Origin of the sequence: Comamonas sp. A7-5 (assembly GCF_039581385.1) — a bacterium.
Classification (GTDB): Bacteria; Pseudomonadota; Gammaproteobacteria; order Burkholderiales; family Burkholderiaceae_C; genus Comamonas; species Comamonas thiooxydans.
The window spans coordinates 55,981-169,294 of record NZ_JBCPWO010000005.1 but is presented as its reverse complement, the minus strand read 5'-3'; the positions used below and the strand labels follow the sequence as shown (position 1 = coordinate 169,294).

Below are 113,314 nucleotides of genomic sequence, written 5' to 3'. Positions count from 1 at the left end.
TTGAGACGGGCGACCTGGCCCAGACGCAACAGCTCTTCTGCCCGGCGTGCAGCCACGCGCTGGCGCAGCAAGGTGCGCAGTGCGGCCAGTACTGCAGCGCTAGCAGCCGCCCAGGCCAGCATGGTGGCCCAGGGCAGCTCGCTCCAGCCCACGTCGCGCTCCAGCACCACATCGAAGGGCTGGCTCTGCGAGGCCAGCAGCTTGTGAAAGTCGTAATTCCAGCCGCGCTCCAGTTGCCGTCCGGCCTGCACGGTAAAGGCTTGGCCCTGATACTGAAGCCACACGCGCACTGGACTGGTCCGGGCATCCATGGGCCACTCGTCCCAGGGAATGGTGGCATGCAGATCCAGCAGCAGGGCGTGGTCGGCGGCTGGGCCGGCAAGCGCCAACCATACCCGGCCTTTGGGCAGGTCGGCCCAGGCCAGTTCGGCATGGCCGCTTTGCAGTGAGCGGGCCTCTGCCATATCCAGCGCGGCACCCAGGTCATGGGGCCAGTCAGCCGGCCAGTTGCTGTCCGGCAGGCGGCGCAGTACCTCGATGATCTGCGGATAGGCGGCGGGCAGGCGCGGCAGCGGCAAGGCTACCTTGGCACTGCGGCCTTGCGCAGGTGGCTGCAGCAGGGGCAGCATGGCCATTACCGCATCGTGCTGCACGGCACGCTGGCTCAGCAGCCGGTGCACGATGCGCGCATCCGTCACGAATGCATCCTCCAGGGCCTGCAACCGCGCATGCACGAGCCAGCCTGCGCCTGCAATGGCCACCAGGGCCCAGGCCATCAGCCAGGCCAGGGGGCGGCGCCAGTGGGGGATGATCATGATGGTCGGTGTTGTCGCGGATTATTTGGCGTAAGGGTCTTCGTAACCCATCTCCTTCATGATGTCGGTCTCGTAAGCCTCCATCTCTTCGGCGTCTTCCTCGCTGGTCTCGTGGTCCCAGCCCTGGGCATGCAGCGTGCCATGCACCAGCAGATGGGCGTAATGCTCTTCCAGGCTCTTGTTCTGCTCTTGGGCCTCGCGCTCCACCACGGGGGCGCAGAGCACAAGATCGGCCATCACGCAAGGCTCCTGCTGATAGTCGAAGGTCAGCACATTGGTCGCGTAGTCCTTTTTGCGGTACTCGCGATTGAGCTTTCGGCCTTCCTCGGCATCGACGATGCGCACGGTGATCTCGGCATCCACGGCCAGCGCATGGCGGATCCAGCGCGTGACGCGGCTGCGGCTCAGCAGTTCGCGATGGGCGGCGGCCTCGGCGCTGGGACCGAATTGCAGCGATAGTTGCAGTTGATTTAAGGTCATTTTGGCTTTTAGCCCTTATGAGGTAAGCGCTAGTAGCTATTAATTTTGATTAAAGTTCGTCTGCCGTTGGCAGTGGGCGGGCCGTACGGGGACTGCTGCGGTGCTTGGGCGCCGAAGTGCCTTCGGACACCCGGCCGCGTGCGTCATAGGCGTCCACAATGCGGGCCACCAGCGGGTGGCGCACCACGTCGGCGCTGGTGAAGTGGTTGATGGAGATGCCCTTGACGCGTTTGAGGACGCGCTCGGCATCGACAAGTCCGCTGGGTGCTCCCTTGGGCAGGTCAACCTGGCTCACGTCGCCCGTGACCACGGCCTTGGCGCCAAAGCCGATGCGGGTCAGAAACATCTTCATCTGCTCGGGCGTGGTGTTCTGCGCCTCGTCCAGGATCACGAAGGCGTTGTTCAGCGTGCGTCCGCGCATAAAGGCCAGCGGCGCGATCTCCAGCGCATTGCGCTCGAAGGCCTTCTGCACCTTCTCGTAACCCATCAGATCGTAGAGCGCGTCATACAGCGGGCGCAGATAGGGGTCCACCTTCTGCGTCAGGTCGCCGGGCAGAAAGCCCAGGCGTTCGCCGGCTTCCACGGCGGGCCGGGTCAGCACGATGCGCTGCACGGCGCTGCGCTCCAGCGCGTCCACGGCGCAGGCCACGGCCAGATAGGTCTTGCCCGTGCCGGCCGGGCCGATGCCGAAGCTGATGTCGTGATTGGCGATGTTTTCCAGATACAGCGCCTGGTTGGGCGTGCGGGCGCGCAGATCGGCACGGCGCGTAGTCAATTGCGGAGCCGTCAGGTCGGCCTCCAGCATCTCGACATCGCCGGCCAGCATGAGCTGCAGCGTATCTTCTGCAATCACGTAGTCGGCGATCTCATAGAGAGCCTGAAGCAGCTCCAGCGCCTCATTGGCCTTGGCCTTGGGGCCGTCGATCTTGAACTGCTCGTGGCGGTGAGCGATCTTGACGCCCAGCGCGATTTCGATGGTGCGCAGATGCGCATCTGCCGGGCCGCAGAGATGGGTCAGGCGCGTATTGTTATGGGGTGTGAAGGTATGGCGCAGGATCACGCGGATAATTTCTCAAAAGAATCGCCGCACGGTGCGGCAAAGGATTTCAATGATAGGCAAATTGACTGGAACGCTGCTGGAAAAAAACCCGCCCGAAGTCCTGGTGGACTGTGCCGGTGTGGGCTATGAGGTGCAGGTGCCCATGAGCACCTTCTACAACCTGCCTGCCAATGGTGCCAAGGTAGCCTTGCTGACCCATTTCGTGGTGCGGGAAGACGCCCAGCTGCTGTTCGGCTTCGGTACGGCCCGCGAGCGCCAGACCTTCCGCGAACTCATCAAGATCACCGGCATAGGACCGCGCATGGCACTGGCCGTGCTCAGCGGCATGAGCATCGATGATCTCGCGGACGCGGTATCGCAGCAGCAAGCAGGGCGATTGGTCAAGGTGCCCGGCATCGGCAAGAAGACCGCCGAGCGTCTGCTGCTGGAGCTCAAGGGCAAGATCGGCGCGGATACCGGTGCGCAGTCGCTGTTTGCCAATAACAATGACCAGAACGATATTCAGCAGGCACTGATGGCGCTGGGCTACTCGGACAAGGAAGCATCGGCCGCCCTCAAGAAACTCCCACCCGATGTAGGGGTGAGCGAGGGCATTAAGCTCGCGCTCAAGGCTTTGACCAAATAGCTTCGCTGGCCCTGTGCCAGTCCGATCGTGAACTGCAGGAGAACACGATATGCATTGGTGGATACAGGGCAGGCGCGTTCCCTCTCTATGCGCAAGCCTGATGCTGGTGGTGCTGACCGCTTGCGGCGGCGGAGGGGGCGGAGGCAGTGTTCCGGACCCGGGCCCTGGCGGCGCAGGTGTCGGTAACGGCGGCAATGGTGCGGGCGTCGCAGAGACCAGTCCTCCGCCGGGTCCGCCCACGGCCTATGTGCTGGATTCGCTGATAGTGCCTGTCGCCCAGACTGCGGCTTCGGCCAGAGGCGTGGCCGTGGCATCCGTGGCCGTGCGACCCAAGACCGTCGATCTGGCTTTGCCGCAGTGGAACGACGCGCCTTTGCCGGTCATGCCCATGCCTGGTGTGCCCATGCAGATCGGGGCGCCACGGGCGCTGTCTTCGTTGCAGTCCACTGGCGACATGGCACGTACGTTGCGATGGGCCGGGGCACCGGATGGCGGACAGGTGGCGGCGATAAGCATCACATCGACCGGCGCCCATGGCCTGCGGCTGGGGCTGGTGGTCGATGCCATGCCCGATGCCGCCGAGCTCAGGCTGTACCGCAAGGATCGCAGCAAGACCGGGTTCGAGACCACGGGCAAGGCCATCAACGAGGCCATTGCGCGCAACCGGCGTGTCGACGGCGACACCCGGGCGGCTGGCATCTGGTGGACCCCCGACCTGGGCGCCGATGAGGTCACGCTGGAGATTGCACTGCCTGCGGGACTGTCGACATCGCAGCTGCGCATTGCCATTCCCACACTCACCCATGCCTATGTCAACCTGGCCCTGCCCGTGGAGCTGGAGCTGCGCGATAGCCTCGTGCCCAGAAATGTGGGCGATGCCGCGGGTTGCGAGCTCGATGCCAGCTGCGCCGATCAGTACGCGGTCGAGCGCAATGCCGTGGCGCGCATGACGTATGTGGGCCCCGACAACCGCTACTACTACTGCACGGGCTCCCTGCTGAACAATACCAAGCGGGACTACACGCCGTACTTTCTATCGGCCAGTCACTGCATCTCGACGCAGGCAGCCGCCACTTCGCTGCGCACAGACTGGTTTTTCCGCTCGGCAAGCTGCAATAGCTTCGAGCCGAATGCAAGTACCTCGGCGCTGCAGCGCGGTGCCACGCTGCTGTATTCGACCGCTGTGACCGATGCCACGCTGATGCGACTCAATGAGGTGCCACCTGCCGGCGCGACGCTGGCCGGCTGGGATGCGAGAGGAACGGCGGTGACGGGGACGGCCATCTACGGACTGCATCACCCGCAGGGCGATTTGCTCAAATACAGCGAAGGCCAGGTGCAAAGCTACAGAAACTGCAGTCTGGGCGCCGGCAGCATCACCTGCAGCCCGGGCAATGCCCAGAGCGATTTTGTGAACGTCGGCTGGAGCAAGGGCGTGACCGAAGGCGGCAGCAGTGGCTCGGCCATGTTTGCGGGCGGACGCGTCGTGGGCACGTTGTCCGGCGGCAGCAGCTCGTGTACGGTCAGCGGCGGCTCCGATGTCTACAGCCGCTTCGACCGGACCTTCAGCAGCCAGATCGGGAACTGGCTGGCGCAGTGACCGAGGGCCGGGCCTATTTCCCCTGCAACTGCCTGACGGCCGCCTTGGTCTGCTCCACATGGGCCAGCGGGTCGCTGCTGACAAGGGCGAACTTCACCTTGCCGTCCTGGCCCACCACATAGGAGATGCGGTCGGCCCTGGCAGGGTTGGCGGCAGCACCCGCGTCATAGGCCTTGATGGTGACGGCCCGAGGGTCCGATGCCACGGCAAACTGGTCGCGGCAGGCCTCGGTGGAAAAGCGCTTGAGGGTGTCGATATCGTCATGTGACATGCCCACCACCGTGGCTTTCATGGCGGCGAACTGGGGCGTGGCTTCGGCAAAGGCATGGGCTTCCAGCGTGCAGCCCTGGGTGAAGGCCTTGGGGAAGAAGTACAGCACCACCGGCCCTTTCTTGAGCGCCTCGGCCATATCGAAGTCAAAAGCCTTGCCGGCAACGGCTGCGGGCGTCTTGAAGCCAGGTGCTGCATCGCCGGCCTTGAGCGCAGCCTGGGCAGCGACGGACAGGCAAAGCAGGGCGGCCGTACAGGCCAGGGTGTGAATACGCATGAAAAAGCTCCTCGGATCTTTGCCGTCATTGTGCGCAAAGCCAGGGGCCGGCCGTCAATGTGGGGCACAGCAACTGTGGGATTTTGTTTCCCCTGTATTTTTAATCAGTGTCCCTGTCATGCTTGGGGCACAATTGCTGCCATGACGATTCATGTGGACGAATTTGCGGCCAGCCCCGCACCTGCACGCAAGGCCAGAAGCGCGGCCGCCGACCCCGAGGCGGCTGCGCCGCGCATGGTTTCGGCCGGGCATTCGTCCCAGGGCGAAGAGGCGCTGGAGCGTGCCCTGCGCCCCAAGCAGCTCGACGAGTATGTGGGCCAGGCCAAGGCGCGAGAGCAGCTCGAGATCTTCATTGGCGCTGCCAAGAAGCGCAGCGAGGCGCTCGATCATGTGCTGTTGTTCGGCCCGCCGGGCCTGGGCAAGACCACGCTGTCCCACATCATCGCAGCCGAGCTGGGCGTGAACCTGCGCCAGACCAGCGGCCCGGTGCTGGAAAAACCCAAGGATCTGGCGGCGCTGCTCACCAATCTCGAGCCCAACGATGTGCTGTTCATCGACGAGATTCACCGACTGAGCCCGGTGGTCGAGGAAATCCTCTACCCGGCGCTGGAGGACTATCAGATAGACATCATGATTGGCGAAGGCCCGGCTGCACGCTCCATCAAGCTCGATCTCCAGCCATTCACGCTGGTGGGCGCGACCACGCGCGCCGGCATGCTCACCAACCCGCTGCGCGATCGCTTCGGCATCGTGGCGCGGCTGGAGTTCTATACCTCGGAGGAGCTCTCGCGCATTGTCAGGCGCAGCGCCGGACTGCTCAATGCGCCGATTGACGCGGAAGGCTGCTTCGAGATCGCGCGCCGCTCGCGCGGCACGCCGCGCATTGCCAACCGCCTGCTGCGCCGCGTGCGCGACTATGCCGATGTCAAGGGCGACGGCCGCATCACGCGCGAGATTGCCGACAAGGCTCTGGCCATGCTCGATGTGGACCCCCAGGGCTTTGACATCATGGACCGCAAGCTGCTCGAAGCCGTGGTGCATCGTTTCGACGGCGGCCCGGTAGGTCTGGACAATATCGCGGCGAGTATCGGCGAGGAGTCGGGCACCATCGAGGACGTGATCGAGCCCTATCTGATCCAGCAGGGCTTTTTGCAGCGCACGCCGCGCGGGCGCATGGCCACCCAGGCCGCCTACCGGCACCTGGGCCTGCAGCCCCCCGGAGACAATGCAGCATAAAACTGGCGCAACCCAAACCAGAGACATCGAGCAAGGACCGCCCCGCAGCGAAGATGTCGTCCCCCTGGGGGAAGCCGCGCAGCGGCTCAGGGGGGATCAATTGCTCTGCGGTCCGGCGTTCCAGAAGGCCTGCAGCACGCCGGGCAGGGCTTCGATCTGCGTGACCACCTGGTCCAGCTCCTCGGCATGCACGGCCGTGGCGAACAGCTCGGCCTCGATTTCGGTGTTGTGCGGCGGAATCTCGTGCTTTTCGACTGCGCGCACCGGGTAGTTGGCCGCCTCCAGCAGCTCCTGCATGCCCTCGCGCACATCGGCCTGGGCTTGCTGGCCGCAGATCACATAGACATAGTAGGTGGCCTCGCTGGCATGCTCGGCCACGGGATGGCGGTTGATGTAGTTGACCACGGGGCGCAGCAAGGTGTTGCTGGCCAGCACGAACAGGGTGGCAAGGCCGGCCTCGGGCAGCAGGCCCGCGCCCGCGCAGGCGCCCACGGCGGCCGAGCCCCATAGCGTGGCGGCGGTGTTCAGCCCCGTGATGTTGGCTCCTTCCTTCATGATGGCGCCGGCACCCAGAAAGCCCACGCCCGAAACCACATAGGAGATGACGCGCGTGGCGCCGTCCGCGCCTGAGACGCGCATGGCCAGGTCGACGAACACGGCCGCGCCCACGGCGACCAGGGTATTGGTGCGCAGGCCCGCCGTGCGCTGGCGTATCTGGCGCTCAAGGCCGATGATGCTGCCGCAGACAAAGGCCACGAGAAGACACAGCACCGTGTTCAGCGTGGCGAGCAGATTGAAGTTCTGTAGGGATTGCATGAAGTTCTGATTGTTATTGGTTATGGACAGGTGCTTGGGTTCATGAAATATGCGGCCCGGAGCTCACCAGCCGTACTTGCGGATATAGACGCGCTTGAGCAGCGTGGTCAGCACAGCATAGGCCAGCAATATGACGATGAGCCAGGGGAAATAGCCGAGCGGCAGGGCCTGCAGCTTGAAATGTCCGGCCAGCGGGCCCATGGGCAGGAAGATGCCTATGGCCATGATGGTCGCCGTGGCGGCCAGCAAGGGCCAGGAGGCACGGCTTTGCACAAACGGGATCTTCGGCGTGCGGATCATGTGCACGATCAGCGTCTGCGTGAGCAGCCCCACCACGAACCAGCCAGACTGGAACAGGCTTTGCTCTGCGGCCGTGCTGGCATGGAAGACGAACCACATCAGCGCGAAGGTGAGCACGTCGAACAGCGAGCTGATGGGGCCGAAGAAGAGCATGAAGCAGCCCAGGTCCTGAGGGTTCCAGCGCAGCGGCCGCGCGACCATTTCCTCGTCCACGTTGTCGAAGGGAATGGCGATCTGCGACAGGTCGTAGAGCAGGTTCTGCATCAGCAGCTGCATGGGCAGCATGGGCAGGAACGGGATGAAGGCCGAAGCGATCAGCACCGAGAACACGTTGCCGAAGTTGGAGCTGGTCGTCATGCGGATGTACTTGAGCATATTGCTGAAGGTGCGGCGTCCTTCGAGCACGCCCTGCTCCAGCACCATCAGGCTTTTCTCCAGCAGGATGATGTCGGCCGCCTCGCGGGCGATGTCCACGCCGCTGTCGACGCTGATGCCGATATCGGCGGCGCGCAGCGCGGGCGCGTCGTTGATGCCGTCGCCCATAAAGCCCGTGATATGACCGTTGGCGCGCAGCGCATGCACGATGCGCTCCTTGTGCAGCGGCGTCAGGCGGGCGAACAGCAGGTGCGACTCCACGGTGCGGCGCAGCTGCTCCTCGTCCATGGCTTCGATGTCGTTGCCGACAATCGTCTCGTCCACCTGCAGGCCCACGTCGCGGCAGACCTTGCGTGCCACCAGCTCGTTGTCGCCCGTGAGTACTTTGACCGTCACCCCATGCTGCAGCAGCGCAGCAATGGCGGCCTGGGTGGATTCCTTGGGCGGATCGAGAAAGGCCACGTAGCCGATCAGGGTCAGTCCGGCCTCGTCGGCGATGCCGTAGGTGTTCTTGTCGGGCGGCACTTCCTTCATGGCCACGGCCACCACGCGCAGCCCCTCGCTGTTCAGGCCCTCGGTGACGGCGCGCACCTGCTCGCGGCGCTCGGGCGTGAGCGGCAGCCGCGTGTCTCCGTCGCGCCCGCTGTCTCGAATATGTGTGCAGACCTGCAGGATTTCCTCGACCGCCCCCTTGCAGATCAGCTCGTGGTGGTGATTGCGCTCGGCCACCACCACGGACATGCGCCGGCGCTGGAAGTCGAACGGAATTTCGTCGACCTTGCGGTAGTCCTCGTTGACATGCAGCCGCGTGTGCAGCTCCACATGCTCGAGTACGGCACGGTCCAGCAGGTTCTTGAGCCCGGTCTGGTAGTAGCTGTTGAGGTAGGCGAACTGCAGCACCTCGTCGCTGGGACGGCCCTGCACATCGGTGTGGCGCTCCAGCGCGATGCGGTCCTGCGTCAGCGTGCCGGTCTTGTCGGTGCACAGCACATCCATGGCGCCGAAGTTCTGGATCGCATCCAGGCGCTTGACCATCACCTTCTGGCGCGACAGCACCACGGCGCCCTTGGCCAGCGTGGAGGTGACGATCATGGGCAGCATCTCGGGTGTCAGGCCCACGGCCACCGACAGCGCGAACAAAAAGGCCTCGCCCCAGTCGCCCTTGGTGTAGCCGTTGATGAACAGCACCACGGGCACCATCACGGCCGCGAAGCGGATCAGCAGCCAGCTGACGCTGTTCACGCCCTGCTCGAAGGCCGTGGCAGTGCGGTCCTGGTGGGTGATGCGCGCTGCCAGTGTGCCGAAATAGGTCTGGTTGCCGGTGGCGACGACCACGGCCATGGCCGATCCCGAGACCACATTGGTGCCCATGAAGAGCAGGTTGCCGGCTTCCAGCAACTGGCCGGCCTGCAGGGCGGCGAGGGTGCGCGCATCCTTTTCCACGGGCAGCGATTCGCCCGTCATGGCTGCCTGGCTCACGAACAGGTCCTTGGCGGACAGCAGGCGGCAGTCGGCCGGGATCATGTCGCCGGCCGACAGGGCCACAATGTCTCCGGGCACCAGCTCGCGCATGAGCAGCTCGGACAGCGAGGTGTCATGGCCTCCGCCGCTGTCGCGAAAGTCTGCGGCCGGTGCATCGGTCTTGCGGCGCACGGTGACGCGGTTGCTGACCAGGGCCTGCAGGCGTGCTGCGGCGCGCCGGGACCGCCCTTCCTGGACAAAGCGCAGCAGCGTGGACAGCAGCACCATGCTGGCGATGACGATGGTGGCTTTTTCGTCCTCGGTGACATAGGAGACCACGGCCAGCAGTGTCAGCAGCAGGTTGAAGGGGTTGCGGTAGCAATGCCACAGGTGCTGCCATGAGGGCAGCGGCTTTTCATGCGCCACCTCGTTGGGCCCATGGCGTAGCTGGCGCTGCCGGGCCTGCTCGGTGCTCAGGCCCCGGTTCGATGTGTCCAGCTGCTGCAGCAGCGCAGCCACGGGGCTGCAGGCGGCGGATTGCAGGGCCTGTACCTGTGTCGCAGGCACTGTGACGGCTGTGGACGGGCCGCCAGCGGGCATGGGCTGGCGGCCGAAGAGGCCGGCCATGCGGTGGCTGCGCAAAAAGGCCCGGAACAGATTTTTGAGAGTCTGCATCACGGCCTCCTGTCAGTGCAGCGTCTTGCCGGAGGTGCCCAATCGCGTCCGGGGCTGCTGCGCCTGGCTGGCGCGCAACTGGTTGTCGATGCGGCTGCGCTGCTCGCGGGTCAGCAGCGACAGCGCATCGGCGCGCTGGCGGATGCTCAGATTGGCCATGGCGCTGGCCATGAGGGGCGCTGCATGGCGGTCGACCAGGTGGCGCAGCACATCGGTGCGGCGCTCGCTCAGTGCCGAGATCACGGCATGGGTCAGGCCATGGTGGCGGGTAGAGTCATTGAAGCGGGATGCGGGGCGGCTGCGTTGCAGCACGCGCAGCCAGGCGAGGCGTTGCATGGGCATACTCCTTGGGGGTGACCCGGGAGCTGCCCGCCGCTGCTAGGGCATCAGGCGCGCGACCCCGGGACGGGGTTCCAGTTCGTGCGCGCAGCCAAGAGGGTCACACGCACGGCAATGGGCTTGCAGTGCGCCGCGAAGGGCGCGCTGCAAGATCGACTAGGGTCGGGATCCATACGTGTTCCTTGGTTAAAAGTGAATGAAATGCGGGCCGGAGCCGGTCCGCGACGAGGCTGCTCAGCGCACGCTGTGGCTGCTCAGATAGCTGCGGATGCGATGCGTGGGCCAGCTGGTCAGTGCGTCGAGCTCCAGCGTCTGCTCCAGCGCTTGCGGCAAGGCTGTCGATGCGACGGGCGCTGCCTGGGAAGGCGTGGCGCGGGCGCGCAGCAGCAGGGGGCGCAGCTGGTGCAGAGAGCGGGTCAGGCGGTTGCTCATGGCGTTCTCCTCATCGGTTGAGGGAGCGGGCCAGGCGGCAGCGCGGCACAAACGTTTTGGCGCAGCCACGAGCCGGGGTAAACCGGAGCGAATGGCGGCGCGAAAACTCAGTGAGGAGCAGAGCTTGCGAGCTTGAAGCCTCTAGCCGTGCTGCGCACGACAGGCCGCCCCGAAGGTCGGGAAGCCAAACAGCAAGTTGCGATGGTCGCAGGGCGAGGGATGCGGGGCGGTCGATGACGACTCCCGATCCGGGGGAGTCTGTCAGTCGGCCAGCTTCGCAGCCATTGCGGCGTGCGATAAATCACTGGTTGAACTGGCACTGTCCACGTGGGGACTCCTGAAATTGCGATCTGGCAATTATCGGCCGAGACCGGGTTCAGGGTCAACCCTAGGTGGCTTTCAGTTGCAATTGCGCCGGGGCCAAGCGGGTTGCAGGCTCGGCCCATGGGCGCACACAGCCCCAGACGATCAGGGCCTGTGCGGTGTAATAGCTGCCGAGCACGCTCACCGATGACCAGGGCAGCGGCTGCACAAAACGATTGATGGCCAGGATGGAGTCGCTGAGCATGAAAAAGCTGGCGCCCAGTGCGGTCAGTAGCGCGGGACGGCTTTGCAGGAGTTGGTAGCGCCCCCAGGCCTGCGCCGCCATCAAGGCGATGACGCCGACATAGGCGGCCACGGGCAGACGCAGGGCGGCAGGCAGGCCATGGGTCCAGAGAAAGACATACATGGCGGCGCCGATCGCAGCCACCAGCATCAGTGCGCTGCGATCAGCAAACCAGGCAACATCAAGCTTGAATAGCGCAACATAGCAGACATGGGCCAGCAAAAAGCTGACCAGGCCGGGAATGAACAGACTGGTGGGCAGCTGTCCGTCCAGCATCAGGAATACATCGCCAGCCATGGAAAAAACAATAGCTGCCAGCAGCAGATGAACATGCTTTTGAGGCAGGTTTTGTATAGTTTTTGAGTTCTGCTTTGCGCAAGAAGCTACGCATATGAGAGCAAAAACCATGGTGGCAGGTTTGAACAGCCAATGCCATTGCTGCAGCCCCAGCGCTGCCGTGGCCGTGGCCAGTGCGCCGCTTTGCAGCATCAGCGCCAGCCACAGACTGATGCGTCCCTGCATGGCAGCACCCAGAGCCCATTGCCCGGTGAGCAGCACGCCGAACCAGATCAGATTGGTGGCCAGCGGCGACTGGTCGGCATGCCAGAGAAAGACCGAAGTGCCCGCAACCAGCGCCGCAAACTGCAGGCCGGCAAACCAGCGCAGCGCAGTGCCCATGGGCGGGGCATAGATGATGCGGTGCTCGTCCAGGTCGAAGGCGGGCTTGGGAAAGCGCTGCGTCACATCGGCTGGCCGCCAGCCCGGCGGCTTGAACCAGACGCGAAGCTTGTCCAGCCAGCTGCGTGCATACCAGCTGTCATGCGCCAGCTGGCGGTAGACGCTGAAGTTGGCCCAGAGCGGGTCCCAGCTCTTGAGCAGGCCGCGCGTGCCGTAGACGCAGGGCTCCTCGTCGTCCTCGGTCTTGTAAGTGCCGAAGAGCCGGTCCCAGACGATGAGAATGCCGCCGTAGTTGCGGTCCAGATAGCGCTCGTTGACGGCATGGTGCACGCGGTGATTGCTGGGCGCGCAGAACCAGCGATCGAACCAGCCCAGCTTCTTGACCTGCTCGGTATGCACCCAGAACTGGTAGAGCAGGTCGATCAGCCCGACCACGGCAAACACCAGCGGCGGCACGCCGGCCAGGGCCATGGGTAGATAGAAGATCCAGCCCAGCAGCGCGCCGGAGCTGGTCTGGCGCAGCGCGGTGGAGAGGTTGTAGGCCTGACTTTGGTGGTGCACGGCATGGGCGGCCCAGAGTACGCCCACTTCATGGCCCATGCGGTGCAGCCAGTAGTAGCAGAGGTCGTAGAACAGCAGGGCCAGCAGCCAGCCCGGCAGGCTGAGCCAGAAGGCATCGGCCTCGATCAGAGCCACATGGCTGGCCACGACGGTGTAGATGCCCAGCGTCAGCAGCTTGGTGAAGACGGCGCTGGTCTGGCTCAGTACGCCCAGGTTCAGCGAGCTGATGGCATCGGCCAGCGCATAGGCATTGCGCCCGCGTTTTAGGCTGATGGCCCATTCCACGGCAATCAGTGCGAAAAAGACCGGCGTGGCAAGAACGATGACTTGGCTGGGGGAGAGCATGGGCTCCGATTCTGGAGCGGCTCGTTGTCCGGCGGCTTGGCATGAACCCTAGCGCTCGGCGCTGCAGGCTTCACGAAGTTTCAAGGGTGAATCAGGATTGCTAAGTATTTCCTGTTATGGCAGTCAGCAAGGTGCTCTGGGATAATTGCGGGCTTGCCCGTCCGCCGGAGGGCACACTCAAATTTACCGGCCAGTACAGCGACGCGGCGACCCCGGGATGGGCCTGGAGCCGTCAGCCTGTCCGCATTCTTGCTGCATGCCCATGTCCACATCCCGCCGCTCCTTTGTTGCCGCCGCTGCCTTGCTGGCCTCAGGCTTTACCGCCCCTGCCGTTCTTGCCGCCGCCGATGCCTGGCCCGCCGCCAAGCCCATCACGCTGATCGTGCCGTTCAGTGCCGGTGGCAATGTGGACACCACGGCGCGCCTGATCGGCCAGAAGCTGGGCGAGCGCCTGCACCAGTCCATCGTGGTGGACAACGTGCCCGGCGCCGGCGGTGTGCTCGGGGTGAGCAAGGCCGTCAAGGCACCGGCCGACGGCTACACCTTGCTCATGGGCTTTGACGGCCCCATCAGCATTGCCCAGCTGGTGAATTCCGCTGTCAAATACGACGCCGAAAAGGATCTGACCCCTGTGGGGCTGACCACCATCGCACCCGTGGTCGCCGTGGCCCGTCCCGGCCTGCCGGCGCACAATCTGAGCGAGCTGATTGCATTGGCGCGTTCCAAGCCCGGCTCGCTGACCTATGCCACCTCGGGCGTGGGCACCATGCTGCATCTGGCCATGGAAATGCTGCAGGAGCGCGCCAAGATCAAGCTGGTGCATGTGCCCTACCGCGGCGGTGCCCAGATCACCAGCGACGTGATGGGCGCTCAGGTCGATGTGGGCATGCTCACCACCGTGAGCGCCGTGCCCATGATCCAGCAGAAGAAGCTCGAAGGTCTGGGCGTGACATCGGCCAAGCGCATCGATGCCATCCACGCCGTGCCCACCTTTGGCGAGACGGCCGAACTCAAGGGCTTTGACCTCAACACCTGGACGGGGCTGTTCGTGCCCGCCAAGACGCCTCAGGCTGTGGTCACGCGTCTGGCCACCGAGCTCGATGCCGTGCTCAAGATGCCCGATGTGCGCAAGCGCCTGGAAGATGGCGGCGCCACGCCCGGCTCCGGCACCCAGGCCAGCTTTGTCCAGTTCCTGAAGAAGGAAAAAGCCGGCTATGCCCAGATCGTGAAGTCGGCCAACATCCAGGCGGAATAAGCCATGGCCGCGCCTCTGAATCCCGTGCATGCCGAGATCCATCCGCCCGTGCTGCCCGAAGTGGCCGCCGTCGCGCACGAGATGCTGGCCCTGCGCCATGATCTGCATGCCCATCCCGAGCTGGCCTATGAAGAGCATCGCACCGGCGATATCGTGGCCGCCAGGCTGGCCGAATGGGGCTACGAGGTCCATCGCGGTCTGGGCGATACCGGCGTGGTGGGGACGCTGCGCTGCGGCGACCATGCCAATGGCAAGCACATCGGCAAACGTCTTGGCCTGCGCGCCGACATGGACGCGCTGCCCATCCGTGAAACCACGGGCCTGCCCTATGCCAGCCGTCACGACGGCAAGATGCATGCCTGCGGCCACGACGGGCACACGGCCACGCTGCTGGCCGCAGCCAGGGTGCTGGCCGGGCGCAAGAGTCAGCTCCAGGGCACGCTCAATCTGATTTTCCAGCCCGCCGAGGAAGGCCATGGCGGCGCGCAGAAGATGGTGGAGCAGGGCCTGTTCGAGCTGTTTCCCTGCGATGCGCTCTACGCCTTTCACAACGAGCCCGGCTACCCGGCGGGGCAGTTCGGCTTTCGCTCGGGCGTGATGTATTCCAGCTCGGACACGGCCATCATCACCATCCGCGGCAAGGGCGGCCATGGCGCCATGCCCCATGTGGCCGTGGACCCCATCGTCGTGGCCTCGCATCTGGTGCTGGCGCTGCAGACCATTCGTTCGCGCGAGATCGACCCCAACGACATGGCGGTGGTCACCATCGGTGCCATCCATGCGGGCGATGCGCCCAATGTGATTCCCGAAACCTGCGAGCTGCGCGTGACCATTCGCGCGCGCTGCCCCGAGGTGCGCCAGCAGCTGCGCGAGCGCATCATGGCCATGGCCCATGCCCAGGCCGCAGTCCACCGCGCCACGGCCGAGGTGGACTACAAATGGCGTTATCCGCCCGTCATGAACGACAAGGCAGCGACGGAGTTCGCCGTCGAGGTGGCGCGCGAATTCCTGGGCGAGGAATGGCTGATTCCCGATCTGCAGCCGCTGCAGGCCAGCGACGACTTCGCCATCATGCTCAACCAGGTCCCCGGCAACTACTTCATCGTCGGCAACGGCATGGGCGAGGGCGGCTGCATGGTGCACAACGCAGCCTATGACTTCAACGACAACCTGCTGCCCGTGACTGCCTCGTATTGGGTGAAGCTGGCCGAGAGCTATCTGGGTCGCGACTGAGTTTTGTATGAGTGAAATCAACCTCTCCGGCCAGGATCTGCCCGGCTTCGATGCCACGACCGACTATTGGCAAGCCACCGTCACCGAGGCCGAGCTGAGCCAGTCGCCGCTGCCGCCCTATGCGAAGAGCTATCCGGCCAGACTGCCCGACGGCCGCTATCTGCTGCTGCCGCTGCGCGGCATGCCGACAGCCGATGGCTCGGCGCCGGACCGCTGTGTGGCCTCCCTGATTGCCAACCAGGCCTCGATGGAGGTGGTGGAGCAGCTGGCGCTGCACATGGCGCAAGGCGCCGGGGCGCATGACTTCGACGTGGTTATAGGCCTGCCCACGCTGGGCCTGGCTTTTGCGCCGCTGGTGGCGCGCCACCTGGGCCGCAGCCGCTATGTGCCGCTGGGTTACTCGCGCAAATACTGGTATCGCGACGAGCTCTCCGAGCCCGTCAGCTCCATCACCACGCCGGGCAAGGGCAAGCTGCTCTATATCGACCCGAATCAGCTGGGCCTGATTGCCGGCAAGCGCGTGCTGGTGGTGGACGATGCCGTGAGTTCGGGCACGACCATGGTGTCCGGCCTCAAGCTGCTCGAGCGTTGCGGCGCCGAAGTGGCCGCCATTGCCGTGGCCATGCGCCAGGGCACGCAGTGGCAGCAAAAGCTGGTGCGTGCCGATGGCAGCGCCATCCCCGTGGTCGCGGCCTACGACTGCCCGCGCATGGAGCGCCGGGCCGACGGCTGGTGGCCCGAAGGCTCATAAAAAGAGAGCTTCTGGCGCCTTTCATGCATGAATTTCAGGCTGTTTATGCCTTGAAATAATTGCATTAAATGCGCTGTAAGCTCTTGTTTGTATAGCAATCAAAGTCCGGAGCAGGAGCGTATCAGGTCAGTGCGCCGCGCCCGTCGACGGTGAAGATGCGTTCGACCACGCCCTTGAGGCGGCCGCCGCGCACGCCGATCAGGTGGTCGTGCAGATTGACCGTGGGGTCGCAGTGGCCGGGAATCAGCCACAGGCTCTCGCCCAGCGCGGGCAGCCAGCCGCTGTGGTTGCCGGCGTCAGCATCGGGGTGCAGCACGCCATGCTCGTCGCCGCCATTGGCAAAGCGCAGCGCATTTTCGGGCGCCAGCGCATGCAGCTTCGGCAGGCCGGAGTCTATGGCATGGGCCTTGTGGCCGGCGTCGCAGACGGCGTGATCGCCGCTGAGCGACATGACCTGGGTCTTGACGTAGAGCGCATGCTCGAACAGGGGCTGGGCCGGGTCGCGCTGGTTGGCCGCGTAGTCGGCGTCCATGAAGAGGAAGGAGCCGGGCTGGATTTCGCCATAGATGCCGCTGGCGGCCTCGTTGACCATGGTGCCGGTGCCGGCACCCGTGATCAGCGGAATGGCCAGGCCAGCGCGGTCGAACTCATGGCGCGTGCGGTTGACGAGCTTGAGCACCTGCTCGATGGCGGTCTTGCGCTCCTCGGCGCTGCGCAGATGCTGGGCGCCGCCGTGATAAGCCTGCAGACCCGCAAAGCGCAGCACGGGCTGCGCTGCAATCGCCTGTGCCAGGCCCAGGGCGGCTTCGCCGGGCTCTGCGCCGCAGCGGTTCTGGCCGACATTGATTTCCACCAGCACATCCATGGCGGCATCGCCGGCCTGCGCATCCTGCAGGGCCCGCGCCAGCCGGGTGATGCCTTCCTCGCAATCCACGGCCAGGGCCAGCCGGCCGCCCTGGGCATTCAGTGCCCTGGCCAGAGCCGCCACGCGCGCCAGCTTGGTCTGGGAGATGACTTCGTTGCTGATGAAGATATTGGTGATGCCGCCCTGGGCCAGTGCCTCGGCCTCGCTGACCTTCTGCACGCAGTGGCCGCAGGCGCCGGCATGTTCGAGCAGATGGGCGATATGCGCGCTCTTGTGCAGCTTTGCATGCGGGCGCCAGAGCACGCCATGCTGCTGGGCAAAGCGGGCCATGCGCTCGATATTGCGGTCCATGGCGTCCAGGTCGATGACCAGGGCGGGCGTATCTATGCGTTTGACGGCCTGGCCGACCAGGGTCTGCAAATGCTCAGGAATGTGCTTCATCTCGGCTGCCTTGCTGAAGGTGTGCGGTATCTGCCCAGCCTACCAAAGACAGGCCGTCAGGCGTCCAGAGCAGGCGATTGATGGCGCAGTTGCTCAGCTCCCAGGTGCGTGGCGTCTGGAAGTCCTGGCGCGTGGCCAGACGGTAGAGCACGTCCATCACGCCGCCATGGGCGACCAGCACGATCTGCTCGCCCTCATGCTGGCGCGCAATCCGGTCCACGGTGACAAAGATGCGTTCGCGCAAGGCCTGCAGCGAGTCGCCACCTCCGGGCGGGGCATAGGCCGGGTTGCGTGTGCGCCAGAGCTGGGCGTCCTCGGGCTGGGTGGCTTCCACATCCTTGAAGGTGCGGCCCTGAAAATCGCCAAAGCAGCGCTCGCGCAGGCCGGCGGTGGTGTGCAGAGGGGCACCGGATCTCTGGGCAATCGCCTGCGCAGTGACATGGGCACGCTGCAGGTCGCTGCTATAGATGGCGGCAATGCTCTCGTCGGCCAGCGCCTGGGCCGCCTGCTCGGCCTGCCACAGGCCGGTGTCGTTCAAGGGAATATCCAGATGCCCCTGGATGCGTCCATCGACATTCCAGGTTGTCTCTCCGTGCCGGATGGCAATGATGCGCGTGGCGTGCATGTCTTGGCTCGTTCAGCGTAGGTTGTTTTATTGAACAGTCATTGTCTTGCAAACAAAGTGTGCCTGTACCCCGGTCTGTTGTTACAGACTTTTCGACGCTCGGCCTGCATCGTGGCGCAGCCGGCAAGAAAAAAGGCCTGCAACCACGGTTGCAGGCCTTTGGGCATTGCAGCACTTGCCAGCACTTGCGCTTCAAGCGCCGGCTGCCATGTCTTTTGGTGTCAGATCAGCGATTTGGCATTGTCCAGCACAAAGTCGCAGGCCTTTTCCTTGAGGTTGCTCTTGACCTTGTCCAGGCTGAAGCTCTTGCCGTCGGCGCCCGTGACCATGCCCATCAGCCCGTTCTGGTAGCCCTGATCCTTGGGTTCTTCCTTCTGGCCCAGGCCCAGCTTGCCCAGCAGCTGATTCTTGACCTGGGCGGCCTTGTCGGCGTTGAGGTAGTTGTTCTTCATGCAGTAGGTGAGGACGCCTGCGGCATTGCTGGCCGTGCCGGAGCTCAGGTTGCCCAGGCCCAGGGCCGACAGTGCCGAAGAGCCTCCGGAGCCGCCGAGCATGCCGCCCAGACCCGAGGCGCTGGAACTGCTCTCGGCCGCGCCGCCGCCCAGCTGACCGCGCAAGGCGTCGCCGAGGCCGCTGGCATGGGCGCTGAAGGCGCCCGCAGCCACTGTGGCGCAAAGCAGGCTGGAGAGAGCAAATTTCTTCATGACTTCATCCTTTTCATGGCGAGGGCCCAGGCAGGAGGCCCTGGTTCAAAGCGAGCTGCACGTTAGCACGCGGCAGGCCCGGCAACTGTTGAAGATTGCAAATCAACGTGCCGGAGCCACGGTGGCCGGTGCCACCTTGGCCGGGGCGGCTGGCGTGACCGATGCGGCGGGCTGTGCAGGAGCTGCCGGCGTGCCGCTGGCAGGCTGCGCTGCCGGCGGCTGGATGACGGTGCGCACATTGCGCTGGCCCTGCGGCGGCTTGGGGAAGCCCGTCAGCGCAGCATCAAACAGAATGCCGAAGATGGCCGGGTCGTCGGTCCACACATCCTGGCGCTGGGCCGAGGTTTCGTAGACGATCTGCTGGGTCTTGATATCGCGCATGACGATGCTCACGGCGCGGTAGTACTCCAGCGGCGGCTCGTTGAACATCATGCCGCCGCCAAAGCCCCAGCCGAAGCCGCGGCCGTAGCTCATGCCCCAGCCCCAGCGCGGGCCCCAGTAGGGGTCGTAATAGGGCCAGCTGGCCCAGTCGCGCGCATAGCGTGCCATGGCGCTGATCTGCACCACCAGGCTGGCGTGCGAGTCATCGCGTGTCAGGCCGACGCGGGCCAGCGCATGCTGGGCCTGGGCTTCCACGGCCGCGAAGTTCACCTGGCCCTGCTGCGAGGGCAGGGTCTCCAGCCGGTAGGTGGCCGGCACGGGGATGGTGTTCAGTGCGGAAAAGCTCTGCACCGTGCTGTTGACCTCACGCACCGTGCTGCAGCCGGCCAGCAGGGCCGTCGCAGTCAGGGCCGCAAGGCCGATCCAGCGTAAGGAGGTTTTGCGCAGGTTCATGATGATTTCTCTGAAAACGACAAAGGCCCATGGGATGGGCCTTTGATTGGACAGCAGGGTCCGGTTTTAGTTCAAAAGTCCGCTCAGGACAGTTGTACCACTTGTACTCCGCCGGGCAGGGCGGCCATGGTTGGCAGCTCTTCATGGTCAAAGGCCATGTCGCCGTTGGGATCGGCAATGCCCGTGGCCTTGGCGTTCCTGAAGTCATGCAACTGGGGGTCCATCATGTGCGTGGTGACAATGTTGCCCATGGCGCGGAACATGCTCTCGATACGGCCGGGGAACTTCTTGTCCCACTCGCGCAGCATATTGCCCACGGCCACGCGCTGCAGGCCGTCCTGGCTGCCGCAGAGGTTGCAGGGAATGATGGGGAAGTTCTGGTACTGGGCCCAGCGCGTCGTGTCCTTCTCGGGCACATAGCACAGCGGGCGGATCACCACATGCTTGCCGTCATCGCTGACCAGCTTGGGCGGCATGCCCTTCATGCGGCCGCCGTAGAACATGTTGAGCATCATGGTCTGCACGATGTCGTCGCGGTGATGGCCCAGGGCCACCTTGGTGCAGCCCAGCTGGTCGGCCACCTTGTACAGGATGGCGCGGCGCAGGCGCGAGCACAGGCCGCAGGTGGTCTTGCCTTCGGGCACGACGCGCTTGACGACGCTGTAGGTGTCCTGGTTCTCGATGTGGTAGTCCACTCCGATGCTCTGGAAGTACTCGGGCAGCACATGCTCGGGGAAGCCGGGCTGCTTCTGGTCCAGGTTCACGGCCACGATGTCGAACTTCACGGGCGCACGCTTTTGCAGCTTGCGCAGAATGTCGAGCAGGGTGTAGCTGTCCTTGCCGCCGGACATGCAGACCATGATCTTGTCGCCTTCCTCGATCATGTTGTAGTCGAGGATGGCCTTGCCCACTTCGCGGCACAGGCGCTTCTCGAGCTTGATCTGTTCGCGCTCGATCTTGATCTTGCCGGGCTTGGCGGCTTCTTCGCCGTTGGCGTTCTCTGCGGCCGCAGCATCGGCGGCTTCTGCCTCTTCGGCAATCCAGGGGTTGTCGTTTACTGCATTCATGGGGTTCACCATTGTCCGGTTTCGATGCGAATGGCTACTTCGCAGTCGTCAAAAATTTCCAGCTTCGCAATTTTCACACGCACGCCGCGCACGCCGGGCAGCTGCAGCAGGCGCTGGGCCAGCTTGCCGATCAGGCTCTCGAGCAGGTTCACATGCTCGGAGGTGCATTCGTCGATGATGATCTGGCGCACCTTGCGGTAGTCCAGCACATGGAGGATGTCGTCATCGCGCGGAGCCAGGGGCTGGGGGCCGAGATTGAGTTCGGCGTCGACCTGGATCGGCTGAGGCTCTTGTTTCTCATGCGCAAGAATCCCCAGGCTGGCGTCAAAGCGCAGGCCGGTGAGCGTGAGAATCTGTTGTCCGGAAGTGGAAGTCATGGAAAAGGGTGCGGCCTCGGTGGGCTCACATCATCGAAAAATCGCGCTCGAAGCGCTGTAAATGTTGGCCGCCGTCCACCAGCATGGTGGTGCCCGTCATGGATCGGTTTTCCAGTGCAAAGCACACGGCGGCGGCAATGTCCTCGGGCGAGGAGGAGCGTCCCAGCGGGCTCATGGCGTGCAGGGCCTCGAATTTTGCCTGGCTCAGCATATGGCTGGTCAGCGTCAGGCCCGGCGCCACGCCCACCACACGCACGCGTGGAGCCAGCGCCAGGGCCAGCATGGTGTTGGCGGCTTCCAGAGCCGCCTTGGAGAGGGTGTAGCTCAGGAAATCGGGGTTCTGGTTCCAGAGCTTCTGGTCCAGCACATTCACCACGGCGCCCTGGGCCGACTCTTCGCCCGCCGCCGCACGCTCCTGCACATGGGCGTGCAGAGCCTGGGACAGCAATATGGGCGCACCCGTGTTGCTGCGCATATGCGCTTCCAACGCCACATAGCTGAAGCTCTGGGCATCGTCATGCTCGAACAGCGAGGCGTTATTGACCACGGCGTCGATGCGGCCAAAGCGCTCCACCACACGCGGCACCAGTGAGCGCACCGATTCCTCGTCAAAGAAGTCCGCGTCAAAAGCCGCGCTGTCGCCCGACAGCTGCGCGCAGGAAGCCACGGTCTGCATGGCTTGCTCGCGGGAGTCGCGATAGTGCACAGCCACTTGCCAGCCCGCGCGGGCCAGGGCCAAGGCCATGTCACGTCCAAGGCGACGGGCGGAACCGGTCACCAATACTGTGCGTGGTCGGGCGGGTGAGGACATTCGTGGAAAATGCGGGTTGTGACGACAGAACCCTCAAGTTTAACGAGCGCCTTGCAATCCCGCATTGCCAAGGAGATTGCCGCCGTGGGCGGCTGGCTGCCTTTCGACCGTTTCATGGAGCTGGCGCTCTATGCGCCGGGCCTGGGCTATTACGCCAATGAAACGGCCAAGTTCGGTGCCATGCCGGAGTCGGGCAGCGACTTTGTGACGGCGCCGGAGATTTCGCCTATTTTTGGCCAGTTGGTGGCGTCCCAGTTACGGGAGGCGCTACAAAAAACGAATACGCACGAGATCTGGGAGTTCGGCGCCGGCACGGGCGCGCTGGCGCTGCAGATCCTCGACGAGCTGGCGGCTCAGGGTGCGTTGCCCGAGCGCTACACCATCGTCGATCTCTCGGGCACGCTGCGCGCGCGCCAGAAGCTGGCGCTGGCCAAGTACGAACATCTGGTGCGCTGGGTGGATGCGCTGCCTGAAGCCATGGAGGGCGTGATCGTCGGCAACGAGGTGCTGGATGCCATGCCGGTGCAGCTGCTGCAGCGCACCGCAGGCCAATGGCATGAGCGCGGCGTGGTGCTCGGCGCAGGCGGCGATGAGGCGGTTTTTGCCTGGGAAGACCGTCCCACCGAACTGCGCCCGCCTGTGGATATCGGTGGTCCGCATGATTTTCTGACCGAAATCCACCGCCAGGGCGAGGCATTTATCCACACCCTGGGCGAGCGTCTGGTTCGCGGTGCCGCCTTCTTTATCGATTACGGCTTTGGCGAGAGCGAGTACTACCACGAGCAGCGCCATATGGGGACCCTGGTCTGCCACTACCAGCATCAGGTGGACAACGACCCTCTGGTGCTGGTCGGCCTCAAGGACATCACCGCCCACGTCAATTTCACGGGCACCGCCGTGGCGGCCCAGGATGCGGGCTTCGACGTGCTGGGCTATACCAATCAGGCGCACTTTCTCATCAACTGTGGGCTTGCGCCCAAGCTCGATGCGGTCGGCATCAAGGCCCGCTCCATGGCCTCCAAGCTGGTCATGGAGCACGAGATGGGTGAGCTGTTCAAGGTTGTTGCCCTGTCCAAGGGCGTGGAGCCCTGGATGCCGCTGGGCTTTGTGCAGGGCGACCGCACGCACCGGCTATAGCGGCTATAGCGTCTGCGCGCCCGCCGAGCTCACTGCTTTTCGAGCTTGGCGGCCTGGATGATGCTGCCCCAGTGCTTGTACTCGGTGCGCGTGAAGTCGCGGAACGCGCTTGAGCCGAGCAGACGAGGTTCGCCGCCCAGGGCCGCGACCCTGGCCTTGAACTCGGGGCTGCTGGCCACCTTGAGCGTGGCGGCTTCAAGTCGCTGAACCACGGCGCGTGGTGTTCCCTTGGGGGCCAGCACGCCGTTCCAGGTGGCGGTGACAAAGGACGGAAAGCCGCTTTCCTTCATGGTCGGGACCTGGGGCAGCTGCGGCAGGCGCTCGGCCGAGGTCACGGCCAGCGCCTTGAGCTTGCCGCCCTGGATGAAGGGCAGTGTCGGCGTGATGTTCTCGAAGATGAAATCGATCTGGCCGCCGATCAGATCGGTCAGGGCCGGAGCGCTGCCCTTGTAAGGCGCGTGAACCAGGTCCAGTTTGGCGGCGCTCTTGAGCAGCTCACCCGACAGATGCACGGTGGAGCCCATGCCCGGCGAGCCATAGCTCATGCCGGTGCGGCGCTCGCGCGCGTAGCTCACCAGCTCGGCCACAGATTTGACCGGTGTTTTCGATTCGTTGACCACCAGCACGTTGGGAATCGAGGTCACCAAAGCTACGTACTCGAAGTCGTCCAGGCTTTTCTCGCTGAGATTGCGGTACAGGCTGGGATTGATGGCTTGCGTGCCTGCCGTGCCGAACAGCAGCGTGTAGCCGTCATTGGCGGCAGCCGCGACGCGGCTGGCACCGATGGCGCCGTTGGCTCCGGGGACGTTCTCCACCACGACCGGCTGGCCCAGGGCCTCGGCCAGACCCTGGCCGACCAGGCGCGCCACGACATCGGTATTGCCGCCGGGCGAGAAGGGCACGACCAGCTTGAGCGGGCGATTGGGGAAGCTGTCGGCAGCCGCCGGCAGGGCCAGGCTGGCGCCCAGCAGCGCTGCGGTCAGAAGAAACTGTTTGCGTGAAAAGGTCTGGGGCACGGTATGTCTCGTTGTTTGTTGTTGGCGGGCCGTGACGGCAGACGCATGGGCCCGGGCCCTGCATGGCGCTGGGCTTGGACATCATGGGCAGAGGGGGGAATTGAGGTCAATCAATCTTTGGGAAGCATGTCATGCATAAACGGAATGGCTGCCTGACAGCATGGGCGCGCAGGCCGTCAGGACAGTGCGCCCCTATACTTGCGGTCTCATGATTCGCTGGTTGATCGTCATTTTTCTGGCCCTGTTGCTCGTCAACGGGCTGCACGGCTGGCTGCAGCGCATAGGGCTGGGGCGTCTGCCCGGCGACTTCCGCTTTCGGCTGTTCGGCAAGGAGTTCTTCCTGCCTGTGGCCAGCACCGTGCTGCTCAGCGTGGTGGCGGCGCTGATTGCCCGCTTTGTGAAGCTCTGAGATCGTAAACACGTTCTGAGTCGGGCCGACTTGAATCTGCAGGCTTTGGCTGCACATACGGACCTGAGCCCGAGCAGTGCCTGCTGGCACCGTCAGGTATTGCCAAAGAAAGTACGACTTACGCAAAGCGGGTTCAGGCAAGGCGACTGTCCCAGGAGGCAGGCCGTTGTCGCATTCTTTTTTTGTAAATCCTAGAAAGGTTGCCCCCTGTGTCCGAATCCCTGCACTACGTCTGCCCTCACTGCCACACCACCAATCGCATCGCCAAAGAGCAGCTGAGCAATCAGCCTGACTGCGGCAGCTGCCACCAGCCGCTGGTGACGGGCGAGCCCGTGGCCCTGGACAACGACAGCTTTGCCCGGCACACCGGCCGCAGCCAGTTGCCCGTGGTCGTGGATTTCTGGGCCCCCTGGTGCGGTCCCTGCCGCATGATGGCGCCGGCCTATGCCCAGGCGGCGCAGCAGCTGGCGGGGCAGGCGCAACTGGCCAAGCTCGATACCGAGGCTTATCCACAGGCTGCAGCACCGCTGGGCATTCGCAGTATTCCGACCATGGTGGTCTTCAAGGAAGGCAAGGAACTGGCACGCATCTCCGGGGCACTGCCTGCCTCGGAGATCGTGCGCTGGGTGCGCTCGGTGATCTGAGCGGCGGCTTCGCGCGAGCCGGCCCGCTCACCCGGCCCCGGTTCGGGGCCGGTTAGCCTGGCTCAGGCGGCGATGTCCAGCACCACGCGGCCTTCGATCTTGCCTTCGTGCATGCGGGCAAAGATGTCGTTGATGTTTTCCAGCTTGTCGGTGGATACGGTGGCCTTGACCTTGCCCTGAGCAGCAAAGTCCAGCGACTCCTGCAGGTCCAGGCGCGTGCCGACGATGGAGCCGCGCACCGTGATGCCCTTGAGCACCATGGAGAAAATCGGCAGCGGAAAATCGCCAGGTGGCAGGCCGTTGAGCGAAATCGTGCCGCCGCGACGCACCATGCCCAGAGCCTGCTCGAAAGCCTTGGGCGACACGGCCGTGACCAGCACGCCGTGGGCGCCCTCGATCTCTCTTTGCAGATAGGCCGCCGGGTCGGTGTTCATGGCGTTGACGGTGACGGTGGCGCCCAGCTGGCGCGCCAGCGCGAGCTTGCTGTCGTCGATGTCGACGGCAGCGACGTTGAAGCCCATGGCCTTGGCATATTGCACAGCCATATGACCCAGGCCGCCGATGCCGGAAATCACCACCCAGTCGCCGGGCTTGGCATCGGTGACTTTCAGGCCCTTGTACACCGTGACCCCGGCGCAGAGCACCGGAGCGACGTCGATAAAGCTCACGTTGGATGGCAGGTGGCCCACATAGTTGGGGTCGGCCAGTGCGTAATCGGCAAATCCGCCGTTGACCGAATAGCCGGTATTGGTCTGAGATTCGCACAAGGTTTCCCAGCCGCCTATGCAGTGGCGGCAGAAGCCGCAGGCGCTGTGCAGCCAGGGCACCCCCACGCGATCGCCTTCCTTGACATGCTTGACGTTCTTGCCCACCGCAGCCACATGGCCCACGCCCTCATGGCCGGGAATGAAGGGCGGATGAGGCTTGACAGGCCAGTCGCCTTCGGCCGCATGCAGATCGGTGTGGCAGACGCCGGAAGCAGCGATCTTGACCAGGATCTGATCGTCTGCCGGTCGGGGAACCGGCATCTCTTCGATCGTGAGCGGCTTCCCGAAGGAACGCACCACGGCGGCTTTCATGGTCTGGGGTAAGGACATCAGAGCACCTCCTTGAAGCAAGAGGGCAAGGCCGTGGCCTGTGGGCCGGACACTTGCCCGTCAAAGAACCATACCGGTATGGAATGGGTGTTGCAGCGGGCTTCGTGACCCGCTGCATGGCTCGGGCGGAGCGAACCGCCGCAGCCATCTCGTACTGTGCAATGGCTGCAGCATACCTTCTTTGACTTAACTCAAGCCGCGCCCATCCCTGCCTTCTGGGCCTCGGCGCGCGGACGGCTAGGCGCCGCCTTCCAGATAGGCGGCAATCGCCTGCTCGCGCGCCTTGCTCACTGCGTCGCCGATGGCTTTGCCCTTGAGGCCGCGCTGCGCTGCGGCCTGGGCGACCGGGCCGGTTTCCACGGCAAGCGCCGCTTTCAGGGCATTGCCCAGGCGCTGGCGCTGCGGATAGGCCGCATCTTCAAAGCCCAGACGTCCGCGCGCGTCGCATTCGCAGGCCTGCAGGGCTTCCTCGAAGCGCTGGGGCTTGCGTATGGCATCGCAGCGCTCGAGCAGGCGCAGCAGGGCGGCGGCATTGAGTTCGTGGCTGCGGTGGATGTTGCCATGCTCGCGCGCCACGACCTCGGCCAGCTCCTTGCAGTCGTTGGGCACGCGCCAGCGCTCGCAGACCTGCAGCAGCAGGCGGGCGCTGCGCTGCTCATGGCCGATATGGCGGGGCAGCACATCGGCCGGAGTGGTGCCCTTGCCGAAGTCATGGCACAGGCAGGCAAAGCGCACGGACAGCGGTGCCTGCAAGCGGGCCGACATGTCCAGCACCATCATGGCATGCACGCCGCAATCGATCTCGGGGTGGTATTCGGCGCGCTGGGGCACGCCCCAGAGCTTGTCGAGTTCGGGCAGCAGCCGGACCAGCGCTCCGCATTCGCGCAGGATCTCGAACATGCGCGAGGGCCGGGCCTCCATCAGGCCGCGGCTGATTTCCTGCCACACGCGCTCGGGCACCAGGGCATCGACCTCTCCGGCCGCCACCATCTCGCGCATGAGTTCCATGGTCTCGGGCGCGACGGAAAAATCGGTGAAGCGCGCCGCAAAGCGGGCCAGACGCAGAATGCGTACCGGGTCTTCGCGGAAGGCATCGGTCACATGGCGCAGCACGCGATCCTTGAGATCCTGCTGGCCGTGGTAGGGGTCGACCAGGTCTTCGAGGTTGCCGTTGCCTGTCCAGTCTGCGGGAGCGGCGATGGAGTTGATGGTGAGATCGCGCCGCGCCAGGTCTTCTTCCAGCGTCACATCGGCGGCGGTGTGGACCACAAAGCCGCGATAGCCCATGCCGTTCTTGCGCTCGGTGCGTGCCAGCGCATATTCCTCATGGGTCCGGGGGTGCAGAAACACCGGAAAGTCGCGTCCCACGGGCACGAAGCCGCGCGCGCTCATCTGCTCCGGCGTGGCACCGACCACCACCCAGTCCGTATCGTTGACGGGCAGGCCCAGCAATGCATCGCGCACCGCACCGCCTACCTTGAAAACCTTGAATTCACTCATGCTGCAATGGTAGTGGCTGCGAGCGGGCCTGCAGATACCGCAATCGCGGGAGCCAGGCCTCAGCGCTGCTGGCGATAGGGCTCTTCAAACTGCAGAAAGTCCTGCTCGGCCAGCGCGGCCTGAATCCATTCCTGGGTGGCTGGCAACTGGGTGACGCGCTGCACATAGGCGCGCACAGGGGCCGAGGTCGGCAGGCCGTAGCTGTTGATGCGCATGCACACCGGCGCAAAAAAGGCATCGGCAATGCTGAACTGGTCAAACAGCATGGGGCCGCTGGCTGCGCTCAGCAGCGGGGTCCAGAGCTCTTCGAGTTGCTGGACATCGCTGCGCAGATCGGCATGCTCGGCCCAGAGCCGGGCTCCGATTTCCTGCAACTGGGCTTCGATATTCATGGGGCAGAAGCTGCGCAGCGCGCCGAAGCCGCTGTGCATCTGCGCCACCAGGCTGCGCGCGCGGGCGCGCTGGGCGACGGTCTGCGGCCACAGATGCTTGTCGGGAAAACGCTCGGCCAGGTATTCGCAGATGGCCAGGCTGTCCCAGATGATCAGTCCCTCGTCGACCAGCAGTGGCACCTTGCCGGTTGGTGCGAGTGCCAGCGCCTGCAGCTTGAAGCTGGAGTCGGGCGCAAAGCTGTCAAAGCGCAGTGTGAGCTCTTCGAAGCTGATGCCGCTTTGGCGCATCAGCACCCAGGGGCGCATGGACCAGGACGAGTAATTCTTGTTGCCGATATAGAGCTTCATGGCGGACTCCTGTGTGGTTTGTCGAGCAGCTTATCAAGCTTGGGCCTGACGGTCTGTGTGTTTTGATTCCACAGTCATGTCTCGGCGGCGCGGCGGATGATGTAATTGCAGCACTATGGCAAATACTTCGACTTCTTCTGCAAGCCCGGCTGCTCAGGTGGCTGGGGCCGGTCACCACAAGGGCGCGCTGGTGCTGTTCTCGGGCGGCCAGGACTCGACCACCTGCCTGGCCCAGGCCCTGGCCATGTTCGAGCGCGTGGAGACGCTGGGCTTTGACTACGGCCAGCGCCACAGCGTGGAGATGCAGGTGCGCGCCGGTGTGCGCGAGCAGCTGGCTCAGCGCTTTCCCCTGTGGGCGCCTCGTCTGGGCGAGGACCATGTGCTGTCGCTCGACGTGCTCAAGCAGATTGGCGGCTCGTCCCTGACCGAGGATGTGGCTTTTGCCATGCAGGCCGACGGCCTGCCCAACACCTTTGTGCCGGGCCGCAATCTGCTGTTTCTGACGCTGGCCGGCGCGCTGGCCTATCGCCGCGGGCTGACGGTGATCGTCACCGGCGTCTGCGAGACCGATTACTCGGGCTACCCCGATTGCCGCGACGACACCATGAAGGCCCAGCAACTGGCGCTGAACCTGGGCCTGGAGCGCCGGCTGCGCATCGATACGCCGCTGATGTGGCTGGACAAGGCCCAGACCTGGCAGCTGGCCCATGATCTGGGCGGCAGCGATCTGGTGGAGCTGATCCGCACCGAGACCCATACCTGCTATCAGGGCACGCGCGATGCGCTGCACGAGTGGGGCTATGGCTGTGGCAGCTGCCCGGCCTGCGAGCTGCGTGCATCGGGCTGGCGCAACTGGCGCGCCAGCCAGTTCGCAGCTTGAAATTGATAGCTTCTTGCGCTTGATAAAAAAGGACTTCAGGCTGATATAGCGCTGAAGTCCTTTGATTTAAAGTGGTAAATGCTCCTCAATGAGGAGCATTTTTTTCGATCGGCCCGATTCAGGCGCTGGGCCGCGTGGCGATCTGCCCGGCCTGAATCTGCGCCGTCATCTGGCTGAGCCAGGCCTGGCTCTCGGGGCGCTCGAACAGAAAGTCCCAGATGGCATCGTGCTGGCGCGGTGTCAGTCCGAGCGCGCCATGGCGGCGCATATGGGATTGCAGCCGCAGCACCTCGGGGTGCGTGAGCGGCAGCTGCATCACGGTCAGTGGCGGGCGCTGGCGGTAGCGGCGCTGGGGAATGTTCTTGCGGGGACGACTCATGGCAAAGCGATTCAAGGGTTAGACGGGCCAGACCACGCCGTTGTCGTTGAGGATGGCGTCCAGCGGCAGGTCATGGGCCTCTGGCTGGAAGTCATCGACATAGCCATTGGTATAGCCCAGGCCCACGGTGAACGGGCGCGGGCTGAGCTCGGCCAGCGTGCGGTCATAGAAGCCGCCGCCATAGCCGAGGCGGTAGCCGCCGGCTGCATAGCCTACGCAGGGGACAAACAGCAGCGTGGGCACCAGCAGTTCGGTATCCTTGGGCTTGGGAATGCCATAGGCGTCCTCCTCCATCGGGCAACCGGGGTACCAGGCGTGAAAACTCAGCGTCTTGCGCTGTTTGTCTATCACCGGCAGCCCGATCCTGCGCCTTTGTGGAGTACCCTGTAGCTCGCCATCTTCCTTCCAGCGATGCAGGGCTGGCAGCGGATCGAACTCTGCCTTGATGGGCCAATAGGCACCAATCACGGTATCGGGCCGCTCCATCAGCCAAAAGCGCATCACCTGCTGCAGCGCATCGGCGCGTTGCAGGCGATCTGGAAGGTTGAGGCGCAGTTCAATCAACTTGCGGCGTAACGCTGCTTTGTCCATCGGATAATTTCCTCCATGCACTGGCTGAAGATTTTGACACCGCTTTGTGCGGCTTCCCTGTTGACTGTAGCTGCTCCGTTTGCGCAGGCACAAAACTCGGGCGATGCCGTGTTGCTGGATATGCAAAAAGCATTCCGCAGCCGCAATCAGACGGCGCTGACCCAGCTCCTGCCACAGGCTGCCGGTCACCCCCTCGAACCGTGGGCCGCTTACTGGGAACTCAAGAACCGCCTGGAAACCGCGTCGCCCGATGAAATCCAGGGCTTTCTGAGTCGCTATGCCGGCACCTATCAGGAAGACCGCTTGCGCAACGACTGGCTGCTGCTGCTGGGCAAGCAGCGTGACTGGAGTACCTTCGGCCAGGTCTATCCCAAGTTCCGCATGCGCGACGACAAGTCCGTCACCTGCTACGCCCTGCTGGCCGATGCCTTGCAAGGCCGGGGCGCGCCCAATGTGGGCCAGCAGGTACGTGATCTGTGGCTGGCACAGAAGGATGCCGATGACGGCTGCACCACGGCCGCCGGCCAGCTGTATGCGAACAAGCTGATCACCGACGCCGATGTCTGGCGCCGTGCCCGTGTGGCCACCGAAAACAATCGCCAGAAGGCGGCCCGTGATGCGGTCGCCATCGTCGCTCCCGAGGCCGCCGACCAGGTGGCGCAGGTGTTTGCCTCGCCCGCCAAATACCTGGCAGGCCAGAGCAAGGCACGCGGCCGCGAACGCAAGGAGCTGGCCCTGCTGGCCCTGATCCGCATGGCGGCCAGCGATCCCGATGCGGCAGTCACGCAGATCGACGGCGGCTGGGGCGCCCAGCTCAACGGCGAGGAGCGCAACTGGGCCTGGGCCGTAGCCGGCAAGCAGGCCGCCTTCAAGCTCTCGCCCGATGCCAATAGCTACTTTGGCAAGGTACGCCGCAACGAGGATCTGAGCGACGATCTGCTGGGCTGGAAGGCCCGCGCCGCCTTGCGCGCCGGCGACTGGAAGGCCGTGCGCCGCGCCATCGACGCCATGGGGCCGGAGCGCACCGACCCGACCTGGGCCTACTGGAAGGCCAAGGCCATGCTGGCGGGCCGCCCCAATGCCGAGGAAAAGGCCGAAGCCCGCCAGTTGCTGGAAGACACGGCCGGCAGCAGCAGCTTCTACGAGCAGCTGGCGCTGGAGGAAATCGGCCAGCGCATTACCGTGCCGCCCGCGCCCGCGCCGTTGACGACGCAGGAAAAGGCGGCGGCGCGCAGCAACCCCGGCCTGAGCCGCAGCCTGTATGCGATTGGCATGGGGCTGCGTAGCGAAGGCGTGCGCGAGTGGAACTATTCCACCAATCTGCACCAGCCCGGCGGCATGGAAGATCGCGAACTGTATGCGGCCGCCGATCTGGCCTGCGAGCGCCAGGTCTGGGATCGCTGCATCAACACCAGCGAGCGCACCAAGACCTTTGCCGACTGGAAGCAGCGCTTTCCCATGCCCTATCACGACACGGTGCTGGCCAAGTCGCGCAATATCGGGCTGGACCCGGCCTATGTCTATGGCCTGATCCGCCAGGAGAGCCGCTTCATCATGGATGCACGCTCGGGTGTGGGCGCCTCGGGGTTGATGCAGGTGATGCCGGCCACGGCGCGCTGGACGGCCAGGAAGATCGGCATGACGGGCTTCACGCCCGACATGATCAACGACCGTGACACCAATATCACCATCGGCACCTCCTATCTCAAGCTGGCGCTGGACGACTTCGAAGGCTCGATGGCGCTGGCTGCCGCGGGTTACAACGCCGGCCCGGGACGCCCGCGCAACTGGCGCAACGGACCCACGCTGGATGCCGCCATCTGGGCCGAAAACGTGCCCTTCAGCGAGACCCGCGACTATGTGAAGAAGGTGCTCTCCAACACCACCAACTATGCGGCGCTGATCACCGGCCAGCCTCAGTCGCTCAAAAGCCGACTGGGCACCGTAGGCCCACGCCCGGCCAATGATCCCGAGACCATGAAGGACTTGCCATAAGCGGGTGTTTCGATGAGCTGATGCTCATTTAATGATAGTGAAAAGCGCTCTGCCCGAAAGGTGTGGAGCGCTTTTTTATTGAACGCTTCAAGGGCTCAAACAAGACCCGCGCCGAGGCGCGCGTGAAATAGCATGCAAAGCCCCTTGTAGGTGAATAACCTACAAACAGATGGCGAATGAGACTGGTTTGCGTTTACAAAAGTACATAATTGCAACCGTCAGAGCCCATAACGCCACATACAACCTCGGCTTTGTCTCCCTTTAGCTGCCTGCCAGCTGTCCAGAAGGCCCACCGGGCCGCCGCTTCCTACCCGTATCTGTGAACGACCTGCCCGAGGCAGGTCGAGGAGTCATCATGTCCAACGCAGCTCTCAGCCGCGCCCGCCATATTCGCTGGCAACCCCGTTTACTGGCCCTGGCCGCTGCCGCCGCATGCGCCGGCAATGCTTTTGCGCAAGCCAGGGAGTCCACCATGGAGGAGGTGGTGGTCTCGGCTTCCGGCTTCGAGCAGGAGCTGAAAAATGCCCCAGCCTCCATCTCCGTCGTGACGCGCCAGGAGCTTGAGACCAAGAACTTCCGCGACCTGGCCGAAGCCCTGCAGGGCGTGGAAGGCATTGATGTGATGGGCGGCACCGGCAAGACCGGCGGTCTCGACATCAGCATCCGTGGCATGCCCAGCGACTACACGCTGATCCTGATCGACGGGCGCCGCCAGAACGTGGCGGGCGACGTCACGCCCAACGGCTTTGGTGCGGCGCTGACCAGCTTCATGCCGCCCATGTCGGCCATCGAGCGTATCGAGGTCATTCGCGGCCCCATGTCCACGCTCTATGGCTCGGACGCCATGGGCGGCGTGATCAACATCATCACGCGCAAGGTCAGCAAGGAGTGGGGCGGCGAAGTCAGCGTGGGCGCCGGCATTCCGCAAGACAGCGAATGGGGCAACCAGTACAAGAGCAGCTTCTACATCAACGGCCCCATCAAGCAGGATCTGCTGGGCCTGGCCGTGCGTGGCAGCACCTTCAACCGCGATGCCGCCGACTGGGTGCTGGCCCCAGGTGCCGCCCAGCCCGCACAGGCGCGCAACCCCGCGCCAGCTCAAAGCCGCCAGCACAGCCTGGGCGCCAAGCTGACGCTGACGCCCAGCCGCTATCACGACATCTGGCTGGATGTGGACCAGGCTCGCACCTGGTACAACAACGAGGATGGTCGTCTGGGCAGCCGTGATGCACTCAATCCTGTCGACAAGAATGGCGATCCAGCACTGCCCGGCTACCGCGACGCCCTGCGCTTCAACCGCGATCAGGTCAGCATCGGTCATACCGGCCGCCTGGGCTTCGGCACGCTGGAAAGCAGCCTGATGCATACCGAAACCGAGACCATTGGCCGCACCATTCCCAGCGCATCGGTGCCTAAGGGCGACCCACGCGGCGGCGCCGATCGCGAACTGAAGACCACCAATCTGGTGCTGGACAGCAAGCTGGTGGCGCCCGTGGGCGATGCCCATATGCTGACCGTGGGCGGCCAGTTCTGGGATGCCAAGCTCAAGGACGGGCTGCTGCCGCAAAGCCACAAGCAGACCATGTGGTCGCTGTTCGTGGAAGACGAATGGCGTCTGCGCGAGGGCCTGACCGCCACGCTGGGCGGCCGCCATGACCACCATGATGCCTTTGGCGGCCAGTTCAGCCCGCGTGCCTATCTGGTCTGGGATGCAACGACGAACTGGACCTTCAAGGGCGGCGTGAGCCAGGGCTTCAAGGCGCCGCGCCTGAATCAGCTGATCGACGGTGTCAGCGGCGTGACCGGCCAGGGCAAGACCATCAGCATCGGCAACCCCAACCTCAAGCCCGAGACCAGCACCAATGTGGAGCTGTCGGCCCTGTATGACAACAAGGCGGGCTGGACCAGCGCGGCCACCTTCTTCCATAACGATGTCAAGGACAAGATCGCCTCGGGCGGCTCCTGCGCCACGGCAGCCATCTCCAGCTGCGCTTACAACCCCACGGCCGATTACTCCATCAATGTGGACAAGGCCAAGACCTGGGGTCTGGAGCTGAGCAGCCGCGCCCAGCTGGCCAAGGACTGGGCCGTCAAGGCCGGCTACACCTGGACCAATAGCGAGGTGATCGAGAGCGGCGTCAAGAACGGCCAGCTCGCCAACACCGCCAAGCACATTGCCAATGTGCAGCTGGACTGGACGCCAACCGGCCAGTGGCGCCTGTGGGCGCGCGGCGAGTACCGCGGCAAGAGCCCGCGCTTCAGCGGCTCCTACGACAATCTGAGCAAGGCCAACAGGGACGTGTATGACGCCGTGGGCGATATCAAGGGCTATGCGCTGTTCCATCTGGGCGGCAGCTATCAGGTCAACAAGAGCCTGAGCATCAACGCCAGCATCTTCAATCTGTTCGACAAGGACTTCCGCAAGTATCAGCAGGTGAGCGTCAACGGCACGCCGACCTGGGTGAACAGCTATTTCCAGGGCGGCCAGAGTGTGTCGGGCGTGACACAGGCCGGTCGTACCTTCTGGATCACTGCGAACATGAAGTTCTGATGCTGAGCGCCTCACAAGCGGCATGAGCTTCTGAATCAGGAGCTGTCAGCGCAGTTCAATCATAGGTTTCAAACTGTTTTATGTCTGAAACCATGGATGAAAAAGCGTAGGCAGCTCCTGTTTTCATATTGCTGATTATTGCTTACACTTCTTTACAAATACTGGTTCTGTGCATGGCAGACCAGCACCGAGTGAGGGGGAAGTCGCAATGTCAACAGCAAGAGGCCGCGTGCTCATCGCCACGCTGGGACTGGTCTGGGCCGGTGCCCTGACGGCACAGCCCGTCTACAAATGGGTGGATGCGCAAGGGCAGACGCATTACGGCTCGCAGCTGCCGCCACAGCAGGCGGATGCATCGCAGGTCAAGGTCTCTCCCAACGGCAGCTCGGGGGCGGGCGCGGGGCGCTTTGGCGAAGGACCGGAGACACGCAATCCCGACGGCACCAGGAAGCTGCCCAAGGGCGCTCAGGAAATGGCCGACGGTCTGGTCCAGGGCCTGAGAAAGGTCGATGGCAAGGAAGTGGCGCTGAACTGCGCGCTGGCGGTGGACAACATCCGCAGCCAGATCGAGACCATGCTGGAAAACGGCCAGAAAAACCTCAGGGGCGGCTATATCACCCAGGCCCAGTACGACAGCTCGGCGGGCAACTTCGTGAAGCTGCGCTCCCAGGCCACGGTCAGCGACTGCAAGGCCGCCACGGGCCGCTCGCGCGATATGTACCAGTGCATGACCAGCATGCACAACCATCTGGTCGGCTGCGCCGAAAAGCACAGGCCCTGAGCAGCTCGGCCGGTTTCAGAACACTTCTCAGGTCTCGGCCCACATGCGCAGCAGGTTGTGATAGTGGCCGGTCAGGCTGACGGTTTCCTCGGTTTCACCGAACTTTCCGCGCAGGCCCGTGATGGCCTGATCCATCTCGAACAGCATGGCCCGGCGTGCATCGTCGCGCACCATGCTCTGGGCCCAGAAGAAGGAGCAGATCCGCTCGCCGCGTGTCACTGGCTCGACCCGGTGCAGGCTGGTTGACGGGTAGAGAATGAGGTCGCCTGCGGGCAGCTTGACCTCGTGCGTGCCGTAGGTGTCGACCACGACCAGCTCGCCGCCCTCGTAGTCCTCGGGCTCGCAGAGAAACAGCGTGCAGGACACATCGGTGCGCAGCCACTGCTCGGAGCCCGCGACGCGGCGAGCCGCGCCGTCCACATGCAGGCCGTAGGTTTCGCTGTCGCTGTAGCGGTTGAACAGCGGCGGCATGGTGCGTGCGGGCAGGGCGGCGCTGAAGAACAGCGGGCTGGCGGCCAGCGCCTGCAAGATGATGCGGCCCTGCTCCTGGGCCACGGGCGAGTGCTCGGGCAGCTGCCGGTTGCGCTTGACCTGGGCGCCCTGGCTGCCCACGGTGGCGCGGCCGTCGACCCAGTCGGCAGCATCAATGGCGGCACGCATGCTGGCGACCTGCTCGCGGCTCAGGACATTGGGGATGTGCAGCATCATGGTGAGAATCTTTTGAAATGGAGAAGCCCCGCTTGGGCGAGGCTGCAAGTCGGAAAGTGGATCGCTGTCGCTGAAGACGGCGCGACCCAGGTAAGAGACATCAAGCAAGGGCCGCCCCGCAGCGAAGATGTCGCCCCCCTCCGGCGCTCAGCGCCAGAGAGGGGGAAGGCGCGTCAGCGCCTCAGGGGGAGAACTTCCAATCAGAACTTGAAGTTTGCCGTCAGACGGGCCGAGCGTGCAATGCCGGGGAAGTAGCGGTAGCCGCTCTTGTTGATGGCCGCCACATAGTCCTTGTCGAACAGATTGAAGACATTGAGCTGGATGTCCAGATTCTTGTTCACGCGGTAGCTGGCCATGGCGTCAAACACCCAGTAGGAGTCCGTGTGGCTGGGCGTGCCCACGGCACCGTCGGTGCCGCGCTTGAGGCCGCCCGCATAGCGCGCGCCGCCGCCAATCGTCAGGCCGAAGGGCAGCTGATAGGTGCTCCAGAGGCTGAAGGCATTCTTGGGCGTATAGGTCAGACCGTTGCTGGCGTCGGCTGCCACCAGGGCACCGGTGTCGACCTTGGTGTTCTGCACGGTGTAGCCCGCGCTCACGCCCCAGGCCTTGTTGATCTGGCCGATCACGCCCAGCTCCAGGCCCTGCACGATCTTCTTGCCGGTCTGGCCCACGGTGCCGTCGGAGTTGGTGACGATCTCGTTGGTCACTTCGGTGCGGAACAGCGCGCCGCTGAGCATCAGGTTCTTTTCCATCAGCTCCCATTTGCTGCCCAGCTCCAGCGTCTTGGCTTTCTGCGGGTCCATATTGGGGTTGGCGGCATTGTTCAGGGCGGCCGACAGCGCAAAGTTGCTGCCGCCCGGTGGCTGCTGCGAGAGCGCGTAGTTCAGGTAGACGCTGCCATTGGGGGCGGGCTTGTAGAGCAGGCCGGCCTTCCAGCTCAGCAAGGTGCCGGACTTGCTCAGGCCGTCCGAGGTGGTGGGCACCACGGTGCCCGCAGGGTTGCTGCCGCAGGGCTGGGTGGTCGAGGTGGCCGTGCAGACCGCCATGGCGTTGTACGAGGTCTTGTAGCGGTCCAGGCGCAGGCCCAGATTGGCCTGCCACTGGTCGTTGAACTTCAGCGTGTCGAAGGCATACAGCGCCACGGTGTCGGTCTTGCCCTTGCTGTCGGCGCCGTTGCGTACATAGGCAGGCAGCGTGACGCTGGCGTCGGGGTTGTACACGCTGACCCGGCTGGGTACCGAGCCCGAGGTGGCCAGGCCGTAATTGGTCTGTTCCTCGCGCGTCAGCTCCAGGCCCAGGCTCAGATCATGCTGCACGCTGCCGGTGGCAAGGCTGGTGCTCAGATTGGTCTGGTTGGTCAGGATGCGGTTGACCTGATCCTTGGTGTTGATGAGGCGCGCCATCGACCATGTGGATGGATCGGCGGGGTTGGGAGTCTGCAGACCATTGCTGCCAAGCACGCCGCCCGCAGAATAGCCCTGGCCCATGATGGCCGAGAGCAGATAGTCCTGCTTGGTCTCGCCCCAGCGCGTGGTGTTGCGCAGCTTGGTGGTGGACGAGAAGTCATGCTCTACCTTCAGCGTCGCCATATTGGCCGTCACGTCGTCGTGGTCGGAGGCCGTGCCGTAGAAGTTCTTGCTGTTGACGCGTGCTGCAGAATCCAGAAAGGCGCGGCGGCCCGCATAGCCCGCAGCGTCGGGAGAGGTGTAGCCAGGCAGGCCGATGGTGGCAACGCCGCCGTCGGGCACATTGCTCTGCTTGATGTGCAACAGGTTCACGAACACGCGGGTGGGCGAGTTCAGGCCGAAGGCGAACGAGGGCGCAATGCCCCAGCGGTTGTTCTCGATGCCGTTGCGGCCCGCCACATTGGCGTCCTGCGCCATGGCGTTCAGGCGCACGGCCGTGCCGGTCTCTGCATTGATGACGCGGTTCAGGTCGATGCTGGCGCGTTTGTAGCTGGCCGAGCCCAGGCCCAGGGAGCCGCCGAAGCTGTTGTTCAGATTGGCCTGCTTGCTCACCAGATTGATGGCACCCGTGGGGGCGCTGCGACCGTAGTCCGTGCCGGCCGGGCCCTTGGTGACTTCGACCTGGTCGATGTTGAACATATCGCGCGAGATCGAGCCGATGTCGCGCACGCCGTCCACATAGATGCTGCTGGAGCTGTCGAAGCCGCGCATATAGACGGCGTCGCCGGTGCTGGTGTTGCCGTTCTCGCCCGCGTAGAAGGTGCCGGCGCCGGGCACATTGCGCAGTGCCTCGGTCAGCGTGGTGGCGCCTTGCTCCTGCAGCAGTTGCTCCTTGATGACGTTGACGGTCTGCGTGGTGTTGACCAGCGGCTGGGTGAACTTGGGCGAGGACAGCTGGCCGGGCGTGTAGCCGGTGTCGGCCTTGCCTTCCACCTTGACTTCCTTGAGCGTGGTTTCTGTGGACTGGGCCTGCGCTGGCAGTGCCAGCGTGGCGCCGGCCAGCACGGTGGCGCAGGCGACCAGGCCGGCGGAGGAAGGCAAGCGGCCCGCGGAATGCTTGCGGCTTTGGATATAGATGTTGGATTGAGCCATGTTGAAAGGACTGGAAGTGAAGACAGTTGGCTGGCTGGTACTGGCTGTCTGCACTTGTGATGCGAGCGCAGACGCGGGTGGCGTCCGGGCGAAGTCCTGGCTGGCTAAAGCGTACTCGGGTACGAATGCAGCGAATGATAATGATTCTTAATATAACTTTGCGAAAGTTTACGGAGAATCATGCTCGGCGTTGTTGCATAGCAACATGGTCGGGATAGGCGGGCGCTCGCTTCACTTCGAATATGAGAGCTACTACCGCCTTTTCTATCTGTATTTCAAGGTGCTAGAGCATTGAAATCATCGAGCAGCATGCGTTGGCTGCTTCTTTTTTAGAGTATTTACGGTCGCGTAGCCTGGGCGCTGTCCCTGGCCTGCAGCAGCAAATCATGCAACAAGGCCTGCTGGGCCGCAGGAAAGTCGCTGAGCAGCTCGGTGGCTATCTGCTCGCGCCGGCTTCTGAGCTGGTCGAACAACTGCTGTCCCCTGGTGCTGAGCTGCAGGCAGCGTACGCGCTTGTCGGCTTCGCTGGCAGAGCGCTCCAGCCAGCCCTTGTCCTGCAACTGGGCCAGGGTGCGCGCCATCTGGGCCTTGTCGGTGTGGCTGTGCTCGACCAGTTCCTTTTGCGTGATGCCGGGGTGGCGACCGGTGTGCATGAGGATGCGGAATTCGTTGAAGGTCAGCCCCGGTTGCACCGCTTCAAGCGACTCAAGCAGGCGCGCGCGAAACAGGTGCAGCAGATCGTGCAGCACCTCGAACACTTCGGCAGCGATGGATGAACTCATGGTGGGAAAGGTTGTTTGTTGACTTAGTCAACTTATTAATGGATATTTCGTGGACTTTATCAACTTAATGAAAATCATGTCCAACACCGAGACAGTGTCCATCATGCAGCGTGTACGCCACGAATTCCGCTCGCGCCATGTGCAGTTGCTGGCGCGCGAGCAGCTCAGCCCCGGCTTTATCCGCCTGACCGTGGGCGGCCCCGAACTGGCAGGCTTTGTCAGCGCGGGCTTTGACGACCATACCAAGCTCATCCTGCCCCAGGCCGGGATGGACAGGCCCAATCTGCCGCAGATGGTCGACGGTCGCCCGCATATAGCCGGCGAGCGCCCCACCATGCGCGACTACACGCCGCTGAACTACGACGCCGCCCGCAACACGCTGCAGCTGGAGTTCGCCGAGCATGGCTCGGGTCCGGCCGTGGAATGGGCGCGCACAGCACCTATCGGGCAGTGGCTGGGCCTGGCCGGCCCGCGCGGGAGCCTGGTCGTGCCCGCCGATCTGGACTGGCATGTGCTGCTGGGCGATGAAAGCGCCATGCCCGCCATGGAGCGCCGCCTGGCGGAGCTGCCGGCCGGCAGCCGCGCCATCGTGCGGGTGCAGATCGGCAACCCGGCAGACCAGCGCCGCTGGAGCAGTGCTGCGAAGCTGGATCTGCAGTGGGTGTCGTCTCTGGCCGCGGCCGTCGATGCCCTGGAGCTCCCCGGAGGCGAGGGCTTTGTCTGGGCCGCAGGCGAGAATCGTGCCATGGCCGATCTGCGCAAGCGCATTCTGGCCAAGCCCGGTGCCCATCCCAAGCGCATGCGGATTGCGTCCTACTGGAAGCAGGGCGAGGCCGCTCACCACGAGGAACTGAGCGCGAATGACTGAAGAGACAAGTCCGCCTTCACGACTCACTGCAATACTGCGTCGCAAGCTGCACAAGCGCTACACATCCCTGGTGTTTGCCTTCTACATGGCGCTGATCATGGCGTTCTTCATGTGCTGCATCATCGTGGCTGCCAACGGCGGCATGGGGGAGGGCTATGGATGGCGAGTGCTCAAGGCCTATGCGCTGGCCATGCCTTCGGCCTTTGCTTGCGTGGTGTTGGTGCGTCCGCTGGTCATGCGGCTGGTTGCCGCCACCGTGCAGCACTGAGCGCTCCTCACTGATTGAGCAGGATGGGAGTACCGGTTGCATCGCGCCGCAGCTCGGCCGCGCCGCTGGCAAGCAGACTCTCGATCAGGCTTTCCAGCCATTGCTGCGCGGTCTGCGCGCCAAAGTAGCTCTGGTGCAGGATGCCGAAATAGGGGGTGGCACAAACCCAGTCCTGCAGATCCTGCACCCTGATGCTTTGCCACTCCAGCAGCTTGTATTTGAGCAGTACCTTGGCGGCATAGCTGGCATGGCGTTCCGGAGACTGGACAAAACCTGCCAGCCGCTTGCGGGCAATGCCCAGAGCCGCCTGCACATCGCCAAACAAGCCGCCGTGTCCGGGAATGACGAGGCGGGGCTCCAGGCGCTCGATCACGTCCAGTGTTGCGGCGACCTCGTCGAAGGCGGCAATGCCTTCGATCTCGGGGAAGACCACGCCAAAGCCGTTTTCCCATAGCGCATCGGCAGAGATCAGGATGCGGCTGTCAGGCTCGAACAGAATCACCGAATGGGGATCATGGCCGGGGGCTGCATGGATCTGCCAGTCGCGGCCCGACAGGCGTACCGCGCTGCCTGGCTGCAGCAGGCCCGTGATGGCAAAGCGTGGGCATTCCTGGCCCGTGGGGGCGTAGCTGAGGGCGGCGTCGTCCCAGCTGCGCACCTGCTCGGCCTGGCCTGGTGCGATAAAGGTCTGCACCTGTGGATAAGCCTGCTGCAGCGCGGCATTGCCGCCGCAATGGTCGCTGTGCAGATGGGTGTTGAGAATGCGCGCCAGCGGCTGACCTGCCAGCGTGCTTTCGATCAGTGCCAGGGTTTGTGCGCTATGCGTGACATAGCCGGTGTCGATGACGGCAGCACCTTCGGCATCGCCGGCCTGTGCGGCAAAGACGATATTGTTGGCCGACAGCCAGCCGCGCTCCAGCACGGTCATGCCGGGCGGCAGTGGGACATGCATTGCCGGGGATGCATTCATCGGACTGGTCTCCTGTGCGGTGCTTTGTGTTTTGCACAAGCCTAGCAGACCGCTCATCACGCAGCTGTCGCGCGGGCGAGCTGCTCAGTGCGATTCGACCGAAGGCAGGATGTTGCGGCGAATCACCACGGGCTTGCCGCCAAAGCGCTGCTTGGACAGCCAGTGCGCCAGGGCCGAGTCGAGATGCGTGGCGTGGCCGGGAAACCAGTCCACCAGGGCCTTGGTCAGATCGCGGCAAAGGAGGATATTGCCTTCGGCGAGCTTGACGCGGACCTCTGCCACCGACTTGAGCACGGCCGCATGTTCGTCGATATGGCAGTCGCGTGGAGGGAAGCCGGTATTCAGCATCCACTGGTCCTCTTCGGCAAAGTGGTGCTGCAGATGGCTTTCCATGGCTTGCAGCAGACTGGGCAACTCGCTGTCTTCGGCGGTTTGCAGCAGGGCAATCAGCTTGACGAATTCCTCGTGCAACTCGTCCATGGGCCCGTGGCCCATGAGCAGATGGTCTCCCCAGACCAGGGGGGCGGTGTGGCTCATGGCAATGTCTTCTTGTGAATGCTGCGGAGTGCGCGCAGCTTGTCTCTGAAGACCATTATGCAAGCCGTATCGGTGGGCAGGCATCCTCCAAAAGAGGGGGGGGCGGTCTGCCGTGCGGGCAAAAGAAAAAGCCTCTTGAACCGAAATTCAAGAGGCTTTGTCTGGTGCGCGATACATGGATCGAACATGTGACCCCTGCCGTGTGAAGGCAGTGCTCTACCGCTGAGCTAATCGCGCTTTAACTGGTGGGTGATACATGGATCGAACATGTGACCCCTGCCGTGTGAAGGCAGTGCTCTACCGCTGAGCTAATCACCCGAAGACCGCAATTCTAGCAGCAACTTTGGAAGTCTTCGGGAAAACTCGTAAATTTTCTGAAAAAACTCAGTTCGACCGCAGCTCGCGCCGCAGGATCTTGCCCACATTGGTCTTGGGCAGCTCGTCGCGGAACTCGATATAGCGTGGCCGTTTGTAGCCCGTCAACTGCTCCTGGCAGTAGCGCATGACCCGGTCTTCCGTCAGCGAGGGGTCGCTGCGCACCACATAGACCTTGATCGATTCGCCCTGCTGATCGTCCTTGACGCCCACGGCTGCGCATTCGAGCACGCCGGGGCACATGGAGATGACGTTCTCCAGCTCGTTCGGATAGACGTTGAAGCCGCTGACCACCATCATGTCCTTTTTGCGGTCGATGATGCGGGTGTATCCCTCGTCGTCCAGCACACCGATATCGCCGGTGCGCATATAGCCGTCGGCCGTGAAGGCCTTGGCGGTCTCTGCAGGCTGGTTGTAGTAACTGTGCATGACGTTGGGGCCCTTGATACAGAGCTCTCCCGCCTGGCCGTTTGGCAGGTCGTGGCCTTCATCGTCCTTGATGGCGATCGAGATGCCGGGCAGAGGCAGGCCTATGGTGCCGGTGAACTCCTTGTTGGTCACGGGATTGTTCGTGCCTATGGCGCAGGTCTCGCTCATGCCCCAGCCTTCGATCATGGCGCAGCCCGTGGTCTGCTGCCACTGACGCGCCGTGCCTTCGGACGCCGCCATGCCGCCGGCCTGGGAGATGAACAACTGCGAGAAATCGAGCTGGCGGAACTCCGGGTTGTTGAGCAGCGCATTGAACAAGGTGTTCACGGCTGGCAGCACATGGAAGGGCCGCTTCTTGAGCACCTTCACAAATTTCGGGATATCGCGCGGGTTGGGAATCAGACTCAGGCTGCCGCCCAGTCGCATGGCGAACAGGCTCACGGTGAGCGCGAAGATGTGATAGAGCGGCAAGGCCGCCACGATATGGGTTTCATTGGCCTTGACCCTGCCTTCCAGCGCTGGGGTGAACCAGGTATGGGCCTGCAGCGTGGCGGCGACGATATTGCGATGGGTCAGTACCGCCCCCTTGGACAGGCCTGTGGTGCCACCCGTGTATTGCAGAAAGGCAATCGAGTCCAGCGTGGCCGTGCTGGGGATGAGCTTGCGTCCTGCGCCCTCGGTCAGCGCCTTGCTGAACTGGGTGACCTGGCGCTGCTGGCTGCCGGCGCCTGAATCCGAGCCAAGGGGCAGGTCGAAGGCCGGCACCATCTTGGCCAGATGGCGCACGGCAAAGGTGATCCAGCTGCCGTACAGGCCGCCGAGCAGATCGCCCATGCTGGTCAGGCAGATATGGCGGATATGGCTGCGCTCCAGCACCTGGGCCAGGGTGTGGGCAAAGTTCTCCAGGATGATGATGGCCGTGGCGCCCGAGTCCTTGAGCTGATGCTCGAGCTCGCGCGCGGTGTAGAGCGGGTTGACGTTGACGCAGGTAAAGCCTGCGCGCAACACGCCGGCCATGCTGACGGCGAATTGCGGCACATTGGGCAGCATGATGGCCACGCGCGCTCCTGGCTCCAGACCCAGACTCTGCAGCCAGGCCCCCATCTGTGCGGATAGCCTGTCCAGCTCGGCATAGCTCATCCAGCGGTCCATGCAGACCGAAAACGGCCGCTCTGCATGCTGGCTGAAGGCTTCTTCGAGCAGGTGCACCAGCGAGCGGTACTGTTCGGGCTGCACATCGTGCGGCACATTGGGCGGATAGTTCTTGAACCAGGGAGCGGCAGCGTCCATAGAAGAGGTACCTTGCAGAAGCCGCTCGTCGTCCAGGGAAGAGGGCGGCGGGTTGAACAAAGAAGGCCAGCGTGCAAAACCTGCGCTGCGGCTGATTCTGCGGATGCGCTCTGTCAGGGTCTACGGGGGCTTGTCCTAGGCGTGGAGCGGCATGCTTGCTACGCTGGGTCCGAGAACGCAAACACGTTCTGAGGAGGAGCAGCTTTGAATACCTGGTTCTGGCGCTGTGTGGTGATGGGAAGCTGGCTGGCGCTGTTGCTCTGGTGCAGCTATTGGTGGCCGCGCTCAGTGGCTGTGGCACTGCTGGGTGCGGGGCTGATTGCGAGCGGAGCCGGGCTGCAGCTGGGCACGCAGATGCTGATGATGCGTGCGGTGCTGCGCGGTCGTGGATTGCCGCTGCCGCCTGTCATGGTCGCGCTGCGGGCCTGGTTTGCCGAGTGGCGCTGGGCCTGGCGGCTGTTCGGCTGGCAGATTCCTTTTGGCGAGCATGCAGAGCCCGATGGAGTGCCTGTGGATCGCGAGGGCAAGCAGCTGCAAGGGCAGGTGGGCGTGGTACTGGTGCATGGCTATTTCTGCAACCGTGGCGTGTGGACCGTGTGGCTGCGCAGGCTCAAGGCACGCGGTATTCCCTGCATGGCCATGACGCTGGAGCCGGCTCATGGCAGTCCAGTCGATGCCATGGTGGACGATCTCGACAGATGCGTGAAAGCCATGGTCCAGCAAACCGGCCGTGCCCCTCTTCTGGTTGCACACAGCATGGGCGGTCTGGTGGTGCGGGCCTGGCTCAATCGGCTCGATGCTGATGAGCGTGCGCGCCATGCGGCCCATGTGGTCACCGTGGCCACGCCGCATGGCGGAGCCTGGCTGGCGCGGTTTGCGCAGCGCCTGCCGGCCGTGGATATGCGCGAAGGCAGCGACTGGCTGCAGCGGCTGGGGCCGCCGCCCCAGGATGTGTCATTCAGCTGCTGGTGCAGCAGCAGCGACAACATCGTCTTCCCCCCCGACCTTGCGATCTTGCCGAATGCGCAGTGTCATCAGGTCGACGATGCAGCGCATATGCAGCTGCTGTTCGATCCTCGGGTCTGGCAGCACTGCCTGCAGTTGCAGGCGCAATTGCAGAGCGGGCATCAGGCAGCCGAGGTGGGCGCCTCCGCAGCCGACGCCGGGGCACGGGCCTGCGGGTCCTGAATCAGGTGGATGTCGGTGGCGGAAACCAGGGCGATCTGCTGCTCGGCGCAGCGCTGCAGCAGGCCGAACAGCAGGTCGCTGCGCGTGCTGTAGACATTGCGCGAACTGGAGACATGGCCGAAGCTGGTGATGTTGACCACGCTGCCATTGATGGAGTCCACATACATTGAAGGAGCAGGGGTGCTCAGCACGGCCTCATGCTCGGCATAAAGGCCCAGCAGCACCTCGCGCAGCTTGACGATATCGGTGTTCAGCGGCACCGAGAACGCGATCGAGATGCGGCCCAGCGCGCCATCCATGGTCAGGTTCTGCACGGACTTGGTGATGAACTCCGAGTTGGGCACGATGACGGTGGATTTGTCATCGGTCTGAATCTCGGTGGCGCGCACGCTGATGCGGCGGATGTCGCCGACCTGATCGCCGATACGCACGCGGTCGCCCAGCTTCACGGGGCGCTCGGCCAGCAGAATCAGGCCCGAGACAAAGTTCTGCGTGATGGCCTGCAGACCGAAGCCGATGCCGACGGACAAGGCGCTGGCCAGCAGAGCCACTTTTTCAAAGCCTATGCCCAGGGCCGCCAGCGTCCACAGGCCGGACAGCAAAATGCCCATATAGCGGGCCACGGTGCTGATGGAGTTGCGTGCGCCTATATCCAGCTCGGTCTTGGGCAGATAGGTTTCCACCAGCCAGTGCTGCAGGGCGCCAAACACGGTCAGGCCTGCAACCAGCACCAGCAGGCCGCGCAAGATCGTCATGGGGCGCAGGAAGGAGTCGCCCACGGGCAGACCGTTGGTCAGCGTATCGGCCAGCACGATCAGGCTGCTGGAGTTGCCAAAGGGCGCGATCAGCGCCATCAGCCCCAGCAGCAACAGACAGACACGCGTGAGAGCCGACAACAGCACGCCGACCTGCTCCAGGCGCGAGGGCTTGAGCCCCGTGCCGGCAGCGAAGCCCTGGCCGATACGGCTCTCGCTGGAGCACAGCCAGGTAAAGAGGTCGTCGGCAAACTTCATCAGCAGCGAGGTGGCCAGAACCACCACAGTAATCCAGACCATTTGCGTGGCTGCGAATACCGAAAAGTTCAGATAACCGATCAGCGCTGCGATGAGCGCGGCCAGCACCGTCAGATGCCCGCCCAGCCAGGCCAGCATCAGCCAGCGACTGGTTGCCGCAGGCCGGTAATCGTCACCATGATGAGCGGCCTTCTCGCGCTCGGCCAGTTGCTGGCGCTTGCGTTGCTTGTTGATGACCATCAGCACCGACATGATGAGCAAGGCATAGACGAGCGCAATCAGTCCGTCCAGGGCCACGCTGCTGACGGCACTGGTGCGTGCGGCAATGTCCACCGCGTTGAGCATCATGGAGAACCAGGTCAGACCGGCGGCTCCCCAGGCAAAGCGTGTGAGCGCAGGGGCGGCGATGTCGTCGATGTTGAGCAGCCGCCAGGTCGGACGCTTGGGCACCAGCAGGCAGGCGCTGACGGAGAGGAAGAAGGCGGCGACAAATGAGGATTGAATCCAGGCATCGGCCACGGTCTGCAGGCGCGGTGCAATCGCGTCTATGGAGCGCAGGCTCTCGATGAATATCAGACTGGCCAGGCCGGGCAGGGCCGTACCCACTACCAGCATCCAGACAGCCAGACCTGTGCGGCGCAGCCGTCCGTTGGGTGCGCGTTCGGAGGCCGCAAATTTGCGGCCTGCATAGCGCAGGCCGATGCGCAGCGGAAACATCACAAACAGCGCCAGGGCAATGCCGGTCAGCGTGGCCGACCAGCCATGTTCGGCAATGGCTGCCGCAAAGCTGGCCTGGCCCTGGCGTGTCAGGGCCGCAATGCGCTGCAGGTCGGTTGGCAGATGTTCGGCAAACTGCTTCCACAGCGAGGGCGACAGCGGCGATGCCACTTTGCGGGCGATCTGTGCGTTGAACTGCTGGGTGCGGATTTTCTCGATGCTGTCCGTGGTCTGTTTGGCCTCCATGGACAACAGCTTGCCGCGCTTGAGCGCGGAGTCCAGCTCGCTGTGCTGCTGCGCCAGATCCTTGCGTTGCAGGCTCAGTTCGGGGGATTCCTCGCTGCCTTCGGCCACCGGACCCAGCTGGGCAATGCGAGCGTCGATTTGCTTGAGCAGCGGCTCCAGCGCCGTGACGGCATTGTCGGCATCGCGCTTGGACTGCAGGGCTTTTTCGGACAGTGCCTGCAGCGTTTCGGATGTGTCGGCGTCATCGAGCGACTGGCGTACCTTGTCCAGGGTGTTCGATGCTTGTTGAATCTGGGCGATGGACGTGGTCTGGATATCGCCATTGGCAGGCAGCTCGGCCGCGACGGCCAGACCTATGCAAAGTTGGAGCGCTAAAAGCCAGCGCAGCAGTTGGTTGCAGCGGTAATGCATTGTGAAGAAGTGAGTGGGCGGCAGTTTGCCTCTGGCGCTCACTATAGGTGCAATGCTGCGGTCAGGGTTTCAGGGCGCAGCCAAGTCATACAGGGCTTGCAGCCTGGATATTCGGCGTCAATTGCTATTAAAAATGGAGCTTTAAGCGCTTTTGGGGAAAGGAGTAGGGCCGAATTTTCATCTAAAAATTCGGCGCGTGACCTCGCGCTTGCCAAGGCGCGTGCCGGTATACATCCGCTGACTAAATCAGCTGCTCGCCGGGCAGCAACTCCTTGGCGCCAATGGTGGGCAACTGACGCAGCTGCTCATACAGAGGTGCAAAGTCGGTATCGGCCAGGTTCAGCAGGTGGGGCATGTCGTCAATCACGAAATAGGTCTGCTGATAGGTGTCAATCTTGTAGAGCGTGCGCATGGTGCGCTCCAGCTGCAGCGGCAAACGGTGCGGCTGCGGGCTGTTGACGCTGTACTCCAGCTCGCCCACAGAGCTGAGAATGCCTGCGCCATAGGCGCGCACGCCGCCGCTCTCACGGATCAGACCGAATTCCACCGTGTACCAGTACAGGCGCGACAGCATCTCGCAGGCGCCGAGCTCGGCGGCCTTGAGGCCGCCCTGTCCGTAGGCCTGGATGAAATCGGCCATGACGGGGTTGAACAGCAGCGGCACATGGCCAAAGAGGTCGTGAAAGACGTCGGGCTCGACGATGTATTCGAACTCCTCGGGCTTGCGTATCCAGTCCGTGACCGGGAATTTGCGCTGGGCCAGCAGCGAGAAGAACGGTACCTCGGGAATCAGACCTGGAACGCCGACGATCTCCCAGCCCGTGGCCTTGAATAGTCGCTCGTTGATTTCCTCGAAGCGCGGAATGCGCTCCTTGGCGCCCAGCGACGGCAGGGCGTCGATGAAATGCTGGCTGGCGCGGCCCGGCAGCAGCGCGGATTGGCGCTCGTAGAGGCGGTGGTAGGTGTCATGCTCGGCCTCGGTATAGGCGGCATAGTCTTGCGTGCAGGTGTAGTCTGCATGGGCACGCGTGTAGTCGCCGCGTGGCGGGCGATCGGACTGGCCATAGACGACGGGGGCCGCGCCGATGCTGCCGGTCATGGCGGTGCTGTTCTGGATGCTGTTCATAAGGTACTCCCTGAGATGAGGGGTCGCGAAGGCTGCGGCCAGAGCTCGTGGCCGGGGCGCAGCAGGGAAAAGGAGAAGCGAGCCGAAAGCTGGCTCAGTGCATCTGTATCTGGGCGCGCTTGACGAGCTGTCCGTAGCGCGCATGCTCGGCCTGCACCAGGCGGGCAAAGTCCTGCAGACGCAGGTCGTCGCGCACCACGCCCATGGCGTCGAAGTACTGCTGTATATCGGGCCTTTGCAGCGTCTGGGCAAAAGTCTCCGACCAGCGCTTGGCCTGGCTGTCCGTGATGCCGGCAGTGGCGAAGATGCCGAACCAGGTAGTCAGATTCATGCCCTTGATGCTGTCGTCCAGGCTGGGCACTTCCGGCAGAGCCGGCAGCGGCGAGCGCCAGGTCACGCCAATGGCCTTGAGCCTGCCGGCCCGCAGATGAGGCAGAGCCGAGGCAATGTTGTCGAACATCAGATCGGCCGTGCCCTCGAGCAAGGCCGACAGAGCCGGTCTGGCCCCGCCAAACGGCAGGTGCTGGAGCGGAACCTGGGTCAGCGACTGGAACCACTGGCCCGCGATATGGCCGATGCTGCCGTTGCCCGCCGAGGCATAGCGCAGGGGCTGCCGGTGCTTGGACATGAAGCGCAGCAAATCCTCGGGCGTGTAGATGCGCCACTGCATGGCCAGTTCGCTGCGCATGACCAGCACATGAGGCATGCGGGCCACGAGTGTCAGCGGCTGAAAGTCGCGCAGCGGATCGTAGGGCAACTGGGGGTTGAGCCAGGGAAGGATGGCATGTGTGGCCACGGCACCCATCAGCAGCATGGGCTCGCGCGCTCCTGCTCTGGCCACCATGGCTGCACCCGTGGCGCCACCGTCGCCTGCGACATTGAGCACATTGATATTGCCCAGGGCCGTGGTTTCCTGCGTCAGCTTGCGCGCTGCCCGATCCAGCGGCCCGCCCGCCGCATAGGGAACGACCAGCGAGAGTTCGTTGCGGCTGCGGCTGGAATTCGACGGCAGGGCGCTCGCATCCCGGGCAGCATGCGCGCTGTCCGCGATCAGGGAGGTCGCCGAAGCCACCGCCAGGCTCATGGCCTGGCGGCGGGAAAGGCGCCAGGTGTCGGCAGGCGCGTCCAGCCTCGGTGCTCTGCAGTCCTCGGGGGCTGTAGCGGGGGGCTGATGGGGGCGCGACACTGGATCCTTCCGGGCGTTGAAGCTGGCTGCGCCGACTCACGTCAGGCGTGGATGCGGCAGTGCAGCATGGCGGGAAGTATAGGGACGGAAATCGGTCGCCACATGGTCCGTTTGATGGAGTGGTAACCATTGGTATCTTTTTGATGTATTGCGTAGCGCCGGAGCCCACGCCGGCCATGCTGCAAGCGAGCAGACGAGGCGGGTGAAGGCCGAGGTGGCGCATGGCAGGCTCCGTTGATCTGGCTCAGGTCTTGAGCACGCCGCGGCGCATCTGGTCGAGTTCCATGGTCTCGAACAAGGCCTTGAAATTGCCCTCGCCGAAGCCGCTATTGCCCTTGCGCTGGATGAACTCGAAGAAGATGGGACCCAGCTGGTTTTCGCTGAAGATCTGCAGCAGCAGCTCGCCCGGCTGGCCGTCCACCAGGATGTTGCGCGCCAGCAGCTCGGGAATGGGTTCCTGCAGGTCCGGGATGCGCTTGGGCAGCAGCTCGTAATAGGTCTCGCTGGTGTTCAGCAGCTTGATGCCGTTCATCTGCAGACCGTCCACGGTGTCGTAGAGATTGGTCGAGCCCAGCGCGATGTGCTGTATGCCTTCGCCGTGGTACATGTCCAGATATTCCTGAATCTGGCCGGCCTTGTCGTTGCCTTCCTCGTTGATGGGAATGCGGATCTTGCCGCAGGGGCTGGTCATGGCCTTGCTCTTGACGCCTGTGGCCTGACCTGCGATGTCGAAGTAGCGGATCTCGCGGAAGTTGAAGATGCGCTCGTAGAACTCGGCCAGCTCGGCCATGCGGCCGCGGTAGACGTTGTTGGTCAGATGGTCGATATAGGTCAGGCCCAGACCCTCGGGGTGCAGATCGGCACCGGGCAGAGGCTCGAAGTCCACGTCGAAGAAGCTGATATTGCCCAGGTCACCGTCCTTGGCACCATTCTTGCCGCGCCATTTGTCGATGAAATAGATCAGCGAGTCGCCAATGCCCTTGATGGCGGGAATGCTCAGTTCGCCGGGGGCGGCCTGCTGGGCATAGCCCCAGGCACCCAGCGAGGTGGCGCGCTCATAGGCGTACTTGGCGTCGTTGACGCGGATGGCGATGGCGCAGACGCTGGGGCCGTGCAGACGCGCGAAGCGCTGGGCAAAGCTGTCGGGCTCTGCATTGATGATGAAGTTGATCTCGCCCTGGCGATACAGGGTCACGTTCTTGCGGCGGTGCTTGGCGATGGCCTGAAAGCCCATGCGCTCGAACAGCTGACCCATGGCCACGGGATCGGGGGCCGCGTATTCGACGAACTCGAAGCCGTCCGTGCCCATGGGGTTGTCCCAGGTCTGGAACTGGCTGGCGTTGCTTTGAGTCAGTGGGGCGTTCATGGCAGAGGTCTCCATCGGGTAGGGGCGCAACACATGAAGAACAGGTGTCGACGATGGATGCACTGTAGGACAGGGCGCGGACAAGCTTCATGCAAAAATGCCTTGGCTGCAAACAGCTCAATGCATGAAAATTGCATAAAAAATTGATTTCATGCAATTTAAATGGTTATCAAGGGTTAACCATTAATAAAAACTGCGCTTTTTTTATAATCTGCCGCCATGAGTTCCATGCACACCATCGACAAACTGGATAAGGCAATTTTGCGCCGATTGCAGGCCAATGGCCGAGAAACTTATGACGTCATCGGGGAGCAGGTCGGCCTGTCGCCCAGCGCCGTGCTGCGCCGTGTCAAGCGGCTGGAGGAAAACGGTGTCATCGACCGCTATGTGGCTTTGGTGCAGCCCGAGACCGTGGGTCTGGGGCTGACCGCCTATATCAATGTGCGTCTGGAAAAATACACCGAAACCAGCAAGCGCAATCCCATGGATGTGTTCCGCGCCAGCGTGCAGACCTGGCCCGAGGTGGTGGAGTGCGTCTCCCTCACTGGCGAGATGGACTATCTGCTGCGGGTGGTGGTGGCAGACATGCAGCATTACAGTCGTTTCATCATGGACACGCTGCTCAAACACCCCAGTGTGCAGGATTGCAAAACCAGCTTTGTCATGGACCGGGTCAAGGTCACGACGGCCGTGCCGCTCTAAGCCTTCGTAGAGGTCCTTCATACGGACCATGACCTAGCCGGAAACAGAAGCTAAGGTGTTGAATTAGCGGAAAATCCTTACAGGATTGTTGCAATGCAACATGCGGCTTGTGAAACCTCGGGTTTTTACCTATATTTCAGGCTATGAACCTCCCCAAAGACTGGTTGACATCGCCCTGGCAGGCCGGCTCCGGCTGGCTGCGAGACATGGGCAAGTCCCATGGCGCCGAGCGTCGCTCGCCGTCCTTGGTCCCCATCCGTTCGCTGAGCCCGCGCCATCGCGACCGCATCATCAAGCATCTGCTCAAGCTGGATGCGCGTGATCGCTATCTGCGCTTTGGCTATGCGGCCAACGACGAGCAGGTGCGCCGCTATGTCGAGCAGCTCGATTTCGAGCGCGACGATATCTTCGGCATCTTCAATCGCCGCCTGGAATTGATCTCCATGGCGCATCTGGCCTTTGCCGGCCATCCCGAGCATGAGAAATGCGCGGAATTCGGCGTCTCCGTGCTCAAGAGTGCACGTGGCAAGGGGCTGGGGGCACGTCTGTTTGCACGTGCAGTGCTGCATGCGCGCAGCAAGAACGTGAGCATGATGTTCATCCATGCGCTGTCCGAGAACACGGCCATGCTCAAGATTGCGCGCAACGCGGGTGCCACGGTCAAGCGAGAGGGCTCGGAATCCGAAGCCTATCTGGAGTTGCCGCCTGCCGACTTCGAGACCCATGTCAGCGAGCTGGTGACGGAGCATCTGGGCGAGATGGACTATCAGCTCAAGAAGCAGGCCGTCAATTTCTGGGCTTTCCTGGCCGGCGTGCAGGAAGTGCGCAAGGGTGTGCAGGAAGGCCGCCATAAATCAGGCGAGTAAATCGTCTTGTGAAGCCAGCAAGGCTGCAGCCCAATAAAGACAGGCGCAAGCAGATATCAAGATGGCTTTGATTGAGTGCGCTCGGTGACAGCCATTCATGGCTTTTGTGAGCTAGCAAGCCGTCTGTCAACACAATCCGTTATTCTTGGGGACTTGTTCGACTACCGCACGTCCTGCACTCCAAGACAGTGTCTGACCCCCATCCTGCGCGACTTCCCGAGAAGGAAGACAAGCGAAGCTTCCTGCAAAAGGTGGCTGAGTTCATCCATCCGGCACCGGAGTCTCCCGATGAACTGATCGAAACCCTGGCCGAAGCCGAAGACAACCAGGTCATCGGCACCGAGTCGCGTGTCATGCTGGAGCGCGTGATTCGCATGGCAGACATGAGCGCCGGAGAAGTCATGGTGGCCGCGCCACGCATGGATCTCATCAATATCGATGCTCCGTATGAAGAAATCCTGCACCAGGTTCTGACCACGGCGCATTCGCGCTTTCCGGTCTACCAGGGCGAGCGCGAGAACATCATTGGCATTCTCATGGCCAAGGATTTGCTCAAGCTGCAGCGCTCTCCCACCCTGAATATTCGTGCTCTGGTGCGCCCGGCCGTCTTTGTGCCCGAGAGCAAGGGCCTGAACGACCTGCTGCGTGAGTTTCGCGCCAATCGCAATCATCTGGCCGTTGTCATCGACGAGTTCGGCCGTGTGGCTGGCCTGGTGACGATTGAAGATGTGCTGGAAGAAATCGTCGGCGAGATCGAGGACGAGTTTGACATCCCCGAGGACGAGGGCGATATCTTTGCTCTGGCCGACAATAGCTACCGCGTGGCGGGCGATGCCAGCATCGAGCATGTGAGCGAGGAGTTCGAGACTTCGCTGCATGCCAGCGACCCCGATGCCGAGTTCGATACCATTGGTGGATTGATTGCCCATGAAATCGGCCATGTGCCCAAGCGCGGCGAGCAGATTCATCTGGGCGGGCTGGAGTTCACCGTGCTCCACACCAAGGGCGGCGCGGTGCGCTGGTTCAAGGTGGTGCGCGATCCTTCGCCAGACAGCTTGGTTCGCAACTGATCGCGACTTGCGCAAATTCGGGTCAGGCCTGGTGTGATGCCGGTGGAAATACTGGTTGTGCCTCTTGGTTTGCACAAATCTTGGCGATACCTCGTATGCTTGAATTCACCCAACCGCCCGGTTGGGTGTTTTGTTAGTGCCTGCTGATTCCTATGACCACCACTGCCTCTACCGTTCAGACCGCTGCTGCCAGGCCCAAAGGCTGGATGAGCTGGCTTTTGATGCTGATTGCAGGCGGGCTGCAGGCCTTCTCTCTGGCCTGGCCCTGGGCTCGCGGCCAGGGCGACGGCTGGCTGAGCTTGGCCGGAGGCTATGGCCGTCCGCTGTGGTGGCTGCAGATTCTGTCGCTGGCGGTGCTGGTTCATGCGCTGCTGGCTGCCCGTACCGCCGCTCAGGCGGCAGGCCGGGCCTGGCTGTTCGGCACGGCCTGGCTGGCGGCCACCTTCTGGTGGCTCTTCATCTCCATGCACACCTATGGCGGATTGGCGGCGCCATTGGCGGTGGCAGCCGTGTTGGCACTGGCGGGCTTTCTGGGTGGCTATTACGCCGTGGCTGCATGGTGCTTCAAGCGTTTGGCAAAGGCGCCGGATGCATTGTCAGCGCTGGTCTTTGCCGCACTATGGACGCTGGCCGAGCTGGCGCGTGGCTGGCTCTGGACCGGTTTTCCCTGGGGCGCAGGCGGCTATGCCCATGTGGAAGGCCCGCTGGCCGTGCTGCCGCGCTGGATTGGCGTCTACGGCACGGGGTTTGTGGCGGCCTGGGCTGCAGCCTGGCTGGCGCTGCTGGTCTGGCGTATGCAGACCAGGTCGGCGTTGCTGAAATTCAAGCCGGCCCTAGCATCTGCTGTGGCCCTGGGTCTGGTCTGGGGCGGGCTGTGGTGGTCGCGTGATGCCGCCATTGAAGCACCTGGTCAGCTGCCCGGCATGAGCGTGGAGCTGCTGCAGGGCAATATTCCGCAGGATGAAAAGTTTGAAATGGGTTCGGGCGTGGTGGTGGCACTGCGCTGGTATGCCCAGCAGTTGCATGACGCCAGGGCCCAGTTGGTCGTGGCACCCGAGACAGCCATTCCACTGCTGCCTCAGCAGCTTCCTGAAGGCTATCTGGACTTTGTGCGCGCACCTTTTGTCGCCAAGGAATCCAGCCGCGCGGCTCTGGTGGGCCTTCCGCTGGGCAACTGGGACAAGGGCTTCACCAATACGGTCGAAGGCTGGCTGCCGGGGCAGACCCGGGCCTATCAATACGACAAGCACCATCTGGTGCCGTTTGGTGAGTTCATTCCGCCCATGTTCCGCTGGTTCACCGAACTCATGAATATTCCGCTGGGCGACTTCAATCGTGGCGCACTGGGCCAGCCTTCCATGAGCTGGGCGGGTGAGCGCCTGTCGCCCAATATCTGCTACGAAGACCTGTTCGGCGAAGAGCTTGCGGCCCATTTCGGCAATGCGGCGACGGCACCCACGGTGCTGGTCAATCTGAGTAATATCGGCTGGTTTGGCGACTCCGTGGCCATTGATCAGCATCTGTCCATCAGCCGCATGCGCGCGCTGGAGTTCGAGCGCCCCATGTTGCGCGCAACGAACACCGGAGCCACGGTGGTGATCGATCACAAAGGGCAAGTGGTGAAAGCACTGGCGCCTTTCGAGCGCGCGGTGCTGCAGGGCCGGGTTCAGGGGCGCGACGGGCTGACGCCTTATGCGCGCTGGGTGCATGCTCTGGGTCTGTTGCCTCTGACCCTGTTGTGCCTCGTGTTCTGCGTGCTGGCCTGGATCTCCTTGAGAAAGACCGAGGAAGGCGTAGTGTCCCGCACGGAATAAGCCACCTCGGCATCAGCGGCTGTGGCATTTGTGGCAGAGTCTTGGGCCTGAAAACGGGTATTGTGTCCCGGGTAGGGGCGTGAGCCTTGATAATCCCTGGTTGTACCGCCCGCAGTGGGCGCGCGCAGCGGGCGCGGGTCCCGTCACCCAAAATACAGAGTAACAGGTAGCTTGCACAGGCTGCCGCGGAGCAATTGAGAGAATGGCTGAATCTTTTTCCTACGAACAACTGATCGCGTCCGGCGAAGGCAAGCTGTTTGGTGCCGATAGCGGACGTCTGCCCCTGCCTCCCATGTTGATGTTCGATCGCATCACACATATCTCCGAGGACGGCGGTGCCCACGGTCTGGGCAAGATTGTTGCGGAACTGGACGTCAAGCCCGACCTGTGGTTCTTTGATTGCCACTTCCAGGGCGATCCCGTCATGCCCGGTTGCCTGGGCCTGGACGCCATGTGGCAGCTGATCGGCTTTTACCTGACCTGGCTGCGTTTGCCGGGTCGTGGTCGTGCCCTGGGTGCAGGCGAAGTCAAGTTTACAGGTGAAGTAGGTCCCGATGTCAAACTCGTGACATATGAAATTGATATCAAGCGAGTAATCAAGCGCAAGCTGAACATGGCCATAGGCGATGCACGCCTGCTGGCCGACGGCAAGGAAATTTACGTGGCCAATGACCTGCGCGTGGGTCTGTTCCTGCGTGAAGGTGATGCCAAGGGAACGGCAGCATGAGCAAGAAGCGGGTAGTGATCACCGGTGCGGGCATTGTCTCGTGCATCGGCAATGACCTGGCAACCGTGGAGGCCTCGCTGCGCGAGGGCAAGAGCGGCATCAAGGCCATGCCCCAGTTCACGGAGCTGGGCATGCGCTCGCAGGTGGCAGGCATTCCCGAGATCGATATCGAAGCGCGCATCGACCGCAAGCAGTTACGTTTCATGGGCGATGCTGCGGCTTATTCGCAGATCGCCCTTGAAGACGCGATCAAGCAAGCGGGCCTCACGCCCGAGCAGGTGAGCAGCCCGCGCACCGGCCTGATCATGGGCTCGGGCGGCGGATCGCCCGCCAACCAGATCGAGGCAGCCGATACGCTGCGCGAAAAAGGTATCCGCCGCGTCGGCCCTTACCAGGTCACACGCTGCATGAGCTCCACGGTGTCGGCCTGCCTGGCAACCAACTTCAAGGTCAAGGGCATCAACTACTCCATCACCTCGGCCTGCTCCACCTCGGCCCACTGCATCGGTGCTGCGGCCCAGCAGATCGCCTGGGGCATGCAGGATGTGATGTTTGCCGGCGGCGGCGAAGAGCTGTCCTGGGGCATGTCGCTGCTGTTCGACGGCATGGGTGCCATGTCCAGCAAGTACAACGAGACGCCTGATAAGGCCTCGCGTGCCTACGATGCCAACCGTGACGGCTTCGTGATCGCTGGCGGCGGCGGTGCCGTGGTGCTGGAAAGCCTGGACCATGCGCTGGCACGCGGTGCCAACATCCTGGCCGAAGTGGTGGGCTTTGGTGCCACCAGCGACGGTGAGGACATGGTCGCTCCTTCGGGCGACGGCGCCATCGCCTGCATGAAGCAGGCCATGGAAACCGTGGATGCGCCCATCGACTACATCAACACCCACGGCACATCGACCCCTGTGGGCGATATGCAGGAAGTGCGTGCCATGCGCGAGCTGTTCGGTGACCAGGTACCTCCGTTCTCGTCCACCAAGTCGCTGACCGGCCATTCGCTGGGCGCGACCGGTGTGCAGGAGGCGATTTACTGCCTGATCATGCTGAACAAGGGCTTCATCGCAGGGTCCGTGAACGTGGAGACGCCCGACCCGCTGCTGGGCGATATGCCTCTGGTCACCCAGACCCGCGATGCCGAACTCAAGACCGTGCTGTCCAACAGCTTTGGCTTTGGCGGCACCAATGCCTCCCTGGTGCTCAAGCGCTGGGAAGGGCAGTAAGCGCCGGAGTCTTGGATCGCGAGCCCGCTTGGCCTTGAGGTAAGCGGGCTTTTTTCTGTCGTCGACTACTGTCTCCCCCATGAAGATCGCAATTCTTGACCGTGATGGCACCCTGAACCAGTGGGGAGCTCAAGGTTTCATTGGCCGGCCCGATGAGTGGGTTGCAGTCCCCAGTGCGCTGGAGGCGGTTTCGCGCCTGAACCGTGCCGGCTGGCATGTGGTGGTCGCCACCAATCAACCTGGGCTGGGTCGCGGGCTGTTCGATGTGATCGAGCTCAACGCCGTGCACGCTAAGATGCACCGGGAGATGGCAGCCGTCGGGGCGCGGGTGGAGGCCGTGTTTTTTTGTCCGCACGCTCCCGATGAAGACTGCCAGTGCCGTAAACCAGGCGTAGCGCTGTTCGAGCAGATTGCCGATCGCTACGGCGCGGAAGGCCATGAAATCTGGGCCATTGGCAGCGGCGTCGAGCATTTGCAGGCGGGCAAGGCTCTTGGCGCTCATCTGGTGTTCGTGGAGTCCACCGCCAGGCCCGAGTGCAGCAGCGATGCCGACCTGCCTGAGGGCAGCGAGCGCTATCCAGATCTGGAGGCTGTGGTGAATATGCTGTTGCCGCTGGGAGGGGATGAGGATGCTCAGCCCCTGGATTCGGCGCCTGCCCCGCATTGAGCCCGGGTTTCAGGTCAAAATAGACTCAACTGCTTGAAAGAGCAGCGCAAGCTGCTATGTTTCTTGTTGATAACCGTGCCAAATCAATGGGCCAGACTTCAGGTCTGTGCTCACGTCATTCGATTGCTGTCATGTCCCTGATTCGCTCCGTCCTCCACATGTTGTGGATGGCTATTACCGTCATTCCATACACTTTCGCGGTGCTGCTGGCCAAGTGGACCAGCGGCTCATCGGCCAAGGCATACAGCGCTGCCCGCGCCTGGCTCAAGCTCTCGGTGGACAGCGCCCGCGTGATCATGGGGGTCCGGTATCAGGTGCAGGGCATGGAGAACCTGCCTGCGGACCCGAATCAGGGGGTGGTGCTGCTGGTCAAGCACCAGTCCACTTACGAGACCTTTCTCATGCCTGCCATCATGCCGCGCCCGCTGGCCTATGTGTTCAAGAAGGAGCTGCTGAAGGTGCCATTCTTCGGTTGGTCCATCGGTGCACTGGACATGATCCACATCGACCGGGCCCAGCGCTCGCGCGCCTTTCACAAGGTGGTGGAGCAAGGCAAGCGCCTGCTCGATCAAGGCATCTGGGTCATCATGTTTCCCGAAGGTACACGTGTGAATCGTGGAGAGGTGGGCGAGTACAAGACCGGCGCCACCCGTCTGGCCATCATGACGGGTGCGCCCGTGGTACCCATCGCTGTTACCTCGGCCAAGTGCTGGCCGCGCAAGGCCTTCATCAAAAAGCCCGGCGTGGTGGATGTTTCCATTGGCAAGCCCATTTCTTCGGTGGGCCGCAAGCATGACGAGCTGATGGTCGAGGTCGAGGCATGGATCGAGTCCGAAATGCAGCGCCTGGACCCAGAGGCTTATCGCAGATAAGGCAAAACTGCCCATGTCCACAGGCGATAGCTTGCAGCAAGCTTGGCAATGGCTGGTGCCGCCTGTGGTGGGGGATGGGCGGGGCGGGTTGATGCCGCGCAAGCGCCGGCGCAGCGGCCCTGAAGCCATTGAGCAGCGTTTGGATCAATCCGAGCTGGAATTTGAGAATAGTCAGCTTGTAGCACCCGTCAATATTTCAGTGGGTGCTATTGATTCTGAAGAGAATGAGCTGCCTGCAGAGCCCACACTTCTGGTGCATCCGGAAGCTAGCCACAGCGCCCGCTTGCAAGGGCGTGAGGTGGCTTATCTGCTGCGCCGTTCGGCGCGCCGCAGCATAGGCTTCAGCGTAGGGCTGCAAGGGCTTGAAGTCACCGCTCCGCAATGGGTGGCCATGCGCGAGATCGAATCAGCGCTGCAGACCAAGGCCGGCTGGATTGTGCGCAAGCTGCAGGAAGCCGGACAGCGACAGCAGATCAAGCAGGAAGCGCGCATTCTCTGGCAGGATGGAGGCGTGCTGGACTATCTGGGCCAGCCCATGAGTTTGCGGCTGACCGGGGATGGGTCACAACTGCTGCGTACGCGCCAGACGCATAGAGAGCAGGGGGGCGATGGCCCGCAAAGCCTGCATCTGCCCTTGCCGACAGGGGCACCGCCTGCCCAGGTGCGCGCGGCCGTTCAGGCCTGGATACTGCGGGAGGCGCGCAGCTATTTCACGGCCCGTATGCTGCACTATGCCGCACTCATGGGCGTGCGCTGGAATGCGCTGCGCCTGACAAGTGCCAGCACGCGCTGGGGCAGTGCCAACAGCAGCGGGATCATTCGTCTGAACTGGCGGTTGATGCAGCACAGCCCGCAAATCATCGACTATGTGGTGGTGCATGAGCTCGCCCATCTGCATCATATGGATCACAGCCCGCAGTTCTGGGCTGTGGTGGCTCAGGTGCTGCCCGACTGGAAGCATTTGCGCAGAGCATTGAGAGACAGGCCCTTGCCCGCTTGGGAATAGCGGCAATGATCGAGACGAGGAATGAAATGAGCAATACAACCCAAATCCAACCCGCTGCCGGCTATGCCGGCGATGTGCCGGCGGAGCTGGCCTGGCAATGGCTGCAGGCTGGTGAAGCGGTTCTGGTCGATGTGCGCACCGATGCCGAGCGCGAGTGGGTGGGCAAGGTGCCAGGCGCTGTTGCCGTGGCCTGGAAGCAGTGGCCCGGCATGGCAGCCAACCAGAACTTTGACGCCGAGCTGCGAGCAGCGGTACCCGAGGGCAAGAAAGTGGTGCTGCTATGCCGCAGCGGTGTGCGCTCTGTTGCGGCTGCCCAGCGTGCTGCGGGCCTGGGAATCGAGGCCTACAACATTCTTGAAGGTTTCGAAGGCGACGTTGACGCCAACGGCCAGCGAGGCCAGTTGGGTGGCTGGCGCAAGCGCGGCCTGCCCTGGCATCAGTAATGCGCAGGGCTTGGCCTGCAGCTTCTAGACCGAGCGATAGCCGTTGGGGTTCTGGCTTTGCCAGCGCCATGTGTCGGCGCACATGGTGTTCAGATCATGCTCGGCTTGCCAGCCAAGGGTTTTCAGGGCGTGGTCGGGGTCTGCATAGCAACTGGCCACATCCCCTGGACGGCGGTCTGTAATCGTATAGGGCAGGGTCTTGCCGCAGGCTTTTTCGAAGGCATGCAGCACTTCGAGCACGCTGTAGCCATTGCCCGTGCCCAGGTTGATGGTCAGCAACTCGGGCTTGGCCAGGCCGGCCAGCTTCTCGAGTGCCTTGACATGACCTCGGGCCAGGTCGACGACATGGATGTAGTCACGCACGCCGGTGCCGTCCACGGTGTCGTAGTCGCCGCCAAAGATCTGCAGCTTTTCACGACGGCCCACGGCGACCTGTGCCACAAAAGGCAGCAGGTTGTTGGGAATGTCCGAAGGGTCTTCACCAATCAGGCCGCTGGCATGGGCACCAATGGGATTGAAGTAGCGCAGCACGGCCAGCGACCATTGGGCGTCGGAGTGGTAGAGGTCCGACAGAATCTCTTCCACCATCAGTTTGCTGCGGCCGTAGGGATTGGTGACCGAAGTAGGGTGTACCTCATTGAGAGGCAAATATTGTGGCGAGCCATAGACTGTTGCCGAAGAGCTGAACACCAGATTGCGCACATTGTGCTTTTTCATGGCGCGCAGCAGCACCAGGGTGCCGTTGACGTTGTTGTCGTAGTAGTCCACAGGCTGGGCAACGGACTCGCCCACTGCTTTTTTGCCGGCAAAGTGCACGACACTGTCAATGCCATGCTCCTGCAAGGCCTGCTCAAGCGCAGCTTGATCGCGGACATCGCCATTGATCACGGCAATGGTGCGTCCAGTGATTTGCTCCACGCGGCGGATTGCTTCAGGATGGCTGTTGCTGAAGTTGTCGAAAATCACGACTTCATGACCGTGGCTGATCAGTTCGATGGCTGTATGGCTGCCGATATAGCCGGCACCGCCTGTGAGCAGAGTTTTCATAAGCTGCAGTCTAACTTCGAGTCAAATGAGAAAAGCGCTCATGCGAGCGCTTTTTGCGGCTGTATTTACAGAGCCTGATTCAGAGCGCCGGAATGCGCAGTTTCTGGCCAGGATAGATCCTGTCCGGGTTGCTGAGCATGGGCTTGTTGGCTTCAAAAATCACGTTGTACTTGTTGGCATCACCATAGTACTTCTTGGAGATGGCCGACAGGGTGTCACCGCGTACCACATCGTGGTACTGGGCTTCTGGCTCGGGGTTGGTGACCGCCATCAGGTTGTCCACGGACTGGACATTGGCCACATTACCGCAGCACAGCGTCACTTTTTCCTTGACAGCCTGAGTGGGAGCCGTGCCATTGACTGTTACCTTGCCTTGAGAAGCATCGAATTGAACCTGCAGATCGGATACGCCCAGATTCTGGGTGTTGATATAGCTGGCGATCGCCTGAGCCGCCTTGGCATTCAAGTCTTCGGCCGGTGCGGCTGCATGTGCGTCGCTGCCGCCAAACAGTTTTTCTCCGGCTTCCTTGATGAAACTGAACAGACCCATGGTTTCGACTCCTCAAAAGTAGTGGAAGAAAGCAGTTCACTTTAACGGGAAATCGAATTGATTTCTTGCAGGAGATGGACTGAGCGCTTTCTTTGACAATTTCCTGCGCACTTGTAATGAATGTGACAAGCGGCTGTCTGTCACAGAGAAAAGTGCTGATAATCCGCCGCATGACATTTTTGGCCATAGACATTGGCAACACCCGTTTGAAGTGGGCCATGTATGAAGATCATCGCCCTGGTGCTGCCTTGCTGGCCCATGGAGCGGAGTTCCTGGAGCATATAGAGCGCCTGGCAGAAGGTGCCTGGGCCGGGCTGCCAGCTCCCGAGCGCATGCTGGGCTGCGTGGTTGCCGGTGAGACGGCAAGGCGCAGGGTGCACGAGCAGATCGAACTCATGCTGGGATGGAATCTCGAGCCTCAATGGGTAGTCCCCTCCATCGCAGAAGCAGGGGTGACCAATGGCTATGACCATCCTTCCAGGCTGGGTGCGGACCGATGGGTGGCCATGATTGGTGCACGTCACCACATGTTGCAATTGGGCGATGCCCGGCCCTTGATCACGGTTATGGTGGGTACGGCAGTGACGGTCGATGCCATGGATGCGCAAGGCCGATTTCTGGGCGGCCTGATCATTCCCGGGCATGGCATCATGCTCAGGGCCCTGGAAGGCGGCACTGCGGGCCTGCACGTGCCTACGGGTGAAGTCAGATGCTTTCCCAAGAACACCAGCGATGCGCTGACCAGCGGCGGCACCTATGCCATCGCAGGTGCGGTGGAGCGCATGTATCAGCATCTGGCAGAACACTGCGGTGCAGAGCCGATGTGCATCATGGCGGGCGGTGCCGGCTGGAAAATGTCTCCCAGCATGACCAGGCCTTTTGAGCTGATCAACAACCTGATTTTTGATGGCCTGCTGGTGATGGCTGAAAAGCGCTGGGGCTGAGTGCCTGTTTTTGAAATGATTCGATTTTTGATTTGAGGCTGTTTCCATGATTTTCGTAACCGGCGGTGCAGGCTTTATCGGCGCCAACTTTGTTCTCGATTGGCTGGCGCATGTGAATGAGCCCGTGGTCAATATCGACAAGCTGACCTATGCGGGCAATCTGGAGAATCTGGCCAGCTTGAATGGCGATGCCCGTCATGTGTTTGTGCAGGCCGATATCGGCGACAGTGCACAGCTGGCGCAATTGCTGGCGCAGCACCAGCCTCGCGCCGTGGTGAACTTTGCGGCCGAGTCGCATGTGGACCGCTCCATTCATGGCCCCGAGGATTTCATCCAGACCAATGTGGTGGGCACTTTCCGCCTGCTGGAGGCGGTGCGTGCCTATTGGAATGGCCTGGAAGGCGAGGCCAAGTCCGGTTTTCGCTTTTTGCATGTCTCCACCGACGAGGTCTATGGGACGCTTGCGCCGACCGATCCTGCATTTACCGAAGAGCACAATTACGAGCCCAACAGCCCGTACTCGGCCAGCAAGGCGGCTTCGGACCACCTGGTGCGTGCCTGGCATCACACCTACGGCCTGCCGGTGCTGACGACCAACTGCAGCAACAATTACGGCCCGCTGCATTTCCCCGAAAAGCTGATCCCGCTGGTCATTGTCAATGCGCTGGCCGGCAAGCCGCTGCCCATCTACGGCGACGGCATGCAGGTGCGTGACTGGCTGTATGTGCGCGACCATTGCAGCGCCATCCGCCGTGTGCTGGAGGCCGGCCAGCTGGGCGAGACCTATAACGTGGGCGGCTGGAACGAGAAGGCCAATATCGACATCGTCAAGACCGTGTGCAGCTTGCTCGACGAGCTGCGCCCGCGCGCCGATGGCAAGGCCTATGCCGAGCAGATCACCTATGTGACCGACCGTCCTGGCCATGATCGCCGCTATGCGATCGATGCGCGCAAGCTGGAGCGCGAGCTGGGCTGGAAGCCTGCCGAGACCTTCGAGACCGGCATTCGCAAGACCGTGCAGTGGTATCTGGCCAACCCCGAGTGGGTGGCCAACGTGCAGTCGGGCGCCTACCGTGACTGGGTGCAGAAGCAGTACACCGGCGAGGCTTCGGCATGAAGCTGCTGCTGCTGGGCAAGAACGGTCAGGTCGGTTGGGAGCTGCAGCGCAGTCTCGCGCCTTTGGGTGAGGTGATTGCGCTGGATCGCCAGAGCGTGACTGTGGATGGGAATGGCCTGTGCGGCGATGTCGGCGATCTGCAGACACTGGCGCAGACCATTCGCAGCGTACGCCCGGATGTGATCGTCAATGCCGCAGCGCATACGGCAGTGGACAAGGCCGAGAGCGAGCCGGATCTGGCCTTGCGCCTGAATGCCGAAGCCCCTGAAGTCATGGCACTGGAGGCCAAAAGCCTGGGCGCCCTGCTGGTGCACTACAGCACCGACTATGTCTTCGACGGCTCCGGCAGTGCGGCACGCAAGGAGGGTGATGCAACCGGGCCGCTATCGGTCTACGGTCGCACCAAGCTGGAGGGCGAGCAGCGGATTGCGGCCACGCATTGCCGTCATCTGATTTTTCGCACCAGCTGGGTCTATGCAGCGCGTGGCGGCAACTTTGCCAAGACCATGTTGCGCCTGGCGCAGGAGCGCGAAGCGCTCAGCGTGATCAACGATCAATGGGGAGCGCCGACCGGCGCCGATCTGATCGCCGATGTCACGGCCCATGCCGTGCGCCATATGAGCGCTCATGAAGGCGATGGCGGTCTCTACCATCTGGTTGCCGCAGGAGAAACCAACTGGCATGCCTATGCCAGCCATGTGATCGAGCGCGCCCAAAGCCTGCGACCGGATCTGGACTGGAAGGTGCAAAGCATTGCTGCCGTGCCGACCACGGCCTTCCCGACACCGGCCGCGCGGCCCATGAACTCGCGTCTGGATACGCAAAAGCTGCAAGCGGCCATGCAACTGCATCTGCCTGCATGGCAGCAAGGCGTGGAGCGCATGCTGCGCGAAATTCTGTAATTTTCAAATAACTCGCTTCCAACGCTTATTGGCAAAGCGTTGGAAGCCATCCATTGATTCATCATGACGACACAGCGCAAAGGCATCATTCTGGCTGGCGGCTCCGGCACCCGTCTGCACCCCGCCACCCTGGCCATCAGCAAACAGCTGCTGCCGATCTACGACAAGCCCATGATCTACTACCCGCTGAGCACGCTGATGCTGGCGGGCATCCGGGACATTCTGATCATCAGCACCCCGCAGGACACGCCGCGCTTCGAGCAACTGCTGGGCGATGGCAGCCAGTGGGGCCTGAATCTTCAGTATGAGGTGCAGCCCAGCCCGGATGGCCTGGCCCAGGCCTTCCTGATTGGCGAGAAATTCCTCAACGGCGCTCCCAGCGCCCTGGTACTGGGTGACAACATCTACTACGGCCACGACTTCCAGCCGCTGCTCAAAAAAGCGGATGCGCGCCAGGGCGGTGCCACGGTGTTTGCCTACCATGTGCAAGACCCCGAGCGCTATGGCGTGGCCGAATTCGATGCCGACGGCAAAGTGCTGTCGCTTGAAGAAAAGCCCAAGCAGCCCAAGAGCAACTATGCCGTCACCGGCCTGTACTTCTACGACGAGCAGGTGGTGGAGCTGGCCAAGCAGGTCAAGCCTTCGGCGCGTGGCGAGCTGGAGATCACGGATCTCAACGGCATGTATCTGCAGCAAGGCAAGCTCAATGTCGAGCTGATGGGCCGAGGCTATGCCTGGCTTGACACCGGCACCCATGACAGCCTGCTCGAAGCCGGGCAATTCATTGCCACCTTGCAGCAGCGCCAGGGCCTGAAAGTGGCCTGCCCGGAAGAAATTGCCTATCGCCAGAAATGGATTGATGCCGCCCAGTTGGAGAAGCTGGGCCAGGCGCTGGTCAAGAATGGCTACGGACAATACCTGCTGCAGGTGCTCAAGGAAAAGGTGCACGCATGAAGTTCACGCCTTTGGCCATTCCCGATGTCTTTCTGATCGAACCCAAGGTGTTTGGGGATGCGCGCGGCTTTTTTCTGGAAAGCTTTCGCCAGGACCTCTTCAACCAGGCTACGGGCACGAACTACGAGTTCATTCAGGACAACCACAGCCGCAGCAGCAAGGGCGTGCTGCGTGGGCTGCACTACCAGCTGCCGCCCCATGCCCAGGGCAAGCTGGTGCGTGTGATCTCGGGCGCGGTGTTTGATGTGGCCGTGGATATCCGCCGCAGCTCGCCCAGTTTTGGTCAATGGGTGGGAGCCGAGCTGAGTGCCGAGAATCACCGACAGCTCTGGATTCCGCCGGGCTTTGCCCACGGCTTTGTGGTGCTCAGCGACACGGCGGACTTTGTCTACAAGACCACGGCTTATTACGCGCCCGAGTCGGATCGGGGGCTGCTCTGGAATGACCCCGACATAGCTATTGCCTGGCCACAGCTCGATATCGAGTTTTCCTTGTCCGAAAAGGACAGGAATCAGCCCGCATTCAAGCAGGCCGAACTGTTCGATTAAGTCTGGTCTGATGCGGCCATCTGCAGAAATGGCTGAATCAGCTGCGCATCGCATCGCTCGCGCAGACAGTACAGGTATTCGGGAAGACAGGGAACCTCGCCTTCCAGATCCAGCACGACGAGTTCAGGGTGGGCCGATGCTTCGTGCCGCGCAAAAATGCTGATGCCCATCTGGCGGATCACGGCTTCGCGTATGGACTCGCGGCTGGCAATTTCCAGAATCCGTTGCGGGCTGACCTGGGCGGCTTCCAGCATCTGCTCGGTCAGCTGCCGGGTCATGGAGCCGCGCTCGCGCAGGATCAGCGTGTTTTCTGCCAGATCCTTGATGGCTACGGACTTCTGCCTGGCCAGCGCATGCTGCCGGTGCACGACCAGGGCCAACGGGTCGCGTCCCAGCTCCAGGCGCAGCAGGCGCGGATCGGTGTCCAGGTGCGAAGAGGTTGCCAGATCCACCTGATACTCGGCCAGCGCCTGAATCATCTGACGCGAATTGCCGTTGACGATGCTCACCTCCACCAGCGCATATTGCTGCTGATAGCGCTTGACGATGTCCAGCACATAGTAGGGTGCTGTGGCACCTATGCGTAGCTGGCCCTGATTGACATGGCCCGACTGGCGCAGCGCCGATTCGATCTGGGCCGACTGCAGCAGCAGCTTTTCTATTTCCGGCAGCAGCTTCAGGCCCGCATCGGTGATGGCCAGTCTTCCGCTCTGGCGCGTGAACAGCTCGACTTCATATTGCTCCTCCAAGGCCTTGATCTGCGCCGTGACCGTGGGCTGGCTCAGCCCCAGCTGGCGCGCTGCCTGGGTGATGCTGCCGAGGCGGGCGACCCAGAAAAAGGATTTGAGCTGTGTGGCAAACATGACAAGGTCTTCAAGAAAGCGGTGCCCGGATTTCAACATGAACGCTGCAGCCGGTAATGCGGATGAGCAGCTTTGATTTCAATAGCTTCTTGCGCATATAAGCAATGTCTTTTAGATGGTTTTATGAAGAAATATGAGACAGATAAGGCGTAAGTTGCTTTTGAATTAATAGCATTTCGATGGCGGACGCTGGCGCAGCGCGCTGACTACAAAGTTTGCTGATGACGCCTTTGCCAGATTTCAGTTCTGTGACACAGGCGTTTCACAGTGAATTTCTACAGTTCCCTCATGTCGCAAACGGCCGCGTTGGTCGGGCGGCAACGATCAATCCAAGGGACTGTTATCCATGCGCCACGCTTTTGCACCCGCCACTCGCCGCTTCACCTTGATCGCCTTTGCCACGGTTGCCACGGCTTTGCTGGGCCTGGCCTCCGCGGCCCACGCCAGGACCGATCTGCTCGTGTATTCGGCCCTGGAGGCCGACCAGATCAAGGCCTACAAAGCGGCTTTTGAAAAAGCCCATCCCGAGATCGAGCTGAAGTTCGTGCGCGACAGCACGGGCATCATCACTGCCCGTCTGCTGGCCGAAAAGGCCAATCCCCAGGCCGATGTGATCTGGGGCGTGGCCGCCACTTCGCTGATGCTGCTGGACAAGCAAGGCATGCTGCAGCCCTATGCGCCCAGAAACCTGGCCAAGGTGCGCTCCACCATGCGCGATCCGGCAGCCACGCCGACCTGGGTGGGCATGGACCTGTGGTCGTCCGCCGTCTGCTTCAACACCGTGGAAGGCCCGAGGCGCAAGCTGCCCACGCCTGCCAGCTGGGCCGACCTGACCAGGCCCGAATTCAAGGGCTCGATCACCATGCCCCACCCGGCGTCCAGCGGCACGGGCTATCTGATGGTGGCCGCCTGGCTGCAGATGATGGGCGAGGACAAGGGCTGGGCCTATATGGATGCGCTGCACCAGAACATCGGCGTCTACACGCACAGCGGCTCCAAGCCCTGCCGCCAGGCCGGCGCGGGCGAGTTCCCCGTGGGCCTGAGCTTTGAATACCGGGCCAACAAGACCAAGAAGGATGGTGCGCCCATCGACATTGTCTTCCCCAGGGAAGGTCTGGGCTGGGATGTGGAAGCCACGGCCATTCTGAAGACCAGCAAAAAGCAGGAAGCCGCCAAGGCCCTGGCCGACTGGGCGGTGACGCCTGACGCCAATAAGCTCTACGCAGCCAACTTTGCCGTGCTGGCCCTTCCCGAGGCCCAGGAAAAGCACGAGTTCATTCCGGCCGATCTGGAAAAGCGCCTGGCCACGAACGACTTCAACTGGGCAGCGGCTAACCGCGATCGTATCTTGGCCGAATGGTCGCGTCGGTACGAAGCCAAGGCGGAGAAGAAATAACACCCCCTGAGGCGCTTCGCGCCTTCCCCCTCTCTGGCGCTGAGCGCCGGAGGGGGACGACAGCCTCGCTGCGGGGCTGCCCTTGCTCGCTGTCACTGGCGAAACGGGTCTGCACATGCAGCGGTGGGCATTTCGAGCGATACAGATCGGAACGACCTTCGGATTGTTTGCACGTTGAAAGAGATACATGCTGCGCATTGACCATATCGCCAAGCAGTACAGGGACCAGCCGGTGCTGCGCGACATTGACCTGTTGGTGGAGGGGGGCGAGTTCGTCAGTCTGCTGGGCCCTTCGGGCTGCGGCAAGACCACGCTGCTGCGCATTCTGTGCGGCATCGAGCAGGCCGACGCGGGCCGCATTCTGTTTCAGGGCGAGGACATCACGCGCTGGCCTGCCGCGCGCCGGGGCTTTGGCGTGGTGTTCCAGAGCTACGCACTGTTTCCTAACCTGACGGCGACCCAGAATGTGGCGTTTGGTCTCAAGGGCCAGCCTGCGGCGCAAGTGCAGGCCCGGGTGCAGGAGATGCTGGCTCTGGTAGGCCTGGGTGCGCAGGCGCAGCGCTATCCGGCGCAATTGTCGGGCGGCCAGCAGCAGCGCATTGCGCTGGCACGCGCACTGGCGCCGCGCCCGCGTCTGCTGTTGCTGGACGAGCCGCTGTCCGCGCTCGATGCCCAGGTGCGCACCGAACTGCGCAGCGAAATCCGCCAGTTGCAGCGTCAGCTGGGCATTGCCTGCGTGATGGTCACGCACGACCAGGAAGAAGCGCTCTCCATGGCCGACCGGGTGGTGCTGATGCATCAGGGCCGTATCGAGCAGCAGGGCTCGCCAGAGCAGCTCTACGCCAAGCCGGTCAGCCACTTTGCGGCCGGTTTTGTGGGCCGCATGAATTTGCTGCCCGCCGTGGCCGAGTCGGGCGATGCGGTGCACGTGGGCGAGGGGCGGCTTGAATGCAGCACTGCCGGCTTTGAGGCCGGTGATGCCTTGCTGGTGGGCGTGAGGCCCGAAAGCGTGGTGCTGCACCCGGCCCAGCCCGCAGCACTGCCCAATCTGTTCCGGGCGCGGGTGGTCGAGACCTCATTCCTGGGCTCGCTGGTCCTGGTGCGCGTGTTCAGCCCCACGCTGCAATGCCAGATCGATGTGCAGTGGCCGCTGCGCCATGACGCGCGCCTGCCCGACTGGCTGCAGGGCGAGGTGTTGCTGGAGTTGCCGGCTGCCGCGCTGCAGTCGCTGGCAGCGCCAGAGATTTTGCGAAAGGCGGCATAAGCATGGATGCCTCTTCTTCTGCGCTGCCAGTGGGGAGCTATGCGCCCGCAGCGGAATCACGTCGGCAGCAAGGCAGCGGCCCTGCGACGCCACGACAAACGCGCTTTTTCCATTGGGAAAAGCTGTGGCTGGGCGCGCTGGTGCTGGGCCTGCTGGGCGCGCTGCTGGTGGCCATTGCGCTGCCCGTGGGGGCGCTGCTGGGGCACAGCTTTGTGTCGGCCGATGGCAAGTTCTCGGGTCTGGCACAGTACCTCGCCTATGCGCAAACGCCGGGCGTAGGCCAGTCGCTGTTCAACAGCCTGTGGCTGTCTGCCTTCAGCAGCACCTTGTGTGTGGCCCTGGCCTATGGCTATGCCTATGGCGTGATGCGCAGTTGCATGCCGCTGGCCAAGCTGTTTCGCGCCATTGCCCTGGTGCCTCTGCTGGCGCCGTCGCTGCTCATGGCCATCAGCCTGATCTATCTGTTTGGCGCCCAGGGTCTGCTCAAGAGCTGGCTGCTGGGCGGCACGGCCTACGGCCCGTTCGGCATCATTCTCGGCTCGGTGCTGTGGACGTTTCCGCATGCGCTGATGATTCTGTGCACCACGCTGGCCTCGGGCGATGCCCGCCTGTATGAGGCCGCCGCCACGCTGGGCGCAGGCCGCTGGCGCAGCTTCTGCCAGGTCACGCTGCCAGCCAGCCGCTATGGGCTGATGATTGCCTGGATTGTGGTGTTCGTCCTGGTGGTCACCGACTTTGGCGTGCCCAAGGTGATTGGCGGCAACACACAGATGCTGGCTACCGATATCTACAAGCAGGTGATTGGCCAGCAAAACCTGTCCATGGGGGCCGTGGTGGCCATGCTGCTGCTGGTGCCTGCGGGCCTGGCCTTTGCGGCCGAGCGTCATTTGCGTGCCCGGCAGGCCGCTGCCATGAGCGTGCGGGCCGTGCCTCTGGTGCCACAGCCCTGTGCGCCGCTTGACCGTGCGCTACTGGTGTATTGCAGCCTGATGGCTTTGGCGTTGCTGGCGGTGATGGGCACGGCCGTGCTGGCATCCCTAGTCAGCTTCTGGCCCTACAACCTGAGCCTGAGCTTCAAGCACTACCAGTTTGACCTGATGGATGGCGGCGGCTGGGCCAGTTACGCCAACTCGCTGACCATGGCCGCAGCCACGGCGGTGATCGGCGCGCTGCTGAGCTTTTTGAGCGCCTACCTCGTGGCCAAGCCCGCGGGCTGGGACCGTGCGCGTCAGTGGCTGCATGCCGTGGCCACGTTGCCCATGGCGGTTCCGGGGTTGGCGCTGGGTTTGGGCTATATCCTGTTCTTCAATGCGAGTAGCAACCCGCTGCATTTTCTGTACGGGTCCATGGGGATTCTGGTGCTGTGCTCGGTGGCGCATTTTTTCTCGGTGGCTCACATCACCCAGCTCACCGCATTGCAGCAACTGGACGCCGAATACGAGCGCGTGGCCGATTCCATGGGCCTGCCGTTCTGGACGCTGCTGTGGCGCGTGCATCTGCCCGTGTGCCTGCCTGCGGTGATGCAGGTGGCGGGCTACTTCTTCGTGAATGCCATGACCACGGTGTCGGCCGTGGTCTTCTTGTACTCGCCCGAAACCACACTGGCCTCGGTGGCCGTGCTGGCCATGGATGACGCGGGCGATATCGCTCCCGCCGCCGCCATGGCCACGCTGATCTTTGCGACTGCAGCCGCCGGTCGCCTGCTGATTGCGCTGCTGGATGCCTGGCTGCAGCGGCGTACCCAGCACTGGCGCCAGCGCTGAGGACTTTCTCCACATCACTTGATTCCCCGAACGTCTCTTGCTGCATCGCCTGGGCGCTGCGGCAGGGAATTGGCTTGTCTGCTTTTTCTGTAACGCTATGAAAAATTACGATCTGATCGTCGTCGGCGCCGGCATTGTCGGCCTGGCCCATGCCTATACCGCTGCCGCGCAAGGCCGCTCCGTGCTGGTGATAGAGCGCGACGGTGCCTGCCTGGGCGCATCGATTCGCAACTTCGGTTTTGTCACCATCACGGGCCAGCGCGCTGGCGCCCATTGGCGGCGCGCCATGCGCTCACGCGATGTCTGGGCAGAGATTGCACCCAAGGCCGGTATCGATGTCCTTCATTCCGGCCTTTGGCTGACGGCGCGCCGTCCTGCTGCCGCTGCAGTGCTTGAAGTCTTTATGCACACCGAAATGGGCGCAGGTTGTGAGCTGCTGACCCCAGCCCAGGCCGCGGCGCGCCACCCGGCGCTGCGCACCGACGGGCTGCAGTCCGTGCTCTACAGCCCGCATGAGCTGCGCGTGGAGTCGCGCACGGCCATCCCGCTGCTGGCCCTGTGGTTGCAGCAGGATCTGGGAGTGGATTTTCGCTTTGGCGAAAGCGTGACGGAGGTGGCAACGCCGCGCGTGACCACCTCGCGTGGCCGCTATCACGCCGAACGTGTGGTGGTCTGCAACAACGCCGATCCAGGTGGACTGTTTGCAGGCGAATGGACTGACAACCAAGTGCAGCTGTGCCAGTTGCAGATGCTGCGCGTCAAGCCGCAAGCGGGCTTCAAGCTTGAAGGATCGGTCATGGGGGATCTGAGCCTGGTGCGCTACGAAGGCTATAGCGCGCTGCCCGAAGCCACTGCATTGCGCGCCGAGCTGGAGCGCGAGGAGGCACAAAGCCTGAAGCACGGCATCCACCTGATTGCCGTGCAAAGCGCCGACGGCTCGCTGGTGGTGGGCGATTCGCACCACTACTGCAGCGCGCCCCAGCCTTTTGCCAGCGAAGCCGTCGACCAGCTCATGCTGCGCCATATGAACGAGGCACTGCATATCGACAAGGCCCAGGTCGTGGAGCGCTGGACGGGCATCTACCCCTCCAGTGCCGAAGCCCCTTGTTTTGTCAAAGCACCCGATGCAGCGACACGCGTGGTGGCCGTGACCAGCGGCTCGGGCGCGAGCACGGCTTTTGGTCTGGCCGAGGAAGTCTGGATGGCCTGGTAACTGCTACGAGTTGAATAGCTGCTAGCGCTTGCAGGCTGTCATATTTCAAGAAAATGAAATCAAAAACTATATCTGACAAGCGCAAGCAGCTATCAAAGCATGAGCGTCACTGCTGCACGAACAGTGGTGCAATCAGCATGACGAGCACGATGGCGGCCAGCACGGCAAACAGGATCTTGACCCAGCTGTAAGGCCGCTCGCCCGCAATCTGACCGGTATAGCCATTGGCCACGATCTGGTAGGTCTTGCTGCCATAGGTGTAGCCGACCAGCCAGACCGGCACCAGCGTGTGCTTGAAGCTGCGGCCCGAGTATTGGCGCTGGACCTGCAGATTGCGCTGAGTGTCTCCAGGAACCTCGCGCGAGCACATGCTGCGCAGCTGGCTGTCCATGTCTTCTTCGTTGATTCTGGCGGCCTTGGATAGGTCCACCTGGTAGCGCTCCACTGTCCAGCCTCGCACGAACTCCGGGCTGTAGGGCTTGAGGTCGGTAGTGGTCGGGAAGGGCTCCACCTGGCGCAGCAGATGGGCGTGCACGCCCACGGTGCCCGGCACCAGCTCATCGTCGAAGAAATGCTGCAAGCTGCCCGATGCCGGCTCCCAGCGCACATGCTGGACCTGGCGGGTCTGCAGATTGCCGTTGCAGTCGCGATAGGACTCGGTGGTGTAGTAGTAATAGCCGGCCTCTGCCCACCACTGGGCGCTGGCATGGGCGTCAAAGGTCCAGTAGGGCAGATAGACGCCGTGCAGCGTGTCCGTCAGCGCGGCGCTCTTGAGCTTGCTGGGGGCAAACCAGCGGCTGCCATACCACTGGCGGATCTTGTCGCGAATCTGGCCGTCGCTGATCTTGAACGGCAGAATGCTCTGCGGCGTGATGGCGTCGCTGCGCTCCTCATGGGCGACGATGGCCGGCGAGCCGCAGAAGTCGCAGCGCTGGGCCACGTTCTTGCCGAGAAACACCGAGATGGCACGGCAGTTCTGGCATTGCACCTCATAGCGCTCGTCCGAGCCCCAGCCGCGACCGCTGGCCGGGTTGCGCAAGGCATCGGCCAGATCCTGCTCCACCACGGAGCGCCCCGGCTCGGGCTGCGTCTGCTCGCTCCAGGGAACGACGGTGCCGCAGTATGGACATCTGAGCGACTGGGCCTTGGCATTCCACTCCAGATTGCCGCCGCATTCGGGGCAGACATGCCGGCCCACCATGGAGGGAGGCGCCGTCTCGGAGACAGGGGTGAATGCAGATCCGGAAGAGCGAGAGGAAGAAGCGGGTGTGGCCACGGCAAAAACGGGTTCAGGCGGCAGCAGCGGCGGGATGGGTTTCGTAGAAGGTCACGCAGTTGCCATCCTCGTCGAGAAGACTGAATTCCTGGGTGCCCCAGGGCTGCTGGCGCAGACCGCCATTGGGGTGAACCGCATTCTCGGCCAGACACTGCGCATGAAGGGCGGCAATTCCCGCCACCTGGATGCGGCAGCTGGTCTGCCTGGGAATCTCCGGGTCCTGGCAGGCCCAGAAATGCAGCTCCAGCCCGCCCAGCGAGACGATGGCGTACTCGCCGGGCTGGGCGTGGATGGTTCTGGCGCCCAGCACGCGGGCGTAGAAAGCCACGGTGCGCGCCATGTCCAGCGATGCCAGCACCGGAGTGGTGCTGATGAAAACCGGTTTGTGTTCATTCATGACGTGCACCCGAGGCCATGGATTGGGGATCAGCCGCGCAGGAACTCGTCCAGCGCAGCCTGGGCGATGCGCCACTGGCTGCCGATCTGGCGGGCCTTGAGGTTGCCGGCCTGGATTTCGGCCAGTACGTCGGCCTCGGCCACGCCCAGCACCTGGGCGGCCTGGGCGGGGGTCAGCACCTGCAGGCCGGCGGCGGCCGGGGCGGCAGGCGTCTGTGCGGCTTGCGCCGCGGCCGGCGAGAAGGGGTCTGCCACAGCAGCGGCCGGGGCGCCTGCAGCGCCACCGCCCTGCATGCCCTTCATCATTTCCTGGGCCATGCCGAAGCCCATGGCCATGGTGGCAGGAATAGTGGCTGCGGCAGCGCCTTCGCCGCCATTGGCCATGGCCTGGCCCATCTGGTATTTCACATAGTCGTTGAGGTTGCCGATGGCCCCCATGCTGGAGCGCTTGTCGATGGCCTGCTCCACCTCGGGCGGCACGGAAACGTTTTCCAGCAGGAAGCTGGTGATTTCCAGGCCGTATTTCTCGCTGACGGCCGGGTTGATGAGCTGCAGCAGCGCGTCGCCCAGCTCGCTGTAGCGCTGGGCCACATCGAGTGCCGGCACCTGAGCCTTGGCCAGTGCCTCAGAGAAGATGCTGACGATGCGCGAGCGCATGGTGTCGGCAAACTCGTCGATGCGGAAGTTCTGGTCCGTGCCCGCCACTTCCTTGAGGAACAGGGCGGCGTTGGTGATGCGGAAGTCATAGGTACCGAAGGCGCGCAGACGGATCACGCCAAAGTCCTTGTCGCGCATCATGATGGGGTTGGAGGTGCCCCATTTGTTGCCGGTGAACAAGCGCGTGTTGATGTAGTAGACATCGCACTTGAAGGGCGAGTTGAAGCCGTACTTCCAGCCGCGCAGCGTGGACAGAACCGGGATGTTCTGCGTGGTCAGCAGGTGGCGGCCCGGATTGAACAGGTCTGCGAACTGGCCTTCGGAGACGAACTGCACCTGCTGCGACTCACGCACGATGAGCTGGGCGCCGTTCTTGATTTCCTTGTCTTCATCGGGCCAGCGATACGACAGCGTGTCGCGCGAATCATCGGTCCATTCGATGATTTCGATCAGTTGCTTGGTGATGATTTTCATGAAATCCATGACGTGCTCCGAAAGAGGATGACGGGAAAGGAATCATTCTAGGAGGCAAACCGCAGCGGCTGGTTCCGGGATGCATGGCAGTTGCGCGAAAATTGTTAAAAAGTGAGCGCGTAGCGCATGCCATACAACAGTTTCAGCATCGATTGATGCTGTATTTGCCTGTTCACGCGCGGTAAGCGCTAGCGTTTTGCTTTTCCACATTTTGAAATCACCGGCTGGGCCGTTTCGTGAAAATGCCCGCTGTGGGGCCGCGCAGACAGACTACGCCCGTGATCAGTGGCACAGACTTAGAATCTACCGCTTATGCGGTCGATACCGCCCAGAACACCTCTTAATGAAGATGCCGCCCGCAATCGCCAGTGATTGCTGACGCGCGAACGTATACAAGTCATGCTGACCTTCCAACAAATCATTCTGAAACTGCAGTCCTACTGGGCCGAACAGGGCTGTGCATTGCTCCAGCCCTATGACATGGAAGTCGGCGCCGGCACCTCGCACACCGCGACCTTTCTGCGCGCCATCGGCCCCGAGCCCTGGAAGGCCGCCTATGTGCAGCCCAGCCGTCGCCCCAAGGACGGTCGCTACGGCGAGAACCCCAACCGCCTGCAGCACTACTACCAGTTCCAGGTGGTGCTCAAGCCCGCCCCCGACAACATCCTTGAGCTGTATCTGGGCTCGCTCGAAGCCCTGGGCTTCGATCTGAAGAAGAACGACATCCGCTTTGTCGAGGACGACTGGGAAAACCCCACGCTGGGCGCATGGGGCCTGGGCTGGGAAGTCTGGCTCAACGGCATGGAAGTGACCCAGTTCACCTATTTCCAGCAGGTCGCCGGCATTGACTGCAAGCCTGCCACCGGCGAGATCACCTACGGCTTGGAACGTCTGGCCATGTATCTGCAGGGCAAGGAATCGGTGTACGACCTGGTCTATACCGACGGCCTGTCCTACGGCGACGTGTTCCACCAGAATGAGGTGGAGCAGTCCACTTACAACTTCGAGCATTCGAATGCCGAGTTCCTGTTCAGCGCCTTTGCAGCTCATGAAGGTACGGCCAATCAGCTGATCGACGCTCAGCTGGCGTTGCCCGCCTATGAGCAGGTGCTCAAGGCCGCCCACACCTTCAACCTGCTGGACGCCCGTGGCGCCATCTCGGTGACCGAGCGCGCTGCCTATATCGGCCGCATCCGCAACCTGGCCCGCGCCGTGGGCAAGAGCTATCTGGACAGCCGCGCGCGCCTAGGCTTCCCCATGGCGCCCAAGGCCCATGCCGACGAGGTGCTGGCCGAGCTGGCCAAGGCCGCAGAGCAGGCAGCCAAGAAAGCCGCATAAGCGGCTTCAGGCCTCATTCCGACCCATATCCCAAAATTTCAGCGGCCAGCCTGGATCTAGCAAGCGCTGGCGGCTATCAAGATCATCATGAACGCATCGAATCTACTGGTTGAACTGTTTGTCGAAGAGCTGCCTCCCAAGGCACTGCAAAAGCTCGGCGATGCTTTTGCCGCTGTCATCTTCGAGCAGCTCAAGGCCCAGGGACTGCTGGCATCGACCGAGTCGCGCCTGACGGCCTACGCGTCGCCCCGCCGTCTGGCCGTGCACATCACCGAAGTGCTGCCCCAGGCCGAAGACAAGGCTGTCTCGCAAAAGCTGATGCCTGTCTCGGTGGCGCTGGATGCCGAAGGCAAGCCCACGGCGGCACTGCTCAAGAAACTGGCGGCCTTGGGGGCCGACGAATCCGCAGTGGCCGCTCTGAAGCGCCAGGGCGAAGGCAAGGCCGAAGCCCTGTTCTACGAATCCACGGCCAAGGGCGTGCTGCTGACCGATGGCGTGCAAAAGGCGCTGGACGAAGCCCTGGCCAAGCTGCCCATCCCCAAGGTCATGCGCTACCAGTTGCAGGACGGCTGGACCAGCGTGCACTTTGTGCGCCCGGCCCACGGCCTGGTCGTGATGCATGGCACCCAGGTGCTGATCGGCGTGAAGGCCCTGGGCCTGACCGCCGGCGCTGCCACGCATGGTCACCGCTTTGAAGCAGCTGTGGACCCCGTGGTCATCCAGAACGCCGACAGCTATGCAGAGCAACTGCGTGAAGAGGGCGCCGTGATCGCCAGCTTCACCGAGCGCCGTGCCGATATCGCCCGCCAGCTGCAGGCGGCTGCCGAACGCATTGGCGGCGACGTGCGCCCCATCGACGACCCGGCCCTGCTGGACGAGGTGACGGCCCTGGTCGAGCGCCCCAATGTGCTGGTCTGCGAATTCGAGAAGGAATTCCTGGCCGTGCCCCAGGAATGCCTGATCCTGACCATGAAGGCCAATCAGAAATACTTCCCGCTGCTGGACGCCAATGGCAAGCTGACCCATCAGTTCCTGATCGTCAGCAACATCCAGCCCCAGGACGCGTCGGCCGTGGTCGGCGGCAACGAACGTGTGGTGCGCCCCCGCCTGGCGGACGCCAAGTTCTTCTTCGACCAGGACCGCAAAAAGACCCTGGCCAGCCGCGTTGAGCAACTGGACAAGGTGGTCTATCACAACAAGCTGGGCACGCAGGGCGAGCGCATTGCCCGCGTACGCGCCATCGCCAAGAGCATTGCCCAGCAGCTGGGCAACTCCGAACTGGGCCGTCTGGCCGACCAGGCCGCCATGCTGGCCAAGACCGATCTGGTCACCGACATGGTGGGCGAGTTCCCCGAGCTGCAGGGCATCATGGGCCGCTACTACGCCCAGAACGACGGCCTGGATGTGGCCGTGGCCGATGCCATCGAAGACCACTACAAGCCTCGCTTTGCCGGCGACGAACTGCCGCGCGGCGATGTCGGCGTGATCGTGGCCCTGGCCGACAAGCTCGAAACCCTGGTGGGCATGTTCGGTATCGGCAACCTGCCCACCGGCGACCGCGACCCCTTCGCCCTGCGCCGTCATGCGCTGGGCGTGATCCGCATGCTGGTCGAAAAGGATCTGGAGCTGGATCTGGAAACCCTGCTGGTCAGCACCTTGCCCGCCTTTGGCGACAAGATCCAGGACGCCACGCCCCAGCTGGTCGAATTCATCTACGACCGCCTGGCCAATATGTTCCGCGAACAAGGCTACAGCGCCCAGGAAGTGGAAGCCGTGCTGGCCTTGCAGCCACAGCGCCTGTCCGACGTGCAAAAGCGCCTGGAAGCCGTGCGAGCCTTTGCGACCCTGCCCGAAGCTCCGGCCCTGGCCGCAGCCAACAAGCGCGTGGGCAATATCCTGAAGAAGGCCGAAACCGACATTCAGCCGCAGGTGAACGAGGGGCTGCTGGCGGAGCAGGCCGAAAAAGACCTGTATGCAGTGCTGCAGCAGGTGGCGCCCAAAGCTCAGCAACAGTTTGCAGCAGGTGATTACACCGCCAGCCTGCAAACCCTGGCAGCATTGCGTGCCTCGGTCGATGCATTCTTTGAGCAAGTCATGGTCAATGCCGAAGACCCGGCTCTCAAGGCAAACAGACTGGGCCTTTTGGTTATGCTTCATGAATCCATGAATCAATTCTCTGATCTATCTATTCTTGCACGATAATTTTAATTAATATTACTTAATATGACTACTAAAAAAGTACTGTGTGTTTTTGGAACACGTCCTGAGGCCATCAAAATGGCTCCTTTAGTAAATGTATTAAAAGGTAATAGTTTATTTGAAACCCGTGTGTGTGTTACGGGACAGCATCGGCAAATGTTGGATCAGGTGCTTCGGCTATTTGAGATAGAACCGGATTTTGATTTGAATTTGATGAAGTCTAGGCAAGATCTGAGTGATATAACATCAGGCGTATTACTTGGACTGAGAGATGTCTTTTCAAAGTGGACACCAGATCTCGTATTAGTGCATGGGGATACTTCTACAACCTTCGCAGCATCATTGGCGGCCTTCTATAAGAAAATTGCTGTTGGGCACATAGAGGCAGGGCTGCGTACTGGAAATATCTATTCGCCATGGCCAGAAGAAGCTAATCGAAAATTAACCAGTGTCTTGTCAAATTTTAATTTTTCCCCAACACAGGAATCAAAAGAAAATCTTATAAAAGAAGGTGTAGAACCTAATTCTATTTATGTTACAGGAAACACTGTAATCGACTCCTTGTTAAAAATCCGTGAAATGATTAATTCCAATAAGGAATTAAAAGTGGGATTTGATAATAAATTTAAATTCCTGGATGAAGGCGACCAAATTATTCTCGTCACTGGTCATAGAAGAGAAAATTTTGGTGAGGGTTTTGAGCGGATTTGTAAGGCATTGATGAGAATCGCATCTGATAATGAAAATGTGAAAATAGTCTATCCGGTGCATCTTAATCCCAATGTTCAAGAGCCCGTGAGGAGCTTCTTAGGATCAATTAAGAATATTCATTTAATAGATCCTCAAGATTATTTACCTTTTGTTTATCTGATGGATCGGTCTAGTATTATTTTAACGGATTCCGGAGGGATTCAAGAAGAGGCCCCTTCTTTGGGAAAGCCAGTGCTAGTCATGCGTGATACTACTGAGCGTCCAGAAGGAATTAAAGCAGGAACCATTAGACTGGTTGGAACAAATGCAGAAACTATTTATACGGGAGTTTCTGAGATATTAGGTGATCGTGAATTGTATAAAAAGATGAGTGCAGCTAGTAATCCATATGGTGATGGATCCGCAAGCAAAAGGATTAATGATTTTTTATCAGAACTTATTTAATGCAATGAAAAAAATATTCTATGTCATGCATGTAAATTGGGGCTGGATTAAGCAACGACCTCATTTTTTTGCAGAAGGATTGTCGAGAAAATATAATATTAATTTATTTCATCCTATTATTTACAAAAAGAAGTTAAAGTCAGGGCATGTTTTACCTGGTTTTAATTCAAATGTTTTCTTCAAGCTTCCTGATCGTTTTATATCTAAGTATGGCATTTTTTATATTTTAAACTGCTTTATTGTTAATTTTCAAATATCTTTTAGAATGTTGTGGGAAAGGCCAGATATTTTATGGCTAACTCATCCAGTTTTCTCGGGGGTTTTGCGATTTAAACCAAGTAATACTAAAATAATTTATGATTGCATGGATGATCATCAGCTTTTTTGGAAAAAAGAAAATAAAAAAATGATAAGCGATGAAAGAAATCTGATAGCCCAGTCAGATATTTTATTTTTTTCTAGTGAAACTCTAATGAGGAGAAAAATTCTTCCTTCTGAGATAAATAAGAGTTTTGTTGTTAACAATGGATGCGCCAAGTATTTTGTAGATTCTTTGAGCTCCGATAATGAATTAAGTGAAGTGGAGTCAGGGAAGTTTGTTATTGGTTATTTTGGGGCAATCGCCGAGTGGTTTGACTGGGATGCTATACATGAAATTTTGAGAAAATTTGATAACGTTTATTTTAAATTGGCTGGTCCGTGTGAGAAAGAAATGCCCACAAATAGCCGTATTGAATACTGTGGGGTATTGAGGCATGAGCAATTGAAGAAATTTTCTGATGATTGTGATGCTCTAATAATGCCATTCAAGGTAAATTCTTTGATAGAGGCGGTTGATCCAGTCAAGCTTTATGAATATGTATCATTTCTGAAGCCGATATTAGCACCTAGATATAAAGAAACTGAAAGATTCTCTAGGTTTGTTAATTTGTATGATGATTTAAATGGATTGTTGGAAGAGGTGGATGAGTTGTTGAATAAAAATAATAGAAAATATGAAAAAAGTGATGCCTTGAAATTTATTGTTGATAATACATGGGATGTAAGAACTGATTTCATTATTTCTAGAATAAATTATGAAATTAAATAAATATTTATTTTTCGGATTATTCGCATATATTTTAATTTTTTCATCTTTTATTTTCCTTTTAAATTCATCAGATAGTGAAAGTTATATTTTTTATGGAATGACATCTGGGTCTGATGATTATAAATATTTTTTAGAGTCTGTGAGTGCATTGAGAAGTAACTTTCAAAGTTTTGAAGATATTTTGGATTATGTAAAAGTATATTCCGGACATGCAGTTGCATATCCATTAATACTGTACTCGGCGTTTTATATTTTTGGAGAAAATGTTAATGTTGCATTGATATTGAATGCAGTGGTTTTATATTTTTGTTTTGTATTATTGTATAAATATATAGGTAATATAGAAAAATTAAAAGATAGTTTATTTTTGCTTATTTTAATTCTGACGCCTGGGGTTTATTATGTGGCCCTTCATATGTATAAGGATACATTCCTTTTTTTTGTGACTTTAATTTCTATTTTTTTTATTGAAAAAGGACGAATGGCTTTTGGCGTCTGGTTTGCAATGATTAGCCATTTTCTGAGGCCATACAATTTTCTAATTATTATTTTATTAAAAATAATAAAAAAATATCCTTTGTTAATGGCATTAATGTTTTTTTTGGGTATTTTTCTTGTTTTTAACAATAGTTATTTGAATGATAAGGTTCTTTCATCTATAGAGGATTTAAATAAGATTGCATTAGATGATTTGCAATCTTATGGATCAAGCTACACTCCAAGTGGAATAATTTTACTGGATTACTTCATTGGTTTAATTAGATTCTTCTTCCTTCCATTTCCATTTAGAATTAATTGGGATTATAATGAGAGACCATTAATTTTATTGTTTTTGGAATTCTATCAATCGATACTAAATTATATTGCTTTTATATTTGTTTTATTGAGATTTGATATTTTTCTAAAGACGATAAAAAAATACTATCTATTATTTTGTTACACCTTTTTTCAAGCATCAGTATATTCGGTGATTTTTTTTGGAAACTCTCAGCCTAGATATAGAGTTTATTTGTTTTCATGTGTGACTATTTTTTTGCTGGAAGTTTTAGGTGCATATTTAAATAGAAAAAAATATTGATATTATATATTTCCCTATTTATAAGTAAATTTATTATTAAATCATGCAAACCTATACAAAGGTTGGGAGTGCTAATGAAAATGTGTCCGATGGTATTCGGACTTTCAGTACTTGGTTTGGAGGCCGGTGGCGAGAGATGTATTGTCCCGGCAAAACTTGTATAGGTTAGACATGCTAATGCATAAGCTCAGCGGGTGTTCTCATATCCAGTGCCTGGTGCGGGCGCCGGTGGTTGCGACGTCCTCCTGTTTTCAGTAGCACTGGGCTTTTGAGTCCAGTGATTAATTAACGGGTTTTGCATCAGCCTTTGGGTATGAGCCACCGGGTTGGTCCGCCGAGGGACTTCTGTATTGACCCAGCAGAACCTGCACAGGTCAGGCCGCTAATGCAAATGCCTCAGCGGGTGCTCTCATGTTCAGCGCCTGTGCGGGCGCCGGTGGTTGTAGAAGTGGATCCCTTCTCCAATCAGACGACTGGCATGCTGCAGCGATTCGAACCGGTGCCGATGCACGCATTGCTCCTTGAGCGTATGAATCACCCGCTCGACCAAGCCATTCTGCTCGGGACTATGCGGCGTGATGAATTCCTGACGCAGGCCATAGCTTCTGACCAGCGCATTGTCCGAGCGCAGTAGGAACCGAGCAGGCACGCGCCCGAGCGTCCCGAACCGTGCGATCAGCGCCTGCTCCAGTGCTGACTCCGCCGTCTTGGATCTCCCGCTACGCGACAGGTGCCAGCCCAGCAGTTCCCGGCTGTGACAATCGATCACCAGGGCCATCGTGGTCCAGCGATCCCGTCCGGTCCAGACCCGGCACATGTCGGTGGCCCAGCGCTCATTCAGTGCCTTGGCCACCGAGGGCAGGGATTGGATCGTGGGCCTGAAGCCTACCGGGCGCTTTCGCACCTACCAGCCTTTTATCTGGAAGATGCGCTGCACCGTGTTCTTGTTGAGCCCCAGCAGATGCGCCACCGTTCGATAGCCGAAGGATGGGTTCTCCCCGATCATTGCCTTGATCCGCGACACCAATCGATCCTGCAACTTTGGCGCAGCCTTGACTGGGCGGTAGTACATGGCGCGCCTGAGCACATCAAACCAGCGGCACAGCTTGGAGATCGAGACGGTAATGCCATCGGCCTGCAGTCCCTGGCGGATCGTCTCGATCACTTCTCGTCCTCGCCCTGCAGGGACGGCTTTTTTCCTTGTGCGAAGCTCCAGAATCGCTTCAACGTAGGCCTCCTGGAGTTCCTTCAGCTAGCGCTCGTACTGCTCGCGCACGTCCTGCGGGTTGGCCTTCAGTGCATTCTTCATCCTTTTACGGTCGTCCTCCACCCAGCTCTCGATCTCCGAGAGCGCTAGGTCATAGGAGCGATTGGCCTCGGCCATGCTGGTCTTGCCCTAGATGATTTCCAGTACCAATGCCGTCTTGCGCTTCGTTGTTCAGCACTTGATCTCTTCGTTCACCAACGTATTCATGGTGTCTTCCTCTCGAAGGTAGCAACTGAGCAGGTTTAGACCGGCCATAAAGTGATGATTTATCTAAAAGCGCAATAATTCTGTTGAAGTTAGTTTCCGCAACTACCTGTACGAGGTCTTGGATCGGAATCAAAGCTAGTTGATAAATATATTTGGTTTGTATTTTATGAAATTCAATAAACTATAGAGACTACTGAATCCATATCCAATAGTAATGGAAATAATGGCTCCATTAATTCCGTGATTTGGAACTAATACCAACATTAATATAATGGATATTAATAATGAAAAAATCCACTTTTTCATTATTAATCCTCCATGGCTTATTTTATTAAAAAATGTAGACAAAGAAATATCTAGAGTATAGAAAAATAATATCCCTCCCATTCTCATGAAAATTTGTGATGCATCTTGGAATTTCGCTCCAAAAACCAAGTTGAAGATAACCTCGGAAAATAGGTAAAAGAAAAAATAGATAAGCGCATAAAAGGCGATTGAAAATTTCGTTAACTCAAGAACAGATTTTTTAATATCATTAATATTATCTTTTGTGTATACTTTGCTAGGGGCTAGTAAAACAATAAAAAGTGAAACTAGTATAAATGTGTTTTCAAGTATTTGCGATGCGGTAGAGTAAACCCCAAAATCGTAGCTTGATATTGACTCTTTTAGGAAGATCTTGTCTATTTTCTGAAGGCTAATCATGAAAATAAGACCTATGCCAAATTTCCATGACGTCTTTAAGGTCGTTAAGTACTTCTCGGATGAAAAACTAACGAGTTTAATTTTTGAATACTTTTTGAAGAAATAAAATAGAATTAAAGGGGATATGGAAAAATCTATGCAATAGATTATTATGAAAAATAATAGATTATCTTTTAATTTTTCATATGTTATTACAATAATAACTAATTTGACTGTCGAAAAAAATATTTGAATATTTGACGGTATTTTATTTTTTGAGCTTGCTTGAAACCAGTTTATGGAGATCGATAATGGCTCTTTTAATATTAAAGGAATAATTAAAGGTATTAAGAAGTATCCGTTTTTAGTGGATAATAAGTATAAAATCAATAAAATTGATGAAAATATTGAGAAAGATAATCTGACATAAAATGCAGAGCTAACTAATTCAGATAGCTGATGGGTGTTTGAGCATTCTGCGATTTTTGGAGTTAAATATTCTGACCCGCAAAAATAAGTGATGGCTAGAAATAAACTAAAAATTGATAGAGTATATTGAAATATTCCATAATTCTCAACGCTGAGTGCTCGAGCAAGAAACGCACTGCTTAATACTCCCGTGATTAATGAAAATCCTCGTTCGCTAAAAATCCAGAAAAAATTGCTTATATATTTCGGGATTGCAAATTTATTCTGCATTTTATCTTAGCGTCTTGTAGAGAATTTTTTTTATATAATTTGGAGAAAGTCGTATAATGGATCTTGTAATTATGTTAAATAAAAGCTCGAGTTTGTTTATAAATCCTATTTTTTCAAAATAAATAAATATTTTCACTTCTCCTTTTAAAAACTTATATCCTCGACGTTGGGTTATTGCATCGCCGGCTCTCATCTTTAATAAAACTTTAGGAATATTTTTAAAAATCTCACCTTTATTTAGAAGGGTTCCCCATAGTGCATAGTCTTCAGGGTAAATTTCTGGATACCCTCCATATGCTTCAATTTTTGATTTTCTGAAAATGGCGCATGGATGATTTATAGGAGATCTAGTCTTAGCGAATTTTATGATCTCAAGATGCGAATATGGAAGCGTTCTAGTTCCTATTAGGCTGCTTAGAGTGTTGTCCCATTCTTCAATAAATGCGCTACTAACAGTGACCTCAGGATTCTGAGTCATTAGTTTAACTTGCTCTTCAAATCGTTCTGGTAATGCGATGTCGTCAGTATCCATTCTGGCGATCAAATCGTAATTACAAAATTTTAGGCCGCTATTTAATGCTTTAGCTAGGCCAACATTATTTTTCAACTCTACCGTTAGAAAGGATGGGCCGATCAAGCGTTTCCATTTTTCAATTACGTCTAGGATCGGTTTACCTAACTGACCATCTTGTACTAGTACTATTTGGCTAGGCTTTAATTTTTGTGCAGACCAGATACTTTGAATGGAGTTGTCTAAAAATTGTGGACTTTCCTTGGAGTAAACAGACATTAGGACGGAAAATTTTTCAGTCATGATTTATATTTCCCCATTTTATTTTTGCAGCCGTGAATAAGCCCTTTTAGCATAAAATAAACCTGTTTTAATCGAGGTGGATTAAATATAGAGAATAGAATAAAGCTTCTAATTAATCTAATGGCGTCATTCAGCTTCCAGCTAAACGGAACGAATTTCATTTTTTGCATATAGATGCCGTTTCGCATTGTGTAGTAATGGCGTAAAGGGCTATGCAAGGGAATTACAATGGAGAAGAGATGGAGACGTTCATCACCTAGGTTGTGAGTCAATGTAGTTGCAGATGTACCATATGATAAAAAGCCCAGATCTCTGGCACGAGCTCCCCATTCAATGTCAACATATTCTAGAAATAACTCTTCATTGTAGAACCCCACTTCTAGCACTGCTTTTCTATTCATTAAGGTTCCGGAGCTGAGAAGCGAAAAACACTCAACTGTTGTATTTTCTTTAGTTAGAAAAACTCTTCTTTTTTTAAATTTTCCATACTGGAAGAATGGAATTCTATTGCCTGTTGCTTCATCTACTAAAATAGGTCCTATTGCCGCAATTTGTTTTCCTAACCTTTTAAGGTTCTCTTCTTCCTTTAGTAAAGATTCTAAATAGTCGTCTTGTATAAGGCTGTCTTGATCAAAAACGGCTATATGAGATGCATTTTGATTAAGGGCCCAATGTATCCCGATGTTTTGTGCTTTTCCGATGCCTAAATTATCATCATTTAAAAAAAATTTAATTTTGGAAGATTTTTTTTCTAGGCTTTCTACAAAAAATTTATCTTTCGAAGAGTTATCAACAATAATTACTTTATTAAATTGTTGATCTAATTTCTCTATAAATTTTGTTAGATGATCTAAATCTGGATTAAAGGTGACAACTATACAAAAAGTGTTATTCATTTTATTTTTTTGGGATCCAGCGGAAATAGGCCAGCTTGCTGTAGAACGCCAGATAGCAAATCACGCTAATGAAAAAGCAACTGGCCGTCAGCCATTTGTTTTGGTAGGTTAATACCGCCATCAGGCAGGGAACGGCCGCATACATCCAGAGGAAGGGTGAAGTCAAGCCATTCTGGATAGGTTTGGAAAAGCTGGAGAATGCTTTCTTGGCCCAGCGTTTGTTGGCCAGCATATGCAGATGCACGCCATCGGGCTGGCTGGGGTGGTAGCCTTCTCGAATCGTCTTTCTGACAAAACTGAATCCGACCTCAATAATCGGGTAGGAGCAGATCAACAGACTGGTCCAGGGTGAAACAGAGGTGTTGCGCTCGGGTAGGAGAACTGAAATCCATGCCAGCATGAAACCCAGAAAATAGGCGCCGCCGTCACCCAGGAAGATTTTTCCTGCCGGCCAATTCACTAAAAAAAATCCCATGACGGCACCTGCAATAATGAGGCAGGTGAAGGCTAGTGGGATATCTCCCACTTGGCGTGCGATAAATCCAAAGGCAGCAAGCATGATAATGGCTGTACCCGCCGTTAGGCCATTGAAGCCATCGATGATATTGATGGCGTTGGCAACGCCGCCGACAGCAAAGGCGGTGAATATGACGGAAATCAGAGTAAAGCTCAAAAGCCAGTCTATCCCCCAGATATCCACATGTGTCAGTGATGTGCCTGTAATACCCCAGCCCAGCACACCGGAAGCCATGGTGGCGAGCAGGCGCACCTTGACGGAGACTTTTTTTGTGATGTCTTCCATGAGGCCGAAAACAAAGGCTGGTATGCCTGCAAGCAATATGGCACTGAGAATGGCGCGTTTTTCTGCTGCAGCGATGCCGTGGCTGGATACTGCATAGCCTACGAATACTCCAATGGCAATCGCAATACCGCCGATTCGAGGTGTGGGATTGGTATGGAATTTTTGCAGGCCATCAGTGGTATCCATGGACAAGCTGCCATGCCATTTCTTTGTGGTAACCAATAGCAGGCAGGTAATAAAGGAGGCCAAGCCCGCAAGAAACGCGTCATACCTGAATAACTCTTGAACAGAGAAAATAATCGAATTCATGGAGTGAGTGGACGTGGAATTGTTTTATATCGTGGGAGGCTGACTCGGGGAAGTTGGCATCTTGCTCGTCTCCAAGAGCATTTGCGGCACAATGCAGCCCATCTGACTTGAACATTGTCCCACGGGACAGAGCCTTGATCTATGACCACCATTGACCCCACCACCCAGATCGCCCCCCGCGACAAAGCCGAAATCCTCGCGCAAGCGCTGCCCTACATCCGCAAGTTCCATGGCAAGACCATGGTCATCAAGTATGGCGGCAATGCCATGACCGATCCTGCCCTGCAGGCGGACTTTGCGGAAGATGTGGTGTTGCTCAAGCTGGTGGGGATTAACCCTGTGGTGGTTCATGGTGGTGGGCCTCAGATTGAAGCGGCGCTGGGTCGTCTAGGCAAGAAGGGTGAATTCATTCAGGGCATGCGTGTCACGGATGAAGAGACCATGGAAGTGGTGGAGTGGGTGCTGGCCGGCGAGGTGCAGCAGGACATCGTGGGTCTGATCCATCAGGCCGGCGGCAAGGCCGTGGGCCTGACGGGGCGAGATGGTGGCTTGATTCGTGCCAAGAAGCTCAAGATGCTGGATAACAAGGATCCGAGCATCGAGCACGATGTGGGTCAGGTGGGCGATATCGTTGCCATCGACCCCAGTGTGGTGAAGGCGCTGCAGGACGATGCTTTCATTCCAGTGATCAGCCCTATCGGTTTTGGTGAGGAGAACGAAAGTTACAACATCAACGCCGACGTGGTTGCAAGCAAACTCGCAACAGTGTTGCAAGCTGAAAAGCTGGTGCTTTTAACCAACACTCCGGGCGTTCTGGACAAAGCAGGCAATCTGCTGACGGATCTGACGGCGCGCGAGATTGATGCGCTGTTTGCCGACGGTACGATTTCCGGCGGCATGCTGCCCAAGATTTCGGGCGCTCTGGACGCTGCCAAGGCGGGTGTGAATGCGGTGCACATCATCGATGGACGCGTGCCGCATTCCATGCTGCTGGAAATTTTGACGGACCAGGCGTATGGCACGATGATTCGCAGCCATTGATGAGCCTGTCTGGCCCTGACATGTGGTTGCTCTTCTCGAGTGACTTTTCACATATGGCGTTAACATCGCCGCAGGGCTTTCCCGGGTGGAGTCGCGCTCAGGACTCCGCTGCAAGCCGCCTTTGGGCGGCTTTTGTTTTTGAGCGAGGTAGGACTTTATGCGTTTGCTTCTGGTGGAAGATGATGTGATGGTGGCCAGCGGTATCAAGCTGGGTCTTTCCGATGCCGGTTATGCCGTGGACTGGGTGGGCAGTGCCGAGCGTGCACTGGAAGTGCTGGCCCAGGAAGCGTTCGATGTGGCGGTGATCGATATCGGCCTGCCGGGCATCAACGGCCTGGAGCTGACGCGTCGCCTGCGCAGCAGCGATGTGGAAAGCAAGGCCATGCCGGTGTTGATCCTCACGGCGCGCGATGCGCTGCAGGACCGGGTGCAAGGCCTGGACTGGGGTGCCGACGACTATATGGTCAAGCCTTTCGAGCTGCCCGAGTTGCTGGCGCGCCTGCGTGCGCTGATGCGCCGCTCCCAGGCAGCCACTTCTGCTGTCCTGAACTTTGGCTGTATCGAACTGGATACGGCTGGCCGCCGCGCCGGCGCACGCCAGCTGCCGCAGGAAGGCGAAACTGAAGGCAAGCTGCTGCCCATCGATCTGGGGCCACGTGAATGGACGGTGCTGGAGTATCTTTTGCTCAATGCCCCCAAGCCCGCCAGCAAAGAAAAGCTGCTGCAGGCCCTGACCGGTTGGGACCGTGAAATCACGCCAAATGCCGTGGAAGTTTATGTGTCCCGCCTGCGCAGCAAACTGGAGCCGCATGGCGTGGCCCTGCGCTCCATTCGCGGTTTCGGTTATCGGCTGGAGTTGATGCCTGAATCTGTTTGATTCTCTATTTGATAGCTGTCAGCGATTGATTGATATGGAATTCAGTTATTTATATATCTGAATCGGTTATTAATGAAGCGCTTGCAGCTATGAAAATTGAATACTCCGAGTTCTCATTCAATAAACATTAATGACCGCCAATCTGCGTTTTCGGCTGCTGGTTCTGCTTTTGGTGCCGCTGATGCTGTTGGCGGCCATGGGTGGCTGGTTCAGCTACAGCGCCGCCGATGAGGCCTCCACCCAGCATGACCAGCGTTTGTTGCGCTTGCTGCCGGCCCTGGCCGATTCGGTGCTCGCGCCCTCGATTGCGGACGGCACGCCGCCGCTGGTGTCGCTGACGCCAAGCGTCGAAGACTTTTTGCGCAATCAGGGCGATGAAGCAGGCTATGCCGTGGGCGATCTGCAGGGCAATGTGGTGGCAGGCGATACCTGGATCAACTTCGATGTGCCGGCGACTGGCACGGCGGAATTCCATAGCCAGGAGCACGACGGTGTGACCTATCGCGTTGCCGTGCTCAAGGCCGAAACCTATGGCGCCGGCGAGATGGTCGTCATGCTGGCCGACAGCAGCGATGTGCGCCAGCAATGGGTGCGCCAGTTGCTGATGCATGTGCTGCTGCCCAATCTGCTGCTGATTGCGGGCGCGGCCGTGGCCATTTACTGGTCGGTGAGCCGGGCCTTCAAGCCGCTGCACAAGCTGACCCAGGCGGTGGAGCGCCGCTCGCCACGCGATCTGAGCCCGATTGACGAGCAGACCTCACCAGCCGAGGTCCGCCCGCTGGTGCGCTCGCTCAATCGCCTGTTCTCCCTGGTCAATGCACAGGCCGAAGGCCAGCGCCGTTTCGTCGCCGATGCGGCCCACCAGCTGCGCACGCCACTGGCGGCCTTGCAGACACAGGTGGAGGCCTGGGCCCTGAGCGGACAGGAGGCCAGGCGCCTAGCCAAGCGTACGGGCGAGCAGGCACAGGTCGTGCTCACGGTGGAGCAGATCGAGCAGTTGCGCGATGCAACCCGGCGCACCTCCCAGCTGGCGCGTCAGCTGCTGGCTCTGTCGCGTGCCGATGCGCGCAATGCCGAGGTGCAGCCGCTGCAGGAGGTGGACCTCAAGGAACTTTGCGAGAGCATGCTCGAGACCTTTATCGACCGTGCCTCGATCAAGCATCTGGACTTTGGCCTTGAGGTCGAGCCTGCATCGGTCTGGGGCCATAGCTGGTTGCTGCGCGAACTGGTTTCCAACCTGGTGGAAAACGCCATCAAGTACACGCCTAGGGGCGGCAGCGTCACCCTGCGCTGCGGTCTGCGTCCCCGGCCCGTGGGCACGGACGACGCCACCTTGCTGCAGATGGCGGGTGTGCAGCAATGGGCTTTTGTCGAGGTTGATGATGACGGGCCCGGCGTGCCTGAGGAAGAGCGCAGCCAGATTACCCAGCGTTTCTATCGCGCCCAGGGGGTGATTGAAGAAGGAACCGGTCTGGGCCTGGCAATTGCCGACGAAATAACGCAATTGCATCAAGGTGTACTGAGTTTTGCAGATGGAAGTTTCGGTAAAGGCTTATTAGTAAGACTTGAAATTCCGGTTCAATCAGTTTCAGAAGGCAGTCATGAGGTATCTGAAGCTCTCAAAGGTTAATTTCTCGGTTACGCTTGCGTGTTGGTGAGAGCGGGGGTGAAAGTTGGGGTGGAGACCGCAAGCCTGCTGTTTATTAAGGTTGGTTTGACGCACCTGACGCCTGCCGGTAAGGATAGTCGTGTGCTTAACAGTGCAACTGGCTGTGAGAAAATTGCTAATAAATACTGAGTCGCCTATGTCTGAGTCTGAAGTCCTGTCGCCTGTTTCCAATATTGAAAATCCCGCGGAGGACAGTCCTGCCGCTCCCGCCATGGCTCCTGCGCGCAAGCGTCCCAAGCCCGGCGAACGCCGCGAGCAAATCCTGCAGGCATTGGCCTCCATGCTGGAAAAGCCGGGTGCCGACCGCATTACCACGGCGGCCCTGGCCGCCCATTTGAGCGTGAGCGAAGCGGCCCTCTACCGTCACTTCGCCAGCAAGGCCCAGATGTTCGAAGGCCTGATCGAGTTCATCGAGCAGTCCGTCTTCACGCTGGTGCAGCAGATCGTGGGCCGTGATGTGCCCGACGCTGCGCATGACCCGGTCACTAGCGTGCGCAATGCCAATCGCGTGGTGGCATTGCTGCTGCAGTTTGGCGAAAAGAATCCCGGCATGGTGCGCGTGATGGTCGGCGACGCCATTGTTTTCGAGCACGAGCGTCTGCAGACCCGCATGAACCAGTTCTTTGACCGAATCGAGTCCACCTTGCGTCAATGCCTGCGTCCTGCCGCCGGTGCCATGGGCTCTGCTGCACCGACGGCCGAAGCATCGGTCGCTGCCAGTGTGCTGACCTCGTTTGCGCTGGGACGTCTGCAGCGCTATGCCCGCTCGGGCTTCCGCCGCCTGCCCACCGAACACCTGGATGCCAGCCTGGCCATGATGGTCGTGGTCTGAGTCGCTCCTCAGGCACTCTTTCAGGAACGCCGCAGTCTCAGGACTGGCGGCGTTTTTTGTGGTCGGCTGCCGGGAGAAACCAGGGCAGGAAAGGCTAAGTATTTACCCTTGATGGATTCAAAATCGGCCGGAAACTGTGCAAAATAGAACGAACGTTCGTTTTATTGAGAGTTTCATGGCCTCGTCTCCCGTTTCCCGTTCTTCAACTTCGCCCGCTGGTCGGGATACGGCGCATCTGGCTGGCCGCAGGGGGGCCGCGAGCAGTAAGACCAGCGCAAAGTCTCGCAAGCTGCACGCCGAGGCGCAAGCTGCGGTTAGCCCCAGTAGGGCCGTAGAGGGGGCTGCCACCAAGTCCGCGGGCCGATCGCTCGCAAAAGGTCAGCAAACCAAGGCCACGATTGTCGAGGCAGCGCTCAATCTGGCCACCCATATCGGGCTGGAAGGCCTGTCCATTGGCGCGATTGCCGAACTCACGGGCATGAGCAAGTCGGGTGTGTTTGCCCATTTCGGCTCGCGTGAGGAATTGCAGATTTCCGTGGTGCACGAGTACCACGACCGTTTCGAGCAGGAAGTCTTCTACCCCGCCATCGAGGCGCCGCGCGGCATTCCGCGTCTGCGCGCGCTGTTTGGCAACTGGATGAAGCGCACCTCCATAGAGATCGATTCCGGCTGCATCTATATCAGCGGAGCAGTGGAGTTCGACGATCGCACGGGCCCGGTGCGCGATGCGCTGGCCGAGTCCGTCGGCACCTGGCTGGCTGCCATGCGCCGCACCATTGTGCAAAGCCAGGAATGCGGCGATCTGCGTGCCGATGCCGATGCCAGCCAGTTGCTATTTGAAATTCACGGCCTGATTCTTGCCCTGCATTACGAGGCGCGCTTTCTGCATAGCGAGGGCTCGATAGAGCGGGCTCATGCAGGCTTCAACAACATTCTGGCGCGCTATGCCAGCGAGCCGCCAGCCGCCTGACGCCATTCACAACCCGCGTCAGTTCCAACCCCAAAAAAGCAAACCGTTCAACGCGCAACCATCACAGGAGACGACAAATGCCCAGCTACAACCCGCCACTGCGTGACATGCAATTCCTCATGCACGAGGTCTTCAAGGTCACCGAGACCTATCAGCAGATTCCCAAGTACGCGGAGGTCGATGCCGACACCATCAACGCGGTGGTCGAAGAGGCGGGCAAATTTGCGGCCAATGTCACCTTTCCCTTGAATATCTCCGGCGATGAAGAGGGCTGCACGTTGAACAAGGAGACCCATGAGGTCACCACGCCCAAGGGTTTCAAGCAGGCGTATGCGCAGTTCATCGAAGGTGGCTGGCCTGCTCTGTCCTGCGATCCGGAGTATGGCGGCCAGGGCTTGCCCTTCGTGCTCAATTCGGCGCTGTATGAAATGCTCAACAGCGCCAATCAGGCCTGGACCATGTATCCCGGTTTGTCGCATGGCGCGTATGAGGCCCTGCATGCTTACGGCACGCCGGAGCAGAAGAAGACCTATCTGGGCAAGCTGACCAGCGGCGAGTGGACCGGCACCATGTGCCTGACCGAGCCGCACTGCGGCACTGACCTGGGCCTGCTGCGCACCAAGGCCGAGCCGCTGGCGGACGGCAGCTATCGTGTCACCGGCAACAAGATCTTCATCTCGGCCGGCGAGCACGACTTCACCAGCAACATCGTGCACCTGGTGCTGGCGCGTCTGCCCGATGCGCCTGTCGGCTCCAAGGGCATCAGCCTGTTCGTCGTGCCCAAGTTCAAGGTGAAGGCCGATGGTTCGCTGGGCGAGCGCAACCCGATTTTCTGCGGTGCGCTGGAGCACAAGATGGGCATTCACGGCAATGCCACGGCCCAGATCAATATCGACGGCGCCATCGGCACCTTGGTGGGCGAGCCCAACAAGGGTCTGCAAGCCATGTTCGTGATGATGAACGCGGCCCGTCTGGGCGTGGGCAACCAGTCGCTGGGGCTGACCGAAGTGGCCTACCAGAATGCGCTGGCCTATGCCAAGGACCGCTTGCAGATGCGCAGCCTGTCGGGCGTGAAGGCCAAGGACAAGCCGGCCGACCCCATCATCGTCCATCCCGATGTGCGCCGCATGCTGCTCACGGCCAAGGCCTATGCCGAAGGCGGCCGCGCGTTGTCCACCTTCTGCGGCCTGCTGCTGGACAAGGAGCTGCACCACCCGGACGAGAAGGTGCGCAAGGACAGCGGCGAGCTGGTGGCGCTGCTGACGCCCATCGTCAAGGCCTTCATCACCGACAACGGCTGGACGGCGACAACCCTGAGCCAGCAGGTCTTCGGCGGCCACGGCTTCATCAAGGAATGGGGCATGGAGCAGTTTGTGCGCGATGCGCGCATCAACATGATCTATGAAGGCACGAACGGCATCCAGGCGCTGGATCTGCTGGGCCGCAAGATCCTGGGCAACCAGGGCGCGACGCTCAAGAAGTTCGGCAAGCTGATCGCCCAGTTGGTGGAGGAAGAGGGCGTCAACGAGAAGATGAGTGAGTTCATCACGCCCATTGCCATGCTGGGCGAGCAGATGACCAAGTTCACCACCGAGATCGGCTTCAAGGGCATGCAAAACCCCGATGAAGTCGGCGCCGCCGCCGTGGACTATCTGCGTGTGGCCGGTCATCTGGTCTTCGGCTACCTGTTTGCCCGCATGGCACAGGTGGCGCTGCGCGAGATCGCAGCCGGCAATGCCGATCCCTTCTACCAGGGCAAGCTGCAGACCGCGCGCTTTTACTTCGCCAAGCTGTTCCCCGAGACGGCGACGCTGATGCGCACTGCTCGCGCCGGCAGCCAGTCGCTGATGGACAGCGACGCGGCCCTGGCCTGATGTTTCGCAGGCGCATGCTGTGATGCTATTTAAAGAGTAGCTGTATGCGCCTATTCATCCCTTGTTTTGAATATAAAGGACTTGGAAATGAAAAAAATCAAAGCGGTGGCAGCTCTGGTATTGATAGCGGGCAGCATGTCCGCCGCTTGGGCGCAGATGTCGCCCGTGGGCACCTGGCGCAGCATGGATGAAAAGGAAAACACGCCCAAGGCGCAGGTGAAGATCACCGAGGCCGGCGGCGTGGTCACGGGCAAGGTCGAGGCCCTGCTGCGCAAGGGTGCGGACCCGAATGCGCTGTGCACCGAGTGCAAGGACGAGCTCAAGGACAAGCCCGTGGTGGGCATGACGCTGATCAGCGGTGTCAAAAAGGTCGAGGGCAAGGAGGTCTGGGAGGGCGGCAAGATTCTCGATCCCGAAAACGGCAAGACCTATACCGTGCGCCTGACGCCCGTCGACGACGGCCAGAAGCTGGAGGTGCGCGGCTCCATCGGTCCTTTCTGGCGTACCCAGACCTGGATCCGCGTTCAGTAAATCTCAAGACAGAAAACAGCCAGCGCCTCAGTCCCATGCTTTGTCCGTGGCAAGGCCGCTGGCCCTTAATGGAACATTGCTCATGTCCCGATTCAATGTGAAAAAAGTCGCCGTGCTGGGCGCGGGCGTGATGGGTGCGCAGATCGCCGCCCATCTGGTCAACGTCAAGGTGCCGGTCATTTTGTTTGACCTGCCGGCCAAGGAAGGCCCCAAGAGCGGCATTGCAGAGCGTGCCATTGCCAATCTGAAGAAGCTCAAGCCTTCGCCTATCGGTGTGGCCGATGATGTGGAGCTGATCCAGGCGGCCAACTACGAAGAGCATATGAAGCTGCTCAAGGGCTGCGATCTGGTGATCGAGGCCATTGCCGAGCGCATGGACTGGAAGCTGGATCTGTATCACAAGATCGCTCCCTTCGTCGCCAAGCACGCGCTGCTGGCGTCCAACACTTCGGGCCTGTCGATCACCAAGCTGTCCGAGGCCTTGCCCGACGCCATCAAGCCGCGCTTTTGCGGCATCCACTTCTTCAACCCGCCGCGCTATATGCAGCTGGTGGAGCTGATCAACACGCCCACCACGCAGGCCGAGGTGCTGGATCAGCTCGAAGCCTTTGTCACCAGCACGCTGGGCAAGGGTGTGGTGCGCGCGCATGACACGCCCAACTTCATCGCCAACCGTATCGGCATCGCCGGCATGCTGTCCACGATGAAGGAGGTCGAGAACTTCGGTCTGTCCTTTGACGTGGTGGACGACCTCACGGGCAAGAAGCTGGGCCGAGCCTCCTCGGGCACCTTCCGCACTGCCGACGTGGTGGGCCTGGACACCATGGCCCATGTCGTCAAGACCCTGCAGGACAATCTGAGCCTGGAGACCGACCCCTTCTACGGCAGCTTCGGCACGCCGCCCGTGCTGGCCAAGCTGATCGAGCTGGGCAACCTGGGCCAGAAGACCAAGAAGGGCTTCTACAAAAAGGTCGGCCGTGACATCTTCCAGTTCGAGCTCGACAGCGAGGACTACATTCCCGCAGGCGGCAAGGCCGACGAGGTCTACGGCCGCATGCTCAAGAAGCCCGCTGCAGAGCGCCTCAAGCTGCTGCGCAATGCCGAGGGGAAGGAGGGCCAGTTCCTCTGGGCCATTTTGCGCAACAGCTTCCACTACGCCGCCGTGCACCTGCAATCCATTGCCGATTGCGCACGCGATGTAGACCAGGCCATGCGCTGGGGCTTCGGCATGAAGCAGGGCCCGTTCGAGCTGTGGCAGGAAGCCGGCTGGCTGGAGGTGGCCAAGATGGTGCAAGAGGACATCGACGCCGGCAAGGCGCTGTGCAAGGCGCCGCTGCCTCAATGGGTTTTCGAAGGTCCGGTGGCTGAGGCCGGCGGAGTACACACGGGCAATGGCTCGTGGAGCCCCGCGAAGAACCAATTCGTGCCGCGCCGTGTGCTGCCCGTGTACGAGCGTCAGCTGTTCCCTGAGAAACTGCTCGGAGAAACCGATCTGCCCGACTGGCAGACGGCTGGCACGACGATTGCCGAAACCAGGGCTCTGCGTACCTGGACGCTGGACGAGGATGAAAGCTCCTCCGGTAAGCGGGTCTTGATTGCCAGCATCAAGAACAAGATGCATGCCATCAGCCCCGAAGTCATGGAAGGCCTGATGGAGGCGGTGGATACGGCTGAGAGCGACTTTGACGCCATGGTCATCTGGTCCGGCGATGCGCCCTTCAGCGTGGGCGCCGACCTGGAGGCCACCATGCCTGCCTTTGTGATCGGTGGTGCCGACGCCATCGAGAGCATCGAGCAGGAGCTGCAGAACCTGATGCTGCGCCTGCGTTATGCACAGGTGCCCGTGGTGTCTGCCATTCACGGGCTGGCGCTGGGGGGCGGCTGCGAGATGGCGGTGTATTCGGCGCGCCGCGTGGCCCATATGGAAAGCTATATCGGTCTGGTGGAAGTCGGCGTGGGCCTGGTGCCCGGTGCCGGTGGCTTGACTTATATCGCGCGCCGCGCTGCCGAAAATGCAGCCACCAGCACCGGCAAGGATTTGCTGCCCTTCCTGACCGAAGGCTTCACGGCTGCCGCCATGGCCAAGGTGGGCACCAGCGCGCTGGAGTCGCGCAAGCTCGGCTATCTGCTGGACAGCGACATCGTCGTGGCCCACAAGGACGAGGTGCTGTTTGTCGCCATCAACGAGGCCAAGGCCATGGCAGCCAGCGGCTGGCGTGCGCCGCACAAGCGCAGCTTCCCCGTGGCGGGCCGCAGCGGCCAGGCCACGATCAAGGGCTCGCTGGTCAATATGCGCGACGGCGGCTTCATCAGCGAGTTCGACCAGCATATTGCGGGCCTGATCGCCAATGTGGTCTGCGGCGGCGATGTCGATGCCGGCACGCTGGTGGATGAGGCCTATCTGATGCAACTGGAGCGCAAGGCCTTCTGTCATCTGATTGCCCACCCCAAGACCCATGAACGCATTCTCGGAATGCTCAACACTGGCAAACCGGTACGCAACTAAGGCGAAGCGAGGAGAAACAAAAATGAAGCAAGTACAAGACGCCTATATCGTTGCTGCCACGCGCACACCCATCGGTCGCTCGCACAAGGGTTTTTTTCGCAACTACCGTCCCGACGATCTGCTGGCCACCACGCTCAAGGCGGCGCTGGCCCAGGTGCCTGGCCTGGACCCCAAGGCGATCGAGGACATCGTCTGCGGCTGCGCGATTCCCGAAGCCCAGCAGGGCCTGAACGTGGCGCGTATCGGTGCCGTGCTGGCGGGACTGCCCACCAGCATCGGCGGCATCACCGTCAACCGTTTCTGCGCCTCCGGCCTGTCGGCCGTGGCCATGGCGGCGGACCGTATCCGCGTCGGTGAAGCCGATGTGATGGTTGCTGCCGGCGTGGAGAGCATGAGCATGGTGCCCATGATGGGCAATGCGCCCAGCCTCTCGCCCAGCATCTTCGAGCGCGATGGCGATGTGGGCATTGCCTACGGCATGGGCCTGACGGCGGAGAAGGTGGCCCAGCAGTGGAAGGTCTCGCGCGAGGCGCAGGATGCGTTTGCACTCGAATCGCACCGCCGCGCGATTGCCGCGCAGCAGGCCGGCGATTTCGCTGCCGAGATCACGCCGATCGAAGTCACCGACCGCACGCTGAACATCGCCACCGGCGAGACCGTGGCCAGCACGCGCACCGTGAGTCTGGATGAAGGCCCGCGCCCCGATACCAGCCTCGAAGGTCTGGCCAAGCTGCGCACCGTGTTTGCGGCGCGCGGCACGGTCACGGCGGGAAATAGCTCGCAAACCAGCGACGGTGCGGGCGCGCTGATCCTTGCCAGCGGCGATGCCGTCAAGCGCTTTGGCCTGACGCCGCTGGCGCGCTTCGTCAGCTATGCCAGCAAGGGGGTGCCGCCCGCCATCATGGGCATTGGCCCCATCGAGGCCATTCCCGCCGCGCTGCGCTATGCGGGTCTCAAGCAGGACGATATCGACTGGTACGAGCTCAACGAGGCCTTTGCAGCCCAGTCCCTGGCTGTCATCAACACCCTGGGGCTGGACCAGAGCAAGGTCAACCCCATGGGCGGTGCGATTGCGCTGGGCCATCCCCTGGGTGCGACCGGTGCCATCCGTGCCGCCACCGTGGTCCATGCGCTGCAACGCAAGCAGCTCAAGTACGGCATGGTGACCATGTGCGTGGGCATGGGTCAGGGCGCGGCTGGCATCTTCGAGCGCGTCTGAGCGCCGCAGCCGCCATGCAGACCGCCCAGTCGCAAGCCTCCGTGCAAGTTCCGGTGCAAGCTGCCGTGCAATGGACGGAGATGGCCTTGCCCATCTCCGTGGGTTCGGCCCATCTGGTGCTGCGCCAGTGTCAGCCCAGGGTGGCAGCGCCGCTGGCGCAGGTGGTGGTGGCTGGCGCCATGGGCGTGCAGCAAAGCTATTACCAGGCCTTTGCCCGCTGGCTGGCGGAGCAGGGCTATGGCGTCACCACCTTCGACTATCGTGGCCATGGCCTGTCGCTGCAAGTGCCGCTGCGTGACGCCAGGGCCGACCTACTGGACTGGGCCAAGGACTGCGAGCTGGTGGCAGCGCAGCTCAAGCAGCAGTTTCCGCAGCAGCCGCTGATCTGGATCGGTCATAGCGTGGGCTCGCAATTGCCGGGCCTGGCCTCCATTCCCCTGCCCATCAACGGCTTGCTGTCTGTGGGCAGCGGCAGCGGTTACTGGCGCGATAACGCTGCGCCAACCAGGCGCATGGTCAGGCTGTTCTGGTGGGGCGTCGCTCCGCTGGTCACTGCGTTGTACGGCGCGTTTCCGGGGCGCAAGCTGGGCATTGTGGGCGATCTGCCGGCAGGCGTGATCTGGCAATGGCGTCGCTGGTGCCTGAATCCTCTGTACGCCATGGGCGCGGAAGGCCGCTGGGCGGCCGAGGCTTATGCGGCAGCCCACTATCCCTTGCATGCGCTGTATTTCGAGGACGACGAAATGTTGTCGCTGGCCAGCGTGCAATCTTTGCTGGACTGGTACAAAAGTGCGCCCAGCACGCTGGAGCGTGTCGATCCGGGCCTGGCTCCGTCCGGACGCATAGGCCATCTGGGGTATTTCAAGGAAGAGATGCGTGAGCTACTGTGGCAGCCCCTGTTGCCCTTGCTGCAGAGCTGGCGCGACGGTGACCGTGGCCCAGGCAAACCCTTGTTCGGGCCGCTTGAGTCACCTGTTTGACGGCTTTCATTCCCGCCCTTGGGCAACACTGCCAATCATGAGCACAGACCTCCACCCCTTTGATCGTGCCGTGGCGCTGAGCGCTACGGGCGTGCCCAATCAGTACCAGGGAACGGCTTCGCCCGATTACTGGAATATGGTCGGCCCTTATGGCGGCATCACGGCGGCCAGCCTGGTGCAGGCCATCCAGCAACACCCTCAGTGCCTGGGCGATCCGCTGTCCATCACCGTCAACTATGCGGCAGCCGTGGGGCCGGGCGCTTTCGAGATCGAGGCCAGGCCGGTGCGTACCAACCGCTCCACCCAGCACTGGCTGCTGACCATCACCCAGCCCGATGCCGAAGGCCAGCCGCAGATCGTGACCACGGCCACGGCCGTGACGGCGGTGCGTCGCCAGACCTGGAGCGTCAGCGATATGCCCATGCCCGAGGTCCGGGCTGCTGCGGAGGTGGAGCGCGTGCCGCCGCTGTTCAAGGCCTCCGAGTGGCTGACCCGCTATGAGATGCGATTTGTGGACGGCATCCTGCCGCGTGAGGAGGACGGTGCCGAGCGCGACAGTCTGACGCGGCTCTGGGTGAGAGACAATCCGCCGCGTCCGCTGGATTTCGCGTCGCTGGCTGCGGTCTCCGATGTGTTCTTTCCGCGGGCGTGGCTGCGCCGCGCCAAGCGCGTGCCGGCGGGTACGGTGTCCATCACTGTCTACTTCCATGCCGGACGCGAGGAGCTGGCTGAAGCAGGTGACGGATTGCTGCTGGCGCAGGCGCGAGGGCAGGAGTTCCGCAACGGCTTTTTTGACCAGACGGCTCAGTTGTGGAGCCAGTCCGGTCAGATGCTGGCGACCAGCCACCAGATTGTTTACTACAAGGAATAGCGCGCCGAAACCAGCGAGCTGTTCACATCATTCACAAGGCAAGACCATGAGCAATACCCAGGATAGCCAGGACATCCTGGTGCACACCGAAGAGGGCGTGTGCACCATCACCTTCAACCGTGCGGCGAAGAAGAACTCCTTCACCGAGGCCATGTACACCCAGATGGCGGATGCACTGGCGGCCGCCAAGGTCGACGCAGGCGTGCGCGTGGTGGTGTTTCAGGGCGACATCGCCATCTTCAGCGCGGGCAACGATATTGCGGACTTCCTGAAGCAGGCCTCAACTCCCGGTGCAATGGGGGCCGATGCGCCCGTGTGGCGTTTTCTGCAGGAAGTCTCGGCCTTCCCCAAGCCTCTGATTGCTGCCGTCTGTGGTCCGGCAGTGGGTATTGGCACCACGCTGCTGCTGCACTGCGATCTGGTCTATGCCGGCGATAACGCCGCATTCTCGCTGCCCTTCATCAACTTGGGCGTATGCCCCGAAGCGGCATCCAGCCTGCTTTTGCCCCAGATGCTGGGTTATCACCGCGCCGCCGAAGCCCTGCTGCTGGGCGAGCCATTCATGGCAGAAGCCGCGCTGGAGGTGGGCCTGATCAACCGCGTGGTGCCGCCCAGTGAATGCAATGCCGTGGCACAGGCCCAGGCCAGGAAGCTGGCGCGCAAGCCCCTGTCCTCGCTGATCGAGACCAAGCGCCTGATGAAGGGCGGCCAGGCCAAGGCAGTGGGCGAGCGTATCGTGGAAGAAGGCGCGGTCTTCGCCCGCATGCTGCGCGAGCCCGCGGCCAAGGAGGCACTGACGGCCTTCATGGAAAAACGCCACCCTGACTTCAGCCAGTGCTGAAGTCAGACATTGCAGCAGCAAGATGAGCGAAGCGATGGGTGGCGATTTCGCCAAAAACGCCACCCTGACTTCAGCCAGTGCTGAAGTCAGACATTGCGGCAGCAAGATGAGCGCAGCGATGGGTGGCGATTTCGCCAAAAACGCCACCCTGACTTCAGCCAGTGCTGAAGTCAGACATTGCGGCAGCAAGACGAGCGCAGCGATGGGGGGGCGGTGTTACCCAAAGCGCCATCCGGATTTCGGCATGTGTCGAATCCGGACCAGCTTCGCCAGCTTGTACCAGTGCCGATCTGAGAATCGCCCCTCGTCGGGGCGATTTTTCTTTGACCTCTTTTCAGGGTTGCCTATGACATCCAGGTCCGTACCGTCCCGTAATTCAGCACAGGAAATTGCCGAGTCCGTGCAGTTCGAGCCTGAGTTCATCTCCGGCTTGCGAGAGATCTTTGAAACGCGCGTGGCCTTCAACCAGACTATCGGTCTGAAGATCTGCGAGATCACGCCCACGCTGGTGCAGGGGCATATCGCCATGCGACCTGATCTGATCGGGCATTCGGCCTACCAGCGCATTCATGGCGGCGTGATCAGCGCCGGCCTGGACTCCATGGGCGGGCTGGCTGTGATGGCGGCCATTGCGGCCAAGCATATGGACGATACGCCCGCACAAAGACTGCATCGTTTTTCCCGGCTGGGCACAATCGATCTGCGTGTGGACTACATGCGCCCCGGCATCGGCAAGGAATTTCTGCTCACTGCCAGAGTGCTGCGCCTGGGCTCGCGGGTGGCGAATACCCAGATGGAGTTTCTGTCGGTGGATGGCGAGTTGCTCTCTACCGGCACAGCGGCCTATATCGTCTCTTGACGATCTCTGAAACGAGAGCATAAAGCGCCAGCGAAATATGGACGGGCAGCAAAACGTGCTCAAAGACGGGCAAGTGAACGCTTGCCCGGATGCTGCCAAATCTTTCATTGTGTGAGATCAGGCAATGCATGCAAGTAACTGAAACTTATGAAAGCTTTGCTTACCGTTATTGCGAGATGACGGTAAATGTTGCTACTTATGCTGCATAGGATGGCACTTTCTGACTAGGAGATTCCTGCCATGGCTGTGCAAAACCCGTTCTTCGGCAAACGCGATAACGATAACTTTCCTTCACGCAGTTCCGTCACCGGGCTTTCGACAGCGAATACTGCTGCGACATCTGGCGCCAGCTCTCTGAGCAACGCGGGTCTTGGCGCGGCACCATCCAGCACCATGCGTACGGCGTCGACTGCCGCTCCCACCGCGCCTGTTGTGGAGGAAAACGGCGGCAGCAAGCTGACCGTCGGCCCGAACATCAAGCTCAAGGGCGTGGAAATCACAGACTGCGACACCTTGGTAGTGGAAGGAACGGTTGAAGCGACCATGAACTCCCGTGTCATCAAGATTGCCGAACAGGGGGCGTTTCATGGCACGGCCGAGATCGATATTGCAGAAATCCACGGCAAGTTCGACGGCACTCTCACGGTGCGCGAAAAGCTGGTGATCTATGGCTCCGGCAAGGTCAGCGGCACGATCCGCTATGGCAAGGTGGTGATCGAAGAGGGCGGCGAGCTGACGGGACAGATCGAAGCGGGAACCAGCTCCCGCAACAGCAGTGCTGGCAGCACCTCCGCTTCGGCCTGGAGCAAGAGCAGTGCCGGCAGCAGCACGGCGACGGCTGCAGCCAGCAGCACTGAAACGACGGGTAGCGCTGCAGTCGCCTGAATCTCTGCGCACAGCCCATGAAAAAAGCGACCTCTAGAGGTCGCTTTTTTCATGCTCGACGTGTGGATCAGCTCTTGGCGGCCGCCTGAGCCTGGATTTTTTCGCGCCAGGCGCGTGTCTGCTCGGTATCAGGCAGAGACTGGGGCTTGCCGGTGGCATCAATGGCCACATAGGTCAGGCGGGCCTCGGTCACCTTCACATATTTGCCCTGGTCGGAAAAGCGCTCGGCAAAGACTTCCACATCCACGGCGACCGAGGTGCGACCCACATGCTGCACGCCGGCATAAAAGGACAGAATGTCGCCCACGCGCACAGGCTGCTTGAAGATGAATTCGTTGACGGCCACGGTCACCATGCGGGTGTGGCTGATGCGCTGCGGCAGCACCGAGCCGGCCAGGTCCACCTGCGCCATGACCCAGCCACCGAAGATGTCGCCATTGGCATTGACATCGGCAGGCATGGGCACGACTTTGAGAACCAGTTCCTTGTCGGCGGGCAGGGCAACACTGGGAAGGTCGGGCGAACGGGGGGGCATGGAAATCTGTGACACGAATGGAAAGATTGAATTGTCCCTCAACATCGGGTTTCTACCATGTTGACGAGAAAAAGCCACTAACGACGGTTCGGGCAAGTAAGTAGGGGGTAACTATGGGACGGTGTTTGTGGTGGATCTGTGGATGCCTGAGTGTCGTGCTTGCGGCCTGCAGCAGCCATTCGGTAAAAGCCCCAATATTGGGCAGAGATGATGTGACATCTGCAACGCCGCTCAAGCCTTCCAAGCCGCTTGTACAGGCCGTGCAGCCCTCTTGTCATCCGGAACCCTTGACCGGCGCGGCTGCGCTGGCCGGACCTTTCACCGCGATGACGCCCGGTCAGGCCTTGCAGGCCGGTGCGTTGAATGCACGTGTCTGCTGGGCTGGCGGACTGCGCAGCATAGAGGCGGTCGGCGAGCAGCGCGATTGCATGGTCCTGCTGTATGCCGAGTTCAGTGAACAGGGTTTTCTGTCCTGGCCGCACGAGCCAAGCTTCTTCAAGGCCTGCGGTGCAGGCCCGTATGACAGACAGTTGCTGCAGCCCTTCACCCTGGTCTGGGTGAGCGCAAAAGTGACGGGACAGGCAGAATTCGTGGGTACCCAGATTCCCGTCATAGAAATAGACGCCCTCTACCGCGGCTCCGACTGCCTGCAGGGCGACACAGCCCCACAATGCGTTCACAGTTACCTGCAACCCCAGAAGAAGCCGCAATAGCGGCAAACCAGTCAGACGGCGCCACGCTGCGTCGCCTCTTTCCCTATATCTGGCGCTACAAATGGCATGCGCTGGCGGCGCTGGCGTTCATGATCTGCGCCAAGCTGGCCAATGTGGGCGTGCCCATCTTGCTCAAGCATCTGGTCGATGCGCTGGATATCAAGCCCGGCCAGGCCCAGGCCGTGCTGGTGGTCCCCGTGGGTCTGCTGGCGGCTTACGGACTGCTGCGCTTTTCCTCCACCATGTTCACCGAGCTGCGCGATCTGGTCTTTTCCAAGGCCACGCAAGGGGCATCGCGCTCGATTGCGCTGTCGACCTTCGAGCATCTGCATGCACTGAGCCTGCGTTTTCATCTGGAGCGCCAGACCGGAGGCATGACGCGGGACATCGAGCGCGGCGTACGCAGCACCGAGTCGCTGATCTCGTATTCGCTCTACTCCATCCTGCCCACGCTGATTGAAATGGCGCTGGTGCTGGGCATTCTGGCCGTGCGTTTCGACATCTGGTTTGCCGTCATCACGCTGGCAGCGCTGGTGTTCTATATCGGCTTCACGGTCACCGTGACAGAGTGGCGCACCCGTTTCAGAAAAGAGGCCAATGCGCAGGAGTCGGCGGCCCATACCAAGGCCATCGATTCCCTGCTCAATTACGAGACCGTCAAGTACTTCAACAATGAGCAGTTCGAGTCCGCGCGCTATGACGAGAACCTCGAAAACCTGCGCCGCGTGCGGCTCAAGAGCCAGACCACGCTGTCCATGCTCAACTGTGGCCAGCAGCTCATCATCGGTGCCGCACTGGTGGCCATTCTCTGGCGGGCCACGCAGGGAGTGGTCGACGGCAGGCTGACGCTGGGCGATCTGGTCATGATCAATGCCTTCATGATTCAGCTCTACATTCCGCTGAATTTCCTGGGCGTCATCTACCGCGAGATCAAGCAGAGCCTGACCGACCTGAACCGCATGTTCACGCTCATGGACAAGGAGCGCGAAGTGTCCGATGCGCCTGGCGCCCAGCCCTTGCATATCGACAATCCCCCGCCCGAAGTGCGATTTGAGAACGTGCAGTTTGCCTACGATAGCGCGCGACCCATCCTGCACGATGTGAGCTTCATCATTCCTGCAGGCAAGACCGTGGCCGTGGTCGGTCCCTCGGGTTCGGGCAAGAGCACGCTGGCGCGCCTGCTGTTTCGCTTCTATGACGTGCAGGACGGTCATGTGCGCATTGCCGGACAGGACATCCGCACGGTGACCCAGAGCAGCGTGCGGCACTGCGTGGGCATCGTTCCGCAGGACACGGTGCTGTTCAACGACACGGTGGCCTACAACATTGCCTATGGGCAACCGGGCGCCACGCAAGAGCAGGTGGTTGCAGCGGCCAAGGCTGCACGCATCCATGACTTCATCGAGCGCACGCCCCAGGGCTATGCCACGCGTGTGGGCGAGCGCGGCCTCAAGCTCTCTGGCGGTGAAAAGCAGCGCGTGGCCATCGCGCGCACCCTGCTCAAGAACCCGCCGATCCTGATCTTCGACGAAGCGACTTCGGCACTGGACAGCGCCAACGAGCGCGCCATCCAGAACGAGCTGCGCAGCGCGGCGCAAGGCAAGACATCACTGGTCATTGCCCACCGCCTGTCCACCGTGGTCGAAGCGCATGAAATCCTGGTCATGGACAGCGGCCGCATCATCGAGCGCGGCACGCACGAAGAGCTGCTGGCCGCCGGCGGGCGCTACTCCAGCATGTGGAATATGCAGCTCAATCAGCAGGAGTCAGTGGAGATTCCCGCCTGAGTGCGGCCATCTTCTCGCCGGACTTTTCACAGGCCACCTTCGGGTGGCTTTTTTCTCGCCTGCATTGCTTGTATGTATACATATTGATAGGTGTTTACCCTTTAATTGGCGATTAAATCGCTGTCATTTGATTTTTATGTATACATTTCATCCATCTATCAAGAACTAAAAACCCGCGAGACATGTCACCCTCCATTGCCCCCGCTGCTGCAGCGGAAGAAAACCATTCCCAGGTCGTGAAGGCGCAGCTGCAGCTGCGCGAAATGATTCTTGCCGGCGAGATGGCGGCCGGAGAGCGCATCTCCGAGCTGGTGCTGGCCGAGCGTCTGGGCATCTCCCGCACTCCCATACGCGCAGCGCTGATGCGGCTTGAGCAGGAGGGCATGCTGGAGGCCACGTCCGGCGGGCGCGGCTACAAGGTGCGCGTGCTGTCCGAAGCCGATGTCTCGGACGCCATCGAGCTGCGCGGCACGCTGGAAGGCCTGGCGGCGCGCATGGCGGCCGAGCGCGGGGTGGATGAAGCCCTGCTGGCGAGGGCCACGCGCTGTCTCGATGCCATCGACCGTGTGCTGGATGCCCAGAACTGGGGCGACGAAGCGTTTTCCGCCTATGTGGCCCTGAACTCCGAATTTCACGACATCCTGCTGGAGATGTCGGGCAGCAGTTTCATGCAGCGCGAGCTGGAGCGGGTCAAGCGCCTGCCGTTTGCCTCCCCCTCGGGCTTTGTGGTGGCCGACTCCGAGTCTCCGCGCGCGCTTCGCAGCCTGATCCTCGCGCAGGAGCAGCACCGCGAAGTGATAGACGCGATCGAGCACCGCGAAGGCGCGCGTGCCGAGGCGCTGATGAAAGAGCACTCGCGCATTGCGCGGCGCAACCTGCGCGAAGCCATGCGCTCGCCCGAGACCACGCGCGTTCCCGGTGCGCAACTGATTCGCGCCAGCCGCTAATGGCCGGCCCGTAGCGCAGCAGGCGGTGCCCGACCCTGACCCCGACCCCGACCGATAAAGACAAGGAGACACCCACGATGAGCAAGCAAGCACAGCCCACCTATCCTCGCAACACCTGGTATGTTGCTGCCACGGCGGCCGAAGTCACGGACAAGCCGCTGGGGCGCCAGATCTGTGGTGAGCGCATGGTTTTCTACCGCGCCCTGGAAGGCAAGATGGCCGCCGTCGAGGACTTCTGCCCGCATCGCGGCGCACCGCTGTCGCTGGGCCGCGTCTGCGAAGGCAAGCTGGTCTGCGGCTATCACGGGCTGGAGATGGGCTGCGACGGCAAGACGGTTGCCATGCCCGGTCAGCGTGTGCGCGGCTTTCCTGCCATCAAGAGCTATCCGGTGGAAGAGCGCTACGGCTTTGTCTGGGTCTGGCCGGGTGACAAGGATGCAGCCGATGCAGCGCTGATCCCGGATCTGCAATGGCATGACAACCCCGAGTGGGCTTATGACGGCGGGCTGTTCCACATCAAGGCCGACTATCGACTGATGATCGACAACCTCATGGACCTGACCCATGAGACCTATGTGCATGCCAGCAGCATCGGTCAGGCCGAGATCGACGAGACGCCCTGCAAGACCGAGGTCATGGGCGACAGCGAGGTGGTCACCAGCCGCTTCATGGAGAACATCGAGGCACCTCCGTTCTGGAAGATGGCATTGCGCAGCAATGGTCTGGCCGATGACGTGCCTGTGGACCGCTGGCAGGTCTGCCGCTTCACTCCTCCCAGCCATGTGCTGATCGAGGTCGGTGTGGCGCATGCCGGCAAGGGCGGCTATGACGCTGCGGACGAGCACAAGGTCTACAGCATGGTGGTGGACTTCATCACGCCCGAGACCGATGGCAGCATGTGGTACTTCTGGGGCATGGCGCGCAAGTTCAACCCCGGCGATGCATCGGTGACGGCAGCCATCAAGCAGGGCCAGCACAAGATCTTCAGCGAAGACCTGGAGATGCTGGAGCTGCAGCAGCGCAACCTCGAGGACTATCCGCAGCGTCAGCTGCTCAAGCTCAATATCGATGCCGGCGGCGTGCAGTCGCGCAAGATCATCGAGCGCCTGATCGACGAGGAGAAAAACGAGTCGGGTGTTGCGGCGCTGGCTTGAGCGGCAGCAGGCAGGGGCAGATCATGTCTGTAGATGGAGTAATCTTGCAGCTCCCCGAATCGGAGTCAGCGCTGTCCATAGGCAGCGCTGCCCTTGCTACGCTGCTGCATGGAATCGCCCACCACACCCAACCCGCTTTCCCTGGATCTCTACGACCAGCCAGGTCACCTGATTCGACGAGCACAGCAGATTGCTGCGCTGCTGTTTCGAGAAGTGCTGGGCCCCGATGTGACGCCGGTTCAGTACGCCATCCTGCGCATGCTGCAAGAGTCTCCCGGCATCGACCAGGTGACGCTGGCGCGTCTTGTCGCGCTGGACAACTCGACTACGGCCGATATCGCTGCGCGCCTGGAAAGCAAGGGCTGGATTCATCGCGAGCTGCTGCCAAGGCGTCAACGCCGCTTGAGTCTGACCACGGAAGGCGAAGCCATGCTGGCCGCCTTTGTGCCCAATGTCTACGAGCTGCAGCAGCGCATGCTTTCCGCGCTGGAGCCCGAGGAGCAGGCGGAGTTCAAGCGTCTGCTGCGCAAGTTCGTGCAGTTGCACGACAGCACTGAAGCCGGCGAGCAAGCGGTGATCAACGGCTAACAGCCCGTTCTGGCTCGGCGGCTTCACCAGAATCACGCCGGCCAGCGCCGGCGATGAACCGGCACGACTAGGGAATCCACTTGTGCTGGATCAAGAGTTCATTCAGTAAACTGAATGTGATTCAGTATGCTGAATGAATGATAAAAAACAAGGAGACAACGATGGAACAGGATTTGCGCGCGCATCTGGACCAGCGGCCCATGACGACCTTCCAATGGTCGGTCATCGCGGTATGCATGGCCCTGAACATGATCGATGGTTTTGACGTGCTGGTGATGGCCTTCACGGCTTCGGCGGTGTCCGGGCACTGGAAGCTCAGCGGCTCGGAGCTGGGCTTTTTGCTCAGTGCCGGCCTCTTCGGCATGGCCGCAGGTTCGCTGCTGCTGGCGCCCATGGCCGACAAGCTGGGGCGCCGCCCCCTGATCCTGCTGTGCCTTGCCGTGTCCGGTCTGGGCATGCTGGCTTCGGCCTGGAGCCAGACGCCGACGCAGCTTGCGGTGCTGCGGGTGATCACGGGCCTGGGCGTGGGCGGCATTCTGGCGTGCAGCAATGTGATTGCCAGCGAATATGCCTCGCTGCGCTGGCGCAGTCTGGCGGTCACGCTGCAATCGACCGGCTATGCGCTGGGCGCGACCATTGGAGGCAGTATCGCGGTCTGGCTGCTCGCGCACCATGGCTGGCGTTCCGTCTTCCTGTTCGGCGGTTGCTCCACGCTGGCGGTGCTGGTTCTGGCCTGGTTTGCCTTGCCCGAGTCCCTGGACTTTCTGCTGGTCAAGCGACCGGCCAATGCGCTGCAGCGTCTCAATGGACTGATCCGCAAGATGGGTCTGCCCGCACTGCGCTCCCTGCCTCAGGCCGTGGCGGCAGGCAGCGGTGAAGGCAAGCGCATGGGCCCTTTGCAGCTGCTGTCTCCCAAGCTGCTGCGCCCCACCTTGCTGGTCTGGCTGTCCTTCTTCTCGGTGATGTTCGGTTTCTATTTCGTGATGAGCTGGACTCCCAAGCTGCTGGCGGCCTCGGGGCTGACGCCCGAGCAGGGCGTGACCACGGGCGTGCTGCTGAGCCTGGGCGGCATTCTGGGCGCGACCTTGCTGGGCCTGCTGGCGGCGCGTTTCGCGATTCACCGTGCGCTGGCGGTCTTCATGCTGGTGACGGCAGTGCTGCTGTGCTTTCTGGTGGGTAGCTCCGGTGCGCTGTGGATGTCATACACGCTGGCCTTTTTGATCGGCGTGTTTGTGAATGCCTGCGTGGCTGGCCTCTATGCGATTGCGCCGGTGGTCTACGGCAGCGATGTGCGCGCCACCGGTGTGGGCTGGGGCATAGGCATCGGTCGCATTGGGGCGATTGTGTCGCCGCTGGTGGCCGGTGGCCTGCTGGATGCGGCCTGGTCGCCCGATCAGCTGTACCTGGGTTATGGCATGGCGTTTGTCCTGGCTGCTGTCATCGTGTCCATGCATCGCATTGCAGGCCCGCAGGCTGCGGACAGGCGCGCTGCATCCGAGACAGTGGCTGCCGCTCATTGACCAGGGAGACTTCGATGAACCAGATTTCTCAACCCATGAGCGCGGCCCTGCCGGTCTTTCCGCTGGATCAATGGTATGTAGCGGGCTTTGCCTGGGAGCTGAAGGACCAGCCGGTGGCGCGTACCTTGCTGGGCCAGCCGGTGGTCCTGTTCCGCACGGAAGATGGCCGGGCCGCGGCGCTGGAGGATCGCTGCTGCCACCGCGAGCTGCCGCTGTCCTGCGGCACGGTGGAAGCTGCGGGTCTGCGCTGCGGCTACCATGGCCTGCTCTTCAGCCATGAGGGGCAGTGCCTCGAAATACCGGGCCAGGAACGGATTCCGGCCAAGGCCTGCGTGAAGTCCTTCGATCTGCGCGAGCGCGACCAGATTCTCTGGATCTGGATGGGAGCGACGCCGGATTCCGTGCCGGGCACGGAGCCGCCGGCCTATGCCGTGCACAGCGACCCGCAATATCGTTTTGGCGGCGGCGTCTACCACTACGACGCACCGTATCAGCTGATTCACGACAACCTGTTGGACCTGAGCCATCTGGGCTATGTGCATCTCAAGACCATCGGCGGCAACGCTCGCGTGCATATGAACGCGGATCTCAAGGTCAGCCAGGACGGGGACAGCGTGAAGGTCGTGCGCTGGATGCCGGACTCCGATCCTCCGCCCACCTATGCGCAGGCCTGGCCTTTTCAGGGCCGCATCGACCGCTGGCAGGAAGTGGAATTCCACCCCTCGCATGTGCGTATCTGGACCGGTGCCATGGATGCCGGCCAGGACAGACTGGACAACCCGGCGCGCGAAGGATTCCATATGCGCGGCTTTCACGGCGTGACGCCGGAGACGGAGACCAGCGCGCATTACTTCTGGACGATTGCGACCAATCCGCATCCACAGATGCAGGACACGACACAGCTGGTGATCGATCAGACGGCGGCCACTTTCGAAGAAGACAAGGTGGTCATCGAAGCCCAGTTCCGTAACCAGCAACGCTTTGGTTCACGCGCCGTGGTGGATATCCATGTGGATGTGGGTCCCAATCGTGCGCGGCGCGTGATCGAGAGGCTGCGCCAGGCCGGTGCGCAAGCAGCGCAGGCGGTGGCCTAGCGACGCAGAAGGAAAAGAGAAGTACCCGAGATGAAGAGTGAAACCACGTTCGAGGTGCG

General features: G+C 60.7%; 107 protein-coding genes, 2 tRNA genes and 1 pseudogene (2 of these 110 running past the window's edge). 62 read left to right on the top strand and 48 right to left on the bottom strand.

Annotated elements, in window-relative coordinates; all coding sequences use genetic code 11:
* The 3 genes in view from AAIL67_RS11115 to AAIL67_RS11105 are tightly spaced (at most 49 nt apart) and all read right to left on the bottom strand, a layout consistent with a single transcriptional unit that may run on beyond the window.
* Positions 1-815: the 5' portion of an ATP-binding protein gene (locus AAIL67_RS11115; RefSeq protein WP_343484047.1), read on the bottom strand. Its footprint begins 700 nt before the window's first position; 815 of the gene's 1,515 nt are visible here — the first part of the coding sequence; it begins with the start codon at positions 813-815; its stop codon lies beyond the left edge, outside the window.
* Positions 816-836: 21 nt separating this feature from the next.
* Complete coding sequence (ybeY, locus tag AAIL67_RS11110; RefSeq protein ID WP_343484046.1) at positions 837-1,295, bottom strand: rRNA maturation RNase YbeY; 459 nt, start codon at positions 1,293-1,295, stop codon at positions 837-839.
* 49 nt (positions 1,296-1,344) lie between these two features.
* Positions 1,345-2,355 (bottom strand): PhoH family protein, encoded by a 1,011-nt coding sequence (locus tag AAIL67_RS11105; protein WP_034354721.1) that lies wholly within the window; start codon positions 2,353-2,355, stop codon positions 1,345-1,347.
* Between the two features lie 49 nt (positions 2,356-2,404).
* Between AAIL67_RS11105 and ruvA the strand changes: the two genes are divergently transcribed.
* Both ruvA and AAIL67_RS11095 read left to right on the top strand, forming a co-directional pair.
* The gene (gene ruvA, locus AAIL67_RS11100) at positions 2,405-2,980 is read left to right on the top strand and encodes a Holliday junction branch migration protein RuvA (RefSeq protein ID WP_012839968.1); all 576 of its coding nucleotides are present in this window, start codon (positions 2,405-2,407) and stop codon (positions 2,978-2,980) included.
* A gap of 49 nt (positions 2,981-3,029) precedes the next feature.
* Entirely contained in the window at positions 3,030-4,580 is a 1,551-nt protein-coding gene (locus AAIL67_RS11095; protein WP_224649022.1) for a trypsin-like peptidase domain-containing protein, read from the top strand.
* A gap of 13 nt (positions 4,581-4,593) precedes the next feature.
* Here AAIL67_RS11095 and AAIL67_RS11090 read toward each other — a convergent pair whose 3' ends face one another.
* A complete protein-coding gene (locus AAIL67_RS11090) occupies positions 4,594-5,127 on the bottom strand; it encodes a peroxiredoxin (RefSeq protein ID WP_003068738.1) in 534 nt (177 codons plus the stop codon).
* A gap of 141 nt (positions 5,128-5,268) precedes the next feature.
* Here AAIL67_RS11090 and ruvB point away from each other — a divergent pair, with 141 nt between their 5' ends.
* On the top strand, positions 5,269-6,363 hold the full coding sequence (ruvB, locus tag AAIL67_RS11085) for a Holliday junction branch migration DNA helicase RuvB (protein WP_012839966.1): 1,095 nt from the start codon (positions 5,269-5,271) through the stop codon (positions 6,361-6,363).
* 96 nt (positions 6,364-6,459) lie between these two features.
* On the opposite strand, the gene AAIL67_RS11080 is transcribed toward ruvB, so the two are convergent.
* From AAIL67_RS11080 to AAIL67_RS11060, 5 genes are all read right to left on the bottom strand, one after another.
* Positions 6,460-7,179, bottom strand: coding sequence for an MgtC/SapB family protein (locus AAIL67_RS11080; protein ID WP_034354715.1), 720 nt, complete (start codon positions 7,177-7,179; stop codon positions 6,460-6,462).
* A gap of 63 nt (positions 7,180-7,242) precedes the next feature.
* Positions 7,243-9,990, bottom strand: coding sequence for a magnesium-translocating P-type ATPase (gene mgtA, locus AAIL67_RS11075; RefSeq protein WP_343484044.1), 2,748 nt, complete (start codon positions 9,988-9,990; stop codon positions 7,243-7,245).
* A 12-nt stretch (positions 9,991-10,002) separates the two neighbouring features.
* Positions 10,003-10,326: a hypothetical protein gene (locus AAIL67_RS11070; protein ID WP_343484043.1), complete on the bottom strand. Its 324-nt coding sequence runs from the start codon at positions 10,324-10,326 to the stop codon at positions 10,003-10,005.
* 237 nt (positions 10,327-10,563) lie between these two features.
* A complete protein-coding gene (locus AAIL67_RS11065) occupies positions 10,564-10,761 on the bottom strand; it encodes a hypothetical protein (RefSeq protein WP_343484041.1) in 198 nt (65 codons plus the stop codon).
* 388 nt (positions 10,762-11,149) lie between these two features.
* Entirely contained in the window at positions 11,150-12,952 is a 1,803-nt protein-coding gene (locus tag AAIL67_RS11060) for a lysoplasmalogenase family protein (RefSeq protein ID WP_253232606.1), read from the bottom strand.
* 262 nt (positions 12,953-13,214) lie between these two features.
* Here AAIL67_RS11060 and AAIL67_RS11055 point away from each other — a divergent pair, with 262 nt between their 5' ends.
* The 3 genes from AAIL67_RS11055 to AAIL67_RS11045 are packed head-to-tail and all read left to right on the top strand — an operon-like array spanning position 13,215 to position 16,191.
* The gene (locus tag AAIL67_RS11055) at positions 13,215-14,207 is read left to right on the top strand and encodes a tripartite tricarboxylate transporter substrate binding protein (RefSeq protein ID WP_343484039.1); all 993 of its coding nucleotides are present in this window, start codon (positions 13,215-13,217) and stop codon (positions 14,205-14,207) included.
* Between the two features lie 3 nt (positions 14,208-14,210).
* Positions 14,211-15,440, top strand: a complete 1,230-nt coding sequence (locus tag AAIL67_RS11050) for a M20 aminoacylase family protein (RefSeq protein ID WP_343484038.1) — start codon at positions 14,211-14,213, stop codon at positions 15,438-15,440.
* 7 nt (positions 15,441-15,447) lie between these two features.
* Positions 15,448-16,191, top strand: coding sequence for a phosphoribosyltransferase (locus AAIL67_RS11045; protein ID WP_343484036.1), 744 nt, complete (start codon positions 15,448-15,450; stop codon positions 16,189-16,191).
* A gap of 121 nt (positions 16,192-16,312) precedes the next feature.
* Here the strand turns inward: AAIL67_RS11045 and AAIL67_RS11040 are convergent, their stop codons facing one another.
* The 7 genes from AAIL67_RS11040 to AAIL67_RS11010 all read right to left on the bottom strand — a co-directional run bounded on the left by AAIL67_RS11040 (position 16,313) and on the right by AAIL67_RS11010 (position 21,915).
* Positions 16,313-17,497, bottom strand: a complete 1,185-nt coding sequence (locus AAIL67_RS11040) for a DSD1 family PLP-dependent enzyme (RefSeq protein ID WP_034354690.1) — start codon at positions 17,495-17,497, stop codon at positions 16,313-16,315.
* A complete protein-coding gene (locus AAIL67_RS11035; protein ID WP_343484034.1) occupies positions 17,481-18,122 on the bottom strand; it encodes a histidine phosphatase family protein in 642 nt (213 codons plus the stop codon). The genes AAIL67_RS11040 and AAIL67_RS11035 overlap by 17 nt, the downstream gene beginning before the upstream one ends.
* A 221-nt stretch (positions 18,123-18,343) precedes the next feature.
* A complete protein-coding gene (locus AAIL67_RS11030; RefSeq protein ID WP_003068777.1) occupies positions 18,344-18,826 on the bottom strand; it encodes a DUF2501 domain-containing protein in 483 nt (160 codons plus the stop codon).
* A 102-nt stretch (positions 18,827-18,928) separates the two neighbouring features.
* Positions 18,929-19,660 carry a DUF4136 domain-containing protein gene (locus AAIL67_RS11025; RefSeq protein WP_343484031.1) on the bottom strand — a complete coding sequence of 244 codons (732 nt, stop codon included), beginning with the start codon at positions 19,658-19,660 and terminating at the stop codon, positions 18,929-18,931.
* A gap of 83 nt (positions 19,661-19,743) precedes the next feature.
* The gene (ttcA, locus tag AAIL67_RS11020) at positions 19,744-20,739 is read right to left on the bottom strand and encodes a tRNA 2-thiocytidine(32) synthetase TtcA (protein WP_043375334.1); all 996 of its coding nucleotides are present in this window, start codon (positions 20,737-20,739) and stop codon (positions 19,744-19,746) included.
* Positions 20,733-21,104: a dihydroneopterin aldolase gene (locus AAIL67_RS11015; protein ID WP_003050921.1), complete on the bottom strand. Its 372-nt coding sequence runs from the start codon at positions 21,102-21,104 to the stop codon at positions 20,733-20,735. Before AAIL67_RS11015 ends, ttcA begins: the two co-directional genes overlap by 7 nt.
* A gap of 25 nt (positions 21,105-21,129) precedes the next feature.
* Positions 21,130-21,915 (bottom strand): SDR family oxidoreductase, encoded by a 786-nt coding sequence (locus tag AAIL67_RS11010; protein ID WP_343484030.1) that lies wholly within the window; start codon positions 21,913-21,915, stop codon positions 21,130-21,132.
* Positions 21,916-21,924: 9 nt separating this feature from the next.
* Between AAIL67_RS11010 and AAIL67_RS11005 the strand changes: the two genes are divergently transcribed.
* The gene (locus AAIL67_RS11005) at positions 21,925-23,052 is read left to right on the top strand and encodes an SAM-dependent methyltransferase (RefSeq protein ID WP_343484028.1); all 1,128 of its coding nucleotides are present in this window, start codon (positions 21,925-21,927) and stop codon (positions 23,050-23,052) included.
* A 29-nt stretch (positions 23,053-23,081) separates the two neighbouring features.
* On the opposite strand, the gene AAIL67_RS11000 is transcribed toward AAIL67_RS11005, so the two are convergent.
* Complete coding sequence (locus tag AAIL67_RS11000) at positions 23,082-24,068, bottom strand: tripartite tricarboxylate transporter substrate binding protein (protein WP_343484027.1); 987 nt, start codon at positions 24,066-24,068, stop codon at positions 23,082-23,084.
* 208 nt (positions 24,069-24,276) lie between these two features.
* On the opposite strand from AAIL67_RS11000, the gene AAIL67_RS10995 reads away from it, so the two are divergent.
* Together AAIL67_RS10995 and trxC are read left to right on the top strand one after the other, a co-directional pair.
* A complete protein-coding gene (locus AAIL67_RS10995; protein WP_012839950.1) occupies positions 24,277-24,477 on the top strand; it encodes a DUF2905 domain-containing protein in 201 nt (66 codons plus the stop codon).
* A gap of 209 nt (positions 24,478-24,686) precedes the next feature.
* Positions 24,687-25,121, top strand: coding sequence for a thioredoxin TrxC (trxC, locus tag AAIL67_RS10990; RefSeq protein ID WP_034391135.1), 435 nt, complete (start codon positions 24,687-24,689; stop codon positions 25,119-25,121).
* 62 nt (positions 25,122-25,183) lie between these two features.
* Here trxC and adhP read toward each other — a convergent pair whose 3' ends face one another.
* From adhP to AAIL67_RS10975, 3 genes are all read right to left on the bottom strand, one after another.
* Entirely contained in the window at positions 25,184-26,218 is a 1,035-nt protein-coding gene (gene adhP / locus AAIL67_RS10985) for an alcohol dehydrogenase AdhP (RefSeq protein WP_034354660.1), read from the bottom strand.
* Between the two features lie 237 nt (positions 26,219-26,455).
* The gene (locus tag AAIL67_RS10980; protein ID WP_343484022.1) at positions 26,456-27,718 is read right to left on the bottom strand and encodes a multifunctional CCA addition/repair protein; all 1,263 of its coding nucleotides are present in this window, start codon (positions 27,716-27,718) and stop codon (positions 26,456-26,458) included.
* Positions 27,719-27,777: 59 nt separating this feature from the next.
* The gene (locus AAIL67_RS10975; RefSeq protein WP_224649006.1) at positions 27,778-28,458 is read right to left on the bottom strand and encodes a glutathione S-transferase family protein; all 681 of its coding nucleotides are present in this window, start codon (positions 28,456-28,458) and stop codon (positions 27,778-27,780) included.
* Between the two features lie 115 nt (positions 28,459-28,573).
* On the opposite strand from AAIL67_RS10975, the gene queC reads away from it, so the two are divergent.
* Positions 28,574-29,338 carry a 7-cyano-7-deazaguanine synthase QueC gene (gene queC, locus AAIL67_RS10970; RefSeq protein ID WP_063663746.1) on the top strand — a complete coding sequence of 255 codons (765 nt, stop codon included), beginning with the start codon at positions 28,574-28,576 and terminating at the stop codon, positions 29,336-29,338.
* A 118-nt stretch (positions 29,339-29,456) separates the two neighbouring features.
* On the opposite strand, the gene AAIL67_RS10965 is transcribed toward queC, so the two are convergent.
* Together AAIL67_RS10965 and AAIL67_RS10960 are read right to left on the bottom strand one after the other, a co-directional pair.
* Positions 29,457-29,717 (bottom strand): hypothetical protein, encoded by a 261-nt coding sequence (locus AAIL67_RS10965; RefSeq protein WP_034354650.1) that lies wholly within the window; start codon positions 29,715-29,717, stop codon positions 29,457-29,459.
* Between the two features lie 18 nt (positions 29,718-29,735).
* Positions 29,736-30,308 carry a 5-formyltetrahydrofolate cyclo-ligase gene (locus AAIL67_RS10960; RefSeq protein WP_003073478.1) on the bottom strand — a complete coding sequence of 191 codons (573 nt, stop codon included), beginning with the start codon at positions 30,306-30,308 and terminating at the stop codon, positions 29,736-29,738.
* Between the two features lie 15 nt (positions 30,309-30,323).
* On the opposite strand from AAIL67_RS10960, the gene AAIL67_RS10955 reads away from it, so the two are divergent.
* From AAIL67_RS10955 to AAIL67_RS10945, 3 genes are all read left to right on the top strand, one after another.
* On the top strand, positions 30,324-32,303 hold the full coding sequence (locus AAIL67_RS10955; RefSeq protein WP_343484021.1) for a transglycosylase SLT domain-containing protein: 1,980 nt from the start codon (positions 30,324-30,326) through the stop codon (positions 32,301-32,303).
* A gap of 355 nt (positions 32,304-32,658) precedes the next feature.
* Positions 32,659-34,854: a TonB-dependent receptor gene (locus AAIL67_RS10950; RefSeq protein ID WP_343484020.1), complete on the top strand. Its 2,196-nt coding sequence runs from the start codon at positions 32,659-32,661 to the stop codon at positions 34,852-34,854.
* A gap of 208 nt (positions 34,855-35,062) precedes the next feature.
* On the top strand, positions 35,063-35,635 hold the full coding sequence (locus AAIL67_RS10945) for a DUF4124 domain-containing protein (protein WP_063663753.1): 573 nt from the start codon (positions 35,063-35,065) through the stop codon (positions 35,633-35,635).
* Between the two features lie 27 nt (positions 35,636-35,662).
* Here the strand turns inward: AAIL67_RS10945 and AAIL67_RS10940 are convergent, their stop codons facing one another.
* From AAIL67_RS10940 to AAIL67_RS10930, 3 genes are all read right to left on the bottom strand, one after another.
* Positions 35,663-36,343: a Fe2+-dependent dioxygenase gene (locus tag AAIL67_RS10940; RefSeq protein WP_045838755.1), complete on the bottom strand. Its 681-nt coding sequence runs from the start codon at positions 36,341-36,343 to the stop codon at positions 35,663-35,665.
* Positions 36,344-36,543: 200 nt separating this feature from the next.
* Positions 36,544-38,901: a catecholate siderophore receptor Fiu gene (locus AAIL67_RS10935; RefSeq protein ID WP_224649000.1), complete on the bottom strand. Its 2,358-nt coding sequence runs from the start codon at positions 38,899-38,901 to the stop codon at positions 36,544-36,546.
* Between the two features lie 338 nt (positions 38,902-39,239).
* Positions 39,240-39,683, bottom strand: coding sequence for a MarR family transcriptional regulator (locus AAIL67_RS10930; protein WP_034354637.1), 444 nt, complete (start codon positions 39,681-39,683; stop codon positions 39,240-39,242).
* Positions 39,684-39,750: 67 nt separating this feature from the next.
* Between AAIL67_RS10930 and AAIL67_RS10925 the strand changes: the two genes are divergently transcribed.
* The gene (locus tag AAIL67_RS10925) at positions 39,751-40,551 is read left to right on the top strand and encodes a siderophore-interacting protein (protein WP_063663761.1); all 801 of its coding nucleotides are present in this window, start codon (positions 39,751-39,753) and stop codon (positions 40,549-40,551) included.
* A complete protein-coding gene (locus AAIL67_RS10920; RefSeq protein ID WP_063663763.1) occupies positions 40,544-40,819 on the top strand; it encodes a DUF2798 domain-containing protein in 276 nt (91 codons plus the stop codon). Before AAIL67_RS10925 ends, AAIL67_RS10920 begins: the two co-directional genes overlap by 8 nt.
* Before the next feature lie 7 nt (positions 40,820-40,826).
* Here the strand turns inward: AAIL67_RS10920 and AAIL67_RS10915 are convergent, their stop codons facing one another.
* The 5 genes from AAIL67_RS10915 to AAIL67_RS10895 form a co-directional block, all read right to left on the bottom strand.
* The gene (locus AAIL67_RS10915; protein ID WP_343484016.1) at positions 40,827-41,789 is read right to left on the bottom strand and encodes an MBL fold metallo-hydrolase; all 963 of its coding nucleotides are present in this window, start codon (positions 41,787-41,789) and stop codon (positions 40,827-40,829) included.
* 84 nt (positions 41,790-41,873) lie between these two features.
* Positions 41,874-42,326, bottom strand: a complete 453-nt coding sequence (locus AAIL67_RS10910; RefSeq protein ID WP_343484014.1) for a hemerythrin domain-containing protein — start codon at positions 42,324-42,326, stop codon at positions 41,874-41,876.
* 162 nt (positions 42,327-42,488) lie between these two features.
* A tRNA-Val gene (locus AAIL67_RS10905) sits at positions 42,489-42,563 on the bottom strand.
* 6 nt (positions 42,564-42,569) lie between these two features.
* A tRNA-Val gene (locus AAIL67_RS10900) sits at positions 42,570-42,644 on the bottom strand.
* Positions 42,645-42,710: 66 nt separating this feature from the next.
* On the bottom strand, positions 42,711-44,420 hold the full coding sequence (locus AAIL67_RS10895; RefSeq protein ID WP_003067999.1) for an AMP-binding protein: 1,710 nt from the start codon (positions 44,418-44,420) through the stop codon (positions 42,711-42,713).
* A 204-nt stretch (positions 44,421-44,624) separates the two neighbouring features.
* On the opposite strand from AAIL67_RS10895, the gene AAIL67_RS10890 reads away from it, so the two are divergent.
* Positions 44,625-45,608 carry an alpha/beta fold hydrolase gene (locus AAIL67_RS10890; RefSeq protein WP_343484012.1) on the top strand — a complete coding sequence of 328 codons (984 nt, stop codon included), beginning with the start codon at positions 44,625-44,627 and terminating at the stop codon, positions 45,606-45,608.
* Here the strand turns inward: AAIL67_RS10890 and AAIL67_RS10885 are convergent.
* From AAIL67_RS10885 to hppD, 4 genes are all read right to left on the bottom strand, one after another.
* On the bottom strand, positions 45,548-47,995 hold the full coding sequence (locus AAIL67_RS10885; RefSeq protein ID WP_034354617.1) for a DUF3772 domain-containing protein: 2,448 nt from the start codon (positions 47,993-47,995) through the stop codon (positions 45,548-45,550). The genes AAIL67_RS10890 and AAIL67_RS10885 overlap by 61 nt on opposite strands.
* Before the next feature lie 241 nt (positions 47,996-48,236).
* Positions 48,237-49,121, bottom strand: coding sequence for a phenylalanine 4-monooxygenase (phhA, locus tag AAIL67_RS10880; RefSeq protein ID WP_343484009.1), 885 nt, complete (start codon positions 49,119-49,121; stop codon positions 48,237-48,239).
* A gap of 94 nt (positions 49,122-49,215) precedes the next feature.
* Positions 49,216-50,307 (bottom strand): tripartite tricarboxylate transporter substrate binding protein, encoded by a 1,092-nt coding sequence (locus AAIL67_RS10875; protein ID WP_238585743.1) that lies wholly within the window; start codon positions 50,305-50,307, stop codon positions 49,216-49,218.
* Positions 50,308-50,551: 244 nt separating this feature from the next.
* A complete protein-coding gene (gene hppD, locus AAIL67_RS10870) occupies positions 50,552-51,673 on the bottom strand; it encodes a 4-hydroxyphenylpyruvate dioxygenase (protein WP_343484007.1) in 1,122 nt (373 codons plus the stop codon).
* 219 nt (positions 51,674-51,892) lie between these two features.
* On the opposite strand from hppD, the gene AAIL67_RS10865 reads away from it, so the two are divergent.
* The 10 genes from AAIL67_RS10865 to AAIL67_RS10820 all read left to right on the top strand — a co-directional run bounded on the left by AAIL67_RS10865 (position 51,893) and on the right by AAIL67_RS10820 (position 61,060).
* On the top strand, positions 51,893-52,375 hold the full coding sequence (locus AAIL67_RS10865) for an Lrp/AsnC family transcriptional regulator (protein ID WP_034354614.1): 483 nt from the start codon (positions 51,893-51,895) through the stop codon (positions 52,373-52,375).
* A gap of 143 nt (positions 52,376-52,518) precedes the next feature.
* Entirely contained in the window at positions 52,519-53,241 is a 723-nt protein-coding gene (locus tag AAIL67_RS10860) for a GNAT family N-acetyltransferase (RefSeq protein WP_034354611.1), read from the top strand.
* A gap of 188 nt (positions 53,242-53,429) precedes the next feature.
* The gene (locus AAIL67_RS10855) at positions 53,430-54,311 is read left to right on the top strand and encodes a transporter associated domain-containing protein (RefSeq protein ID WP_003068015.1); all 882 of its coding nucleotides are present in this window, start codon (positions 53,430-53,432) and stop codon (positions 54,309-54,311) included.
* A gap of 152 nt (positions 54,312-54,463) precedes the next feature.
* The gene (gene lnt / locus AAIL67_RS10850) at positions 54,464-56,125 is read left to right on the top strand and encodes an apolipoprotein N-acyltransferase (RefSeq protein WP_343484006.1); all 1,662 of its coding nucleotides are present in this window, start codon (positions 54,464-54,466) and stop codon (positions 56,123-56,125) included.
* 202 nt (positions 56,126-56,327) lie between these two features.
* Entirely contained in the window at positions 56,328-56,852 is a 525-nt protein-coding gene (gene fabA, locus AAIL67_RS10845; RefSeq protein WP_003068017.1) for a bifunctional 3-hydroxydecanoyl-ACP dehydratase/trans-2-decenoyl-ACP isomerase, read from the top strand.
* Complete coding sequence (fabB, locus tag AAIL67_RS10840) at positions 56,849-58,072, top strand: beta-ketoacyl-ACP synthase I (protein ID WP_034377201.1); 1,224 nt, start codon at positions 56,849-56,851, stop codon at positions 58,070-58,072. Before fabA ends, fabB begins: the two co-directional genes overlap by 4 nt.
* A gap of 79 nt (positions 58,073-58,151) precedes the next feature.
* The gene (locus AAIL67_RS10835; RefSeq protein ID WP_003068019.1) at positions 58,152-58,739 is read left to right on the top strand and encodes an HAD-IIIA family hydrolase; all 588 of its coding nucleotides are present in this window, start codon (positions 58,152-58,154) and stop codon (positions 58,737-58,739) included.
* A gap of 131 nt (positions 58,740-58,870) precedes the next feature.
* Complete coding sequence (locus AAIL67_RS10830; RefSeq protein WP_034354597.1) at positions 58,871-59,611, top strand: lysophospholipid acyltransferase family protein; 741 nt, start codon at positions 58,871-58,873, stop codon at positions 59,609-59,611.
* 13 nt (positions 59,612-59,624) lie between these two features.
* Complete coding sequence (locus AAIL67_RS10825; RefSeq protein ID WP_034404307.1) at positions 59,625-60,617, top strand: SprT family zinc-dependent metalloprotease; 993 nt, start codon at positions 59,625-59,627, stop codon at positions 60,615-60,617.
* 26 nt (positions 60,618-60,643) lie between these two features.
* A complete protein-coding gene (locus AAIL67_RS10820) occupies positions 60,644-61,060 on the top strand; it encodes a rhodanese-like domain-containing protein (protein WP_003068022.1) in 417 nt (138 codons plus the stop codon).
* A gap of 24 nt (positions 61,061-61,084) precedes the next feature.
* Here the strand turns inward: AAIL67_RS10820 and galE are convergent, their stop codons facing one another.
* A complete protein-coding gene (galE, locus tag AAIL67_RS10815; RefSeq protein WP_224648989.1) occupies positions 61,085-62,107 on the bottom strand; it encodes a UDP-glucose 4-epimerase GalE in 1,023 nt (340 codons plus the stop codon).
* 79 nt (positions 62,108-62,186) lie between these two features.
* Entirely contained in the window at positions 62,187-62,657 is a 471-nt protein-coding gene (lysM, locus tag AAIL67_RS10810) for a peptidoglycan-binding protein LysM (protein WP_034354587.1), read from the bottom strand.
* 170 nt (positions 62,658-62,827) lie between these two features.
* On the opposite strand from lysM, the gene AAIL67_RS10805 reads away from it, so the two are divergent.
* The 5 genes from AAIL67_RS10805 to rfbC all read left to right on the top strand — a co-directional run bounded on the left by AAIL67_RS10805 (position 62,828) and on the right by rfbC (position 67,122).
* Positions 62,828-63,601 (top strand): type III pantothenate kinase, encoded by a 774-nt coding sequence (locus tag AAIL67_RS10805; protein WP_034354584.1) that lies wholly within the window; start codon positions 62,828-62,830, stop codon positions 63,599-63,601.
* A 46-nt stretch (positions 63,602-63,647) separates the two neighbouring features.
* Positions 63,648-64,718, top strand: a complete 1,071-nt coding sequence (rfbB, locus tag AAIL67_RS10800) for a dTDP-glucose 4,6-dehydratase (protein ID WP_224648988.1) — start codon at positions 63,648-63,650, stop codon at positions 64,716-64,718.
* Complete coding sequence (rfbD, locus tag AAIL67_RS10795) at positions 64,715-65,620, top strand: dTDP-4-dehydrorhamnose reductase (RefSeq protein WP_224648987.1); 906 nt, start codon at positions 64,715-64,717, stop codon at positions 65,618-65,620. The genes rfbB and rfbD overlap by 4 nt, the downstream gene beginning before the upstream one ends.
* Positions 65,621-65,683: 63 nt before the next feature.
* A complete protein-coding gene (gene rfbA / locus AAIL67_RS10790) occupies positions 65,684-66,574 on the top strand; it encodes a glucose-1-phosphate thymidylyltransferase RfbA (protein ID WP_224648986.1) in 891 nt (296 codons plus the stop codon).
* Entirely contained in the window at positions 66,571-67,122 is a 552-nt protein-coding gene (gene rfbC, locus AAIL67_RS10785) for a dTDP-4-dehydrorhamnose 3,5-epimerase (RefSeq protein ID WP_224648985.1), read from the top strand. Before rfbA ends, rfbC begins: the two co-directional genes overlap by 4 nt.
* Here rfbC and AAIL67_RS10780 read toward each other — a convergent pair.
* Complete coding sequence (locus AAIL67_RS10780) at positions 67,119-67,985, bottom strand: LysR substrate-binding domain-containing protein (protein WP_343484002.1); 867 nt, start codon at positions 67,983-67,985, stop codon at positions 67,119-67,121. The two genes, rfbC and AAIL67_RS10780, sit on opposite strands and share 4 nt — an antisense overlap.
* Before the next feature lie 346 nt (positions 67,986-68,331).
* On the opposite strand from AAIL67_RS10780, the gene AAIL67_RS10775 reads away from it, so the two are divergent.
* The 4 genes from AAIL67_RS10775 to AAIL67_RS10760 all read left to right on the top strand — a co-directional run bounded on the left by AAIL67_RS10775 (position 68,332) and on the right by AAIL67_RS10760 (position 73,621).
* Positions 68,332-69,381, top strand: coding sequence for a putative 2-aminoethylphosphonate ABC transporter substrate-binding protein (locus AAIL67_RS10775; protein WP_343484000.1), 1,050 nt, complete (start codon positions 68,332-68,334; stop codon positions 69,379-69,381).
* Positions 69,382-69,568: 187 nt separating this feature from the next.
* Positions 69,569-70,645, top strand: a complete 1,077-nt coding sequence (locus AAIL67_RS10770; protein ID WP_343483999.1) for an ATP-binding cassette domain-containing protein — start codon at positions 69,569-69,571, stop codon at positions 70,643-70,645.
* Positions 70,646-70,647: 2 nt separating this feature from the next.
* Entirely contained in the window at positions 70,648-72,408 is a 1,761-nt protein-coding gene (locus AAIL67_RS10765) for a putative 2-aminoethylphosphonate ABC transporter permease subunit (RefSeq protein ID WP_343483998.1), read from the top strand.
* Between the two features lie 97 nt (positions 72,409-72,505).
* A complete protein-coding gene (locus AAIL67_RS10760; RefSeq protein WP_343483997.1) occupies positions 72,506-73,621 on the top strand; it encodes a TIGR03364 family FAD-dependent oxidoreductase in 1,116 nt (371 codons plus the stop codon).
* 106 nt (positions 73,622-73,727) lie between these two features.
* On the opposite strand, the gene AAIL67_RS10755 is transcribed toward AAIL67_RS10760, so the two are convergent.
* The 3 genes from AAIL67_RS10755 to AAIL67_RS10745 form a co-directional block, all read right to left on the bottom strand.
* Positions 73,728-74,822 carry a TFIIB-type zinc ribbon-containing protein gene (locus tag AAIL67_RS10755; RefSeq protein ID WP_343483996.1) on the bottom strand — a complete coding sequence of 365 codons (1,095 nt, stop codon included), beginning with the start codon at positions 74,820-74,822 and terminating at the stop codon, positions 73,728-73,730.
* A gap of 88 nt (positions 74,823-74,910) precedes the next feature.
* Positions 74,911-75,294, bottom strand: a complete 384-nt coding sequence (locus tag AAIL67_RS10750) for a VOC family protein (RefSeq protein ID WP_034377185.1) — start codon at positions 75,292-75,294, stop codon at positions 74,911-74,913.
* A gap of 29 nt (positions 75,295-75,323) precedes the next feature.
* A complete protein-coding gene (locus tag AAIL67_RS10745; protein ID WP_003068040.1) occupies positions 75,324-76,433 on the bottom strand; it encodes an SPFH and helix-turn-helix domain-containing protein in 1,110 nt (369 codons plus the stop codon).
* A 390-nt stretch (positions 76,434-76,823) separates the two neighbouring features.
* Here AAIL67_RS10745 and glyQ point away from each other — a divergent pair, with 390 nt between their 5' ends.
* The 5 genes from glyQ to AAIL67_RS10720 all read left to right on the top strand — a co-directional run bounded on the left by glyQ (position 76,824) and on the right by AAIL67_RS10720 (position 83,284).
* Complete coding sequence (glyQ, locus tag AAIL67_RS10740; RefSeq protein WP_003068041.1) at positions 76,824-77,762, top strand: glycine--tRNA ligase subunit alpha; 939 nt, start codon at positions 76,824-76,826, stop codon at positions 77,760-77,762.
* Positions 77,763-77,849: 87 nt separating this feature from the next.
* Positions 77,850-79,964, top strand: coding sequence for a glycine--tRNA ligase subunit beta (gene glyS / locus AAIL67_RS10735; RefSeq protein WP_343483994.1), 2,115 nt, complete (start codon positions 77,850-77,852; stop codon positions 79,962-79,964).
* A 21-nt stretch (positions 79,965-79,985) separates the two neighbouring features.
* A complete protein-coding gene (wecB, locus tag AAIL67_RS10730; RefSeq protein WP_343483992.1) occupies positions 79,986-81,116 on the top strand; it encodes a UDP-N-acetylglucosamine 2-epimerase (non-hydrolyzing) in 1,131 nt (376 codons plus the stop codon).
* Positions 81,067-82,206 carry a hypothetical protein gene (locus tag AAIL67_RS10725; RefSeq protein ID WP_224648974.1) on the top strand — a complete coding sequence of 380 codons (1,140 nt, stop codon included), beginning with the start codon at positions 81,067-81,069 and terminating at the stop codon, positions 82,204-82,206. Before wecB ends, AAIL67_RS10725 begins: the two co-directional genes overlap by 50 nt.
* A complete protein-coding gene (locus AAIL67_RS10720) occupies positions 82,193-83,284 on the top strand; it encodes a hypothetical protein (RefSeq protein WP_343483991.1) in 1,092 nt (363 codons plus the stop codon). The genes AAIL67_RS10725 and AAIL67_RS10720 overlap by 14 nt, the downstream gene beginning before the upstream one ends.
* A 415-nt stretch (positions 83,285-83,699) precedes the next feature.
* Here the strand turns inward: AAIL67_RS10720 and AAIL67_RS10715 are convergent, their stop codons facing one another.
* The 7 genes and pseudogenes from AAIL67_RS10715 to AAIL67_RS10685 all read right to left on the bottom strand — a co-directional run bounded on the left by AAIL67_RS10715 (position 83,700) and on the right by AAIL67_RS10685 (position 88,962).
* Positions 83,700-84,137, bottom strand: coding sequence for an integrase core domain-containing protein (locus tag AAIL67_RS10715; RefSeq protein ID WP_224648972.1), 438 nt, complete (start codon positions 84,135-84,137; stop codon positions 83,700-83,702).
* A 51-nt stretch (positions 84,138-84,188) separates the two neighbouring features.
* On the bottom strand, positions 84,189-84,449 hold the full coding sequence (locus tag AAIL67_RS10710) for a hypothetical protein (RefSeq protein WP_224648971.1): 261 nt from the start codon (positions 84,447-84,449) through the stop codon (positions 84,189-84,191).
* A pseudogene (locus AAIL67_RS10705) lies at positions 84,446-84,701 on the bottom strand (DUF1153 domain-containing protein). The gene AAIL67_RS10710 and the pseudogene AAIL67_RS10705 overlap by 4 nt, the downstream one beginning before the upstream one ends.
* Before the next feature lie 192 nt (positions 84,702-84,893).
* Complete coding sequence (locus AAIL67_RS10700; protein ID WP_224648970.1) at positions 84,894-86,141, bottom strand: oligosaccharide flippase family protein; 1,248 nt, start codon at positions 86,139-86,141, stop codon at positions 84,894-84,896.
* 1 nt (position 86,142) lies between these two features.
* Entirely contained in the window at positions 86,143-86,955 is an 813-nt protein-coding gene (locus tag AAIL67_RS10695; protein ID WP_224648969.1) for a glycosyltransferase, read from the bottom strand.
* The gene (locus AAIL67_RS10690) at positions 86,952-87,851 is read right to left on the bottom strand and encodes a glycosyltransferase family 2 protein (RefSeq protein ID WP_343483989.1); all 900 of its coding nucleotides are present in this window, start codon (positions 87,849-87,851) and stop codon (positions 86,952-86,954) included. The genes AAIL67_RS10695 and AAIL67_RS10690 overlap by 4 nt, the downstream gene beginning before the upstream one ends.
* 1 nt (position 87,852) lies before the next feature.
* On the bottom strand, positions 87,853-88,962 hold the full coding sequence (locus tag AAIL67_RS10685; protein ID WP_224648967.1) for a glycosyltransferase: 1,110 nt from the start codon (positions 88,960-88,962) through the stop codon (positions 87,853-87,855).
* Positions 88,963-89,103: 141 nt separating this feature from the next.
* Here AAIL67_RS10685 and argB point away from each other — a divergent pair, with 141 nt between their 5' ends.
* The 14 genes from argB (at position 89,104) to AAIL67_RS10615 (ending at position 104,917) form a co-directional block, all read left to right on the top strand.
* Positions 89,104-90,003 carry an acetylglutamate kinase gene (argB, locus tag AAIL67_RS10680; protein ID WP_003068053.1) on the top strand — a complete coding sequence of 300 codons (900 nt, stop codon included), beginning with the start codon at positions 89,104-89,106 and terminating at the stop codon, positions 90,001-90,003.
* 157 nt (positions 90,004-90,160) lie between these two features.
* Positions 90,161-90,880 (top strand): response regulator transcription factor, encoded by a 720-nt coding sequence (locus AAIL67_RS10675; RefSeq protein ID WP_003068054.1) that lies wholly within the window; start codon positions 90,161-90,163, stop codon positions 90,878-90,880.
* A 130-nt stretch (positions 90,881-91,010) separates the two neighbouring features.
* Positions 91,011-92,510 (top strand): sensor histidine kinase, encoded by a 1,500-nt coding sequence (locus AAIL67_RS10670; protein ID WP_063663801.1) that lies wholly within the window; start codon positions 91,011-91,013, stop codon positions 92,508-92,510.
* Between the two features lie 175 nt (positions 92,511-92,685).
* Positions 92,686-93,381, top strand: coding sequence for a nucleoid occlusion factor SlmA (gene slmA / locus AAIL67_RS10665; protein WP_343483987.1), 696 nt, complete (start codon positions 92,686-92,688; stop codon positions 93,379-93,381).
* 175 nt (positions 93,382-93,556) lie between these two features.
* Positions 93,557-94,351 carry a TetR/AcrR family transcriptional regulator gene (locus tag AAIL67_RS10660; protein ID WP_156507092.1) on the top strand — a complete coding sequence of 265 codons (795 nt, stop codon included), beginning with the start codon at positions 93,557-93,559 and terminating at the stop codon, positions 94,349-94,351.
* Positions 94,352-94,428: 77 nt separating this feature from the next.
* Positions 94,429-96,225, top strand: a complete 1,797-nt coding sequence (locus tag AAIL67_RS10655) for an acyl-CoA dehydrogenase C-terminal domain-containing protein (RefSeq protein ID WP_003068058.1) — start codon at positions 94,429-94,431, stop codon at positions 96,223-96,225.
* 87 nt (positions 96,226-96,312) lie between these two features.
* Complete coding sequence (locus tag AAIL67_RS10650; protein ID WP_034377170.1) at positions 96,313-96,756, top strand: DUF2147 domain-containing protein; 444 nt, start codon at positions 96,313-96,315, stop codon at positions 96,754-96,756.
* Positions 96,757-96,838: 82 nt separating this feature from the next.
* Positions 96,839-99,262 carry a 3-hydroxyacyl-CoA dehydrogenase NAD-binding domain-containing protein gene (locus tag AAIL67_RS10645; RefSeq protein ID WP_343483985.1) on the top strand — a complete coding sequence of 808 codons (2,424 nt, stop codon included), beginning with the start codon at positions 96,839-96,841 and terminating at the stop codon, positions 99,260-99,262.
* 22 nt (positions 99,263-99,284) lie between these two features.
* Complete coding sequence (locus AAIL67_RS10640) at positions 99,285-100,481, top strand: acetyl-CoA C-acyltransferase (protein ID WP_039050044.1); 1,197 nt, start codon at positions 99,285-99,287, stop codon at positions 100,479-100,481.
* A gap of 14 nt (positions 100,482-100,495) precedes the next feature.
* Positions 100,496-101,461, top strand: coding sequence for an alpha/beta fold hydrolase (locus AAIL67_RS10635; protein ID WP_343483984.1), 966 nt, complete (start codon positions 100,496-100,498; stop codon positions 101,459-101,461).
* Between the two features lie 37 nt (positions 101,462-101,498).
* Complete coding sequence (locus AAIL67_RS10630; RefSeq protein WP_034377165.1) at positions 101,499-102,332, top strand: thioesterase family protein; 834 nt, start codon at positions 101,499-101,501, stop codon at positions 102,330-102,332.
* Positions 102,333-102,378: 46 nt separating this feature from the next.
* Positions 102,379-103,173, top strand: a complete 795-nt coding sequence (locus AAIL67_RS10625; RefSeq protein ID WP_003068064.1) for an enoyl-CoA hydratase — start codon at positions 102,379-102,381, stop codon at positions 103,171-103,173.
* Positions 103,174-103,519: 346 nt separating this feature from the next.
* A complete protein-coding gene (locus AAIL67_RS10620) occupies positions 103,520-104,032 on the top strand; it encodes a thioesterase family protein (RefSeq protein WP_343483982.1) in 513 nt (170 codons plus the stop codon).
* 240 nt (positions 104,033-104,272) lie between these two features.
* A complete protein-coding gene (locus AAIL67_RS10615) occupies positions 104,273-104,917 on the top strand; it encodes a polymer-forming cytoskeletal protein (protein ID WP_343483981.1) in 645 nt (214 codons plus the stop codon).
* A gap of 67 nt (positions 104,918-104,984) precedes the next feature.
* Here AAIL67_RS10615 and AAIL67_RS10610 read toward each other — a convergent pair whose 3' ends face one another.
* On the bottom strand, positions 104,985-105,452 hold the full coding sequence (locus AAIL67_RS10610; protein WP_029158370.1) for an acyl-CoA thioesterase: 468 nt from the start codon (positions 105,450-105,452) through the stop codon (positions 104,985-104,987).
* A gap of 212 nt (positions 105,453-105,664) precedes the next feature.
* Between AAIL67_RS10610 and AAIL67_RS10605 the strand changes: the two genes are divergently transcribed.
* From AAIL67_RS10605 to AAIL67_RS10570, 8 genes are all read left to right on the top strand, one after another.
* Positions 105,665-106,165 (top strand): hypothetical protein, encoded by a 501-nt coding sequence (locus AAIL67_RS10605; RefSeq protein WP_253232587.1) that lies wholly within the window; start codon positions 105,665-105,667, stop codon positions 106,163-106,165.
* Complete coding sequence (locus tag AAIL67_RS10600) at positions 106,123-107,952, top strand: ABC transporter ATP-binding protein/permease (protein ID WP_253232586.1); 1,830 nt, start codon at positions 106,123-106,125, stop codon at positions 107,950-107,952. Before AAIL67_RS10605 ends, AAIL67_RS10600 begins: the two co-directional genes overlap by 43 nt.
* 182 nt (positions 107,953-108,134) lie before the next feature.
* Positions 108,135-108,899, top strand: a complete 765-nt coding sequence (locus tag AAIL67_RS10595; RefSeq protein WP_343483979.1) for a GntR family transcriptional regulator — start codon at positions 108,135-108,137, stop codon at positions 108,897-108,899.
* 77 nt (positions 108,900-108,976) lie between these two features.
* Complete coding sequence (locus AAIL67_RS10590) at positions 108,977-110,053, top strand: aromatic ring-hydroxylating dioxygenase subunit alpha (RefSeq protein WP_343483978.1); 1,077 nt, start codon at positions 108,977-108,979, stop codon at positions 110,051-110,053.
* Between the two features lie 108 nt (positions 110,054-110,161).
* Complete coding sequence (locus tag AAIL67_RS10585) at positions 110,162-110,641, top strand: MarR family transcriptional regulator (protein ID WP_003051093.1); 480 nt, start codon at positions 110,162-110,164, stop codon at positions 110,639-110,641.
* A 161-nt stretch (positions 110,642-110,802) separates the two neighbouring features.
* On the top strand, positions 110,803-112,161 hold the full coding sequence (locus AAIL67_RS10580) for an MFS transporter (RefSeq protein WP_343483977.1): 1,359 nt from the start codon (positions 110,803-110,805) through the stop codon (positions 112,159-112,161).
* A 14-nt stretch (positions 112,162-112,175) separates the two neighbouring features.
* Positions 112,176-113,255 carry a Rieske 2Fe-2S domain-containing protein gene (locus tag AAIL67_RS10575; RefSeq protein ID WP_343483976.1) on the top strand — a complete coding sequence of 360 codons (1,080 nt, stop codon included), beginning with the start codon at positions 112,176-112,178 and terminating at the stop codon, positions 113,253-113,255.
* A 30-nt stretch (positions 113,256-113,285) separates the two neighbouring features.
* Positions 113,286-113,314 carry the 5' end (the start) of a PDR/VanB family oxidoreductase gene (locus tag AAIL67_RS10570; RefSeq protein ID WP_063663822.1) on the top strand. Its footprint extends 940 nt past the window's final position, so 29 of the gene's 969 nt are visible here — the first part of the coding sequence; the start codon lies at positions 113,286-113,288; the stop codon falls past the right edge of the window.

Coding starts and splice junctions, on each gene's coding strand:
- AAIL67_RS10610 (WP_029158370.1), bottom strand. CDS start 105,452: ATGCCCCCCCGTTCGCCCGACCTTCCCAGTGTTGCCCTGCCCGCCGAC.
- AAIL67_RS10865 (WP_034354614.1), top strand. CDS start 51,893: ATGAGTTCCATGCACACCATCGACAAACTGGATAAGGCAATTTTGCGC.
- AAIL67_RS10760 (WP_343483997.1), top strand. CDS start 72,506: ATGAAAAATTACGATCTGATCGTCGTCGGCGCCGGCATTGTCGGCCTG.
- fabB (WP_034377201.1), top strand. CDS start 56,849: ATGAGCAAGAAGCGGGTAGTGATCACCGGTGCGGGCATTGTCTCGTGC.
- AAIL67_RS11015 (WP_003050921.1), bottom strand. CDS start 21,104: ATGACTTCCACTTCCGGACAACAGATTCTCACGCTCACCGGCCTGCGC.
- AAIL67_RS10910 (WP_343484014.1), bottom strand. CDS start 42,326: ATGAGCCACACCGCCCCCCTGGTCTGGGGAGACCATCTGCTCATGGGC.
- AAIL67_RS10885 (WP_034354617.1), bottom strand. CDS start 47,995: ATGCATTACCGCTGCAACCAACTGCTGCGCTGGCTTTTAGCGCTCCAA.
- AAIL67_RS10770 (WP_343483999.1), top strand. CDS start 69,569: ATGCTGCGCATTGACCATATCGCCAAGCAGTACAGGGACCAGCCGGTG.
- rfbD (WP_224648987.1), top strand. CDS start 64,715: ATGAAGCTGCTGCTGCTGGGCAAGAACGGTCAGGTCGGTTGGGAGCTG.
- AAIL67_RS10720 (WP_343483991.1), top strand. CDS start 82,193: ATGAAATTAAATAAATATTTATTTTTCGGATTATTCGCATATATTTTA.
- AAIL67_RS10950 (WP_343484020.1), top strand. CDS start 32,659: ATGTCCAACGCAGCTCTCAGCCGCGCCCGCCATATTCGCTGGCAACCC.
- galE (WP_224648989.1), bottom strand. CDS start 62,107: ATGAAAACTCTGCTCACAGGCGGTGCCGGCTATATCGGCAGCCATACA.
- AAIL67_RS10645 (WP_343483985.1), top strand. CDS start 96,839: ATGTCCCGATTCAATGTGAAAAAAGTCGCCGTGCTGGGCGCGGGCGTG.
- AAIL67_RS10945 (WP_063663753.1), top strand. CDS start 35,063: ATGTCAACAGCAAGAGGCCGCGTGCTCATCGCCACGCTGGGACTGGTC.
- AAIL67_RS10600 (WP_253232586.1), top strand. CDS start 106,123: ATGCGTTCACAGTTACCTGCAACCCCAGAAGAAGCCGCAATAGCGGCA.
- AAIL67_RS10805 (WP_034354584.1), top strand. CDS start 62,828: ATGACATTTTTGGCCATAGACATTGGCAACACCCGTTTGAAGTGGGCC.
- AAIL67_RS10745 (WP_003068040.1), bottom strand. CDS start 76,433: ATGGATTTCATGAAAATCATCACCAAGCAACTGATCGAAATCATCGAA.
- AAIL67_RS10650 (WP_034377170.1), top strand. CDS start 96,313: ATGAAAAAAATCAAAGCGGTGGCAGCTCTGGTATTGATAGCGGGCAGC.
- AAIL67_RS11005 (WP_343484028.1), top strand. CDS start 21,925: ATGCGGGTTGTGACGACAGAACCCTCAAGTTTAACGAGCGCCTTGCAA.
- AAIL67_RS10980 (WP_343484022.1), bottom strand. CDS start 27,718: ATGAGTGAATTCAAGGTTTTCAAGGTAGGCGGTGCGGTGCGCGATGCA.
- ttcA (WP_043375334.1), bottom strand. CDS start 20,739: ATGGTGAACCCCATGAATGCAGTAAACGACAACCCCTGGATTGCCGAA.
- queC (WP_063663746.1), top strand. CDS start 28,574: ATGGCAAATACTTCGACTTCTTCTGCAAGCCCGGCTGCTCAGGTGGCT.
- AAIL67_RS10765 (WP_343483998.1), top strand. CDS start 70,648: ATGGATGCCTCTTCTTCTGCGCTGCCAGTGGGGAGCTATGCGCCCGCA.
- rfbA (WP_224648986.1), top strand. CDS start 65,684: ATGACGACACAGCGCAAAGGCATCATTCTGGCTGGCGGCTCCGGCACC.
- AAIL67_RS10920 (WP_063663763.1), top strand. CDS start 40,544: ATGACTGAAGAGACAAGTCCGCCTTCACGACTCACTGCAATACTGCGT.
- AAIL67_RS10830 (WP_034354597.1), top strand. CDS start 58,871: ATGTCCCTGATTCGCTCCGTCCTCCACATGTTGTGGATGGCTATTACC.
- AAIL67_RS10780 (WP_343484002.1), bottom strand. CDS start 67,985: ATGTTTGCCACACAGCTCAAATCCTTTTTCTGGGTCGCCCGCCTCGGC.
- slmA (WP_343483987.1), top strand. CDS start 92,686: ATGTCTGAGTCTGAAGTCCTGTCGCCTGTTTCCAATATTGAAAATCCC.
- AAIL67_RS10700 (WP_224648970.1), bottom strand. CDS start 86,141: ATGCAGAATAAATTTGCAATCCCGAAATATATAAGCAATTTTTTCTGG.
- AAIL67_RS11060 (WP_253232606.1), bottom strand. CDS start 12,952: ATGCTCTCCCCCAGCCAAGTCATCGTTCTTGCCACGCCGGTCTTTTTC.
- fabA (WP_003068017.1), top strand. CDS start 56,328: ATGGCTGAATCTTTTTCCTACGAACAACTGATCGCGTCCGGCGAAGGC.
- AAIL67_RS10575 (WP_343483976.1), top strand. CDS start 112,176: ATGAACCAGATTTCTCAACCCATGAGCGCGGCCCTGCCGGTCTTTCCG.
- AAIL67_RS10820 (WP_003068022.1), top strand. CDS start 60,644: ATGAGCAATACAACCCAAATCCAACCCGCTGCCGGCTATGCCGGCGAT.
- AAIL67_RS11095 (WP_224649022.1), top strand. CDS start 3,030: ATGCATTGGTGGATACAGGGCAGGCGCGTTCCCTCTCTATGCGCAAGC.
- AAIL67_RS10660 (WP_156507092.1), top strand. CDS start 93,557: ATGGCCTCGTCTCCCGTTTCCCGTTCTTCAACTTCGCCCGCTGGTCGG.
- AAIL67_RS11010 (WP_343484030.1), bottom strand. CDS start 21,915: ATGTCCTCACCCGCCCGACCACGCACAGTATTGGTGACCGGTTCCGCC.
- AAIL67_RS10755 (WP_343483996.1), bottom strand. CDS start 74,822: ATGGTGGGCCGGCATGTCTGCCCCGAATGCGGCGGCAATCTGGAGTGG.
- glyS (WP_343483994.1), top strand. CDS start 77,850: ATGAACGCATCGAATCTACTGGTTGAACTGTTTGTCGAAGAGCTGCCT.
- AAIL67_RS10640 (WP_039050044.1), top strand. CDS start 99,285: ATGAAGCAAGTACAAGACGCCTATATCGTTGCTGCCACGCGCACACCC.
- AAIL67_RS11050 (WP_343484038.1), top strand. CDS start 14,211: ATGGCCGCGCCTCTGAATCCCGTGCATGCCGAGATCCATCCGCCCGTG.
- AAIL67_RS10915 (WP_343484016.1), bottom strand. CDS start 41,789: ATGAATGCATCCCCGGCAATGCATGTCCCACTGCCGCCCGGCATGACC.
- lnt (WP_343484006.1), top strand. CDS start 54,464: ATGACCACCACTGCCTCTACCGTTCAGACCGCTGCTGCCAGGCCCAAA.
- AAIL67_RS10965 (WP_034354650.1), bottom strand. CDS start 29,717: ATGAGTCGTCCCCGCAAGAACATTCCCCAGCGCCGCTACCGCCAGCGC.
- AAIL67_RS10895 (WP_003067999.1), bottom strand. CDS start 44,420: ATGGACGCTGCCGCTCCCTGGTTCAAGAACTATCCGCCCAATGTGCCG.
- AAIL67_RS10955 (WP_343484021.1), top strand. CDS start 30,324: ATGCACTGGCTGAAGATTTTGACACCGCTTTGTGCGGCTTCCCTGTTG.
- AAIL67_RS10635 (WP_343483984.1), top strand. CDS start 100,496: ATGCAGACCGCCCAGTCGCAAGCCTCCGTGCAAGTTCCGGTGCAAGCT.
- ruvB (WP_012839966.1), top strand. CDS start 5,269: ATGACGATTCATGTGGACGAATTTGCGGCCAGCCCCGCACCTGCACGC.
- AAIL67_RS10750 (WP_034377185.1), bottom strand. CDS start 75,294: ATGAATGAACACAAACCGGTTTTCATCAGCACCACTCCGGTGCTGGCA.
- AAIL67_RS10625 (WP_003068064.1), top strand. CDS start 102,379: ATGAGCAATACCCAGGATAGCCAGGACATCCTGGTGCACACCGAAGAG.
- adhP (WP_034354660.1), bottom strand. CDS start 26,218: ATGTCCTTACCCCAGACCATGAAAGCCGCCGTGGTGCGTTCCTTCGGG.
- AAIL67_RS10615 (WP_343483981.1), top strand. CDS start 104,273: ATGGCTGTGCAAAACCCGTTCTTCGGCAAACGCGATAACGATAACTTT.
- AAIL67_RS11030 (WP_003068777.1), bottom strand. CDS start 18,826: ATGAAGAAATTTGCTCTCTCCAGCCTGCTTTGCGCCACAGTGGCTGCG.
- hppD (WP_343484007.1), bottom strand. CDS start 51,673: ATGAACGCCCCACTGACTCAAAGCAACGCCAGCCAGTTCCAGACCTGG.
- AAIL67_RS10935 (WP_224649000.1), bottom strand. CDS start 38,901: ATGGCTCAATCCAACATCTATATCCAAAGCCGCAAGCATTCCGCGGGC.
- AAIL67_RS10695 (WP_224648969.1), bottom strand. CDS start 86,955: ATGACTGAAAAATTTTCCGTCCTAATGTCTGTTTACTCCAAGGAAAGT.
- AAIL67_RS10675 (WP_003068054.1), top strand. CDS start 90,161: ATGCGTTTGCTTCTGGTGGAAGATGATGTGATGGTGGCCAGCGGTATC.
- AAIL67_RS11025 (WP_343484031.1), bottom strand. CDS start 19,660: ATGAACCTGCGCAAAACCTCCTTACGCTGGATCGGCCTTGCGGCCCTG.
- AAIL67_RS10775 (WP_343484000.1), top strand. CDS start 68,332: ATGCGCCACGCTTTTGCACCCGCCACTCGCCGCTTCACCTTGATCGCC.
- argB (WP_003068053.1), top strand. CDS start 89,104: ATGACCACCATTGACCCCACCACCCAGATCGCCCCCCGCGACAAAGCC.
- AAIL67_RS10835 (WP_003068019.1), top strand. CDS start 58,152: ATGAAGATCGCAATTCTTGACCGTGATGGCACCCTGAACCAGTGGGGA.
- AAIL67_RS10655 (WP_003068058.1), top strand. CDS start 94,429: ATGCCCAGCTACAACCCGCCACTGCGTGACATGCAATTCCTCATGCAC.
- lysM (WP_034354587.1), bottom strand. CDS start 62,657: ATGGGTCTGTTCAGTTTCATCAAGGAAGCCGGAGAAAAACTGTTTGGC.
- phhA (WP_343484009.1), bottom strand. CDS start 49,121: ATGAACAGCATCCAGAACAGCACCGCCATGACCGGCAGCATCGGCGCG.
- AAIL67_RS10925 (WP_063663761.1), top strand. CDS start 39,751: ATGAAAATCATGTCCAACACCGAGACAGTGTCCATCATGCAGCGTGTA.
- AAIL67_RS11090 (WP_003068738.1), bottom strand. CDS start 5,127: ATGCGTATTCACACCCTGGCCTGTACGGCCGCCCTGCTTTGCCTGTCC.
- rfbB (WP_224648988.1), top strand. CDS start 63,648: ATGATTTTCGTAACCGGCGGTGCAGGCTTTATCGGCGCCAACTTTGTT.
- AAIL67_RS10975 (WP_224649006.1), bottom strand. CDS start 28,458: ATGAAGCTCTATATCGGCAACAAGAATTACTCGTCCTGGTCCATGCGC.
- AAIL67_RS10630 (WP_034377165.1), top strand. CDS start 101,499: ATGAGCACAGACCTCCACCCCTTTGATCGTGCCGTGGCGCTGAGCGCT.
- AAIL67_RS10995 (WP_012839950.1), top strand. CDS start 24,277: ATGATTCGCTGGTTGATCGTCATTTTTCTGGCCCTGTTGCTCGTCAAC.
- AAIL67_RS11035 (WP_343484034.1), bottom strand. CDS start 18,122: ATGCACGCCACGCGCATCATTGCCATCCGGCACGGAGAGACAACCTGG.
- AAIL67_RS11065 (WP_343484041.1), bottom strand. CDS start 10,761: ATGAGCAACCGCCTGACCCGCTCTCTGCACCAGCTGCGCCCCCTGCTG.
- AAIL67_RS10690 (WP_343483989.1), bottom strand. CDS start 87,851: ATGAATAACACTTTTTGTATAGTTGTCACCTTTAATCCAGATTTAGAT.
- AAIL67_RS11070 (WP_343484043.1), bottom strand. CDS start 10,326: ATGCAACGCCTCGCCTGGCTGCGCGTGCTGCAACGCAGCCGCCCCGCA.
- ybeY (WP_343484046.1), bottom strand. CDS start 1,295: ATGACCTTAAATCAACTGCAACTATCGCTGCAATTCGGTCCCAGCGCC.
- AAIL67_RS10670 (WP_063663801.1), top strand. CDS start 91,011: ATGACCGCCAATCTGCGTTTTCGGCTGCTGGTTCTGCTTTTGGTGCCG.
- AAIL67_RS11045 (WP_343484036.1), top strand. CDS start 15,448: ATGAGTGAAATCAACCTCTCCGGCCAGGATCTGCCCGGCTTCGATGCC.
- glyQ (WP_003068041.1), top strand. CDS start 76,824: ATGCTGACCTTCCAACAAATCATTCTGAAACTGCAGTCCTACTGGGCC.
- AAIL67_RS11055 (WP_343484039.1), top strand. CDS start 13,215: ATGTCCACATCCCGCCGCTCCTTTGTTGCCGCCGCTGCCTTGCTGGCC.
- mgtA (WP_343484044.1), bottom strand. CDS start 9,990: ATGCAGACTCTCAAAAATCTGTTCCGGGCCTTTTTGCGCAGCCACCGC.
- AAIL67_RS10930 (WP_034354637.1), bottom strand. CDS start 39,683: ATGAGTTCATCCATCGCTGCCGAAGTGTTCGAGGTGCTGCACGATCTG.
- AAIL67_RS10825 (WP_034404307.1), top strand. CDS start 59,625: ATGTCCACAGGCGATAGCTTGCAGCAAGCTTGGCAATGGCTGGTGCCG.
- AAIL67_RS10685 (WP_224648967.1), bottom strand. CDS start 88,962: ATGAATTCGATTATTTTCTCTGTTCAAGAGTTATTCAGGTATGACGCG.
- AAIL67_RS10585 (WP_003051093.1), top strand. CDS start 110,162: ATGGAATCGCCCACCACACCCAACCCGCTTTCCCTGGATCTCTACGAC.
- AAIL67_RS10940 (WP_045838755.1), bottom strand. CDS start 36,343: ATGATGCTGCACATCCCCAATGTCCTGAGCCGCGAGCAGGTCGCCAGC.
- AAIL67_RS10725 (WP_224648974.1), top strand. CDS start 81,067: ATGGATCCGCAAGCAAAAGGATTAATGATTTTTTATCAGAACTTATTT.
- AAIL67_RS10590 (WP_343483978.1), top strand. CDS start 108,977: ATGAGCAAGCAAGCACAGCCCACCTATCCTCGCAACACCTGGTATGTT.
- AAIL67_RS11080 (WP_034354715.1), bottom strand. CDS start 7,179: ATGCAATCCCTACAGAACTTCAATCTGCTCGCCACGCTGAACACGGTG.
- AAIL67_RS10960 (WP_003073478.1), bottom strand. CDS start 30,308: ATGGACAAAGCAGCGTTACGCCGCAAGTTGATTGAACTGCGCCTCAAC.
- AAIL67_RS11040 (WP_034354690.1), bottom strand. CDS start 17,497: ATGAAGCACATTCCTGAGCATTTGCAGACCCTGGTCGGCCAGGCCGTC.
- AAIL67_RS10580 (WP_343483977.1), top strand. CDS start 110,803: ATGGAACAGGATTTGCGCGCGCATCTGGACCAGCGGCCCATGACGACC.
- rfbC (WP_224648985.1), top strand. CDS start 66,571: ATGAAGTTCACGCCTTTGGCCATTCCCGATGTCTTTCTGATCGAACCC.
- AAIL67_RS10860 (WP_034354611.1), top strand. CDS start 52,519: ATGAACCTCCCCAAAGACTGGTTGACATCGCCCTGGCAGGCCGGCTCC.
- ruvA (WP_012839968.1), top strand. CDS start 2,405: ATGATAGGCAAATTGACTGGAACGCTGCTGGAAAAAAACCCGCCCGAA.
- AAIL67_RS10620 (WP_343483982.1), top strand. CDS start 103,520: ATGACATCCAGGTCCGTACCGTCCCGTAATTCAGCACAGGAAATTGCC.
- AAIL67_RS10595 (WP_343483979.1), top strand. CDS start 108,135: ATGTCACCCTCCATTGCCCCCGCTGCTGCAGCGGAAGAAAACCATTCC.
- wecB (WP_343483992.1), top strand. CDS start 79,986: ATGACTACTAAAAAAGTACTGTGTGTTTTTGGAACACGTCCTGAGGCC.